The 115,343-nt window shown below is 44.4% G+C and carries 109 protein-coding genes, 1 other RNA gene and 2 pseudogenes; 17 read left to right on the plus strand and 95 right to left on the minus strand.

The features are described 5' to 3' along the window. Both E5329_RS29655 and E5329_RS06830 read left to right on the plus strand, forming a co-directional pair. Nucleotides 1-467, plus strand: a pseudogene (locus E5329_RS29655) (transposase); the annotation flags it as partial. A 251-nt stretch (nt 468-718) separates the two neighbouring features. Further along, entirely contained in the window at nt 719-1,282 is a 564-nt protein-coding gene (locus E5329_RS06830; RefSeq protein WP_135988825.1) for an HD domain-containing protein, read from the plus strand. A gap of 494 nt (nt 1,283-1,776) precedes the next feature. On the opposite strand, the gene E5329_RS06835 is transcribed toward E5329_RS06830, so the two are convergent. The 9 genes from E5329_RS06835 to E5329_RS06875 form a co-directional block, all read right to left on the minus strand. After that, nucleotides 1,777-2,751 (minus strand): RluA family pseudouridine synthase, encoded by a 975-nt coding sequence (locus E5329_RS06835; RefSeq protein ID WP_135988919.1) that lies wholly within the window; start codon nt 2,749-2,751, stop codon nt 1,777-1,779. A 49-nt stretch (nt 2,752-2,800) separates the two neighbouring features. Next, on the minus strand, nt 2,801-3,079 hold the full coding sequence (locus tag E5329_RS06840) for a DUF4160 domain-containing protein (protein WP_135988826.1): 279 nt from the start codon (nt 3,077-3,079) through the stop codon (nt 2,801-2,803). After that, entirely contained in the window at nt 3,063-3,392 is a 330-nt protein-coding gene (locus E5329_RS06845) for a hypothetical protein (protein WP_275443089.1), read from the minus strand. Before E5329_RS06845 ends, E5329_RS06840 begins: the two co-directional genes overlap by 17 nt. Continuing rightward, nucleotides 3,389-5,287, minus strand: coding sequence for a YgiQ family radical SAM protein (locus E5329_RS06850; protein ID WP_135988827.1), 1,899 nt, complete (start codon nt 5,285-5,287; stop codon nt 3,389-3,391). The genes E5329_RS06845 and E5329_RS06850 overlap by 4 nt, the downstream gene beginning before the upstream one ends. A gap of 78 nt (nt 5,288-5,365) precedes the next feature. Then, entirely contained in the window at nt 5,366-6,019 is a 654-nt protein-coding gene (locus E5329_RS06855; protein WP_135988828.1) for an HAD family hydrolase, read from the minus strand. Beyond that, nucleotides 5,988-6,755, minus strand: coding sequence for a hypothetical protein (locus E5329_RS06860; RefSeq protein ID WP_135988829.1), 768 nt, complete (start codon nt 6,753-6,755; stop codon nt 5,988-5,990). The genes E5329_RS06855 and E5329_RS06860 overlap by 32 nt, the downstream gene beginning before the upstream one ends. A 35-nt stretch (nt 6,756-6,790) precedes the next feature. Continuing rightward, a complete protein-coding gene (locus tag E5329_RS06865; RefSeq protein WP_135988830.1) occupies nt 6,791-7,510 on the minus strand; it encodes a pseudouridine synthase in 720 nt (239 codons plus the stop codon). Beyond that, nucleotides 7,491-8,462: a M23 family metallopeptidase gene (locus E5329_RS06870; RefSeq protein ID WP_135988831.1), complete on the minus strand. Its 972-nt coding sequence runs from the start codon at nt 8,460-8,462 to the stop codon at nt 7,491-7,493. The genes E5329_RS06865 and E5329_RS06870 overlap by 20 nt, the downstream gene beginning before the upstream one ends. Nucleotides 8,463-8,581: 119 nt before the next feature. Then, a complete protein-coding gene (locus tag E5329_RS06875) occupies nt 8,582-10,030 on the minus strand; it encodes an aminoacyl-histidine dipeptidase (protein WP_135988921.1) in 1,449 nt (482 codons plus the stop codon). A 113-nt stretch (nt 10,031-10,143) separates the two neighbouring features. On the opposite strand from E5329_RS06875, the gene E5329_RS06880 reads away from it, so the two are divergent. Continuing rightward, complete coding sequence (locus E5329_RS06880; protein ID WP_135988832.1) at nt 10,144-11,076, plus strand: hypothetical protein; 933 nt, start codon at nt 10,144-10,146, stop codon at nt 11,074-11,076. 39 nt (nt 11,077-11,115) lie between these two features. Here the strand turns inward: E5329_RS06880 and E5329_RS06885 are convergent, their stop codons facing one another. The 11 genes from E5329_RS06885 to rlmH form a co-directional block, all read right to left on the minus strand. Then, nucleotides 11,116-11,727, minus strand: a complete 612-nt coding sequence (locus E5329_RS06885; protein WP_135988833.1) for an ATPase — start codon at nt 11,725-11,727, stop codon at nt 11,116-11,118. A 20-nt stretch (nt 11,728-11,747) separates the two neighbouring features. Then, complete coding sequence (gene coaD, locus E5329_RS06890; protein ID WP_135988834.1) at nt 11,748-12,224, minus strand: pantetheine-phosphate adenylyltransferase; 477 nt, start codon at nt 12,222-12,224, stop codon at nt 11,748-11,750. Continuing rightward, complete coding sequence (gene rsmD / locus E5329_RS06895) at nt 12,221-12,793, minus strand: 16S rRNA (guanine(966)-N(2))-methyltransferase RsmD (protein ID WP_135988835.1); 573 nt, start codon at nt 12,791-12,793, stop codon at nt 12,221-12,223. The genes coaD and rsmD overlap by 4 nt, the downstream gene beginning before the upstream one ends. A 66-nt stretch (nt 12,794-12,859) precedes the next feature. After that, complete coding sequence (locus tag E5329_RS06900) at nt 12,860-14,107, minus strand: competence/damage-inducible protein A (protein ID WP_135988836.1); 1,248 nt, start codon at nt 14,105-14,107, stop codon at nt 12,860-12,862. 33 nt (nt 14,108-14,140) lie between these two features. Then, a complete protein-coding gene (gene pgsA / locus E5329_RS06905; protein ID WP_135988837.1) occupies nt 14,141-14,683 on the minus strand; it encodes a CDP-diacylglycerol--glycerol-3-phosphate 3-phosphatidyltransferase in 543 nt (180 codons plus the stop codon). Continuing rightward, the gene (gene rimO / locus E5329_RS06910) at nt 14,680-16,005 is read right to left on the minus strand and encodes a 30S ribosomal protein S12 methylthiotransferase RimO (protein WP_135988838.1); all 1,326 of its coding nucleotides are present in this window, start codon (nt 16,003-16,005) and stop codon (nt 14,680-14,682) included. The genes pgsA and rimO overlap by 4 nt, the downstream gene beginning before the upstream one ends. A gap of 267 nt (nt 16,006-16,272) precedes the next feature. Beyond that, nucleotides 16,273-16,545 (minus strand): DNA-directed RNA polymerase subunit omega, encoded by a 273-nt coding sequence (gene rpoZ / locus E5329_RS06915; protein WP_135988922.1) that lies wholly within the window; start codon nt 16,543-16,545, stop codon nt 16,273-16,275. Nucleotides 16,546-16,553: 8 nt separating this feature from the next. Then, nucleotides 16,554-17,192 (minus strand): guanylate kinase, encoded by a 639-nt coding sequence (gene gmk / locus E5329_RS06920; RefSeq protein WP_135988839.1) that lies wholly within the window; start codon nt 17,190-17,192, stop codon nt 16,554-16,556. A gap of 11 nt (nt 17,193-17,203) precedes the next feature. Continuing rightward, nucleotides 17,204-18,082, minus strand: coding sequence for a YicC/YloC family endoribonuclease (locus E5329_RS06925; RefSeq protein WP_135988840.1), 879 nt, complete (start codon nt 18,080-18,082; stop codon nt 17,204-17,206). A gap of 81 nt (nt 18,083-18,163) precedes the next feature. Next, nucleotides 18,164-21,379 carry a carbamoyl-phosphate synthase large subunit gene (carB, locus tag E5329_RS06930; RefSeq protein WP_135988841.1) on the minus strand — a complete coding sequence of 1,072 codons (3,216 nt, stop codon included), beginning with the start codon at nt 21,377-21,379 and terminating at the stop codon, nt 18,164-18,166. 165 nt (nt 21,380-21,544) lie between these two features. Further along, complete coding sequence (gene rlmH, locus E5329_RS06935) at nt 21,545-22,024, minus strand: 23S rRNA (pseudouridine(1915)-N(3))-methyltransferase RlmH (protein ID WP_135988842.1); 480 nt, start codon at nt 22,022-22,024, stop codon at nt 21,545-21,547. A gap of 100 nt (nt 22,025-22,124) precedes the next feature. Between rlmH and E5329_RS06940 the strand changes: the two genes are divergently transcribed. After that, entirely contained in the window at nt 22,125-22,697 is a 573-nt protein-coding gene (locus tag E5329_RS06940; RefSeq protein ID WP_135988843.1) for a xanthine phosphoribosyltransferase, read from the plus strand. Nucleotides 22,698-22,898: 201 nt separating this feature from the next. On the opposite strand, the gene E5329_RS06945 is transcribed toward E5329_RS06940, so the two are convergent. From E5329_RS06945 to E5329_RS07030, 18 genes are all read right to left on the minus strand, one after another. After that, complete coding sequence (locus E5329_RS06945) at nt 22,899-23,231, minus strand: SCP2 sterol-binding domain-containing protein (RefSeq protein WP_135988923.1); 333 nt, start codon at nt 23,229-23,231, stop codon at nt 22,899-22,901. Nucleotides 23,232-23,309: 78 nt separating this feature from the next. Continuing rightward, nucleotides 23,310-27,974, minus strand: a complete 4,665-nt coding sequence (locus E5329_RS06950; protein WP_135988844.1) for a PolC-type DNA polymerase III — start codon at nt 27,972-27,974, stop codon at nt 23,310-23,312. Between the two features lie 2 nt (nt 27,975-27,976). Next, nucleotides 27,977-29,044 carry a flavodoxin-dependent (E)-4-hydroxy-3-methylbut-2-enyl-diphosphate synthase gene (gene ispG / locus E5329_RS06955; protein WP_135988845.1) on the minus strand — a complete coding sequence of 356 codons (1,068 nt, stop codon included), beginning with the start codon at nt 29,042-29,044 and terminating at the stop codon, nt 27,977-27,979. 104 nt (nt 29,045-29,148) lie between these two features. Continuing rightward, a complete protein-coding gene (gene rseP / locus E5329_RS06960; RefSeq protein ID WP_135988846.1) occupies nt 29,149-30,186 on the minus strand; it encodes an RIP metalloprotease RseP in 1,038 nt (345 codons plus the stop codon). Between the two features lies 1 nt (nt 30,187). After that, nucleotides 30,188-31,330, minus strand: coding sequence for a 1-deoxy-D-xylulose-5-phosphate reductoisomerase (dxr, locus tag E5329_RS06965; protein ID WP_135988847.1), 1,143 nt, complete (start codon nt 31,328-31,330; stop codon nt 30,188-30,190). Between the two features lie 11 nt (nt 31,331-31,341). Further along, on the minus strand, nt 31,342-32,142 hold the full coding sequence (locus E5329_RS06970; RefSeq protein WP_135988848.1) for a phosphatidate cytidylyltransferase: 801 nt from the start codon (nt 32,140-32,142) through the stop codon (nt 31,342-31,344). A gap of 2 nt (nt 32,143-32,144) precedes the next feature. Further along, nucleotides 32,145-32,870, minus strand: a complete 726-nt coding sequence (locus tag E5329_RS06975; protein WP_135988849.1) for an isoprenyl transferase — start codon at nt 32,868-32,870, stop codon at nt 32,145-32,147. 67 nt (nt 32,871-32,937) lie between these two features. Then, nucleotides 32,938-33,492, minus strand: coding sequence for a ribosome recycling factor (frr, locus tag E5329_RS06980; RefSeq protein ID WP_135988850.1), 555 nt, complete (start codon nt 33,490-33,492; stop codon nt 32,938-32,940). Nucleotides 33,493-33,532: 40 nt separating this feature from the next. Continuing rightward, nucleotides 33,533-34,228, minus strand: coding sequence for a UMP kinase (pyrH, locus tag E5329_RS06985; protein ID WP_135988851.1), 696 nt, complete (start codon nt 34,226-34,228; stop codon nt 33,533-33,535). Nucleotides 34,229-34,240: 12 nt separating this feature from the next. Then, nucleotides 34,241-35,170: a polymer-forming cytoskeletal protein gene (locus tag E5329_RS06990; RefSeq protein ID WP_135988852.1), complete on the minus strand. Its 930-nt coding sequence runs from the start codon at nt 35,168-35,170 to the stop codon at nt 34,241-34,243. Between the two features lie 61 nt (nt 35,171-35,231). Beyond that, on the minus strand, nt 35,232-36,176 hold the full coding sequence (locus E5329_RS06995; protein ID WP_135988853.1) for a polysaccharide deacetylase family protein: 945 nt from the start codon (nt 36,174-36,176) through the stop codon (nt 35,232-35,234). Nucleotides 36,177-36,552: 376 nt separating this feature from the next. Beyond that, nucleotides 36,553-39,120 carry a heavy metal translocating P-type ATPase gene (locus tag E5329_RS07000; RefSeq protein WP_135988854.1) on the minus strand — a complete coding sequence of 856 codons (2,568 nt, stop codon included), beginning with the start codon at nt 39,118-39,120 and terminating at the stop codon, nt 36,553-36,555. Nucleotides 39,121-39,243: 123 nt separating this feature from the next. Further along, on the minus strand, nt 39,244-39,552 hold the full coding sequence (locus E5329_RS07005; RefSeq protein WP_135988855.1) for a metal-sensing transcriptional repressor: 309 nt from the start codon (nt 39,550-39,552) through the stop codon (nt 39,244-39,246). Between the two features lie 185 nt (nt 39,553-39,737). Further along, nucleotides 39,738-40,697 carry a carbohydrate kinase family protein gene (locus tag E5329_RS07010; RefSeq protein ID WP_135988856.1) on the minus strand — a complete coding sequence of 320 codons (960 nt, stop codon included), beginning with the start codon at nt 40,695-40,697 and terminating at the stop codon, nt 39,738-39,740. Continuing rightward, nucleotides 40,694-42,190, minus strand: coding sequence for a glycoside hydrolase family 32 protein (locus tag E5329_RS07015; RefSeq protein WP_135988857.1), 1,497 nt, complete (start codon nt 42,188-42,190; stop codon nt 40,694-40,696). The genes E5329_RS07010 and E5329_RS07015 overlap by 4 nt, the downstream gene beginning before the upstream one ends. A 28-nt stretch (nt 42,191-42,218) precedes the next feature. After that, entirely contained in the window at nt 42,219-43,892 is a 1,674-nt protein-coding gene (locus tag E5329_RS07020) for a type 2 periplasmic-binding domain-containing protein (protein WP_135988858.1), read from the minus strand. Nucleotides 43,893-43,962: 70 nt separating this feature from the next. After that, nucleotides 43,963-44,871 (minus strand): carbohydrate ABC transporter permease, encoded by a 909-nt coding sequence (locus E5329_RS07025; RefSeq protein WP_135988859.1) that lies wholly within the window; start codon nt 44,869-44,871, stop codon nt 43,963-43,965. A gap of 10 nt (nt 44,872-44,881) precedes the next feature. Beyond that, nucleotides 44,882-45,811, minus strand: coding sequence for an ABC transporter permease (locus E5329_RS07030; RefSeq protein ID WP_135988860.1), 930 nt, complete (start codon nt 45,809-45,811; stop codon nt 44,882-44,884). Between the two features lie 405 nt (nt 45,812-46,216). Between E5329_RS07030 and E5329_RS07035 the strand changes: the two genes are divergently transcribed. Genes E5329_RS07035 through E5329_RS07050 form a run of 4 tightly spaced genes read left to right on the plus strand, consistent with a single transcriptional unit; the run spans nt 46,217 to nt 49,365 of the window. Next, complete coding sequence (locus tag E5329_RS07035; protein ID WP_135988861.1) at nt 46,217-47,224, plus strand: LacI family DNA-binding transcriptional regulator; 1,008 nt, start codon at nt 46,217-46,219, stop codon at nt 47,222-47,224. Between the two features lie 5 nt (nt 47,225-47,229). Continuing rightward, nucleotides 47,230-47,877, plus strand: coding sequence for a hypothetical protein (locus E5329_RS07040; protein ID WP_135988862.1), 648 nt, complete (start codon nt 47,230-47,232; stop codon nt 47,875-47,877). Between the two features lie 32 nt (nt 47,878-47,909). After that, complete coding sequence (locus tag E5329_RS07045; RefSeq protein ID WP_135988863.1) at nt 47,910-48,500, plus strand: hypothetical protein; 591 nt, start codon at nt 47,910-47,912, stop codon at nt 48,498-48,500. Between the two features lie 25 nt (nt 48,501-48,525). Then, the gene (locus tag E5329_RS07050; protein WP_135988864.1) at nt 48,526-49,365 is read left to right on the plus strand and encodes a hypothetical protein; all 840 of its coding nucleotides are present in this window, start codon (nt 48,526-48,528) and stop codon (nt 49,363-49,365) included. 80 nt (nt 49,366-49,445) lie between these two features. Here E5329_RS07050 and E5329_RS07055 read toward each other — a convergent pair whose 3' ends face one another. The 11 genes from E5329_RS07055 to infC all read right to left on the minus strand — a co-directional run bounded on the left by E5329_RS07055 (nt 49,446) and on the right by infC (nt 59,845). Next, complete coding sequence (locus tag E5329_RS07055; protein ID WP_135988865.1) at nt 49,446-50,072, minus strand: metallophosphoesterase family protein; 627 nt, start codon at nt 50,070-50,072, stop codon at nt 49,446-49,448. A gap of 8 nt (nt 50,073-50,080) precedes the next feature. Then, nucleotides 50,081-51,997 carry a BMP family ABC transporter substrate-binding protein gene (locus E5329_RS07060; protein WP_135988924.1) on the minus strand — a complete coding sequence of 639 codons (1,917 nt, stop codon included), beginning with the start codon at nt 51,995-51,997 and terminating at the stop codon, nt 50,081-50,083. A 123-nt stretch (nt 51,998-52,120) separates the two neighbouring features. Continuing rightward, entirely contained in the window at nt 52,121-53,011 is an 891-nt protein-coding gene (locus E5329_RS07065; RefSeq protein WP_135988866.1) for a sensor histidine kinase, read from the minus strand. A 58-nt stretch (nt 53,012-53,069) separates the two neighbouring features. Further along, nucleotides 53,070-53,984, minus strand: coding sequence for an ABC transporter permease subunit (locus E5329_RS07070; RefSeq protein ID WP_135988867.1), 915 nt, complete (start codon nt 53,982-53,984; stop codon nt 53,070-53,072). Beyond that, nucleotides 53,977-54,891, minus strand: a complete 915-nt coding sequence (locus tag E5329_RS07075) for an ATP-binding cassette domain-containing protein (protein ID WP_135988868.1) — start codon at nt 54,889-54,891, stop codon at nt 53,977-53,979. Before E5329_RS07075 ends, E5329_RS07070 begins: the two co-directional genes overlap by 8 nt. Before the next feature lie 164 nt (nt 54,892-55,055). Next, the gene (locus E5329_RS07080; protein ID WP_135988925.1) at nt 55,056-55,721 is read right to left on the minus strand and encodes a response regulator transcription factor; all 666 of its coding nucleotides are present in this window, start codon (nt 55,719-55,721) and stop codon (nt 55,056-55,058) included. Between the two features lie 199 nt (nt 55,722-55,920). After that, a complete protein-coding gene (locus tag E5329_RS07085; RefSeq protein ID WP_135988869.1) occupies nt 55,921-58,011 on the minus strand; it encodes a polyribonucleotide nucleotidyltransferase in 2,091 nt (696 codons plus the stop codon). A gap of 255 nt (nt 58,012-58,266) precedes the next feature. Beyond that, nucleotides 58,267-58,533, minus strand: a complete 267-nt coding sequence (gene rpsO, locus E5329_RS07090) for a 30S ribosomal protein S15 (RefSeq protein ID WP_135988870.1) — start codon at nt 58,531-58,533, stop codon at nt 58,267-58,269. A 214-nt stretch (nt 58,534-58,747) separates the two neighbouring features. Next, on the minus strand, nt 58,748-59,104 hold the full coding sequence (rplT, locus tag E5329_RS07095) for a 50S ribosomal protein L20 (protein WP_135988871.1): 357 nt from the start codon (nt 59,102-59,104) through the stop codon (nt 58,748-58,750). A 24-nt stretch (nt 59,105-59,128) separates the two neighbouring features. Next, nucleotides 59,129-59,326 carry a 50S ribosomal protein L35 gene (gene rpmI, locus E5329_RS07100; protein ID WP_135988872.1) on the minus strand — a complete coding sequence of 66 codons (198 nt, stop codon included), beginning with the start codon at nt 59,324-59,326 and terminating at the stop codon, nt 59,129-59,131. 24 nt (nt 59,327-59,350) lie between these two features. Then, on the minus strand, nt 59,351-59,845 hold the full coding sequence (infC, locus tag E5329_RS07105; protein WP_135988873.1) for a translation initiation factor IF-3: 495 nt from the start codon (nt 59,843-59,845) through the stop codon (nt 59,351-59,353). A gap of 356 nt (nt 59,846-60,201) precedes the next feature. On the opposite strand from infC, the gene E5329_RS07110 reads away from it, so the two are divergent. Beyond that, nucleotides 60,202-61,068, plus strand: a complete 867-nt coding sequence (locus E5329_RS07110) for a PHP domain-containing protein (RefSeq protein ID WP_135988874.1) — start codon at nt 60,202-60,204, stop codon at nt 61,066-61,068. 434 nt (nt 61,069-61,502) lie between these two features. Here the strand turns inward: E5329_RS07110 and E5329_RS07115 are convergent, their stop codons facing one another. The 14 genes from E5329_RS07115 to E5329_RS07180 form a co-directional block, all read right to left on the minus strand. Then, complete coding sequence (locus tag E5329_RS07115; RefSeq protein ID WP_135988875.1) at nt 61,503-62,324, minus strand: HAD family hydrolase; 822 nt, start codon at nt 62,322-62,324, stop codon at nt 61,503-61,505. 85 nt (nt 62,325-62,409) lie between these two features. Beyond that, the gene (locus E5329_RS07120) at nt 62,410-64,542 is read right to left on the minus strand and encodes an RNA degradosome polyphosphate kinase (RefSeq protein ID WP_135988876.1); all 2,133 of its coding nucleotides are present in this window, start codon (nt 64,540-64,542) and stop codon (nt 62,410-62,412) included. A gap of 12 nt (nt 64,543-64,554) precedes the next feature. Then, nucleotides 64,555-66,189 (minus strand): Ppx/GppA phosphatase family protein, encoded by a 1,635-nt coding sequence (locus E5329_RS07125; RefSeq protein ID WP_275443090.1) that lies wholly within the window; start codon nt 66,187-66,189, stop codon nt 64,555-64,557. Further along, a complete protein-coding gene (locus E5329_RS07130) occupies nt 66,128-67,426 on the minus strand; it encodes an ATP-binding protein (RefSeq protein WP_135988877.1) in 1,299 nt (432 codons plus the stop codon). Before E5329_RS07130 ends, E5329_RS07125 begins: the two co-directional genes overlap by 62 nt. Before the next feature lie 102 nt (nt 67,427-67,528). After that, the gene (gene pheA, locus E5329_RS07135) at nt 67,529-68,659 is read right to left on the minus strand and encodes a prephenate dehydratase (protein WP_135988878.1); all 1,131 of its coding nucleotides are present in this window, start codon (nt 68,657-68,659) and stop codon (nt 67,529-67,531) included. Between the two features lie 116 nt (nt 68,660-68,775). Next, nucleotides 68,776-69,909, minus strand: coding sequence for a chitobiase/beta-hexosaminidase C-terminal domain-containing protein (locus E5329_RS07140; RefSeq protein WP_135988879.1), 1,134 nt, complete (start codon nt 69,907-69,909; stop codon nt 68,776-68,778). Next, nucleotides 69,906-70,757 carry a bifunctional methylenetetrahydrofolate dehydrogenase/methenyltetrahydrofolate cyclohydrolase FolD gene (gene folD, locus E5329_RS07145; protein WP_135988880.1) on the minus strand — a complete coding sequence of 284 codons (852 nt, stop codon included), beginning with the start codon at nt 70,755-70,757 and terminating at the stop codon, nt 69,906-69,908. The genes E5329_RS07140 and folD overlap by 4 nt, the downstream gene beginning before the upstream one ends. Nucleotides 70,758-70,806: 49 nt before the next feature. Further along, nucleotides 70,807-72,477 (minus strand): formate--tetrahydrofolate ligase, encoded by a 1,671-nt coding sequence (locus E5329_RS07150; RefSeq protein WP_135988881.1) that lies wholly within the window; start codon nt 72,475-72,477, stop codon nt 70,807-70,809. Between the two features lie 104 nt (nt 72,478-72,581). After that, nucleotides 72,582-75,605 (minus strand): FtsK/SpoIIIE family DNA translocase, encoded by a 3,024-nt coding sequence (locus E5329_RS07155; RefSeq protein ID WP_135988882.1) that lies wholly within the window; start codon nt 75,603-75,605, stop codon nt 72,582-72,584. Nucleotides 75,606-75,754: 149 nt separating this feature from the next. After that, entirely contained in the window at nt 75,755-76,579 is an 825-nt protein-coding gene (locus tag E5329_RS07160) for a YihY/virulence factor BrkB family protein (protein ID WP_135988883.1), read from the minus strand. 2 nt (nt 76,580-76,581) lie between these two features. Then, a complete protein-coding gene (locus tag E5329_RS07165) occupies nt 76,582-78,843 on the minus strand; it encodes a SpoIID/LytB domain-containing protein (protein WP_135988884.1) in 2,262 nt (753 codons plus the stop codon). A gap of 314 nt (nt 78,844-79,157) precedes the next feature. Continuing rightward, nucleotides 79,158-79,338, minus strand: a non-coding RNA gene (gene ssrS, locus E5329_RS07170) — 6S RNA. A 118-nt stretch (nt 79,339-79,456) separates the two neighbouring features. Continuing rightward, the gene (locus E5329_RS07175) at nt 79,457-81,676 is read right to left on the minus strand and encodes a L,D-transpeptidase family protein (protein WP_135988885.1); all 2,220 of its coding nucleotides are present in this window, start codon (nt 81,674-81,676) and stop codon (nt 79,457-79,459) included. Nucleotides 81,677-81,813: 137 nt separating this feature from the next. Next, a complete protein-coding gene (locus E5329_RS07180) occupies nt 81,814-83,493 on the minus strand; it encodes a phosphoenolpyruvate carboxykinase (ATP) (protein WP_135988886.1) in 1,680 nt (559 codons plus the stop codon). A gap of 302 nt (nt 83,494-83,795) precedes the next feature. Here E5329_RS07180 and E5329_RS07185 point away from each other — a divergent pair, with 302 nt between their 5' ends. Next, nucleotides 83,796-85,172 (plus strand): citrate/2-methylcitrate synthase, encoded by a 1,377-nt coding sequence (locus E5329_RS07185; RefSeq protein ID WP_135988887.1) that lies wholly within the window; start codon nt 83,796-83,798, stop codon nt 85,170-85,172. Here the strand turns inward: E5329_RS07185 and E5329_RS07190 are convergent, their stop codons facing one another. Next, the gene (locus E5329_RS07190) at nt 85,173-85,499 is read right to left on the minus strand and encodes a hypothetical protein (RefSeq protein ID WP_135988888.1); all 327 of its coding nucleotides are present in this window, start codon (nt 85,497-85,499) and stop codon (nt 85,173-85,175) included. Between the two features lie 162 nt (nt 85,500-85,661). Here E5329_RS07190 and E5329_RS07195 point away from each other — a divergent pair, with 162 nt between their 5' ends. Together E5329_RS07195 and E5329_RS07200 are read left to right on the plus strand one after the other, a co-directional pair. Next, entirely contained in the window at nt 85,662-86,033 is a 372-nt protein-coding gene (locus E5329_RS07195) for a response regulator (protein ID WP_275443091.1), read from the plus strand. Between the two features lie 5 nt (nt 86,034-86,038). Beyond that, nucleotides 86,039-86,929, plus strand: a complete 891-nt coding sequence (locus tag E5329_RS07200) for a chemotaxis protein CheX (RefSeq protein WP_135988890.1) — start codon at nt 86,039-86,041, stop codon at nt 86,927-86,929. A gap of 313 nt (nt 86,930-87,242) precedes the next feature. Here the strand turns inward: E5329_RS07200 and E5329_RS32110 are convergent. The 8 genes and pseudogenes from E5329_RS32110 to E5329_RS07230 form a co-directional block, all read right to left on the minus strand. Next, nucleotides 87,243-87,361: pseudogene (locus E5329_RS32110) on the minus strand (beta-phosphoglucomutase); the annotation flags it as partial. 32 nt (nt 87,362-87,393) lie between these two features. Continuing rightward, on the minus strand, nt 87,394-87,975 hold the full coding sequence (locus E5329_RS07210; RefSeq protein ID WP_135988891.1) for a hypothetical protein: 582 nt from the start codon (nt 87,973-87,975) through the stop codon (nt 87,394-87,396). A gap of 22 nt (nt 87,976-87,997) precedes the next feature. After that, nucleotides 87,998-90,400: a glycoside hydrolase family 3 C-terminal domain-containing protein gene (locus E5329_RS07215; protein WP_135988927.1), complete on the minus strand. Its 2,403-nt coding sequence runs from the start codon at nt 90,398-90,400 to the stop codon at nt 87,998-88,000. 148 nt (nt 90,401-90,548) lie between these two features. Continuing rightward, the gene (locus E5329_RS07220; protein ID WP_275443092.1) at nt 90,549-93,353 is read right to left on the minus strand and encodes a beta-glucosidase; all 2,805 of its coding nucleotides are present in this window, start codon (nt 93,351-93,353) and stop codon (nt 90,549-90,551) included. 35 nt (nt 93,354-93,388) lie between these two features. Beyond that, on the minus strand, nt 93,389-93,562 hold the full coding sequence (locus E5329_RS30530; protein ID WP_275443093.1) for a hypothetical protein: 174 nt from the start codon (nt 93,560-93,562) through the stop codon (nt 93,389-93,391). Between the two features lie 180 nt (nt 93,563-93,742). After that, nucleotides 93,743-94,360 carry an ATP-binding protein gene (locus E5329_RS31585; RefSeq protein ID WP_330572019.1) on the minus strand — a complete coding sequence of 206 codons (618 nt, stop codon included), beginning with the start codon at nt 94,358-94,360 and terminating at the stop codon, nt 93,743-93,745. Between the two features lie 76 nt (nt 94,361-94,436). Then, a complete protein-coding gene (locus E5329_RS31590; protein WP_330572020.1) occupies nt 94,437-94,832 on the minus strand; it encodes a hypothetical protein in 396 nt (131 codons plus the stop codon). Then, the gene (locus tag E5329_RS07230) at nt 94,829-95,536 is read right to left on the minus strand and encodes a LytR/AlgR family response regulator transcription factor (protein WP_135988892.1); all 708 of its coding nucleotides are present in this window, start codon (nt 95,534-95,536) and stop codon (nt 94,829-94,831) included. The genes E5329_RS31590 and E5329_RS07230 overlap by 4 nt, the downstream gene beginning before the upstream one ends. A 179-nt stretch (nt 95,537-95,715) precedes the next feature. Here E5329_RS07230 and E5329_RS07235 point away from each other — a divergent pair, with 179 nt between their 5' ends. Further along, nucleotides 95,716-96,420: a LytR/AlgR family response regulator transcription factor gene (locus tag E5329_RS07235; protein ID WP_135988893.1), complete on the plus strand. Its 705-nt coding sequence runs from the start codon at nt 95,716-95,718 to the stop codon at nt 96,418-96,420. Between the two features lie 230 nt (nt 96,421-96,650). Here the strand turns inward: E5329_RS07235 and E5329_RS07240 are convergent, their stop codons facing one another. The 5 genes from E5329_RS07240 to E5329_RS07260 form a co-directional block, all read right to left on the minus strand. After that, nucleotides 96,651-96,791, minus strand: a complete 141-nt coding sequence (locus E5329_RS07240; protein WP_168356545.1) for a hypothetical protein — start codon at nt 96,789-96,791, stop codon at nt 96,651-96,653. A gap of 40 nt (nt 96,792-96,831) precedes the next feature. Continuing rightward, nucleotides 96,832-97,083 (minus strand): cytidylate kinase-like family protein, encoded by a 252-nt coding sequence (locus tag E5329_RS07245; RefSeq protein ID WP_275443094.1) that lies wholly within the window; start codon nt 97,081-97,083, stop codon nt 96,832-96,834. Between the two features lie 88 nt (nt 97,084-97,171). Then, nucleotides 97,172-97,351, minus strand: a complete 180-nt coding sequence (locus E5329_RS07250; protein ID WP_135988895.1) for a hypothetical protein — start codon at nt 97,349-97,351, stop codon at nt 97,172-97,174. 692 nt (nt 97,352-98,043) lie between these two features. Continuing rightward, the gene (gene thrC, locus E5329_RS07255; RefSeq protein ID WP_135988896.1) at nt 98,044-99,525 is read right to left on the minus strand and encodes a threonine synthase; all 1,482 of its coding nucleotides are present in this window, start codon (nt 99,523-99,525) and stop codon (nt 98,044-98,046) included. Nucleotides 99,526-99,733: 208 nt separating this feature from the next. Next, nucleotides 99,734-100,537 carry a cell wall hydrolase gene (locus tag E5329_RS07260; RefSeq protein WP_168356546.1) on the minus strand — a complete coding sequence of 268 codons (804 nt, stop codon included), beginning with the start codon at nt 100,535-100,537 and terminating at the stop codon, nt 99,734-99,736. A gap of 149 nt (nt 100,538-100,686) precedes the next feature. Here E5329_RS07260 and E5329_RS07265 point away from each other — a divergent pair, with 149 nt between their 5' ends. Then, the gene (locus E5329_RS07265) at nt 100,687-101,496 is read left to right on the plus strand and encodes an AP2/ERF family transcription factor (RefSeq protein ID WP_135988898.1); all 810 of its coding nucleotides are present in this window, start codon (nt 100,687-100,689) and stop codon (nt 101,494-101,496) included. On the opposite strand, the gene leuD is transcribed toward E5329_RS07265, so the two are convergent. Both leuD and leuC read right to left on the minus strand, forming a co-directional pair. Continuing rightward, entirely contained in the window at nt 101,480-101,968 is a 489-nt protein-coding gene (gene leuD, locus E5329_RS07270) for a 3-isopropylmalate dehydratase small subunit (RefSeq protein WP_135988899.1), read from the minus strand. The genes E5329_RS07265 and leuD overlap by 17 nt on opposite strands. 16 nt (nt 101,969-101,984) lie before the next feature. Beyond that, nucleotides 101,985-103,241: a 3-isopropylmalate dehydratase large subunit gene (gene leuC, locus E5329_RS07275; RefSeq protein ID WP_135988900.1), complete on the minus strand. Its 1,257-nt coding sequence runs from the start codon at nt 103,239-103,241 to the stop codon at nt 101,985-101,987. 204 nt (nt 103,242-103,445) lie between these two features. Between leuC and E5329_RS07280 the strand changes: the two genes are divergently transcribed. Continuing rightward, entirely contained in the window at nt 103,446-104,357 is a 912-nt protein-coding gene (locus E5329_RS07280) for a LysR family transcriptional regulator (RefSeq protein WP_135988901.1), read from the plus strand. Between the two features lie 146 nt (nt 104,358-104,503). Here the strand turns inward: E5329_RS07280 and ilvC are convergent, their stop codons facing one another. The 9 genes from ilvC to E5329_RS07325 form a co-directional block, all read right to left on the minus strand. Then, nucleotides 104,504-105,523 (minus strand): ketol-acid reductoisomerase, encoded by a 1,020-nt coding sequence (gene ilvC, locus E5329_RS07285; protein ID WP_135988902.1) that lies wholly within the window; start codon nt 105,521-105,523, stop codon nt 104,504-104,506. 81 nt (nt 105,524-105,604) lie between these two features. Further along, nucleotides 105,605-106,105 carry an acetolactate synthase small subunit gene (gene ilvN, locus E5329_RS07290; RefSeq protein ID WP_135988903.1) on the minus strand — a complete coding sequence of 167 codons (501 nt, stop codon included), beginning with the start codon at nt 106,103-106,105 and terminating at the stop codon, nt 105,605-105,607. A 276-nt stretch (nt 106,106-106,381) separates the two neighbouring features. Next, a complete protein-coding gene (locus E5329_RS07295) occupies nt 106,382-107,416 on the minus strand; it encodes an HAAS signaling domain-containing protein (protein WP_135988904.1) in 1,035 nt (344 codons plus the stop codon). A gap of 35 nt (nt 107,417-107,451) precedes the next feature. Continuing rightward, entirely contained in the window at nt 107,452-107,790 is a 339-nt protein-coding gene (locus E5329_RS07300; RefSeq protein ID WP_275443095.1) for a PadR family transcriptional regulator, read from the minus strand. A 135-nt stretch (nt 107,791-107,925) separates the two neighbouring features. Continuing rightward, nucleotides 107,926-108,774, minus strand: coding sequence for a hypothetical protein (locus E5329_RS07305; RefSeq protein ID WP_135988906.1), 849 nt, complete (start codon nt 108,772-108,774; stop codon nt 107,926-107,928). Nucleotides 108,775-108,851: 77 nt separating this feature from the next. Next, entirely contained in the window at nt 108,852-109,703 is an 852-nt protein-coding gene (locus E5329_RS07310; RefSeq protein WP_168356547.1) for a YwqG family protein, read from the minus strand. 94 nt (nt 109,704-109,797) lie between these two features. Then, a complete protein-coding gene (locus E5329_RS07315; protein ID WP_135988908.1) occupies nt 109,798-110,250 on the minus strand; it encodes a sigma factor-like helix-turn-helix DNA-binding protein in 453 nt (150 codons plus the stop codon). A 36-nt stretch (nt 110,251-110,286) separates the two neighbouring features. Next, nucleotides 110,287-110,667, minus strand: coding sequence for a sigma factor (locus E5329_RS07320; protein WP_135988909.1), 381 nt, complete (start codon nt 110,665-110,667; stop codon nt 110,287-110,289). Nucleotides 110,668-111,063: 396 nt separating this feature from the next. Next, a complete protein-coding gene (locus E5329_RS07325) occupies nt 111,064-111,741 on the minus strand; it encodes a recombinase family protein (RefSeq protein ID WP_135988910.1) in 678 nt (225 codons plus the stop codon). Between the two features lie 212 nt (nt 111,742-111,953). Here E5329_RS07325 and E5329_RS07330 point away from each other — a divergent pair, with 212 nt between their 5' ends. Further along, nucleotides 111,954-112,181 (plus strand): type II toxin-antitoxin system HicA family toxin, encoded by a 228-nt coding sequence (locus tag E5329_RS07330; protein ID WP_121705144.1) that lies wholly within the window; start codon nt 111,954-111,956, stop codon nt 112,179-112,181. A 47-nt stretch (nt 112,182-112,228) separates the two neighbouring features. Further along, a complete protein-coding gene (locus tag E5329_RS07335; RefSeq protein ID WP_135988911.1) occupies nt 112,229-112,573 on the plus strand; it encodes a type II toxin-antitoxin system HicB family antitoxin in 345 nt (114 codons plus the stop codon). A 67-nt stretch (nt 112,574-112,640) separates the two neighbouring features. On the opposite strand, the gene E5329_RS07340 is transcribed toward E5329_RS07335, so the two are convergent. The 7 genes from E5329_RS07340 to E5329_RS07370 all read right to left on the minus strand — a co-directional run bounded on the left by E5329_RS07340 (nt 112,641) and on the right by E5329_RS07370 (nt 115,276). Then, nucleotides 112,641-112,991 carry a hypothetical protein gene (locus E5329_RS07340; RefSeq protein ID WP_135988912.1) on the minus strand — a complete coding sequence of 117 codons (351 nt, stop codon included), beginning with the start codon at nt 112,989-112,991 and terminating at the stop codon, nt 112,641-112,643. Nucleotides 112,992-113,013: 22 nt separating this feature from the next. Continuing rightward, nucleotides 113,014-113,487 carry a hypothetical protein gene (locus tag E5329_RS07345; protein ID WP_135988913.1) on the minus strand — a complete coding sequence of 158 codons (474 nt, stop codon included), beginning with the start codon at nt 113,485-113,487 and terminating at the stop codon, nt 113,014-113,016. 15 nt (nt 113,488-113,502) lie between these two features. After that, nucleotides 113,503-113,901, minus strand: a complete 399-nt coding sequence (locus tag E5329_RS07350; protein ID WP_135988914.1) for a hypothetical protein — start codon at nt 113,899-113,901, stop codon at nt 113,503-113,505. 51 nt (nt 113,902-113,952) lie between these two features. Next, the gene (locus E5329_RS07355; RefSeq protein WP_135988915.1) at nt 113,953-114,213 is read right to left on the minus strand and encodes a hypothetical protein; all 261 of its coding nucleotides are present in this window, start codon (nt 114,211-114,213) and stop codon (nt 113,953-113,955) included. Then, on the minus strand, nt 114,203-114,748 hold the full coding sequence (locus tag E5329_RS07360) for a hypothetical protein (protein WP_135988916.1): 546 nt from the start codon (nt 114,746-114,748) through the stop codon (nt 114,203-114,205). The genes E5329_RS07355 and E5329_RS07360 overlap by 11 nt, the downstream gene beginning before the upstream one ends. Nucleotides 114,749-114,828: 80 nt before the next feature. Next, nucleotides 114,829-115,074, minus strand: a complete 246-nt coding sequence (locus E5329_RS07365) for an HNH endonuclease (RefSeq protein ID WP_135988917.1) — start codon at nt 115,072-115,074, stop codon at nt 114,829-114,831. Beyond that, on the minus strand, nt 115,055-115,276 hold the full coding sequence (locus tag E5329_RS07370) for a hypothetical protein (RefSeq protein ID WP_135988918.1): 222 nt from the start codon (nt 115,274-115,276) through the stop codon (nt 115,055-115,057). The genes E5329_RS07365 and E5329_RS07370 overlap by 20 nt, the downstream gene beginning before the upstream one ends. Nucleotides 115,277-115,343: the final 67 nt, after the last annotated feature.

The raw sequence follows: 115,343 nt of genomic DNA on the forward strand, positions 1-115,343 counted from the left end.
TGACAGATATTGATTATAACGGACATAAGGTAAACCTGGCAGAATATGGGGAAAGCAGGGAGAAGATCTGCAAAAAAGGCAAGAAAAAGCGAAAAGAAGAAACAATCCGGAAAGAATTCTGGTTTCTCACGGATCTGCCGGTCACCAGAAAAAATGTGTCAGGACTGGTGGAACGCGGGAGGATGCGTTGGAAAATAGAGAATGAGGGATTTAACGCACAGAAAAGACAGGGATACAATCTGGAGCACCAGTACAGCAGGAATTATCAGGCAATGAAAAACCATTATTATCTGATTCAGATTGGGCACATGATAAGCCAGTTTATGGAGGCCTGGGAAAAGATATGGAAGAGGGTAAAGCAGAGCAGGGAGCAAAAGCACAAGAGGATACTGGAATCCATGAAGGAGACACCGTTAAAAGAACACAAGGAAGAGATAGGTAAAAAGATACAAATACGGTTTATATAAAGAATAATGGAGAAAGGTGGTGGTGAAGAGGCAGATGAAAACAGAAAGACACAAAAGCAGAGTGCAGGGATTTTATGGCTTAAATAAGGTTGTGCTGATAAAGCAATACGGGAAAATAGAATCCAATGTACTCTGAGAGTATAAGTATAAATTTAAGCGTCAGAGCTGTTTGCTTTTGGGGTTAGGTTGCGGACATAGTCTGCCGTATGGTATAATCAAAACTAAAAGTTAATAGTTACAGGGGTAAAAATATGCGAAATGATATTTTAAGCAATTTACAGAAAGAAATATATGATAGGTGTCAAAGAGAAACAAATAAATTTGGGATGGGATGTTACTATCATATTGTTGCAGTGGTAAAAAATGCAGAAATTTTGGCAGATAAATATGGAGCAGATAAAGAAGTTGTTTTGATTGCGGCTTGGTTACACGACATTGCTTCCATTACAGATTATAGTTTATATGATTTACATCATATACATGGGGCAGAAATGGCACATAGCATTTTAAAAGAATATAGTTACGATAGCATAAAAATTCGTATGGTACAAGAATGCATTAAAAAACATAGGGGTAGTGTAAATTTAGAGAAAAATAGTCTTGAAGAATTGTGTGTGGCTGATGCTGATGCAATTTCGCATTTTGATAGTGTTCCCAGTTTGTTGTATCTAGCTTATGTTCAAAAAGGAATGGGGATTGAAGATGGTAAGGAGTTTGTAAAGAATAAATTAGCGAGAAGCTTTCAGAAATTATCTACAAAAAGCAAACAGCACTATCAGAATAAGTACGAAAAAGTAATGGAAATCTTAAATTGACAATTTTTGGTTTCCTGCTTAGAAAAGGACATTCTATGGGAATTATTATATGTGGTTTAAATGGAACTAGTTTTCATCAATATATCTCGTTGCATACCTCTAATCCCCTCAATGTTTTTTGAAGAATCAAGGGGCTGGTTTAATAAAAACTTGTTATTGGATCAAAGAACCATTTTATCGCAATGGAAAAATCATCTGTTATCTCATCTATCACATCAATTACCAGTTCCCTGTATTTCCGATCCAATCCGCAAACTCCAGAGACAGCAGCTCCTCATCCATTCCGCAGGCAATCCGGGAGCAGCAAAAAGTCGAGGGTAAGATGCTACTCTGTATAGCAGCTTTTACCCTCGATAAAACCTATGCTCTGCCACTTATTTATTTTTCTTCGTGAAACAACCCTATTTGGCGGCCCCCTCAGCTTTTACGAGTTCTCATAATTGTGGTTAACGATTCACACCATCTCACTTCTCTATCTCTTCTGGCAAAATTTTTTATATCCGATGAAACTTAGCCTCCAGATACCCCACCGCTTTCTGAAAATCTCCATGCAAAGGCGCCGTCAACTCTGTGCCGTCTGTAAACTTTATCCTGGAAGCATGAAGCAGCTGGAAATGGATCTTCAATTTCCTTGCAAACCATATATTCACCTGCTTCTCTCCATACTTTCCGTCCCCCACAACAGGATGCCCCAGAGAAGCCAGATGTGCCCGTATTTGATGGGAACGCCCGGTAATCAGCTTTACCTCCAATAGCGTATAAGATTGGCGCTCTAAGGTAAATACTGCTTTTGGAGTATATTCCGTCTTAATATATTTTGCATCAGGCAGTTTCTGTTTGGAAATGATTACCTGATTTTTCTCCTGATCTTTTAACAGCCATCCTTCTGCCAGACTGTGCTCTGCAATCCGCCCTTTTACCAGGCATAAATAATACTTTTCCACCGAACGGTCATTTAGCTGTTCTGCCATATTCTGCAGACCTTTCAGACTCTTTCCGGCAATCAGAAGACCTGATGTGTTCCGATCCAGCCGGTTGCAGACAGAAGGACGGAAGGTCCGCAGATCGGATTCTGTGATTTTCTGCTGCCTTAATAAATAACCTATGATATATTCATTAGCGGAAAAATCTCCTGCTGCTGCTTTCTGCGAAAGCATTCCCATAGGTTTGTTGATTACCAGTATATCCTCATCTTCATAAATAATGTCCAAAGGGACATATGGATACTGACTGATAACATCTGCTGTCTTACCTGAGAATTTCTGAAAAGTCTCATCGGACAGGAATAATTTCACTTCATCACCCAACTTAAGCTTCTCAGAGCCGTCTGCTTTGTTTCCATTTAATGTTATATTTTTCTTTCGAAGCATTTTATAGATGAAACTGTTCGGCGCCTCTGACAACAGTTTCTTCAAATATTTATCAAAACGCTGGTCTTTTTCATTTTTCCCAATCTTGAACTCCTGCATCATTCCTCCCTTTTTCCAAAACAAACAACCCACTGTGCCACACTAAAGCTCAGCAATAATAATCTACTTTCCCAAATGTACGATACCACTTTTGAATTATTTCACCACTTCTTGCCTCAACAATACCTTGAATGTATTTTAATTTCCTGTCTGGAATTTTGGAATTATTGTTACATAGCAAACTTTTACCCGTTTTGGTAATCCAGATTTTAGTTGCATTTGAAGAAGGAATCCCTTCTGATACATGTACATAAACTGGCTCCAATGGATCATTTTCATTCATCCAAAAATACACAACATACGAACCAATTTTAAAAATTTGAGGCACTATCAAATCCTCCTTCTCGCGCAAGCTCAATAATAATGTGCGCCGCCGATTCTAAAAACTCCTGAAATTTTTCAAGATCATTTTTGGTAAATCCTTCATTATTTTTCCACTCATATTCAGGCAAATAACATTCTACAGATTGAAAACCTCCGAAAACCGGTCTTTCAATACATACTTTTACATGCTCTTTCCCATTCATATTTAATATTTCAGAATGCACAATTTCCGTATTATCATTTAAAGTCATAAACGGATATAACATAAATCTTAATCCTCCTCCCTCTTCGTCTGCAAAGCCCCTTTTCATCATCATCTGCTATTCTTTCCCTTATGGACATTTCGAATCGTCTTACGCTTTCTGGAAGCTTCTGAAGGTTTCCGCCTTTCTTTATCTGGCTTATATTCTTCTCCCTTCCTGGGCCGGATCAGGCATTTTTTGTCAAATCCTATCAAATCCTGCCTTCCGGTCTTCACCAGGGCTTCTTTCACCAGAGAATAATTCTTCGGATCCCGATACTGGATCAAGGCCCGCTGCATGGCCTTTTCGTGAGGATTATGAGCCACATACACCGGCTGCATGGTGCGCGGGTCCAATCCTGTATAGTACATACAAGTGGAAATCGTAGAAGGCGTTGGATAAAAATCCTGCACCTGCTGGGGCATATATCCCAGCTCCCGCAGAAATTCCGCCAGTTCCACTGCCTCCTGCAGGGTGGAACCAGGATGTGAGGACATCAGATAAGGCACCAAATACTGCTTTTTTCCAAGCTTCTGATTCATCGCCTGATATTCCCGGGCAAATTGATGATACACGGACGCTTTCGGCTTTCCCATGCACTGCAATACTTTATCGGAAATATGCTCCGGCGCCACCTTCAGCTGTCCGCTGACGTGATGCTGGCACAACTCCTTTAAAAATGTCCGGTCTGAATCCGCCAGCAAATAGTCAAAGCGGATGCCGGAACGGATAAATACCTTCTTTATCCCCGGCAGGCTGCGCAGCTTCCGAAGCAGAGACAAATAATCCCTGTGATCGGCTTTTAAATTTTTACAGGGGTTTGGAAACAGGCATTGTTTCCCTGGACAGATGCCCTTTTTAAGCTGTTTTTCACAGGCCGGAAACCGGAAATTAGCAGTTGGGCCACCCACATCATGAATATATCCTTTAAAATCCTTATCCTTGATCAGTATTTCCGCTTCTTTTATCATGGATTCATGGCTTCTGGACTGAATAATCCGTCCTTGATGAAAAGTCAAGGCACAAAAACTGCAGCCGCCGAAGCATCCCCGGTTGCTGGTTAGGCTGAATTTCACTTCAGAAATGGCTTCCACGCCACCTAGCGCCTTGTAAGAGGGATGATACGTGCGCTGATAGGGCAGATGGTAGATATCATCCAATTCCTGCCGGGTCAGCGGTTTTGACGGCGGATTCTGCACCACATAAATCTGATTGGGATATTCTTCTGCCAGGCGTTTTCCTGAAAAGGGATCGGTATTGCAGTATTGGGCGTAAAAGCTTCTGGCATAGCTTTCCTTATCCTGCCTTATTGTTTCAAACTCCGGAAGAAATACAGCATCATATATATCCTCTTTTTTTCGGGTCTTATAGACTGTCCCATCTACAAAAGTAATGTCTTCCACTGCAATTTTGCTGTCCAGCGCTTCCGCCAGCGCAAGGATGCTGCGCTCTCCCATTCCGTACATCAAGAGGTCTGCGCCGCTGTCCAGCAGAATGGAACGCTTCACTTTATTGCTCCAGTAATCATAATGTCCCAGCCTTCTCAGGCTGGCTTCCACTCCGCCCAGAAGCACAGGTGTTTTCTTATAGGACTGCCGAATCAGATTCCCATATACTACAGAAGCGTAATCCGGCCGTTTTCCCATCACCCCTCCAGGGGTAAAGGCGTCTTTTTCCCTGGGACGTTTCGAAACACTGTAATGATTCACCATGGAATCCATATTTCCGCCGGTTACCAGAAACGCCAGACGGGGTTCTCCATACAGCTCTATGCTTTTTTTATCCTTCCAGTCCGGTTGGGAAATAATTCCCACGGTATAGCCGTGGGCTTCCAGCAAACGGCTGATGATGGCATGGCCAAAAGAGGGATGATCCACATAGGCGTCCCCAATCACATAGACAAAATCAAATTGTGCAATTCCCCGCTCCTGCATATCTTTCCTGCAGACAGGCAGAAAATTTCCATCCATAGTTACTCCTTATCCTTTCCGCCAATTGACAACAGAGCCTTTTTCATTTTTACGAAAAACTGCTGTTTCTATTTTCGCTTATCTGTCAGCAAGCACCTGACGGTAGTCTGTAATATAATAATCTGCCAATTCCCGCTTTTCTTCCCGCTGCGCCGCTGAAAACTTATCCTCCACAGCGCAGACTTTCATTCCTGCATGTTTTCCAGCCAGGATTCCCATAGGAACGTCCTCAAACACCAGACAGCGCCCCGGCTGCACCCCAAGGCGGCTGGCCGCTTCCAGATAGACGTCCGGCGCAGGTTTCCCCTGCTTTACTTCACATGCTGTCACGATTTCCTGAATATAGTCGTCAAAATGAAGGGACAGAGCCACAGCTTCCACCAGCTCTCTGGAATTGCTGGTGGCAATGCCCACGGAAATCTTATGTTCCTTACAATACTTTAAAAATTCTTCTGCGCCAGGCTTAAAGGGCACTTCGTATGTATATTTTTCAATTGCCATTCTGTTCCATATTTCCTTCAGCTCTTCCACGCTTTCCGAAAGATGAAATAATTCTTTGGTATATACTGCCGTTTCTGTAAAACTCATACCCTCAATGTCCCTCTGGTAAGTTTCTGGCAAGGTCAGCCCCCGCTTCTCCAGAAATTCCACGTCAATGTCATGCCACAGCCACATAGAATCCACCAGCGTTCCATCTAAATCAAAAATCACCGATTGTATCTTTTCCAGCATCTTTTCTGCTCCCTGTATCTGTATCAAAATATTCCAGGCCGTATCCTCTTGGTCTGTCTGTAGTAAGAAAGTCCTTAATTTCATCTTCCACATCCTCAAAATCAGCAGCTTTTGCAGGATCGGCTGATGCTCTTATTTCCTCAGTTTTCTTGTTGCCAGAAGATTTGGCTTTTTCTTTTACTTTTTCCGTTGCTTCCTCCTCATCCGGAAGATTCTGATACTGGGCTGTTTTCGTAAAAGCAATATGCTCTTCCTGCAGACCCATGGTCTTTTTCAGCAGCTTTTCCATCAGCGCTTTCTTCTTATCCTTGGGTATCACCGAATTATTTGCAGTCTTTTTTGCCTCCGCCATAAAATTTCCCATTTTATTCAATTTCAGCTTTTCTACATCTTCCTTCGTTTTACAGGATTTTAACTGCCGCCTGTAAGCTTCCCGCTCCTGTTTGATCTCCTGATATTCCCGGTAAGCGTCCGGTTTGTTCTGTTTTAAGTATTCCTGCTCCTCTGGCGTCAGCTGGCCGCCGGACTTTAACTTTGTGTCAATGGACGCCATTTGATTGCTCTTTCGCATCTGCTCTGCATCCTCCCGGTACTGCTTGAGCTGGCGCACCAGCGGATCCATATCTGCCAGACGTTTTTGCTGTGCCTGTTCCTCCCGTTCTTCTTTCTTAAGATCCTGCCTGTTCCTGCCGGATACCTGGAGTTCTTTTTGAACTTTTCCAAAAATTGTCAGCATACCTTCATCCCCTTTCTCTTTTGCTGAAATGACAGTTATGCGGCGCCTTTTCTGAGCTTCTCCAGCTCTTCTTCGGTTAATTTCCTGTATTCTCCAGGCTGCAGGGTTTCATCCAGCTTCAGCTCTCCCATGGCAATCCGCTTTAAATACAATACCTTCTTCTCCACCGCCTCAAACATCCGTTTCACCTGGTGAAATTTTCCTTCTGTAATTGTCAGTTCCACCAGGGAAGCCTCTCCTTCCCACTCCAAAATCTTAAGCCTTGCCGGACGGGTGGGATTCTTTTCTCCAATCTCCATGCCCTGGGCAAATTTCTGTACGTCCTCTTCCGTCACCCTGCCGAGAACTCTGGCAACATACGTTTTCGGCACATGCTTTTTCGGCGCCAGCAAATTGTGGGACAAGGCTCCGTCATTGGTAATCAGAAGAAGGCCCTCTGTGTCAATGTCCAGCCTTCCCACCGGAAATAAGTCCTTTCTCCGGTTTTCCGGAAAATAATCCAGAACTGTTTTATGGCAGTTATCCCTTACTGCGCTGATGCAGCCTGCAGGCTTGTAAAACAGGAAATATTCATGCTTTTGCCAGGAAATCTCCTGTCCCTGAAAGGATACCCTATCGGTAAGCTCCACCTTCTGATTTGGCCCTTCGGGAAGGCTGCCGTTTACCAGAACCTGTTTTTTCCGTATATACTGTTTTACCTGGCTTCTGGTGCCCACTCCCATATCTGCAAGGTATTTATCCAATCTGATCTGCATTCTCTGCTTCCTCCCGTGAAAACTGATAGCTCAGCCGCTTCTCTTCCTGTGAAAACTGATCATTCAGCCGCTTCTCTTCCTGTGAAAACTGATCGTTCAGCCGCTTCTCTTCCTGTGAAAACTGATAATTCAGTCTCTTCTCTTCCAGCCATTTCAGCACCCAGTAAGGATTCACGCTTACTTCTGAGCCATTCTTATCGTTCACATAAATTCCAAGATGAAGATGGACTGCGAATTTCCCCACCGTGCCTTCTTCCTCCCCGTAACCGCTGTCTCCCATAAATCCAAGAAGCTCCCCTGCTTTTATTTCTTCTCCCTCCTGAAACTCCCTGGCATAATCATAAAGATGGGCATAATAAAAATACCCGCCGTTTGGCGCACGTATGCCAATCCGATAGCCTCCCAGCTTCAGCCATCCCACTTTTTCCACGGTTCCGTCTGTCATGCTGATCACGGGATAATGCCCCCGCTCATTGAAAGAAGCCATGATATCTGTTCCCTCATGTCCCCGGTTTCCGCCGTAATTTCGGTCAAACATCCAGGAATTCTCAAAAGAGGTAACCAGTGAACTGTCTTTTGGGGACAAAGGAACCGGAAAATACTCCAAATCTTTCCAGACCGCCTGCTCCATCTCTGACAATTCCTGGATTTTTGACTTCTGATACTGATACAGCAATTCCAGATACTCTTCCAGTTCCCGCTGCCCCTCTTGTTCTGTAAAAAGATAGCCCAACATGTAATCATATCTGGAATATTCGGAATCTTTCTCATAACCGCAAAAAGTCTCAAACAATTCTGTGGGGATTTTTTGCTGACGCAGGAGTTCTCTGATATCTTCCTCCGCCAAAAGGCTGCTAAGCTTCGCAAACTGCTGTATCTGACCGGTAAGGCTGATAAGAAAGCAGACCATTGCAGTAAGAATCAGCAACCATATCCATACCTGCTTTTTCATAGTATCCTTTTAAACTTTTCATTACTCCAAGTATATTATGCGAAGCGTTTTAATAATTCCGAATTTACTTCCAGTTTCTATTATTTGATGCGTTTTCTATTATTTAGCGCGTTTTTTTATTATTTGGCGCGTTTTAAAAACTCCAGAATCAGCTTCCAGACTTTTTCAGTGGAAGAAATACTTAAACGTTCCTCTGGCGTATGGATGTCAAAGTTATTGGGCCCAAAGGAGATAGCGTCCAAATCTTCAATTTTACCAGACAGGATTCCGCACTCCAATCCTGCATGGATGGCCTTAAGCTGCGGTTCCTCCTGAAACAGTTCTCTGTAGACCTCTGCCATCAGCTCCCGCACCGAAGAATCCGGCTTATATTCCCAGGCAGGATAATCGCCGTGCATTTCAAGCTCTCCGCCCAGAAATTCTGTAAGAAAGGCCAAACGCTCCGTTAATTCATATTTTCTGCTGGTAACGCTGCTTCTCACCGAAAAGCACAGACAGAATTCTTCTTCTGTAAGTTCCATAATTCCCGGATTTAAAGAAGTCTCCACCAGTCCCTCTATTTCCATGCTCATATTCTGTACGCCCCAGGGCATGCTACGGAGCATAAACAGAATCCTTATGAGGGAAGCATCTGTCAATATCCCTGTTTTCTTTGGCCCAAGCTCTCTGAAGCAGATTTCAACCCCGGCGTCTGAGCTGCGATATTCCTGTTTCAGCGTTTTATTTAACCTGTCAATCTGAGCCGCCAACTCCCCGCAGTCCTTCTCTGATATAAGAATACATGCAGCTGCTTCTCTGGGAATGGCATTATCCTTGCATCCGCCGGACAGAGTTTCCAGAGAAACAGAACATGACTGCCGAAGCTCATACAGCGCTCTGCCCAGAATCACCACGGCATTTCCCCGTTCTTTGTGAATCTCACTGCCGGAATGTCCTCCCTTAAGCCCTGTCACCTGAATCTCATATCCCATGCCTTCTGCCTCTGTGCGGGAAACAGGCATACGGCAGTCTGCCCGAAGCCCTCCGGCACAGCTTGTAAGGAAGATTCCTTCTTCATCCGAATCAATATTCAGAAGCTTTTTGCCCTTAAGCATGGAAAGATCAATGGCCTCCGCTCCCAACAGGCCGATTTCTTCATCCACCGTCAGCACAACCTCCAGAGGGGGATGAGACAGAGCGTCATCTTCTAAAATTGCCAGCGCATAGGCAACTGCAATTCCGTCATCTCCGCCTAACGTGGTTCCCTCTGCTTTCAGGAAATCACCGTCTACATAAAGCTTCAGCCCGTCTTTTTCAAAATCAATCTCTACATGGTTTTCTTTTTCACAGACCATATCCATATGGCCCTGGATAATTACCGGATCTGATGTTTCATAACCCCTGGAACCATCTTTAAAAATAATTACATTGCTGCTTTCATCCTGAATCCATTTCAGATTATGTTCCTTTGCAAAGGATACGCAATAGTCGCTGATTGCCTTCGTAGTTCCGGAACCATGGGGAATTTTGCAGATTTCCTCAAAATATGCAAACACTCTCTTCGGCTCCAAATTTTCACAAACACCCATTCTCATCACCTGTTCCTTTCGTTTGTTCAGATACAACAAGCAGCAGTGAAACTTATTTTCACGCTGCAAACCTTTAGCAAGCATATTTCTTTTCCTGATTCATAAAATAAACTATGAAAAAAATCATATACCCTGTTATTTTAATTGTATTTCTGCTTTACATTTTAATATTTCCGGAAGAAGCGGTAAGCGCAGCGACCCTGGGCCTGAATCTGTGGTATGAAAAAATGCTGCCCACACTGCTGCCCTTTTCCATCCTCTCTTACATATTAATTCATTCCGGCGTTCTGGACGGGTTTGCCAAGGCAGTTCACCGTCTGCTGAAACATATTTTTCCCGTCAGCAGCGCCGGAATATACCCGTTGACCGCCGGACTTTTGTTTGGCTTTCCCATGGGCAGCAAAATTACTGCCGATCTGGTAACAACCGGTAAAATGACCCGTGAAGAAGGACAGCGGCTTTTTTGTGTCTGCAATAATATCAGCCCGGTGTTCATTGGAAGCTTTATTCTGAATGACTCCCTGAACCGGCCGGATTTGCGGATTTCAAGCTACCTGATTCTGTATACGCCGCCGCTGGTTCTCTATATGCTGCAAAACAGTCGCCGAAGTTTCACAGTGCCTGAGGAAAGCCTTCCTTCTTCAGGGAAACCTCTAAAAAAAACGACATCCATGAGCTTTCAAATCATAGATGCCGGTATTATGAATGGACTTGAAACATTGGCTAAACTTGGCGGTTACATTATCATCTTTGCTATTCTGGCTCAGATGACAATGCTGCTTCCTTTGTCCCATCCAATTCTGAAATGTCTTCTGATTGGATTTACAGAAATCACCAACGGAATTTCCTATACAGCAGGGCAGAACATGGATCTTAGCATCACGTATCCGCTGATGATGGCATATACTGCCTTCGGCGGAATCTCCGGATTCGCTCAGACGGCTTCCATGGTAAAAGAGTGCCGGTTTTCCATGGTTCCTTATCTTCTGACAAAGCTATTCCAGACCATCTCTGCCTACCTTCTTGCCCTCCTGCTTATCCACTGACAATCCCCGGCAGCTGCGCTGCAGAGTTCCTGACGGCAATTATATCTCTGTCACCTGAAGCTCCTGAGGTTTCCCGGCGCTGCCCTCTCCTGAGGATGCATCCGGCTCCTGGCCTTCTGGAAACAGCTCTACACGATTGGCGTTTACTACATCATAGCAGCCCTGCAGGGAGCTCAGAAGATTCTCTGTCCTGGCCTTGGTAGTCTCCATGGCATTCCCAATAATATCCTCTAAAGTCTTCAGTACGCCGTCTGTATACTGAATCGCTCCCATGCGGATATTATTTGCATCATTGGTGGCGTTATCCAGAATTTCCTGGGCCTGGTTGGTGGCAATAACCACTACTTCATTGGCCTGAGCATAGGCCTGCTGCATAATCTGATGCTCACTGACTAATTCGGTAGTCTGCACCTCTGCCTGGGCAATAATGGCGTCTGCCTTGGCCTGGGCGTCTGCCAGAATTGCCTCCTTATTGCTAATGATCTTCTGATAACGCTTAATTTCATCCGGTGTTTTTCTCCGGAGCTCTGACAACAAATCCTCCAGCTCATCTTTATTCACTACAATTTTTGTATTAGAAAGGGGCTGATATTTACAGCTTTCAATATAGTCCTCGATCTCATCAATAATCTGCTCGATTCTGCTACTCATATATGTAACGCTCCTTATATTCAGCTATATTTTGCATAAATTCTTTCTATGAGCTGCTCCGGTACAAAATGGGAAATATCTCCTCCATAAGAAGCAACTTCTTTCACAATCGTAGAACTTAAATATGCATATTCCAGACTGGTGGTTAAAAATAACGTGTCTATCTCTGAATTCACAATCCGGTTTGTCTGGGCAATCTGAAGCTCATATTCAAAATCCGTCACCGCCCGAAGTCCTCGAATAATAATGGAAGCATTCACTTCCCTGGCATAATCAATCAAAAGTCCGTGAAAGGATGTAATTCTGATATTCGGAATATGGCCTGCGATCTCTTCTAACATACTAACACGTTCTTTTATAGAAAACAATGGCTTTTTTGCATTATTAATCAAAACTGCCACCACCAGTTCGTCCACAATCTTTGCCGAACGCTCTATCATGTCAACATGTCCAAAAGTCACCGGATCAAAACTGCCCGGATAAATTGCTCTTCTCATCTGTTTCCCCCGTCACCTGTGCCAAACCGCAGAAATATATGTTTATTGGTTTTATAGGTTTTCTCTTTTGTAATCTGATATCCCAGCTCTTCTGCCTGGGCAAGATCGGTATCTAATGCTGTCTCCACCACAATCAGCGCCTCCTCTTCCAGCAAGGAGGACTCTGATAAGGCGCACAGAACCTCTGTTTCCAGCATCTTTCCATAAGGAGGATCCATAAACACCAGGTCAAACTTCTCTTTTTGATTCATCCAGCGAATTGCAGAAACCGCATCCTTAACAAGCAGTGTGCAGCGGTCTGTAAATTTTGTGAACTTTATATTCGCTTCAATGCAGGCCGCCGCTTTCCGGCTGTTTTCCACAAACACTGCCGCTTCGGCTCCTCTGCTGACTGCCTCTAACCCCATCTGTCCGCTCCCTGCAAACAAATCCAGAAATCTGCATCCGGGAAGCTCAGGATTTAACATATTAAAAAGTGTCTCCTTGATCCGGTCTGTGGTAGGTCTTACCTCCATTCCCGGTACAGTTTTCAACGGAAGGCTCCTGGCGCTTCCTGCTATAATTCTCATTCCTCTACCTCTTTTCAATCACTTTCTGAAAGAGCGTCAGTGCGTTTGCCGCAGAATACTTCGGTTTTATTCTTCCAGCTCCTTTAAAATGACCTTCCGAAGAAGCGTCAGTGCACTTGCCACAGAATATTCCCTGATTTTGCTGCGGCTTCCGCTGTAGAAATTCTTCTCAGTATAAACTTTTCCCCGCAGGCAGCATCCCATATACACCAGTCCCACCGGCTTCTCTTTGGTTCCGCCCTCCGGCCCTGCAATTCCAGTTACTGCAATGCAGACGTCCGCTCCGGCAGCTTTGGCTCCGCCTTCTGCCATTTCTGCAGCCGTCTGAGGACTGACTGCCCCATAGGTTTCCAGCGTTGCATGGGAAACCCCCAGCAGCTTTTCCTTGGCCTCATTGGAATAGGTAATGTACCCCTCCTGAAGCTGTTTTGAAATACCAGACACATTAATCAGCCTGCCTGCCAAAAGCCCTCCCGTACAGGATTCCGCTGTGGTTACCGTCAGGCGATGCTTCTTTAAAAGTTCTGCCACAGCCATTTCCAGCGTCACCTGGGGATCATCGGTAAAAACACAATCCCCAAACCGCTGCTTCAATATTTCTTCCACCGGCTCAATCATAGCAAATGCTTTTTTCTCATTCTCTGCTTTGGCTGTAATGCGCAGATGGACTTCTCCTGTTTTGGCATAGGGAGCCACCGTGGGATTCTTCTGCTCATTGATTAAATCCAGTATCTTCGTCTCCGCCGCACTCTCTCCGATTCCGCAAAGCTTCACCATCTTCGAGCAGATGATTTCCGGCTGCAGGCTGTGAAGATAGGGATATACCTGTTCCTCAAACATAGGAATCAGCTCATTGGGAGGCCCCGGCAGAAGGATCATACGGCTGTCCCCGTCCTCCATAATGATTCCCGGCGCAGTTCCGTTGGCATTATACAATACTTTGCAGCCCTCCGGCACCAATGCCTGTTTCCAGTTATTTTCTGTGATATCATGTCCTCTCTTCGACAAAAATTCCTGAATCTCATTCTTTGCCCTGGCGTCCTCCACCAGCGTTTTTCCCATTACTTCTGCGGCTGTCTCTTTCGTCAGATCATCCTGGGTAGGCCCAAGACCGCCGGACAAGATAATCACATCGGAACGTTCCTTTGCCATCCTGAGCAAATGCTCCAAACGTCCCGGATTATCCCCTACAACGCTCTGATAATACATGGAAAGCCCCAGCATCGCGCACTTTTCTGAGATAAAGGCTGCATTGGTATTCACAATATTTCCCAACAGCAGCTCCGTTCCCACACAAATCAATTCTACCGTCATCGCTCATCGTCCTTTTCTCTGATTTACAGAATATTATTTTTGCTCTTTCAATACATCTTTATTCTTGATAATATAGTCAACCAGGGACACAAGGGTCAGAATCAGTGCAACATAAGTAATAATCACTGCACAAATCTGGTATACCTCATGATCAAAATTCAAAATCAGCATCACAATCATAATCATCTGGAAGGTAGTCTTAAACTTACCCCAGTAGCTTGCTGCAATCACGATTCCGTTATCCGAAGCTACCAGGCGGAATCCGCTGATAATAAACTCCCTGCTGATAATAATAATGGAAATCCATGCTGCCAGCCTTCCCTGTGCCGTCAGACAGATTAAAGCAGACGCTACCAGAAGTTTATCAGCCAGAGGGTCCATAAATTTCCCGAAATTTGTCACCAAATCGTACTTTCTTGCAATTTTTCCGTCCAGAAGATCAGTTAGGCTTGCAATAATAAAAATAACCACGGATGCATACATCCCTGCATCTCCTAGCCCCGGCACCAGCATACACGCTACAAAAGGCACAATCAAAATCATTCTGAGTATCGTCAATTTATTTGGTAAATTCATACAATCACCTCTCCAATCAAATCATATTCATATGCTCTGGTTACTTTTACTTTTACGAAATCTCCGGTCATCAGCGTCTCCTTTGCATTCACAAAAATATACCCGTCAATGTCCGGTGCGTCCCGGCAGGTTCTGCCCACATAAGCCTGTTCCCCGTCGACTTTTCCCTCTATCATGACCCACAGGCAGCGGCCTTTCATTTCCTCGTTCTTATCGAAAATGATTTCCTGCTGCAGCTCCATGATTTCTTCCTGCCAGACTGATTTCTGGTATTCGTCTATCTGATCCGGAAATTCTGCCGCCGGCGTACCTTCTTCCGGAGAATAAGGAAAGGCGCCTAACCGGTCAAATTCCATCTCATTGAGAAAATACATCAATTCCTCATGCATTTCCTGAGTCTCTCCCGGAAATCCGCTGATCAATGTGGTTCGCAGCGTAATATCTTCGATCTCTTCCCGCAGATGGCGGATGCATTCTGTCAATTCCTCTTTGGTGGTGCGCCGTCCCATGCGCTTTAAAATATCATTATTGATATGCTGAATGGGCATATCCAGATAATGGCAGACCTTTTGATTCCTCTTGATGGATTGAATCAATTCTTCGTAAATTTCTTCCGGATAACAGTACATCAGGCGTATCCACTGGATTCCCGGAATCCGGTTGAGCTCATCCAACAGCTTATGCAGAGTTTTCTCCCCATACAAATCCACTCCATACCATGTGGTTTCCTGGGCCACCAGGATCAATTCTTTGACTCCCTGCTCTGCCAGCTCTTTTGCCTGCGCAAGAAGCTCTTCCATAGGCACGCTCCGGTATCTGCCCCGGATCTTAGGAATGATGCAGTAGGTGCAGTTCTTATTGCATCCTTCTGCAATTTTTAAATGGGCGTAATGGCCGCCTGTGGTTAACGAACGTCCTGCCGGCAAGTCCGGAAGTCCTTCTAAGGATTGAAACAGTTCATAATTCCTGCCCCGGCTCACTTCCTCCAAAGCCGCCCCAATCTCACCGTAGGAATTGGTTCCGATCACTGCATCCACCTGAGGAATCTCTTTCCTGATTTCCTCCCGGTAACGTTCTGCCAGACATCCGGTCACAATCAGCGCCCTGCAGGTCCCAGCGTCCTTGTATTCTGCCATCTCCAAAATTGTATTTATGCTTTCTTCCTTCGCATCATTGATAAAGCAGCAGCTATTGATAATAATAGCTTCTGCCTCTGTTTCCTCATTGGTAAAGGTATGCCCCTGTTTTTGCAAAGCTCCTATCATAAACTCCGTATCCACCAGGTTTTTATCGCATCCCAGTGAGACAAATAAAACTTTCATTCTCTCTCCATTCCAATCCAATTATCCCTGTGAGCCAAATGATTTGCCGGCAAGTTCCCATCATTTCAAAAAACAGCAATTCATTCGGCAAATAGTATGCTCTTGAGTATAACCAAAGATTACCACACCGTTTGCCATTCCGCAAACAATGTGGTAAATATTTATACCCGTAAGCCAAATGATTTGCCAACAGGTTCTCATTATTTCAAAAAACAGCAAAACGTTTGGCAAATAAGTATGCTCTTGAGTATACCTGAACATAGGTTTTTAGATTTCCATATCCTCTTCCAATTCTTCTTGAGGCGCTTCTTCTTCCCCGACGATTTTCACCTTGCTGTTGTATAGTTCTTCGACTGCAATGGAAAAAGGCTTCTTATTGGAAATATTGTCAATCAAAGGCTCTTCCCCTCCAATGATCTGTCTTGCCCTTTTTGCCGTTGCAAGAACAATGGAATAACGGCTGTTTACCACCGGTTCCTCTCCAATTTCAACATCACTGTTTACTACCTTCATTAAATCTGTGTAAGACGGATGAAGCATCATAAATATCATTCTCCTTTCGCAAAGTCTCTTAACTCTGCTCTTATTGTCTCAATCAGCAGGTAATTCTCCCTGACCCTGGCGTGCTGGCCCTGAATAATCCCATGCACTTCCTGCACGCATTCCTCCAGGCTGTCATTTACAACCAGATAGTCATATTCTTCCACTCCCTGAGCTTCCTGCCAGGCACGGCTCAGCCGTGAAGCAATGGCGGCCTCATCTTCTGTCCCCCGTCCGGTCAGGCGCTTTTTCAATTCTGCTGCATCCGGAGGCGTCACAAAAAGCAGCAGCGTATCTGGATACGCTTCCTTCACCTTCAGCGCTCCCTGGATCTCAATTTCCAGAATTACGTCCTTCCCCATCTCTAACTGCCGGAACACATAATCCCTGGGGGTTCCATAGTAATGATTCACATACTGTGCATATTCCAACAGTGCGTTGTTCCTAATCATTGCCTCAAATTCTTCCTGAGGCACAAAAAAATATTCTCTTCCGTGCACTTCTCCTGATCTGGGAGATCTGGTGGTGGCGGAAATACTAAGCGCGTACCTGTCCGGATACTGCTCTAAAAGCTGTTTCATAATGGTTCCTTTGCCGGAACCAGAGAATCCCGAAACCACGCTTAAGATACCTTTTCTGTTATTCATCTGCGTTTCCCCTATTCAATGTTCTGAATCTGCTCCCGCACCTTCTCAATGTCTGTTTTTAAATTAATGGCAATATCGGACACGGTAAGATCATTGGCTTTGGAAAGAATCGTATTGGCCTCCCGGTTCATCTCCTGCGCTAAAAAATCCAATTTCCTGCCTATGCTTCCGCCCTGAACCAAAGTGTCCCTTGTGTTGGCAATATGGCTTTTTAACCGTACTGTCTCTTCGTCTGTACAGATTCTGTCTGCAAACACAGCAACCTCCATCATAATTCTGTTCTCATCTGTCTGGGCGTCTGCTAACAGTTCATTTACCTTATCCGTCAGCTTCCGGCGGTACTCTTCCAGAATCTCAGGAGAACGCGCCTCGATCTGCTCCACGTATCCGGACATAACAGTAAGCTTGCTCAGCAAATCTTCCCTTAACTGTTCCCCCTCCTGCACACGGGCGTTGACAAATTTCTCTGCCGCTCCGGAAACTGCACGCTCCAGAATGTTCCAAAGCTCCTCCTCATCCACGGTTCTTGCTTCCAGCGTCAGAATCTCCGGGTACCTGGAAAGACTGACAGCATCCAACTCACAGGGCATGGAAAAAGCATCTGCCATCTGATGGATATATTTTACATATTCTGCTGCCAGGGCTTCGTTATATTTTAAATTGATCTGATTCTCCGTACAATCTTCAAAATTAATGTAAACATCTACTTTTCCGCGTTGGATGTAAGTTTTCAGGAGATTACGGACTGCATGTTCAAAAGAAATCAGTTTCCTGGGCAATTTCACTGCAATGTCCAGATACCGGTGATTTACTGATTTCATTTCCACGGTAACTCGGTACGCTCCGTCTGCAATCTCACAGCATCCAAATCCGGTCATACTTTTTATCATAAGAACCTCCTGGTTAACTGCATAGATGTTTACATTATAAATCAGTTGTCTGGATTAGTCAACTTGCTAATTTTCCAAATTTTAGATTTCTCCATGCAATTTCTGCAGGGACTGCACTTCGCTGCTGCCATGCTTTTTCAGGGAAAGGATACCGCTGACGGTAGCCTTTGCCGCGGCCATGGTTGTCATATAGGGCACTTTTTTCTTAATGGCTGCTTTCCTTAAGTAGCTGTCGTCTGCGTGGCGTTCCTGCCCCACCGGCGTATTGATAATCAAATCAATCTTACCATTGGTGATCAGATCCAGCATATTTGGCCTGCCTTCTTTCAGCTTATGCACCATTTCCGCCTCAATTCCGGCTTCCTGAATCAGCCTGCAGGTATTTTTGGAGGCAATAATCTGAAATCCTGCTTCGGCAAATTCTTTTGCCACTTCCACTACCTCCGGCTTGTCCCTGTCGCTGACAGAAATCAATACGGTTCCTTCTAAAGGCAGCTTCATCTGAGTTGCCTCCTGCGCCTTGTAAAACGCCTCTCCATAGGAACGGGAAAGTCCCAGCACCTCCCCGGTGGAGCGCATTTCCGGCCCTAATACCGGGTCTACCTCCTGGAACATGTTAAAGGGGAATACTGCCTCTTTCACTCCGTAATAGGGTATCTCTTTTTCCTGCAGCGCCGAAACCGGAGAAGGTCTCCCTGTCAGTTCTGCAGTTACAATATCAATGGCCAGAGGCACCATGCGGATGTTGCAGACCTTCGATACCAGAGGCACCGTACGGGATGCCCGGGGATTGGCTTCTAATACGAACACCTTGCCTTTCTCAATGGCATACTGCATGTTCATTAAGCCCTGTACATGCATTTCCTCTGCAATCTTTCTGGTATATTCCTTAATGGTTGCCACATTTTCTTGTGAAATATGCTTAGAAGGGATAATACATGCAGAATCTCCGGAATGAACTCCTGCAAGCTCAATATGCTCCATCACTGCCGGCACAAAAGCATGGGTTCCGTCACTGATGGCGTCCGCCTCGCATTCTGTGGCATGGCCCAAAAAGCGGTCAATCAAAATGGGCCGATCCGGCGTCACCCCGACCGCTGCATTCATATATCCTGTCATACTCTCTGCATCGTAGACCACTTCCATTCCTCTTCCGCCTAACACGTAAGAAGGACGCACCATCACCGGATAACCGATCTCTTCCGCAATTTTCAATGCTTCTTCTACATTCACTGCCATTCCGGATTCCGGCATGGGAATCTCTAACTTCTCCATCATGGCCCGGAACAGATCCCGATCCTCTGCCAAATCAATGACAGAAGGAGAGGTTCCCAGAATTTTTACCCCGTTTTTCTCCAAATCCGCCGCCAGATTCAAAGGAGTCTGTCCGCCAAACTGTGCAATCACGCCTACCGGCTTCTCCTTTTTATAGATGCTTAAAACATCTTCCAGGGTCAGAGGTTCAAAGTAAAGTTTATCAGAGGTATCATAATCGGTGGATACTGTTTCCGGATTACAGTTTACAATAATCGTCTCAAATCCCAGCTTTTTCAATGCAAGGGAAGCGTGGACGCAGCAGTAATCAAACTCAATTCCCTGTCCGATCCGGTTGGGGCCGCCGCCTAAAATCATAATTTTGGGCTTTCCTTCTGTCACCGGGTTCTTATCTTCGGCATTATAGGTGGAATAATAATAGGCGCTGTCTTTCGTTCCGCTGACATGTACGCCTTCCCAGGCTTCTTCCAGGCCAAGGGAAATCCGCTTCTTTCTTATTTCATCTTCTGTAATCTCCAGAATCTGGCTTAAATATTTATCTGAGAATCCATGTTTCTTGGCGGTAATCAATGCTTCGTCTGCCGGAAGCTTTCCCTTATCGGAAGCCAATTTTTCTTCTTCTTCCACCAATTCCTTCATCTGCTCCAGAAAGTAATGTTTTACTTTGGTAAGCTCATGAATTTCTTCCACAGAAGCTCCCTTTCTCAATGCTTCATAGATGACAAAATACCGTTCGCTGGAAGGAGTGATCAGCAATTTCAGCAAATCTTCTTTGGATTGTTTATCAAAATCTTTGGCATGTCCCAGTCCATACCTTCCTGTTTCCAGACTTCGGATTGCTTTCTGAAATGCTTCCTTAAAGGTCTTTCCAATACTCATAACCTCCCCTACGGCGCGCATCTGGGTTCCCAGCTTATCCTCCACCCCTTTGAATTTCTCAAAAGCCCAGCGGGCAAACTTAATCACCACATAATCTCCATCCGGCACATATTTATCCAAGGCGCCATATTTTCCGCAGGGAATATCCGCAAGGGTCAGCCCGGTTGCCAGCATTGCAGACACCAGTGCAATGGGGAATCCGGTTGCTTTAGACGCAAGCGCAGAGGAACGGGAAGTTCTTGGATTGATTTCAATTACAATATCCCGGTCCGTCTTGGGATCATGGGCCCACTGCACATTGGTGCCGCCGATCACCTGAATGGATTCTACAATTTTGTAAGACTTCTCCTGGAGCCGTTTCTGCACTTCTTCTGAAATAGTCAGCATCGGGGCAGAGCAGAAAGAATCTCCGGTATGCACTCCCAGAGGATCGATATTTTCAATAAAGCATACGGTAATCATGTTGTTGTCTGCATCCCGCACTACTTCCAGCTCTAATTCTTCCCAGCCTAAAATGGATTCTTCCACCAGCACCTGTCCCACCAGGCTGGCCTGAAGGCCTCTGGCACAGACTGTCTTCAGTTCTTCTACATTGTACACAAGTCCGCCTCCGGCGCCGCCCATGGTGTAAGCGGGACGGAGCACTACCGGATAGCCCAGCTTATCTGCAATTTCCATGGCTTCTTCCACAGAATAAGCCACCTCGCTCCTTGCCATCTCAATTCCCAGGCTGTCCATGGTTTTCTTAAATTCAATCCGGTCTTCTCCCCGTTCGATGGCGTCTACCTGCACGCCGATGACCTGTACTTTATATTTTTCCAGAACGCCCGTTTTAGCAAGTTCTGAGCATAAATTAAGACCCGACTGCCCGCCCAGATTCGGCAGCAATGCATCCGGTCTTTCTTTTGCAATAATTTGCTCCATTCGTTCTGCATTTAAAGGTTCAATATAAGTAACATCCGCTGTTTCCGGATCTGTCATAATGGTTGCAGGGTTGGAATTCACCAATACGATCTCGTAGCCAAGGCTTCTCAACGCCTTGCACGCCTGTGTACCGGAATAATCAAATTCACATGCCTGCCCAATCACAATGGGACCGGAACCGATAATCAGCACTTTATGGATATCTTTTCTTTGAGACATTCTTGCTCCTCCTGTCAATGAAACTATAACGCATTTGCTTTCTTCCTGGTAACCCATTATACAGGAAAATGATGCCGGTAGCAATGAAAATTTATCATCCAATGCAAAAAACTGTTACCGCTGCGCCCTTTAAGAGATCCATCACCTGTTTCTGCACTTTCGCCCTCACTTGTGATATGGCTGCTTCGAAAGAATCCGGTAACTCCGATAAATCTGCTCCAGCAGAATCACCCGCATCAGCTGGTGGGGAAAGGTCATCCGGGAAAAGCTTAACAAAAAATCCGCCCGCTTCAATACCTGCTTGGCCAATCCCAGGGAACCGCCGATCACAAAAATCATATGACTGGTTCCCGACACTCCAAGGTTTTCTATCTTTTCAGAAAGTTCCACCGAATCCAGCATCTTCCCTTCAATGGCCAGCGCGCAAATCCATGCATCATCACGAAAGTATTTCAACAGTCTCTGCCCTTCTTTTTCCTTGATCTGCAATTCTTCTGTCTCACTGGCATGATCCGGCGTTCTCTCATCCGCCACCTCAATAATTTCCAGTTTGCAGTAACGGCTGAGACGCTTTTCAAACTCCTCTACCGCCTGCCGATAAAATTTTTCCTTTATCTTCCCAACTGCTAATATGGTGATCTTCATAAATCTCCCTTCAATAGATATTGTAATGTGGTTCCATTTCATTTATAATAATAGCAGTGAGTCAAATTTTAGTCAAACCAATCTCAGAGGTGAATCATATATGAAATTATTAGAAGAAAAAATCAGACAGGACGGCAAGGCCGTAAATGAACATATTTTAAAAGTAGACAGCTTTATCAACCATCAAGTGGATCCTGCATTGATGCAGGATATGGGCAGAGAAATTGCCGATCATTTCCGCAGCAGAGGAATCACCAAAGTCGCCACTATTGAAAGCTCCGGCATCTCTCCGGCATTGATGACAGCCTTTGCCTTAGAGGTTCCAATGGTAATCTTAAAGAAACAGCCGTCCAAGATTTTAAATCAGGATTTGTACCAGACTGTCGTCACATCTTTTACGAAAGAAACAAATTATGAGCTGACCCTTTCAAAAAAATACATTACAGCAGAGGATCACGTTCTTCTGGTGGATGATTTTCTGGCAAACGGGGAGGCTGCCACAGCCGCAATCCGCCTGATACGCATGTCCCATGCCACCATTGCAGGACTTGGCGTCTTAATTGAGAAATCCTTCCAGCCAGGACGAGAAAAGCTGAAATCTCAGGGAATTGAAGTGTATGCCCTTGCACGTATTGGAAAAATGGCTGAAAATTATATTGAATTTATCGATTAAAGCAAAAGAATAAGCATTGCTCCGTCCGTATATGTTCTGTATTGGAACATATACGGACGGAGCAATAACGACAATGGGGCTGTGGGGAAATGACAAATTTTCCGCAATATATATTGTGATTCTTTCGATATCGCAACCATATCTTGTGTATCAATTTCATTTTCCGACAGCCCCAAAAAGTAAATGGATTGCTTGAACAGGTTATTTCTTCTTCCCGCCAATTAAGCTTTTCAGCTTCAAAGCTTTATCAATATCCCCTTCCACCTTCAGCTTCTTTAAGGTTACGGCAAGAATCGGATCCAGTTTTCCTTTGGCAATTTTCATCAGATTTTCTGCAGAACAGGTAAACAGAGCGTCTCTGTCATGGTAATCATAAGGCTCTACATACAATTCGCCTTCCTTTACCTCCACATAGAAAATACCCTCTGCTTCTCCGGTAATGTTAAACTGATAAGCAAGGTGCTCTGTAATTCCGCTGACATCTGCGTCTGCAAACGCTTCCTTTACCTTTTTAAAAAATTCTTCGTACGTCATAATTCCCATCCTCTCTTTTTCCAAAATATAGGGCTCTGTTATTAACATACCACTTTTCCCCTTTTTGGTCAACCCGGCTTAGAAATCAAACAGCGAAAGCTGATTGGATTCGGGCAGATTTCCCAAAATTCCCAAATCTCCCATCAAATCAATGACAGATTTCGACACCTTCGTCCGCTGACGGAAGTCATCCTTCGACAGAAACGGCCCGTCTTTCGCCGCTTCTACCACTGCCTCTGCCGCTTTGTCTCCCAGTCCTTCAATGCTGTCTAAGGACGGCATCAGCTTACCCTCCACAATCTGAAATGCATGGGCCTGGGCGGAAAACAAATCCAAAGGCACAAATTCAAAGCCTCTGGCATGCATTTCCTGAACAATCTTCATATCCTTTACGGTATCCTGCTCTTTTTTGGTTAAGGTGTCTTTCCTTCTCTCATAATCCGCCATAAAATACTCCAGCTTCTCCTTGCCCTGGCACATCAGCTCATAGCTGAAAGAGGTGGCGCGGATACTGAAAAACGCCGCATAATAGGCCAGTGGATGGAAAATTTTGCAATAAGCAATCCGCCATGCCATCATAACATAAGCGGCCGCATGGGCTTTGGGGAACATATATTTAATTTTCTTGCAGGACCAGATATACCAGTCCGGCACGTTATGGCTGGTCATCACTTCTTCCCATTCCGGCTTCAGGCCTTTGCCCTTTCTGACACTTTCCATAATGGTAAAACTCAATTCGCTTTCTATCCCCATGCCAATCAGATAGGTCATAATATCGTCACGGGTACAGATTGCCGTGGAAATCGTTGCCTTTCCCTCCTGAATCAGCGTCTGGGCGTTCCCAAGCCACACATCCGTGCCATGGGACAGGCCGGAAATGCGCACCAAATCTGAAAAAGACTGAGGATTAGTGTCAATCAGCATCTGAATGACAAATTCTGTTCCGAACTCCGGAATCCCCAGGGAACCCAGCTTACAGCCGCCGATATCTTCCGGTTCAATTCCAAGCGCCTTGGTACTCTGAAATAAGGACATCACATCCTTATCATCCAGAGGAATTTCACGGGCGTCAATTCCCGTTAAATCCTCCAGCATACGAATCATGGTAGGATCGTCGTGTCCCAGAATATCAAGCTTCAGCAGATTGTGATCGATGGAATGATAATCAAAATGAGTGGTGACAATATCCGTGGTCATATCATTTGCCGGATGCTGGATCGGGGTGAAGGAATGAATTTCCTCTCCCAAAGGAAGCACGATAATTCCTCCCGGATGCTGCCCGGTGGTCCGCCGGATTCCCACACATCCCTGAACAATCCGATCGATTTCACAGTTCCGCTTCCGAACTCCCCGTTCTTCATAGTAATTCCTGATATATCCAAATGCTGTCTTATCCGCCAGCGTACCGATGGTTCCGGCACGGTAGGTCTGCCCATATCCAAAAATCACTTCACAGTAGGCATGGGCCTTACTCTGATATTCCCCGGAGAAATTCAAATCAATGTCCGGTTCCTTGTTTCCCTTAAATCCCAGAAAGGTTTCAAAAGGTATGTCAAATCCTTCTTTTCTCAGCGGTTCCCCGCATACCGGACAGTTTTTATCCGGCATATCGCACCCGGCGCGGCCGGCGTCCGCATAGGATTTAACTTCTTCCGATTCAAAATCGCAATAATGGCATTTGCTGCAATAATAATGAGGAGCCAGAGGATTTACCTCGGTAATTCCCGCCATGGTCGCCACAAAAGAAGAACCAACCGATCCTCTGGAACCCACCAGATAGCCGTCCTCATTGGATTTCCACACCAATTTCTGGGCAATGATATACATCACTGCGTAGCCGTTGCTTATAATGGAATTTAATTCCCGCTCCAAACGCTCATATACTACCGCCGGAAGCTCTTCTCCGTAAATTTCATGGGCCTTATTATAGCAGATATCCCGAAGCATCTGATCGGAATTTTCAATGACAGGAGGACATTTATCCGGGCGCACCGGAGAAATTTTCTCGCACATATCAGCAATTTTACCCGGATTGGCAATTACCACTTCTTCTGCTTTCTCACTGCCCAGATATTGAAATTCCTCCAGCATTTCCTCTGTAGTCCGCAGATACAGAGGCGCCTGGTTGTCTGCATCCTTGAAGCCTTTTCCCGCCATAATAATCCGGCGATATACCTCATCCTCCGGATCTAAAAAATGCACGTCACAGGTTGCCACCACTGGTTTGTGGAATTCTTCCCCCAGTTTTACAATTCTGCGGTTAATGTTTCTCAGTTCTTCCTCGGAAGCAACTGCAGGATCTTCCCCCCGAAGCATAAACTCGTTGTTGCCTAAGGGCTGAATTTCCAGATAATCATAAAACCGCACCAATCTTGCAATTTCTTCCTCGGAATTGCCCCGCAAAACAGCCTGGTATAATTCCCCCGCTTCACAAGCGGAACCAATCAGCAGCCCTTCCCGATGCTTGATAAATTCACTTTTGGGAATCCTGGGCTGCCTGTGAAAATAAGTGAGATGGGAATCTGACACCAGACGATACAGATTGATTCTCCCTGTATCATTGGCAGCCAGAATAATGGCGTGATGGCTGGGAAGCTTTTTGATGTTTTCCACGGAGGTATTTCCCAGCTCGTTTGCCGCATCCAAATCAGTGATTCCCCGATCTTTCAGCATTTCTATAAATTTCACAAAAATCTCCGCCGTACAGGCCGCATCATCCACTGCCCGGTGATGATTTTCCAGAGAGATCTTCAATGCTTTTGCCACCGTATCCAGCTTAAACCGGTTTAGCTGAGGCAAAAGCACCCGGGCCATGGCAACGGTATCAATCACGGTATATTCACAGGGAAGCCCCTGCCGTTCACAATTTTTGCTGATAAAACTCATATCAAAGCCTGCATTATGGGCCACCAGAATGGCTCCATCGCAGAATTTCAGAAATTCGGGCAGCGCATCTTCAATGAGCGGCGCATCTAAGACCATATCATCCCGAATGCCTGTCAGTTCTTCGATTTTGTAAGGAATGGGCACCTGAGGGTTTACAAAGGTAGAAAAACGGTCTGTAATCTTCCCTGCGCATACCTTCACTGCACCGATTTCAATGATCCGGTTGTTCACTGGAGAAAAGCCTGTAGTCTCCAAATCAAACACCACATAAGCGTCATCCAGTTTCTGTCCTCTGGGATTTTCAATGATCTGTTTCAGATCATCCACCAAATAGGCTTCCACTCCGTAAATGACCTTAAAGTCATCTTCCGGGGAAACCGCATGGTTGGCGTCGGGAAAGGACTGCACATCGCCGTGATCGGTAATGGCAATGGCTTTGTGTCCCCATTTCATGGCGCGCTTGATGATATCCTTCACCTCGGAAACCCCGTCCATATCGCTCATCTTTGTATGGCAATGAAGCTCCACCCGTTTCTGAGGGCTGCTGTCCATCCGGGTGGTGGTAAAATCCGGTATTTTCTTCATTCCGGCAACGGAACCTATGGTAAGCTCTCCGTCAAACCTGTCTATCGTGGTAATCCCCTTAATTTTCAGAAAAGCCCCCTTTTTCACATGGGAAGTAATCTCAGGCACAATTTCATTCTTTGCAAACATTTTTACCATAATGGTATCCGTAAAATCTGTAATAGAAAACATGATAATCGTTTTCTCATTGCGGATTTCCCTGGTGTCCAAACTCAGCACCTTGCCGCGGACTGCCACCTCGCCGATTTCACCTGCAATCTGCTCAATGGGGGTTGGTTCTTCCTCAAAATCACGTCCATATACCACATCCGGGTTGTCCGACTTCTTAAATCCTCCATAGGACTGGCCCCGTCTCTTTCCATAAGATGGGCTTTTCCCAGAAAAACCTCCTGTACCGCTGTGGGAATCCTTATCCCCTTTGGAGCCTTTTCTGCTGTGTCCCCCATTATTTTCATTGGCTGATTTCCTGTTATTTTGCTGTTGTCCATCCTCCATGCCCTGGAAGATTTTCGCTTCTCCTGTATGCTGAATTGCTCCTGAATTCCAGGGCGGCTGAGACGCTTCCCCATTCTGGGACGCCAAAGCATTCCCCGTATCCCAGGGTATCTGAGGATTTTCCCCATTTTCTGGCGGCTGCTGCCCGTTCCAGTCTCCTCCAGGCTCCAAAGACTGCCCATTCCCCCGGCCTCCCAAAGAAGACTGGCTGATAATATTATGTATCTCATTCTGAATCTGAATATCGCTGTTTTTCTTATGCTTCTTTTCCTTGGGCTCTTGATAATCCACATGAATCTTCACATCCAGCCCGCAGCGTTCACAGATAATCTTCTCTAAAATCTCCACCATCTCTTCTGACTTCTGCCTGGCAATGACAGAATCCTCAAAGGTGAGCTGCATCCTGTCTTCCTCCGGAAATTCCATTCGGGCCATGCGCAGCACATTATATTCCAGCAGGCTGAAGGTGCGAAATTCTTCCATTACGCTGTCCTTATAGACATCCATCAGCTTTCTGGGATTATACTGGCCGGAAAGCTGGAATTTCTCAATAATCTTAACAGAAATGTCGTGATTGGGAAAAAGCTGTCTGCGGATATCCGATTCCAGCCGGTAAATATTTCCCTTATTAATCAAACGGCTGCTTAACAGATACACTCTGAGATGATCTCTCTTTCGGTTGGAAGAAACCTTCGTCACTTCTACCTCTGTCATCAGATTTTCCAGTCCCGAAGGAACTTTCAAATCCGGAAAAACCTCAAAAAACAGCTTGCTCATAATTACTCACCCCAATGCAGCAGTTCATGCCGGAGGGCTTCTAACAAATCCTCTTCCTTTACTTTTTTATAAATTTCACCGTGTTTTATTATCAGCCCTTCCCCAATTCCGCCGGCAATTCCGATATCTGCTTCTTTCGCCTCTCCCGGACCGTTGACCACACAGCCCATCACTGCAACTTTAAGCTCCAGAGGAATGTCGCTTACCATAGCTTCCACCTGATTTGCCAGGCCGATCAAATCAATCTGGGTTCTCCCGCAGGTTGGGCAGGATACCACTTCAATGCCGCCTTTTCTCAGTCCCAGGGTTCTCAGAATAATTTTTGCAGATTTGATTTCCTCTAAGGGATCTCCTGTCAGAGACACCCGAATCGTATCGCCGATTCCCTGGCTTAAAATCATGCCAAGCCCCATGGCAGACTTGATATTGCCGCTGGTAATCGTTCCGGATTCTGTAATTCCCACATGCAGGGGATAATCCGTCCGGTTCGCAATCAGCTCATGGGCTCTTACGCACATCAGAACATCGGAAGATTTGATGCTGATTACAAGATTATCATATCCCAGTTCCTCGATAAGATGCACTTTATCCAGAGCGCTCTCCACAATTCCTTCTGCCGTGACTCCATGATATCTTTCCACCAGCTCTTTCTCCAGAGAACCGCTGTTCACGCCTACCCGAATCGGAATATTCCGTTCCTTTGCTGCGTCAATCACTGCCTGAATCCGTTCCCTTGCCCCGATATTTCCCGGGTTAATCCGAATCTTATCCGCCCCGTGTTCTATGGCTGCAAGGGCAAGCCGATAATCAAAATGAATATCCGCCACCAGAGGAATGGTAATCCCTTTCTTAATCTCTGCAAGGGCTTCTGCTGCCTCCATAGTGGGAACCGCACAGCGGATAATCTCACAGCCTGCCTCCGTCAGTCTCTGAATCTGAGCAATGGTCCCCTTCACATCTTCCGTTCTGGTATTTGTCATAGACTGTATCAAAATGGGATGGGAGCCTCCGATGATTTTGCTTCCAATCTGCACTTCTTTTGTTTTTTTGCGAATTATTTTTTCTTCCATAAATGCTCCATTCTGCTTTCTTTCCGGCAAAAGCGAATATTTTATTGTCGGGCATAGAGGAAAATTCCATACGCCAAACTGCCAGTGATACGCTGCCGCCACATTTAGAAAATATTCCGGATATCATTAAACATCACAAAGACCATCAGCGCCATCAAAGCCATCAGTCCCACAAAGTGCACCATGCCTTCTTTCTCCGGAGAAATCCGTTTCCTGCGGATCGCTTCAATCACAAGAAATACCAGTCTTCCGCCGTCTAATGCCGGAATCGGAAGAAGGTTCATAATGCCCAGGTTGGCGGACAGAAAAATAGAAAAATTCACCATACTCAACATTGCGCTCACCGTACCGCCGCTTGACTGGCTGCTGTCGTAAGTATCTCCCATAATCTTTACAAGGCCCACCGGACCTGACAAATCATTTACGCCCACTTTCCCGGTCACCAGCATCTTTAAGCTTTCAATTGTGTTCATAATCCAGTAACGGACTTCATAAACGCTGTGGGCAAGCACCTGAATGACATTTCCTTTCTCCCGGTCATAGAGCCTTCCGCTTAACCCCAGAAGCTCTCTGCCGGATTCCTCATCCAGCTTCGGAGATAAGGTGACCTTATGGCGCTTTCCCCCTCTTTCATACACAAGTTCCACATCTTCTCCCGGGTGAAAAAGGGAAAACTGGCTGACCTCCCGGTAAAAATGAGTGCGGTAGCCGTTCATAGAAATAATCTCATCTCCCGCCTGAATCCCTGCTTCCTCTGCCGGAAATCCTTCCATTACGCCGGACAAAACTGGACGGTCATAGCCGGTAATTCCAATAATAATCAAGGCAAATACCCACGCCATGATAAAATTAAAGACAGGGCCCGCAGCCACCACACTGATCCGCGCCCAGACAGATTTACTGTTAAAAGACCGTGCATCGCTGCTTTCCCCGTCCTCTCCCTCCATCATGCAGGCGCCGCCAAAGGGCAGCAGTTTCACGGAATATTTTGTCTCACCTTTGGTAAATCCAACCAAGGTAGGCCCCATGCCAAGGCAGAATTCATTCACCCGGATTCCATTCCATTTTGCCAGAAGAAAATGGCCCAGTTCATGAAATAAAATAATAAGGCTAAAAATAATTATTGCAATTATAATATTCAATTTACCACCTGCTCTCTATCAATGCATACACTTCCGCTTCTGTTTCAAGGATCTCTGAGACATCCGGCTGTTTGATAAATCTGCATTGCTCCATACATGTATTTATTATCTCCGGAATTTCCAGAAATGAGATTTTCCTCTCCAAAAACAACGCCACCGCCTTCTCATTTGCCGCATTATAGGCAGTGGGAATGTTCCCGCCCCGTTCCATGGCTAAAAACGCCAGCTTCAGCCCAAAAAAGATATCAAGATCCGGTTCTTCAAAGGTAAGGCTGGATAGCTGATAAAAATCAAGCCTTCTTCCTGACAGGCTCTTCCTCCTGGGATAATACAGGGCGTACTGGATGGGCAGGCGCATATCCGGCGTGCCAAGCTGCGCAATCACCGCTCCGTCCTGATATTCCACCATGGAATGTATCACACTCTGGGGATGCACCACCACCTGAATCTGCTCAGGGTTTACATCAAACAGCCATTTCGCTTCCATCACTTCCAGTCCCTTGTTTACCATGGTTGCAGAATCAATAGTGATTTTCCTGCCCATGGACCAGTTGGGATGCTTCAAGGCGTCTTCCACCTGGACTTGTTGTAATTCCTCTCTTTTTCTCCCTCGGAAAGGCCCGCCGGAGGCAGTCAGAAGAATCTTCTGTATCCGGTTTCCATCCTCTCCATGGAGAGATTGGAAAATCGCACTGTGCTCACTGTCCACCGGCAGAATGGGCGCCTGTTTCTCCTTTGCCAGCGGCATAATAATATGGCCGGCTGTTACCAGCGTCTCCTTATTGGCAAGGGCAATGGTTTTTCCTGCTTCAATAGCCGCAATCGTAGGACGGATTCCAAGCATGCCTACTATGGCTGTTACCAGAATTTCCGTTTCCTCCATTCTGGCAATTTCCAAAAGGCCCTCCATGCCGGACACAATCTTAACCGGCAGATCTTTCACCCTGCCTTGCAGGGAACGGGCAGCTTTTTCTTCCCAAAGAGCCGCCATTTTCGGCCGAAACTCCCGAATCTGAGCTTCCAGAAGCTTTTCATTGCTTCCTGCCGCCAATGCCGTAATTTCAATATCCTTCTGCTCCCGTACAATCTCAAGGGTCTGGGTTCCAATGGAGCCGGTGGAACCCAGCACTGCAATTTTCTTCATAAATGAACCTCTTATAAGATATAATGTGCAAGATAATAAATAATCGGCGCTGTAAAAATCACGCTGTCAAACCGATCCAGAATCCCTCCATGGCCCGGAATCAGCTTTCCATAATCTTTAATTTCATAATTTCGCTTAATGGCAGAAGCCGCCAGATCTCCAATCATGGAAATGAACCCTCCAACGGCAGTAATTCCAGCCAGAAGAAAGATTTCTTCTTTGGCAATCTGCATCTGAACTTGAAACGCGAAGCCATACAGAATCGTAAGAAGCATGGTCCCCAGGATGCCGCCCACCGCCCCTTCCACAGATTTTTTAGGGCTTAATTTAGGCGCCATTTTATGCTTTCCAATCAGTACTCCCACACAGTAAGCGCAGGTGTCGCATCCCCAGGAGCACAGAAAAATCAGCCAGACAATATAACTTCCTTTCGCCAGCATTCTGGTCTGGTAGATACAAGAAAGCATTACAGCCACATAAAAGACTCCCAGAAATCCAGCAAAAACCTGTTCTGCCCGGTATTTTGGAAAAGCCAGCACATAAACCGTCATCAAAAGTACCAGCAGTCCCAGCACAAACACTTCTAAATCGGGTATAAAAGAAAGCTTTAGATTCAGATAATACACCGCCGCCCCCAGATAGCCCGCATATCCCAGCATGGTTTTCTCCACATGGAACACCCGATACAGCTCGAACAATCCAATGACAGAAACCGCAAAAAGGCCGGATAACAGAATATCACCTCCGGCAATAATAAGAATAAGGGCTGCGATGACCAGTACAATTCCACTTACTAACCGTGTCTTGAACACTTTTAAGCCTCCTCTAATCCTGCAGAATCTCCAACTCCGCCAAATCGTCTGTCTCTTTTATTATAGTCACGGACAGCTTTTTCTAATTCCTCTTTTGTAAAATCAGGCCAGGCCACATCCGTAAAATAAAGTTCACTGTAAGCAAGCTGCCAAAGCAGATAATTGGACAATCTCTGCTCTCCACTGGTACGAATCAGTAAATCCGGCGCCGGAATATCCCTGGTATCCAGATAGTTTTCAAATTTCTCCTCATTCAACTCATCCAGAGAAAACTTATCCTCTTTATAATCCTGAAGAAGCTTCTTCATTCCCCGCAGCATTTCATCCCGGCTGCCGTAATTAATGGCAATCTGAAAGTTCAGCCCATCCTGATTCCTGGAAAATTCTTCCAGCCGCCGAATACTTTCCTGAATATCAGAATCCAGCTTCGAGGTATCTCCGATCACCCTGACTCTCATATGGTTCTTTTCTGCTGTTTTGATACAATTCTTCATGTAATTGCGCAAAAGCTTCATCAGGGCATTTACTTCCTCTTTGGGACGGCTCCAGTTCTCTGTAGAAAAAGCATAAACTGTCAGATATTTTATTCCCATATTCCAGGCTTCCCTGCAGATGGTCTCCACATTTTTCGCTCCCTGAGTATGGCCGTAATTCCTTGGCATCTTATGCTGCCTGGCCCACCTTCCGTTTCCGTCCAAAATAATAGCTACATGCTGTGGAATGTTCATAAAAACCTCCTAATGATATGAAGAAAAGGACAGACGCTGACGCCATGCCCCTTTCAAACATTAGATATCATACTGTAAGAATTTCTTTTGACTTTTCTTCTACTGCTTTATCTACCTTAGCAATGTATTGATCTGTTAATTTTTGTACTTGATCTTCTAATTCTTTCACTTCATCTTCTGAAATGTCGCTGGATTTACCCAGTTTCTTCAGAGAGTCGTTCGCGTCTCTTCGAATATTGCGGACAGCAACTTTTGCCGCCTCTCCCTTTTTCTTCACGTCCTTTGCCAGTTCTTTTCTGCGCTCCTCCGTCAATTCAGGGAAAGACAAACGAATTACTTTGCCGTCATTGGTGGGATTGATTCCCAAATCTGAAGTGAGAATCACTTTCTCGATTTCACGTACCATTTTAGGCTCCCAGGGCTGAATCAAAAGCATCCTGGGCTCGGGAACAGAAATGTTTGCCACTTGCTGCAAACCGGTAGGCGTTCCGTAATAGTCTACCTTCAACTTATCCAGTACATGGGGGTTCGCACGCCCTGCACGGATGGAACCAAACTCTTCTAACAGATTATCGAATGATTTCTGCATTTTATGATCATATTTCTGCAATCTTTCATCCATATCAAAACCCTCCCATTTTCTATCAAATTCCCCACCGGGCCTAAGGAAAGACTTTCGTTCCGGAAAAGTCTCCGCTGACCGCCTTTACAATGCTGTTTTCTTCATTTAACCCAAACACATACATGGGCATTTTATTTTCCATACACATGATGGAAGCTGTCAGGTCAATGACTGCAAGTTTCTGATCAATCACTTCCTGTATCGATATCTCATCATATTTTACCGCCGAAGGATTAATCTTCGGGTCGCTGTCATATACGCCGTCAATGGCTTTCGCGAGAAAAATCCCTTCCGCCTCAATCTCCACTGCCCGCAGGACGGTTGCCGTATCCGTAGAAAAATACGGATGTCCGGTCCCTCCAGCGAAAAAACATACCATGCCTTTGGAAAAATATTTATTGGCCCTGTCTTTGGAAAAGAGCTTTGTAAAAGCTCCGCAGGCGAAGGGCGTCAGAATCTGAGTTTTCATTCCCACAGATCGGAAAATCTCAGATACATAAATACAATTCATCACTGTAGCAAGCATTCCAATCTGATCCGCCCTGGTGCGGTCTATGGTTTCACTGGTCCGCCCCCGCCAGAAATTGCCGCCTCCAATGACGATTCCCACTTCCACGCCATTTGCTGCAAGCTGCTTTACCTGTTCTGCCACCCGGGTGACGGTGGGTTCATCAAATCCAGTATGCTTCTCGCCTGCCAAGGCTTCTCCGCTTAACTTTAATAATATCCTCTTCATTGAATGCCTTTCTTATTTATCAAAAAAAGTCTCCATATCCACATCTGCATAACACTGGGAGCAGAAACCTTCGATGACTGCGCCATTGTTAATCTGTACAGAACGTGACTTGATGTTGCCCATCACTACGGCAGAAGTGTCTACCACAACCGGACCCTGCACATCAATATCACCCTTGATTGCGCCTGCAATTACTGCGCTGGTTGCCGTAATATTTCCCACTACTACAGAACCAAGGCCAATCTTAACGGTTCCGCTGGTAGAAATCTCACCTTCTACCTTAGCAGCATCTGCAAAAAATTCAGATGCTTCCGCATTGCCGTGGATGCTTCCGGTAATGGTTACCTTTCCATTGCAGCGTACATTTCCTTCAATCTTGCCTCTCAGTTCAAAAGAACCGGTGGATTCCAAATCACCTTTCAGGGAAGTGCCCTCGGTAATTACTGTCACTTCATCTGAAATTTCAGCAGAAAGCCCTGCAATAATCTTTGCTTCTGCAGTTTTTTCTTCTGATGCGTTCACTTCCTCATTTGCCATATTTTCCTCATTTACAACAGCTTTCGTAGTCACAATCTTTTCCTCCTTATGCTCCGGCTCTTTTGCCGCAATTTCTTCTGTTTTTATTTCTTTTTTCAGTTCCTTTTGGGGTTCCTGAATTGGTTCTGCTACAGGTCTCTCAGGCTCAGCTTTCTTCTTAGGCGGTTCCGGCGTCAAAACGATTGGCTTCTCCGGCCTTTCCGGCTGCTTTGCTGCCACTTCATCCACTTTTTCAAACAATCCTTCTAGTTTCTTCAACTCAGACTGTACGTCAACTTCCTGCTCCAGGGTATTTACAACCAGTTCCGGATGTTCCGGAGCGGCTGCTTTCAGTTCTTCTTCCCCGGGAAGCAATTCGTTCACCGCCTGAGATAAATCTTCTTTGAAATCTTTAAAAAAGCTCATATATGTACCTCCATAAATTATTTGCTTTTTACTGCGGCTGCCTGTTTCAGACAGCCTTTGTTCATTGAACACTGTCCGCCGGTATCTGCTGAATCGGCGTTGTATTTTCATCAATTGGCAACAGCTCAACTCCAAGTTCCTGTAATTTATCAATCATTACAGGCAGCGCTTCCACTGTTCCTGATTTGTTGGAAGCATCATGCATCAATACAATTGACGTCTCATATCTTCCCACATCATTCATAACATTCTGCACCAGCTCATCCGGCGTATAAGCCTGACTTGTGGCGTCTCCGCTTGCCACATTCCAGTCATAATAGGTAATTCCCTTCTCATTCAGGAAACGGATAAATTCTCTCATATCCGTGTTGCTGACCTGATTGCTGCTTCCTCCCGGAAACCGGAGTATCTCAGGGGTCACTCCTGTCACTTCCGACAAATACGACTGCAAATGGGCCATATCTTCTGAAAACGCCTCCAAAGACTGATAAATCACGCTGTATTTATGTGAAAAAGAATGCATTCCAAGTGTGTGCCCCTCAGCCACAATTCTCTGATACATTTCTTTGGATTCTTCATCTTCCTGCCCAATAACAAAAAAGGTTGCCTTCACATTCTTCTCTTTTAAAATATCCAGAATCTTCGCCGTATTCTCGCTCGGACCATCATCAAAGGTCAGATATACCTTCCGGCTCTCTCCTTCTTCCAGTGCGTTTTCCAGTATTGTCCCATTCTTGACAGGATCTGCAGTCTTGGCGTTTCCATCCGGGGAAGCTGCACTCTTTTCATTCACATTCTCCACCACCTGCTCTACGGAAATCACAGATTCTGCAAGTTCCTCCATCCTGCTCTCCAAATGAAGCAGCTTGACCAAAAGAGACAGTGACAGGATGCTTGTCCCTAAAATCCAGATTACCACGCCTGCTATAATGGTAGATTTCATCTTCCTGATCCGTTTGCGCCTTAACTGCTGTTCACGTAATCCACTGGTTGTATTATCTTCCATATACGGACCTCCCCAGTTTTTGTACCCGTGAGCCAAATGACCTGCCGGCCGATTCCCACTCTCTCAATCTCTCAAGAAGAACAGCAAATCATTCCGCAAATCAGTATGCTCTCGAGTATAAGCATCACTATAGTTTATTGTAACACATTTTTTTAAAATTACATTAAAAAAATGTGAAAAAATAGTGGTATTTTTTCACATTTTTTAAATTATTTTCCGTCTTTTTGTGGGGTTTCCTATTTGATATCAGAAAATATATGGTTTTTTCCCCAGATTTGAAAATCGGTTTCCTTCTATGCCAAGGCAAGCCTGAAAATTATTTTCCAGGCTTGCCCCTGGCATTCTGCGCAGCTTTGTGAATTACTGTTCTGAATTATTATTCTATGGAAAGAACTTTATAATCCTTGTCTTCTACTGTCTTTTTCAGTATCCCATCTGAAATCTCGCCTGTCAATTTCACTACCGCAGTTCCTGTTTCATGGCTGACCACAGCCTCTGACACCTCTGCAAGCGCCTCTAAGCATTTCTTTACGGTAGCCTCGCAATGTCCACACATCATACCTTCGATTTTCATTGTTTTTTCCATTTCTATATCCTCCTTAATTTTAACATTTTCACCTTGCCTGCCTGAATCATAAACGGGTTCCTGCTTGCAGCTTTTTTTCTTTTTCAGGGGTTTATCCCTTCCTGGATCATGGATACGGAGCATATTCAGCCGCAATGCATTCGTTACAACACAGAAGCTGGAAAGGCTCATCGCCGCTGCCCCGAACATAGGATTTAACTGCCATCCAAAGAGCGGAATCCATATTCCTGCCGCAAGGGGAATTCCTATAATATTGTAGATAAACGCCCAGAACAGATTCTCATGGATATTTGTCAGCGTCGCCCTGCTTAAACGGATGGCGGCTGCCACGTCGCTGAGACGGCTTTTCATCAGTACAATATCCGCCGCATCAATGGCAATATCCGTTCCTGCGCCGATGGCAATTCCCATATCTGCCCGGGTCAGGGCCGGAGCGTCATTGATGCCGTCCCCTACCATTGCAACCTTGCCCTTTTTCTGCAGGGTGCGTATCACGCTCTCTTTCCCTTCCGGCAAAACTCCCGCCACCACTTCATCCACTCCTGCCTGACGGCCGATGGCATTGGCAGTCCTTTCATTGTCGCCGGTCAGCATGACCACATGGATTCCCATTTGTTTCAGTTCCCGTATGGCCTGGGCGCTGTCTTCCTTCATCACATCCGCCACTGCAATCATTCCCAGGATTTTTCTTCCTTTTGCAAAAAACAGCGGTGTTTTTCCTTCCTCGGACAACCCTTCGGACTGCTCTTTCAGCTTCGGCAAAACCTCAGCCCTGCTGCTGATAAACTTGTAATTTCCGCCGCATACCTCATCTCCCTCCAGCAAACCTGAAAGGCCGTTTCCGGGCAGCGCCTGGAATTCGGTAACTTCCGGGATATCTGTCTTTTTATCTTTGACATATTCCAGAACCGCCTTTGCCAGCGGGTGCTCGCTCTTCTGCTCCAGCCCGGCAGCCATCGTAAACAATTCCTCTGGAGAAATACCCTCCGCGGGTATTACATCCGTAACCCTGGGTTCTCCATTTGTAATGGTTCCCGTTTTATCCAGGGCCACAATATCCATTTTTCCTGTTTCCTCCAAGGAAACGGCGGTTTTAAACATGATTCCGTTTTTGGCTCCCATTCCGTTTCCTACCATAATAGCTACCGGCGTCGCCAGCCCTAAGGCACAGGGACAGCTAATCACCAGCACAGAGATGCTTCTGGCCAGGGCAAATCCTATGGTTTCTCCTGCCAGAAGCCAGACCAGCAAGGTGACAATGGCAATTCCAATCACTGAGGGAACAAACACATAAGACACTTTATCCGCCACTTTTGCAATCGGGGCTTTGGTAGCGGCGGCGTCGCTTACCATCTGGATAATCTGGGACAAGGTAGTGTCTTCTCCCACCCTTGACGCTTCGCATTTCAGAAAACCGGACTGATTGGACGTAGCTGCCGATACGGCATCTCCCACAGTTTTGTCACAGGGGATGCTCTCGCCGGTCAACGCCGCTTCATTGACGGCGCTGCTTCCCTCCAGCACAATCCCGTCCACCGGGATATTTTCTCCTGGACGGACCAAGAAAATATCCCCCTTGGCCACCTGTTCAATGGAAACCTCTGTTTCTGTTCCATCCCGCAGCACAGTTGCCGTCTTGGGCGCCAGCTTCATCAGGCTTTTTAATGCGTCTGTGGTACGGCCCTTGGATCTGGCCTCCAGCATTTTCCCTACGGTGATCAGCGTCAGGATCATGGCTGCCGATTCAAAATAGAATTCATGCATATAAGTCATGACCTTCGCCATATCCCCCTTCATCTGAGCGTCTGTCATGGCAAAAAGGGCATATGTGCTGTAGACAAAGGCCGCGCCGGCGCCCAACGCTACCAAAGTATCCATGTTGGGGGATTTGTGGAGCAGGCTCTTACATCCGCTGAGGAAAAATTTCTGGTTAATCACCATGATAACCACCGTCAAAAGAAGCTGCAAGAGGCCCATAGCCACATGGTTCCCTTCCAAAAAGGAAGGGACGGGCCAGCCCCACATCATTGTTCCCATGGAAAAATACATCAGCACAATCAAAAATCCAAGGGAGGCAAACAGCCGCTGTTTTAAAAGAGGGGTCTCCCTGTCTTTTAACATATCATCTGCTGCGCCGGTCAGATTTCCCTGTGCTTTCGCACCTTTTAAGGAAGCTCCGTATCCGGCTTCCTCGACTGCATTTATTATCTCCTGCGCCGGCGCCGCCCCTTCCACTCCCATGGAATTGGTCAGCAGGCTGACCGAACAGGAAGTAACTCCCGCCACCTGTGACACTGCCTTTTCCACCCGCGCGCTGCAGGCTGCACAGCTCATGCCGGTTACTGTATACTGTTCCATGCTACCACCTCTGTTCTTAACAAATTTTCACTATTCTGCAGAACTTATTCTCTGCTTCCAACCGCCTGAATTCTCAAAGTTCAGGCATTATTTCATTTCGCCTGAATTCTCAAGGTTCTGGCGTTATTTCATTAATTTCTGGAGAGTCGTCAGCAGTTCATCCACGGTTTCCTCTCTCCCTTCCCGGATATCATTGGTGACACAGGTCTTAATATGATTCGCCAGCAGGACTTTATTGAAACTGTTTAACGCTGCATTGGCTGCCGCCACCTGAATCAGAATATCCGGACAATAGACATCTTTTTCCACCATCCCCTTAATGCCCCGGATCTGGCCTTCAATCCGGTTGAGACGGTTGATTAAATCTTTGTATTCCTTTTCGGAACGCTCCTTCGTTCTATGGCAATTGCAGGATTCCTTTTCTTCTGCCATTAGCATTCCTCCTTTCTGATAACATTATATACCCTATAGGGGTATATTGCAAGAAAAATTTTTTAATTTGCAAAAAAAGCAGGGCCGCAAACCATTTTACCGGTTTGCGGCCCTGCTTATTCCGCAGTTCTTATCCTGCACATAGACAAATTTTCAAAATCCTTTTCCTCTGGGCTGCCGACCCGTTACGAAGACATATTACGAAAAATCTCTTCCTTAGACGGCATCACCCGCAAGGCTCCCTTTTTGGTGGTAACCAAGGAAGCTGCGCTGTTGGCAAAGGTCAGCATTTCTACCAAATCCGCTTTCGACAGTTCCTCCAGGCCATGTTCCAGAATATAATGCAGGATGCACCCGCAGAAAGCATCTCCTGCGCCTGTAGTCTCAATGGTGTTTTCCTGCAAAAATGGCGCTACTTCCACCAGTTCCCCTTTATAGTGCGCCCGGCTCCCCGCCTTTCCCACGGAAACCAGAATCAGTGGAATCTGAAACCTTTCATTTATCCACTCCACCCCTTCTGTAAAATCCTCTTTCCCGGACAGCCATTGGATTTCATTATCAGAAATCTTTAAGATATCGCATTGTCCAAGGCCATACAGCACCTGGGCTCTGGCGTCCTCCAGCGCATCCCACAGAGGCGGCCGAAGGTTCGGATCAAAGGAAATCAAGGCGCCAGCCTCTTTTGCAGCACGGATTGCTTTTTTGGTTGCTTCCCGCACGCCTTCATGGGTCATGGACAGAGTTCCGAAATGAAAAATTTTAGAATCCCGGATGATTTCTTCCGGCACTTCTTCCTCCGTCAGCATCATGTCAGCCCCGGGGTTCCGGTAGAAGGAAAAATCCCGGTCCCCATCAGAAAAGGTATGCACCATCGCCAGGGTTGTATGCACCTTATCATCCATACACAAATAATCCGCACAAATCCCTACATCCTCAATGACATCTTTCAGCCAGCTTCCAAAGGAATCCTTTCCAACTTTTCCAATAAAGGATACTTTATGCCCCAGTCCGGCAAGCATTGCCAGCACATTGCAGGGCGCCCCGCCCGGGTTCGCCTCAAAAATCGGATTGCCCTGGCTGCTCTCATCATTCTGGATAAAATCAATCAGCAGTTCCCCTAACGCCGTTACATCCATCCCTTTCATTTCCGTTCCTCCGTCAATAAATCATACTTCACCACATCTATGGTAGCCACGCCGTCCACAAGAAAAGAAATGCCGTCCGCTTCTTTATCTGTATACATGGTTGCAGACAATACATGTTCCCCATCATTAACAAACACTTCCACACTGAACATATCCAGGATAATCCGTAATTTGATTTCTCCATTCCTGCTGTTTACCCGGCTGCGTCTTTGATGGATGATTGCCCTTCTGCTTCCAGAAAATTTCCGGTCTATTTTCACAATGGATTCCAGGGGCCGGAAGCTTACCGCAGTATGGTAAGTGTCATTCTGGGCAAACCGGACTGCAAATTTCCGGTACATATTCTCTTCATCCAGAGGCCGGATGGACAATTCCATGTCAATCTTCCGCCCCTGGACTCCGTCTAATCTCGTAAGCCCTGAAAAGGTAACGTTTTCATGTCTCACTTCTTCCCCACGAAGATTTTCCAATTCCCGGATTGGCTGCTGAATCAGTCTTCCGCCTGCCACCGAAAGCTCCCTGGGCAGACTCATCTGGCCAAACCATGGCTGTTCCGGGGAATGCAGGTTGCAAGTGTCCCAGTTCTGCATCCAGCCAATCATAATCCTTCTGCCGTCCGGCGCAAGAAGGGTTTGGGGCGCATAGAAATCAATGCCGTAATCTACGGCCTGATTTTGCTCCTCGGTAAAAACTTCTTCCGTTTCATCATAAGTTCCAATCAGGCAGAGGGTTCCGTTGCCATTGTGATATTCCAGACCCTGGGGAAGCATATCCATGGGGCTTGTCAGCAATACATGTTTTCCATCCAGTTCAAAGAAATCAGGACACTCCCAGGCTTTCCCAAAACGTCCCTGGTTGGCTGCCAGGACTTTCTCATACTTCCAGTCCAGCCCGTCTTTGCTGCTGAAAAGGAGGATCTGACCATCCCTCTTTGCCGCGCAGTTTCCAACTACACACCGGAAAGTCCCATCCGATGCTTTCCACATTTTCGGGTCCCTGAAATCGTATTTACTGCTGCCGTCTGGAAGATTCTTTTCATCCAACACCGGGTTCCCCTGATACTTTTCATAATCCCTTCCATCTCCAATGGCAATACACTGGGTCTGCACTTCACGCAGCCCTCCATCCTCCTGGACCTCTTTATGTACCCCTGTATACATCAAAAGCTGTCTGCCGTCAGAAAGCTCTACGGCGCTCCCGGAAAAACATCCCGCTTCATCATATACGCTATCCGGCGCCAACGCCGCCGGAAGATAGGTCCAATGCAGCAGGTCATCGCTGACTGCATGACCCCAGTGCATGGGGCCCCAATGGGAATTGAAGGGGTGGTATTGATAAAACAGATGGTATTTCCCCTGGTAAAAGGAAAATCCGTTGGGATCGTTCATCCATCCTACCCGTGCCGCCAAATGAAATCCCGGCTTTTCTTCTGCTTCAATCCTTTTCTCTGTTATTTCTTCATATCTCCGTGCATCACGCAAAGTCTGGCTCATTCCTTCGAAACCCTCCTGTATTTATTTCCTATTCTTCACTCTCTACCCCGGCATATCGGTCATACGCTTCCTGATATACTTTCAGAAGTTTATCCATGCCGCATTTTTTACGCAAATTCTCAATATAACTTTCCCATTCCGCATCCGTGGGCCCGCCGTTTTTGATCCACAAGCCTTCCTGTTCCGCTACAGCACTTTCAAAGTCTGCTTTGTACCAGTCGATGTCATCCAGTTCTTCTCCCGTAAATACACAATCCACCGGATAAGCCGTCTTGCTGTCCACATAAGGCATCCAGAATTCATACAGATCTGTAAGCCTTTCAATAGCACGGTCTTCCATCTTGAAGGTACTGAGGTAATAATCGCTTAAGATAAGCTTCGGCCCATACACTTCCTGTTCTCCACGCAGCTCCCCGGAGCCTTTCCCAAATTTCTCCCTGGATTCCTCATCGGTAATGCTCATCCAAACGCCATCTTCATCTTTTTCTGTGAAATAAGTTCCAATGGGGCCATAGTGAAGCTGCATTACGATTTCCGGTTCATACCATCTGTCAAAGAATTTCAGCAGGTTCGCCGGGCTTTTGCACGCCTTTGTAATGTTCAATTGCCCACTGTTGGTAGGCCCTCCCGTACGCAGCGTCACGTTATGGGTGCCGTCCGGCCCGTCAAGGACTGGCAAAAATACATAATCTTTTGCATAATCACCCATCAGTTCTTCAATATACCACCAGGTAGAAACGCCTACATAGCCCTGGGAGCATTTGGAAATTAACTGTGTATCATCCTGGCTGAACATTTCGACGTCCATCAGCCCTTGCGCATACCAGTCATGGAAATAAGTCAGCGCCTCCCGGTAATTATCCGTAGTGCATACAAACTCTACTTTCCCATCATCCCCAAGCACCAGGTCATTGCACACATCATTGGGCCAATTGGTAAAGCCAAAGCCCGCATAGAAAATGTTCTGGCCCCAGCACCACTGGTCAAATCCAGTGCTCATAGGGATCGTGCTTCCTGGTGCATTCCCATAATATTTTGCACTCATATCATTATCTTTAAACGCCTTCAGCGCCGTATGGAGCTCCTCTAAAGTGGTGGGCACCTCCAGTCCCAAATCATCCAGCCACGCCTTGTTGATCATAGAATACTGGGGAATGCTGTAAATACTGTAGTCTTCTTCTGCGCCGATCCCGGCGGTTCCCATACGTTCCCCTGCCGGAAGGCCATAGATATATCCGTCATCCATCGTAATGGCTTTCCGAACATCCGGGTTTTCCTCCAGAATCTTTGTTAAATTCGGCATATATTCTTCTGTCAGGTAAGGGGTCAGGTCAATAAACGTGCCGTCATCCCCATACCGTGAGATATCATAGTTGCTAAATCCGACGCCTATAAAAGCATCCGGCAGTTCACCGCCAGCGATACTGATGTTGACCTGCTCGCTCAAGGATTCACTCATGGTGTTCCAGTTAATATGGATTCCCGTTTCCTCCTGGAGCTGGTTCAGCACATCCTTCTGGTCATAGCTCGTGCTCAGGGCGCTCATCCCTCCCATAATGGAAAAATCAGTCTGGGAAGTGTCTGTATTGGCAACCCCTTTTTCATGATGGGCATACTCATTGCCGCACGCTGCTGCCGACAGCCCGAGGCCTACTGCCATCATACATGATACCAGCTTTTTCCACAATCCTTTTTTTCTCATAATATGACTTCCTTTCTACTAAACCCTTCCTCGTGCTCAGCCTGCCGTTTGGCAGGCCTGCATTCTGCAATCAGCCTTTTACCGCACCTGCCATAAAGCCTTTTTCAAAGTATTTCTGGACAAATGGATAAATCACCAGCATCGGGGCTGCCGCAATGATGATGGATGAGAACTTAATCATCTCTGTCATCTTGTTCAACTCAGCAAAACCGCCTGCGACGGTGCTTGCCTGGCTTGCGCTTGCGGAACTCTTAATCAATATATTGCGCAAAACCAGGGGCAGCGGAGCCTTTTCCGGGGAAGGCAGGTAAATCATTGCTGTAAACCAGTCATTCCAGTAAGCAACCATAGAAAACACTACCATAACCGCCATGATGGAACGGCTCAAAGGCACTACAATGCGGATAAATGTGGTCCACTTGGAAGCGCCGTCGATTTCCGCAGCCTCTATCATTTCTTTTGGAATGCTGTTTTCAAAAAAGTTCCTTACAATAATCATATTCCCCACAGCAACGCCACCCGGAAGGAACAGCGCCCACATGTTATTGATCAGCCCAGTCTCTTTTACAATCAAATAGGTAGGAACCATGCCACCGCCAAAATACATGGTGATAATAAAGAAAATACTTAAAAACTTCCTGCCAGGCAAATCCTTCACACTGAGCGGATATGCTGCCAGATAAAGCACAACAACGGAAAATGCCGTACCAATAATCGTGTATTTAAAGCTGTTCAGGATACCCGTCAGGATACTGGGGTCAGCAAACACCGACTTATACCCCTCCAAAGTAAACTGGCTTGGCAAAAGAAAGGTTTTCCCTGCATATACGTCATATGGGTTTGACACAGAGGCAACCAAGACATAATACAAGGGATAAGCAACAATAAGCAGGACAACCACACAAATCACTACCAGGACGATATCGCTGGTTCTTTCAGAAAATCCTGACAGCTTTCCAGATTTTGCATTCGCTTTCATACCGCACCTCCTAAACAAAACTTGTATCTTCAGATATCTTGCTGGCCAGCTTATTGACTGCGATCAGCAGGATAATGTTAACGGCTGTGTTAAACAGGCCCACCGCCGTAGAGTAACTGTACTTGGCGTTTTCAATACCCTGTTGGTAAACATATACGGCTATTACATCGCTGGTAGCCTTATTCAAATCCGTCTGTAAGAGCCATACCTTTTCAAAACCTACATTCATCAGGCCGCCGGCGCTCATTATCAGGTTCAGCACCATAATAGACCGCAGTTCCGGTATATCAATATGCAGAATCCTTTGGAATAAGGATGCGCCGTCCACCTTTGCAGCCTCGTATAAAGACGTATCAATGTTAGACAACGTCGCCATATAAACGATGATGCCCCAACCTGCATCCTGCCAGATGCCGGATGCTATGTAAATGGTTCGGAAGGCAGAAGACTCTGTCAGGAAATCCACGCTGCTTCCCAACAGCAGGTTAATCAAACCGCCGGAAGGACTTAAAAAGATACGGATCATACCACAGATAACCATCGTGGAAATAAAATGGGGTGCATACAGTACGGTCTGTGTGGTTCGTTTAAAACGTTGGAACCTTACCTGGTTCAGCATCAGCGCAAGAATAATTGGAATTGGGAAACTCCACAACAAGCTATAAAAACTAAGCAATATCGTATTCTTCAGCATCCGTACGCACGTTGGCGCAGAGAAGAAACGCGCAAACCATTTCAGGCCAACCCACTCGCTCCCAAACATTCCCCGGCTTGCCTTATAATCCCGGAAGGCAATCTGTATGCCATACATAGGAAGGTACTTGTAGATAATGGTCAGCACGATGGGGATTAAGAGCATCGCATACAACTGCCAGTTATCCAGCATACGCTGTTTCAGCGGTTTGCTGTGCAGCGCAACGGCTGATTTTTGATTCTTCATAATTTACTCTCCTTTCTTTTTCTCAGACAGTAAGATTTCATGAAACAACCTCTCTATTCTGTCATATTGTGTTTCATATGTGCGCACATTTTCATGAAACGTTATTTTTGCTGGTGATTGAAATATATCATTTTCTTTGTTATAAGTCAATGTTTTTCCTATACTTTATTGGTTATTTATCCATTTTTCGTCATTTATAACAAATCTTTTTTATTGTTTTTGTACATATTTCCATTTTTTCGTTTTCATGTAACATTTCATGAAATTTTTATTTCTATCCTCTTTACAATTCAAAATCATTCCAGTATAATAGCAACATAAGGAATGAAACGGTGAAACTATCTTCTATTCTTCACCTGAATTTCAGGCAAGTTTCACTGATATCTGTAAAGGAGGCTTATGTTTATGAAAAAAGAAAATTCCGCTCCAACCATGAAAGATGTTGCAAAAGAAGCAGGCGTTGCCCTTGGCACGGTATCCAAAGTTGTCAACGGCCTGCCAGTAGGCGAACCCTACCGCATCCGTGTAGAAGAGGCGATCCAAAAACTGAATTATCAGGTCAACAGCTACGCACAGGGGCTGAAGGCCAGCAAAACCTATACTGCCGCCCTTTTAATCCCCAATACCCAGGACCCTTTCTTTGCATCCATTACCTATTATATTAATATGGCCCTTTTGAAACGGAATTATCGGATGCTGCTCTGCTGTACCGACTTCGATTCCAACCAGGAACAAGAGTACATCACAATGGCCCAGCAGAACAAAGTGGATGGGATTATCGGGCTGACCTATAACCCCAACCTTAAGATAGAGGAACAGACGCCTTTTGTATCCATTGACCGTTCCATGGGAGCCAACATCCCCTGCGTAGCCAGCGACAATTTTGCCGGCGGACAGCTTGCCGCTGAAAAGTTGGCGGACTTAGGCTGCAAAAATGTCGCTTTCCTGCGCATCGGTTCTTCCTTAAGCAATGAGCCCAACAAACGGAAGTCTGGCTTTGAAAACGGCTGTCTGGCCCGGGGGCTTACCTACGAAATGAAGATATTAAACGACGGAGATTCCTTTGAAGAATTTGAACATTTCCTAAAAGAACACATACAAGAAGGGAAATTATCTTTTGACGGCATTTTCTGCGTCACAGACCGGGTTGCCTGGTCCGTTTTAAAACTCCTGCGCAAACTGGGCCAAAAAGTCCCGGAAGATGTGCAGATCATTGGGTTTGACGGCATCCATGCATTTGGAGGAGAGAACTACATCTGCTCCACCATTTTGCAGCCTATCCCGGATATTGCAGAAATGTGCGTGGAACTTCTCCTCCAGGAAAACATGATGTCAAAGCCTCCTCTGGTCTGCCTTCCCGTGACTTATGTCCCTGGCGGAACCACCTTGGAACCCTTTGCAGAACAGGAGTAATGCTTATGAAAAACTGGTGGTATTATCACAAATGGTATGTCATCTGCGGCATTATTCTTCTTGGCATTATCTGCAATGTAGTTGGGAATGCCCTGGGTCTCTGGCACAAAGCCCCTGATTTCCAGATTGCATATGTCGGAAAGACACAACTTCCCCAGGATACCGTATCCGCACTGGAAGAATCATTTGCCGCTGCAGGCGAAGATTTTAACGGAGACGGGGAAGTGATTGTAAGAGTCAACCAGTATATCAGCGGAAACCAAAGCCAGGATGCAGAAATCGCTTACTACGAATATGCTTCGGAGCTTACCCTGGTGGGCGATATTTCAGACTGCGAAAGCTATTTTTTCTTGATGGATGACCCTGATGATTTCCAGCGGAATTACCAGCTGCTTGCTTCTTCGGATGGAAGCTGCCCCGATGAAATGGATCATTCCATAGAAGACAAAGTTATCCTGTGGGCAGACTGCCCTGCCCTTTCCGGGATGGAGCTTGGTTCTTATTCCACTGTCATATCCGGGGAAGAAGTGACTGGGGACAACCAAGAACTGCTTGCTCCGCTCTATTTCGGAAGACGCTGCTTCTATACCAAAGACCGGGTAACGAGCCCCGAAAAATGTAATAAATTATGGAACGACTTATGGATACAGTGATGAAAACCGTAATGAAAAATAGGAGGAATTTCATGAAAAGAACATATTTTATTTTTTTCCTTTGCCTGGCGTTTCTGCTGTCAGGCTGTGCCCCTTTTTCTCCCAATCTGGAGAAAGAACCTGTGGAAAACAAATCCCACATCCTGGTAGGCCACAGCATGGAAGTAGAGAATACTGACAGCCGCCTTGTCCTGGTGGATGACAACAGCACCCTGGCTGCCGATGGCCTTTACTATGTATCCTGGGGGATGGGCGATCCAGAACCTTACGAAAACAGCGACGGTGATACCGCCAATTTATATGATGCAACTCTCTATCTCTTGCTGGGGGAATCCAAAGACGCTGCATCCGCACAGAAAAACATGACTACATGGCTGGAAGCCGCCAAGACAAACTATGAGATTTTAGAAGAAGAGGAAATCACTTGCAATGGACAATCTTACACACTGCTTACCTACAACTGCATCCATGAAGATAACCCTTATGACCGGGGCGTCTCTGCATTCGCTTCCATCTCCGGCGTTTCCCTGTGCGTGGAACTGACCTGCCAGGAGGACTTTCAGGATGATTTACGAAATATCATGACAAATTTTTTAGAACACTGCTCTTATACTGCTGAATAAAAAATTTACCTAAGGAGGGATTGCTATGAATTTATTTCCAAACCATAACCTGCCAGTGGGAACTGGGCAGCGGCTGACCGGTTCCTGGCGTTACCGGGAACTTGTGGGCCGTGATTTCAAACGTTTCTTTGCGGTAAACCTGCTGACCTTGCTGGGCTTTTCCCCTTTTGCTTTCGGGGTTTTGCTTTCTATCCTGTCCTCCAGCATCCTGGTGCTTATTCCCGCATGCATCATCGGCGGAATCACTGCAGGCCCGGCGCTGTCCTGTATGCATGATACTATATTCCGAAGCCTGCGGGACGCCCCTGGGGAATGGCTGGACAATTACAAACGCGCCTGGAAACAGAATTGGCGTCAGTCTATCATACCCGGCATCCTGTTTTGCCTGCTGCTTGGTTTTTACAGTTTCATGCTGATGACTTTCTGGTGGGCTTCGCACCTTCCCAGCCTTGGCACAATTGCAGTCTATCTTTTTGGCCTTCTGCTGCTTACCATGTTTTTTTCTCTGTATTGGCCTCAGATTGCATTATTTGAACAGTCTTGGAAACAACGGTTCCAGAACTGCCTGTTATTTATGATTCGGTACTTTTGGAAGACATTGGGCTGTGCCCTGCTAACTCTTCTTTACTGGGCAGCAATGGTATTGTTTCTTCCCTGGTCCTCCATGTTGCTGCCCTTCCTCGGCATCTGGTTTATTCTCTTTACGGCGGACTTCCTGCTCTATTCCGCTATGGATGAAGCTTTCCAGATTGAAGAACAGATTACGCAGGCCTTCCCGGAACAGGCGCCCTTTTATGAAGATGATGAAGCATGGCTGAAACGGAAACAGGAGGAACCCAAAAAAAATGCAAAGCCTGTTCCTTAACATAGGCTTTGCACTCTTTCTTCTGCCATAGCCGCTTCACACTATACCCTGCCCCTTTGCACTGCTTCACTTCATGGAATTTACCATGCAGACAAAGAATCCTCCGGATTCTCATCCTCAAATTCAAATATGCATTTTTCATATGCGTTAATCACATGGGTATCCTCGTATTTATCATACCGCTTATGGCTCACCCCATAAGACAGATGCACATGCCCATGCAGAAAAAATTTTGGCCTATATTTTTCCAGCAAAGTACGAAACGCCTGGAATCCCTGATGAGGCAAATCCCGCCCGTCATTGAGCTGATATGCCGGCGCATGGGTCACTAAAATATCAAATCCCCGTCTTCGGAAAATCTGAAACCGCAGCCTGGCCACCCGCTGCTTCATCTGCCGTTCTGTGTACTGGTGGTTTCCGGCGCTGTAACGCATGGAACCGCCCAGCCCCAGAATCCTGATTCCTTTGTATACATAAATCTGATCTTCTATGCAGATACAGCCGTCTGGCGGAGATTTGTCGTACTTCCCGTCATGGTTCCCATGTACATACAATACCGGAATGGATGTAAGCGTCACCAAAAACGAAAGATAGGCAGGGTCCAAATCCCCGCAGGAAATAATCAAATCCACGCCCTCCAGCTTCTTCCTATCAAAATATTCCCATAACCCTTTTGACTCTTCATCTGCAATCGCCAGTATCCTCATCCTGCCATTTAACCTTCCTGTTTCTTAATTCCCTGCTGCTTCACCACGGGCTCTGCCTGTTCTTTCAATTCTTCTTTCCTGGGAATGGCTCCAATGACATTCTCCGCCAGCCAGTCCATAGTCATAATCTCTTCCGGAGACAGAATTTTGTCTGGATTTTCTGAAACTGCTCCTGTCTGGGAGTATAAAATCCCAGAAAATGGATTAAACAGATCCGCGCTGATGGACGCCCTCAAAAGCCCTGCCAGACGTTTCAGCCCGATCGGCAAATATTTGGAAAATACCACGTCAATGACTCCTTCCGACATTCCCCACCAATAATTGATGGCTTTCTTGGTGGACGGATCGTCATCATATTTCCAGGTTCCGTCCAGTATCGCCCAGATCAATTGTTCGTAGAAATTGCCCCAATGCCACAAAGGCATGGCAAAATTCCTGGGATGTCCCTCATTCATATGGTAAAGCCCAAAAAATCGGGACGCTTCTTCTGGTATCATCATATCCTTTCCGGAAACAATGGAAGAACCGCTCTCTTTGATGCTTTCTTCAATATCCATTTCCTTTTTGGAAGACCATTCCAGAAATACTCTTGCCCGGGGATTGATCATTTTCGCCCCCAGCGCAAAAGCATTGATATTAGCTATGTTTCCGTAAATAGGATAATCCGCAATATAAGTCAGCCGGTCATTTTCCGCCATAGCCCCTGCAATGGCCCCCATCAGGAATTTTGCTTCATACATCCTGGAATAATACGTCCGTATGTAACGGTGGGAGGTATTCAGGGAACAATTTAAAATCCGCACTTTCGGATTGGCAATGGCCGCTTTCACGCTGGCAGGCGCAAAAGGCGGGGTCGTAGTAAAGATTAAATCACAGCCCACTTTCACGGCGTCCTCCAGCAGGGCGTCAATATTGTCAAGAGTTCCGTTTTCATAGCAGACAGTCTGCACTTCCTCCGGGAAAGTCTGCTGCAGATGGAGCCTGCCAAGCTCATGGGCGTAAGTCCAGGCGGAGGTTCCAGGAGTCTTTTCGTAAATAAAGGCAATCTTTAACTTCTGTGGAGCTAATGTGGGCAGATGCAGAAGATCCAGCAGAGATTTCTTCTTCTGGTTGGGCTTCATCTTCAGCTCCACTTCTGTTTCCTCTCCCAACAGAACAAATTCTTCCCAGCTTTTGGCAATCAGCGCCTGCAGCTCGCTGGTTGTTTTCTCATCGACCGCTTGATACCCATACAGGGTAATAAAGGAAAGGAAGGCGTCTCCGGTAGAAATGTTCAGCTTATCTCCGCCTTTGGCCTTATATTCCGCACTGAACCTGGTATAGATGGAACTGAATTTCAGCAGTTCGTCTTCTGTCCACCGTTCTTCCGGTTCCTTCCCCACTGCCTCCTGCAACTTGGCATACCTGCCCTCCTGGGTAAACCAGATGTAATTGATGGGAGCCACGCGGTAAAATTCAAGAAATTCATGATAAATTTTATTCTGTTTTTCTCCGTTTGCCTTCGGCACAATCCGGGTCACATTCCCTGCAATGGACACTGCCCCCACATATTTCATTACGCTGACCCGCTTATTCCCCTCTACCACATAAAACTTATGCATATATTCATAGGCCTTTATCGGCTCACGAATGCCTTCCTCCAGATGGGACTCTAAAAGCTTCATCCACTTGGCTGCAAATTCTGTATCCTCCCGCAGGATCGGCATGAAATTTCCTGCAAAGGAACTGCTTCTTCCGAATGTCTTGGTTCCTACAATCTGCTCTATGGGAATCTGCACCAGTCCAATGGGCACCTCTGAATAAGAGCCCCGCTCCGGCAGAATGTCATCCAACACCTGCAGGATTGGACGCTCTCCATGGAGCATCCTTGTCTGATAATCTTTCTTTCCTAATTTAAACGCTTTGCTGTAATCTTCTCTTCCCATACTTTCCTCCACAATTATGCCATCCTTACTTATGGTTCTCAATTTTTTTCTTCCTATTCGGCTCTATCTTACCACATATTGGAGAGATAATCTACATTTCTTTTTATATTTACCAATTGCCTATCAGTCGCTGAAATAAATACATATGCTCAGCCGATGATTTTCATATTCCGCCGATATGGTTCCATTCATCTGTGAAACCAGAGTCTTCGCAATTGACAGGCCTAACCCTGTGGAGGTCCTGGCAGTTTCCACTGTGTAGAAACGGTCAAACAGCCTGTGGGCCTGCACTTTGCTCAGCCCAGAGGCTTTGTTGCAAAAGGTAATTTCACCCGTTTCAGACAAAACAATGTCTAAATCGCCCTCACTATACTTTATGGCATTCTGCAAAAGATTCGCAAATACACGGGCCAAGGCAGTTCGATCCAGCATCCGTATAACCTTTTTTTCCGGAATCTGTATCTTCGGCGTGACGCCCTGTTTTTTTAAGGAAGCATAAAAGGCTGCGATGCTTTCTTCCAATACACGGTTAATTGCTACAGGCTCTGCATTCAGCTTATCTTCCCCCGCAAGAACCATCGAATATTGAAAAAGCTCTTCCGTTAACTGTGTCATCACTTGCGCCCTGTTTCGGATTACCGCAAGATACCTTTCCGCTGTTTTTGTTTTTTCTTCCTCTTCCAGCATATCCAGGTATCCGCAGATGGCCGTCAGCGGCGTCCGCAAATCGTGAGAAAGATTCATAACGGCATTCTTAAGTTCCATATCTCCCTGCTGGAACTGACGCCGCTGTTTTTGCAGCTTTTGCAGCTGAAGATTGATGGCGTTTGCCAGGCTGCGCATATGCCTGTCATTGCAGGAAAGATCGATCAGCGTATTGGTATCGGCCATAAGCCTGTCGGCAAAGGCATGTTCTATTTCCTCTGCGGCTCTTTGCAGCAAATGGATTTTTACAAACAGGGCAATGATAATAACTGCCATAATGCCGATAACGGCCATAAACCAAGTTCCCATACCGTCTCCTTAGGAGCCTGTGACGAAACGCTATTGAAATTTATTCCGTTGCAGTTCCTTACTTCAAGTCCTTTTTCTTAAAAATAATAACGCCCAGGCCCGCTGTCAGCAAAATGATCAGGCAGTCATAAACCGCCATCAGGCCAAGATGGCTTGCATCGTTCATAACGATCTGGTACAGCTGGGAAACAGGAAGAAAATTGTTTAAAAATTCATAAACTTTCCGCTTTGTCCCTGTCAAGTATCGAGGATTTTTTACTCTTTCCTTTGTCATGGCTTTTCCTGTATCTCCATCAACGTAAATAGGCGTATCATCTTCCCCTGTTATGGCTTCCCCTGCATTTTCGTCCTCGTAATCATACGTATCATAATATTCCGGCGCACTGAGCTTTTGCCAGATGGTAAGCGATGCAAACAGCATAACCATTGTCACAAGCAGACAAGCCACAGAACCGGCAGCCTTGCTCTGGACGGACATGGAAATCAAAAGCAGGATTGCCGTCATCGCCCACATAGCTGTCACTCCCGCTGCTGTAAATGCAAGAATTTCTTTGATCTCCATGGTTGTGCCGCCAAGCATCAGGCTCCCCGCCGCCAGTGAAACAACAATATACATGACATGCATCAGCAGGGAAGCAAACCCGCAGACGGCCAGCTTTGAAAGATAAATATTTTTTCTCATATGTCCAACTGCCAGTTTGTTCCGGATGGTTCCATCTCCATATTCCGTCCCTATAAATATCCCTACGAAAACAGCAACGGCAAATACGATGTATATTCCCCCGACAAAAATCAATCCGTCTGCACCGTAATATTCCGCTCCTAATTCTGCATAAGCCTGGGAATGCTTTTTCACATCCATCCACCGCATCAGAATAATAAAAGCTCCAAGCCCCGCCGAAAAGCATAATCCCATCTTGAAGACAAAACTCTTAGAAAGCCTTGCAAATTCTGCGGATAATAATTTATTCATTCTTTACGCCTCCCATCAGATTCACATAATAGCTTTCCAGGCTTTCCCCGAATTCTTTCATAGAAATTACCTGGCAATCATATTCCGCAAGAGCCAGCGTAAGCTTTGAAACATTTATCTGGGCATACACATCAGCTTTGGTATCTGAAAAAATCTTATATTCGATCCCCATTTCGTCAAGTACATGGGCAAGAATTTTGGTATCGCTCACTTCCATGCGAGTGCATTTCCTGCAGGCGGCTTCCAGCTGGGCAGCGCTCATTTCCTTCACAATCCTGCCCTTATCCACAAACCCGTAATGTGTAGCAAGCTTTGACAATTCATCCAGAATATGGCTGGAAATTAAAACGGTAATCTGCTGCTGGCGGTTGAGTTTCAGAATCAATTCCCGTATTTCTATTATGCCTTGCGGATCAAGGCCATTGACAGGTTCATCCAAAACTAGAAAATCCGGGTTTCCCACAAGGGCGATTGCAATTCCCAGCCTTTGACGCATACCGAGAGAAAAGTTTTTTGCTTTCTTTTTCCCGGTATTCTCTAATCCTACCAGTTTCAGAACGTCTTCCAGCCCGTCAAAAGACGGCAGCCCAAGAATACGGTACTGCTGTTTGAGATTGTCTTCTGACGTCATATCCAGATAGATCGATGGGGTTTCCACCACTGCGCCCATTCTTCTGCGGGACTTTACAATTTCTCTCTCCGTGTTTTTCCGTCCATAAAGCGTATATTCGCCGGATGTAGGTTCCTGCAGCCCGCAAATCAGCCGGATCAACGTGGTCTTGCCAGCGCCGTTTTTCCCAATGAGACCATAGATTGCTCCTTTGGGGACATTCATAGACAGTCCATGCACCGCCTTGAATCCTTTATAGTATTTGTTCAAAGCGTTTGTTTTCAGAACATAATCCATAAAAATCAGCCTCCTTTATTTGATATCAGCATTCTATCAAATAACAGTAAAGAAAAGAGTAAAGGAAACCATAAAGATTTCGTAAAGATTTGACAGCAGGATCATGAAAAACAGCTATGGGAAAATATCTCATACATTCTGACAAGTTCTTCTTCTGTCGTTCTTTATTCCGTCCGCAACTTAAATCCAATTCCCCAGACTGCTTCTATATAATCCCTGCCATTTGCCTCACGGAGTTTTTTCCGCAGGTTGCTGATATGCATTTTCAGAGAACTTTCCGTACAGTCAGGAGTATCCTCACTGATACGGTCCAACAACTGTGATTTCGTAATCACTTGCGCCGAATTTCCCATGAGAAGCTTCAGAATTGCATATTCCGTTGGCGTCAGCCTTATCTCATTCGTCCCAACGGTCACGGTATAAGCCTCTGTATCAAGGGTTATTTCATCAAACCTCAAAACAGAAGCAGCCCTTGTGGTTTTGGAATTACGGAGCTGTACAGCAATCCGGGCTGACAGTTCTTTTATGTGAAAGGGTTTTGTCACATAATCGGCAGCGCCGCCAAGCAGTAATTTCACTTTATCATCCATGTCAGTTTTTGCGCTGACTACAATGACGGGGATTCCCTTTATCTGAGGAAGCACCTCTTCCCCCTCCAGTCCCGGCAGCATCAAATCCAACAGCACAAGATCCGGTTTTGTCCCAGACAGCACATATAACGCTTCTGTTCCGGAATACGCACGGAGCACGCCGTATCCCTCTTTTTTCAGCGCTTCTTCCAGCATATTTCCAATATGCATATCATCATCAATAATCAGAATATTTTTCATCATTGTCCTTTTTCCTGTTTTACCGCCTGCCGACAGCAGGGTGCAATTGCTTTTTTCGGCTAAAGCAGCTGCATTGGAATAAATAGCTTTTTGGCAGCATAAGCGGCTGTATTGGAACGTAAGCGATCCTCTTGGCAAAATACAGCCATTTTTCATATTGCTACGAAAAATGGCTGTACCTTATCTAAAACTCCTGTTTCTATTTCTTCGGAACATCCTTTATAGAAAAACTGATTCTTCCCATCTTGTCTTTCCCAAGGCATACGACCTTCACCATATCTCCCAGCGTCAGCACATCCTCTACCCGGTTGATTCTCTCCCTGGAAATCTTGGAAATATGGACCATACCTTCTTTGCCCGGCGCAAATTCCAAAAATGCGCCGAATTCTTTGATGCTGATGACTTTTCCAACAAAAATCTGGCCTGCTTCAAAATCCGTTGTAATAATCTCAATCATCTTAACGGCTTTATCCATCATTGCCTGATCCGTGCCGCAGACAGATACAGCGCCTTCGTCACTGATATCAATCTTTACCCCAGTCTGCTCAATGATTGCATTAATGGTCTTGCCTCTCTGTCCTACCACATCTCCGATCTTTGCCGGATCAATCTGAATCTGGATAATCTTGGGGGCATATTCCCCAACCTCTTTTCTGGGTTCGGAAATTGCTTTGGACATTACCTCGTCCATAATATAAAGCCTTGCTTCCCTTGTCCTTCGAATGGCTTCCTCTACAATGGGCCGGGTCAATCCATGGATTTTGATATCCATCTGGATTGCGGTAATTCCCTCATGGGTTCCCGTTACCTTAAAGTCCATATCGCCGAAAAAGTCTTCCAGCCCCTGAATATCTGTCAGCACAATATAATCGTCGTCAGTCTCTCCTGTGACAAGGCCGCAGGAAATTCCTGCCACCATCTTCTTAATAGGCACGCCTGCCGCCATCAAAGCCATGCAGGAAGCGCAGGTGGACGCCATAGAAGTGGAACCATTGGACTCGAAAGTCTCTGACACCGCACGGATGGCATAGGGGAATTCCTCCTCGCTGGGAAGCACCGGAATCAATGCCCGCTCTGCCAACGCTCCATGGCCGATTTCCCTCCGCCCCGGCCCTCTGCTGGGCTTTGTCTCCCCTACGGAATAGGAGGGGAAATTATAATGATGCATATAGCGTTTATTGACTTCATTCTCATCCAGGCCATCGATTCTCTGAACTTCAGACAAAGGCGCAAGGGTAACCACATCGCAAATCTGGGTCTGTCCCCGGGTAAACATGGCGGAGCCATGGACGCGGGGAATCAAGTCCACTTCTGCTGCCAGAGGACGGATCTGATCGATGGCGCGTCCGTCCGGTCTCTTGTGATCCTTTAAAATCATCTTGCGGACAGTCTTTTTCTGATACTGATAAATGGCCTCTCCCAATACCTCCAGCCATTCTTCCTTCTCTGCAAAAGCCTCTTCCAGCTGTTCCGTAATATTCCGGATATTTTCTTCACGAACCTGTTTGACATCGGTAAACACGGCTTCTTCCATTTTCTCCGGAGGCACAATCTCTTTGATGGCAGCAAATAATTCTTCCGGTACAGCACAGCTTGTATATTCATGTTTTGCTTTTCCTACTTCTGCCACCATTTCATTGATGAAAGCAATAATAGTCTGATTGATCTCATGAGCCTTGTAGATCGCCTCAAGCATCTTATCTTCCGGTATCTCGTTGGCTCCCGCCTCTATCATAATCACCTTTTCGCTGGTGGAGGCAACCGTCAGGTTCAAATCGCCGTTTTTCCACTGCTCCTGGGAGGGATTGATAATCAATTCCCCGTCTATCATGCCAACCTGCGTGGTTGCGCAGGGGCCTGCAAAGGGAATGTCGGAAATACTGGTTGCGATGGCTGATCCAAGCATTGCCACCAATTCCGGCCGGCACTGGGGATCTACGCTCATCACCAGATTGTTCAATGTCACATCATTCCGGTAGTCCTTGGGAAACAATGGACGCATGGGGCGGTCAATGACGCGGGACGTCAAAATGGCGTTCTCTGACGCCTTGCCTTCTCTCTTGTTAAATCCTCCGGGAATCTTCCCAACGGAATATAATTTTTCTTCGTATTCCACACTTAACGGAAAGAAATCTATTCCTTCCCTTGGTTTCTCTGATGCTGTTGCAGTACACAACACAACGGTATCGCCATAATGCATAAAAGCCGCGCCGTTTGCCTGAGCCGCCACTCTTCCAATGTCTACCCTCAGTGTTCTGCCTGCCAATTCCATGGTAAACTGTTTATACATATTTTCTTTCTCCTTTAACTTTCCAGCAGGATGAGCCGAAACCCCGGATACGCCGTTTCCCGGCCTTGTCCCGCATAATACGGAATCAAACATGCTGCAGAAGATACCGAAACTACTGAGCTATATACAAATCATTATATACAGCTCAGTGGTCTCGGGACTTCTTTCTGCCGAATGCCCTGCAAAGACATACCCATGCTGTGAGACCTTAACATTAGAAATAGAGCGGAAAACCGCTCTATTTCATGAAAGGAACTACTTTCTGATTCCTAAACGTTCGATTAAGCTACGATATCTTTCAATATCAGATCTTTTCAGGTAATCAAGCATACCGCGTCTCTGACCTACCATCTTTAACAATCCGCGTCTGGAATGATGATCCTTCGGATTCTCCTTCAAATGCTCTGTCAGCTCCTGAATTCTTGCTGTCAGGATTGCAACCTGAACTTCCGGTGAACCTGTATCCCCGGGTGTTCTTGCGTATTCTGCAATAATTGCCTGTTTCTTTTCTTTTGCTATCATCTTCTGATAACCTCCTCAAATATTATTATCGCCCAAATCTCATGAGATATTAAGTAGCGGTCGGAGTGTCCGGCTACCGAATATGGGCTTCTCATATTCCATGCAGGCTTTCCCTGCCGTCTGCTATTATAGCACAGCTTATCAGCATTGTAAATACCTTACGCCGCTTTGTCTTTGCTGTCTCAGCCAAGGCTGCAAAACGCCAGCCTGTCCTTTATGCTACTTTGCTCTTTGCCAGCTCTGCCAGGGTTGCAAAGCCTTCTGCGTCATTTACCGCCATCTCTGCCAGCATCTTGCGGTTTACTTCCACCCCTGCCAGCTTCAGCCCATGCATAAACTGGCTGTAAGAAATTCCATTGATTCTTGCCGCTGCATTGATACGGGCAATCCACAACTGACGAAACTGTCTTTTTCTTTCTTTTCTACCTGCATAAGAACTTGTCAACGCCCTCATGACAGACTGTTTTGCTACACGGTACTGCTTGGAACGCGCTCCTCTGTATCCTTTTGCCAGTTTCAATACTCTATTATGTTTTTTTCTGGCGTTTAATCCACCTTTTATTCTTGCCATGATTTCTTCCTCCTTAACTCATTCTTACAAATATGGTAAAATCTTTTTCATATTCTTAACATTGGTAGCGTCTGTAATTGTGGATTTCCTCAGATTTCTCTTTCTCTTCGGAGATTTCTTGGTTAAGATATGACTTTTATAAGCTTTATTCCTTTTTAATTTTCCAGTACCTGTTTTCTTAAAACGTTTTGCTGCTGATTTGCTTGTTTTCATTTTTGGCATTTTTAGTTCCTCCTTAAACTCCAGTTATTTCTTTTCTGTCAGCACAATGCTGATACTCCTGCCTTCCAGCTTGGGAGCTTTTTCTACTGTAGCAATATCTGATAAATGTTCTGCAAAATCATCCAGGATATGCCTACTGCTCTGCATATGCGCCATTTCCCTTCCCCGGAAGCGCAGGGTGATCTTTACTTTATTGCCCTTTGAAATAAATTTCTTTGCTGCATTAATTTTTGTGTTCAAATCATTTGTTTCAATATTGGGTGACAAACGGATTTCTTTAATTTCAACAGTTTTTTGCTTTTTCCTGGCTTCTTTTTCTTTTCTCACAAGTTCATATTTGTACTTGCCGTAATCGATAATCTTACATACCGGCGGCTTTGCAGTAGGGGCGATCTTTACCAAATCAAGTTCTGCTTCTCTGGCAATTTTCATCGCTTCCCTGGCTGGCATAATGCCAAGCTGTTCTCCGTCTTCTCCGATTAGACGAACTTCCTTATCTTTGATTTGTTCATTAATCATTAACTCGCTAATGGTCTTGCACCTCCAAAAATTAATTTCACAAAAAAAGTGAATAGACAGACTATCCACTAAATATTGAACTGAACCGCATTCTGTATCATAACTCACAACTCCCGGAAATATTTCCTGATGGATGATGCAGACGGATTGTTTCAAATATGAACCATTAGTCACGCACTTGTGCTACGGTGAGAGTGGATACTCTACTTTCTTTTCCTACAACTCTGTGAGTTTATCATGATTTTACATTAGTGTCAAGGGTTTTTTCGGTTATTTTGATAATTCTGCTTTTCAAATCCGCCGATTTCTGATACCATCATAGCAGAACAATTTTACAAAATGAAAAGAGGATGATTATGACTGAACATGAAAAATTAATTGATCTCCATACCCACTCCACTGAATCAGACGGAACTCTTACGCCGGAAGAACTGATGAAACATGCCCAGGAATGCGGGCTGTCTGCGGTTGCCCTTACGGATCATGACGCTATCAGCGGAATTGAAAAAGCCCGCCCCATCGCCGAAGCCCTTGGATTGGAATTTGTTCCAGGCGTGGAACTCTCCACAGACTATCAAGGTACGGAAATCCATATTCTGGGCTACTATATTGACACCCAGCAGCCGGAATTTTTAAAGCAGTTAAAGGAATTTGTGGATACCAGAGAGAAACGGAATGAGAAAATGGCCCTTCTTCTTCAGGAGGAAGGCTTTGACATTACCATAGAGGCCCTGTTGGCGGAAAATCCGGACGGTGTCATCACCCGGGCGCATTTCGCCCGCTATCTGGTGGAACACGGCCTTGTCAAAGACAGGGAAACGGTATTTCGCAAATACCTGGGCGATGGCTGCAAATGCTATGTCCCCCGGGAAAAAATCACTCCTTTTGAAGCCATCCGGCTGATTCAGCTTGGCGGCGGACTTGCATTTTTTGCCCATCCCGTGTTATGCCATATGAATCATGACAGGCTCCGATCTTTTATCAAAAGCCTGAAGGAAGCGGGATTAACTGGATTGGAAGCAATCTATTCCATGAATGCTCCCGGCGATGAAAGGAACCTGATGAAATTTGCAGAAGAATTTGATTTGCTAATCAGCGGAGGATCTGATTTCCACGGTTCTAACAAGCCCCAGATTCAGCTTGGCGCCGGAAAGGGCAATCTTCGGATTCCTTATGAAATTCTGGAACGCATCAAAGAGGTAAAGCAGGATTTGAAGCTGTAAGGAATGATTTAATATTTTGGAGACGGGGCTGTTGCATTGAGAAACAAACATACAAGATACAATATTTTGTAAAAGAAATTATACCATATCTTGTAGTTGTATTCTTAATGCGGCAGCCCCTTTCTCATGCAAACCAGTCAGCGTTTTGACAAAATTGCCGAATTTATATTTCAATTATGCACTATATTTAGGCTTACTGATTTTCTGTTGTCAAAATGTTACCATAGATTTATTATAACAGTTTTATTTGTACACATACAATTATCTCCCACACACAATACACAACTTGCACAGCACATACGCATCCAGTCGGGTAATTCATAGCCGCTTTCAGCGACACTTTATTTCGGTTCAGTCCTTTTTTCTCTATTTAACTCTGCCAAGAGATTACTTCCCCGTAATCCTCTGGAGCTGCTTTGCGTATCTTCATTCCCTTACACATCCTCATTCAAAATAAATTTCTCAATAATCTCCGCAATTGCTCCATGCTCATTATCATGTTCCGTCACGTAATCTGCCGCCTCTTGCAGTTCCTTATGTCCATTTTTCACGGCCACGCCCACATGCGCCGCCCGAATCATCGGGATATCATTGCGTTCATCCCCTGCCGCCACAGTATTTTCAATAGGCACATTCAGGAATTTGCTGATATATTTCACGCCGCTTCCCTTGTCCGTATCCTTGGGACAGTATTCCAGATATTCATTACAGGAAAAGAAGCAATTGCTGCGTTCCAGAAGCTCCGGATGCTGTTGGCGGAACTCCAGCAGCCGTTCCTGATTATCTACATCCAGAAGCAGCACTTTGTAAGGCTCCTGTTCCAGGCTTCCATAAATATCATCTACCAGCCGGTATCTCATTCTCGCATTCTTCAAATAAAAATCCAATTCCCGGCCATGCTTTTCGGTCAGAATGGTATCCTGCTGATAAGTCTGCACATAGATTCCCGCCTTATGGGCTTCAAGAATGACGTCCTTTGCCACTTCCATGGGAAGGGTGCGTTCCGCCAGAATCCTGTCTGCCACACAATCATACACCACTGCACCGTTAAAAGCTACCATATAGCATCGCGGCAGGGTAAGCCCAAGCTCTTTCACCGCAAGCCTTGCGGTTGCAATGGGACGTCCCGTCATCAGTACAAAATCATGCCCCTGCTCTAACATTTCAGCAATGGCGTCCCGATTTTTCTTCGAAATGCTTTTGTCATGGTTTAACAATGTTTCATCCAGATCCGTAAATAATATTTTATGTTTCATAAGATTCCCTCCACTCTCCGAAGCTGACAATTTTTTTCGGAACGGGCATAAGCTCAATTGTCCGCTGACGCTGCTGCCCTTACATTTATTCCACCGGCTCCGCCGGGATAAACACCCTTTCCTGGTATACATTCACTGTCTTTGGAATGGCCTTTTTAGCCTCTTCGCAGAACTGCTGCTGCGAATTTACCAGTTTCTTTCCCCTTTTGTCTATTTTATCATACTTTCCGTCCGGCTGCAAAATATGCGCCTTGGTATTGTCTGCAAGCTGTGTGGAAAGTACATGGCGCACCTGATCCATCAGCGTTTCATTCTCCACCGGAAACATAATCTCTACCCTGCGGTCCAGGTTTCTCGGCATCCAGTCTGCGCTTCCCATATAAATCTCTTCCTGTCCGTCATTGTGAAACCAGAAAATACGGCTGTGCTCTAAGAAATTTCCCACAATAGAGCGGACGGTAATATTCTCGCTGACGCCGGGAATTCCCACCTTCAGGCAGCAGATCCCCCGGACTACCAGATCGATTTTTACGCCTGCCGCTGAAGCTTCATACAGCGCTGCAATAATGTCTCTGTCACAAAGAGAATTCATTTTGGCCTTGATAAAGGCTTCCCTTCCTGCCTGGGCATGCTTCATTTCACGCTTAATCAGCTTTAAGAACCGTTTGCGCAGCCAGATGGGAGCCACCACAAGCTTATTCCAGGAAGCAGGCTCGGAATATCCGGACAGCATGTTAAATACGGCAGTTGCATCCTCCCCGATTGCCTCTGAACAGGTAAATATTCCCAGATCCGTATATAATTTCGCTGTGGAATCGTTGTAATTTCCTGTGCCAAGATGTACATACCGGCGGATGCCGTCTTCCTCTCTGCGCACCACCAGGGCAATTTTGCTGTGGGTCTTTAAACCTACCAGTCCATAAATGACGTGGCATCCTGCCTTTTCCAGCTTCTTGGCCCAGACAATATTGTTTTCTTCGTCAAAGCGGGCTTTCAGCTCCACCAGAACCGACACCTGTTTGCCATTTTCCGCTGCCTGGGCTAAAGACGCGATAATCGGTGAATTGCCGCTGACGCGGTACAGAGTCTGTTTGATTGCCAGCACATCCGGATCTGCAGACGCCTGACGGATAAAATCTACCACAGGATCAAAGGTCTGGTAAGGATGATGCAGTAAAATGTCGCCTTTTCGGATCGCTTCAAAAATATCCTCCCCTGGTACAATCTGAGGCACACGCTGGGGCTTATAGGAAGCATACCGCAATTCATCTTTCCCTTCGATTCCATACAGTTTCATCAGGAAGGTAAGATCAAGGGGGCCATTAATCTTAAAAATATCTTCTTGTGCAATATGAAGATCTTCTTTCAGAATTCCAAGGAGACGCTTATCTATCTTCTCTTCCACCTCAAGACGGATCACTTCTCCCCACTGTCGTTTCTTTAACTGTTTCTGAATCTCCTGCAGCAAATCCTCTGCTTCATCCTCATCAATGGTCAGATCTGCATTCCGCATAATCCGGTAAGGATACGCGCATACCACATGATAATTCAAAAACAGACGGTGGATATTGCGTTCCATAATCTGCTCTAACAGAATAAAAGTCTGACTGCCCTCCTCGGAAGAAGGAATCCTGACAATTCTTGGAAGCACAGAGGGAACCTGAACTGTAGCAAATTCCAGTTCTTCCTTCTTATCCCCCTTCTTCATCAAAAGTGCCGCAATATTTAAAGACTTATTGCGGATTAAAGGAAACGGCCGGGAAGCATCCACTGCCATAGGGGTAAGCACCGGATACACCGTTTCTTCAAAATAGCGGTCCACATAATCTGCCTGTTCTTCGTTCAGCTCTTCATAGGCAGATATAATTTCTATTCCATGATTATGCAAAAGAGGCACCAGAGAACGATTATATGTACTATACTGGGTTTCCACCAACGCCCTGGTGTCCTTATTGATAGCCTCAAGCTGTTCTTTTGCAGTCATCCCGGCAATATCCTTTTTCTTATAGCCTGCATGTACCATGTCCTTCAGAGAAGCTACCCGCACCATAAAAAATTCATCCAGGTTCGAAGACGTAATACTGACAAATTTCACCCTTTCCAGCAGCGGAATGTTTTTATCCCTCGCCTCATTTAACACTCTCTGATCAAATTTCAGCCAGCTTAACTCCCGGTTTTCATAATATTCCGGATTCTGAAAATCCCTTTCTTCGTCCATCTCATAACCTCCCTAAAACACTTTCTTTTCTCTTATTCTTGGCTTTACGCTGAAAATCTCTTCAAAAGAATTGGCATAGGCAGAAAAAAGCCCTTTCTCAAGCACAATGCTCTCGGAAGATTCCACCGTAATCACCAGTTCCCTCTCCTGCAACGACGCCTTGATATTCCGAAACTTCTGTTTATGGCTTCTGTCCATGGCATTGGCGATTTTAAGCATGGCAGTCAGCTTTGACACCACCATATAATCCTCCTGATCCATTTTATCGCTGACGCTGCTGTAAGACTGCAGGGGCTGGGAATTGTATTTCACCGCACTGGCAACAATCTCCCGCTCTAAATGGGTCATTCCGATAATTTCTGTTGCCATGATAATCTGATAGGAACACTCAGATTGATTGACCAGACTGATATAGCGCCCGCAGTCATGGAGAATTGCCGCAACCTGCAAAAGAAGCCTTTCCCGTTTTCCCATCCCGTGCACCTTCTTCATGGCGTCAAAAATGGTAACTGTCATATTTAAAACCGCTTCTGTATGGCTGGAATACCCTTGATAGCGTTCCGCCAGATTCCGGGCGGCGGCCAGCACGTCCTCCTCAAAATCATGCTCAAAGTAAATCATACGGTTCTTTTCCGCATAAGCGCAGGCAATTCCGTCGCTGATGTTTACGCCAGGCACCCAAATATATTTTGCATTTAACATTTCCGTCAGGCGCTTATATAATACTACGGAGGGAAGGATCAGCGGATCATGTTCGTTGGCAAGATTTAATTCCAGAGAAATTTCCTCTGCAGATTTTTTATACCATTTGTTCAGAAGCTTTAAGAAACGTTCTGTCTCTATGGTTCCGTCCTCGTCCTTTTTCGAGAATCCTTTCGTCATGTCTGCCACATAATCTCCCATGATAATTACATATTTCATTTCCAGATCATGCATATAAATCCGCTTAAAAATCTCCAGCTCTTTGTCAATCAATTCCTGTATCTGGGTTTCATAATGGGAAACCAGATTCTCAATCTTAGACAGCTTTTCCCGGATACGCATAATGCCAAGCTCAATATGCTGGGTAGTAATGGCCGTCCCTTTCCGAAACAGCGTAATCTGCATACTGCCGCCGCCTACATTCACCACTGCGGCTCCTTTTTGTATCATTTTCTCAAACCTGGGCAGAACCGCCAGGGACTTGTAATCCATCAGCCGGTGTTCTGAATTGCTTAACACCGTCACTTCAATCTTTGTGCGCAGCCGGATCTGATCCAGGATAAAAAGCTTATTGCTTACATTCCGGAACACATTTCCTGCATAAGCCTCATAACCGTCCACTTTATAGCCGTTCATAATGGAATGGAATTCTTTTAAAATCTGGCAAAGCTCCTCCACCAGTTCGTATCCGATCACCCCTTTTCCAAAAGCGTCCCGGCCAAGCTCCACATGACTCCGCACATAATCAATGGAACGTATTTTCCGATTGGCGGAAATCTCGAATATTTTCAGGCTCACTTCATATGAGCCGATGTAAATTGCTGCAAATGTCGTAATCTTCATACCCGTTCCTTTCTGCCGGATGATTCCGGCACAGTCTGAACTACTGCTTTCCCAGCAGATAATTGATAAACTGCTGGGCTGTTCTTCCGGAAAGCCCTCCATGGCTCAGCTCCCATTTATTTGCTTCTGCCAGAAGCTCCTCCTCTGCCATCTGGATATGATGCCGTCCGGCAAGATTTTTCACAATATTCTGAAATTCTTTCTTATCCGGCTTGCCGAAATAAATGGTAACGCCGAACCTTGCCACCAGGGATAATTTCTCCTGCACCGTATCGCTGGTATGCAGCTCGTCATCTCGATCCGCCTTATCGCTGAACTTCTCCCTTACCAGATGACGTCGGTTTGATGTGGCGTAAATCAGTACATTATCCGGTTTCTTCTCCAGCCCTCCTTCTATCACTGCCTTTAAATATTTGTACTCTATTTCAAATTCCTCAAAAGACAAATCATCCATATATATGATAAATTTATAATTTCGATTCTTCACCTGAGCAATCACATCATTCAAATCCTGAAACTGATGCTTATAGATCTCAATCATCCGAAGCCCCTGGGAATAATACTGGTTAATCACTGCTTTCACACTGGTGGATTTCCCGGTTCCAGCATCCCCAAACAACAGACAGTTATTGGCCTGTTTTCCCTTCACAAAGGCTTCCGTATTATCAATCAGCTTTTTCTTGGCCAATTCATATCCAATCAAATCCTCCAGATGCACATGGGCAATATTGGTAATTGGAACAATCTTCACGTCATCTCTCTCATGTTCAACTCGAAACGCTTTATGCAGCCCCAATTTTCCCACGCCGAATTCCCTGTAGAATTCCGTCACTTCATCCTTAAATTCCTCCACGGTATCTGTCTGCTCCAGCCGAACACTCAACTGACAGATTCTATCCCGTATCCTGCGGTTAAATACATTTCCATCCCGATCTGCCCGTCTGTAATTTTTCAGTATCTCAAGTTCCGGAATCTGAAGAACCTCTCCCAGCTCTTTCAGATCAAAATCAAATAATTCCTTGAATATTCCAAAATCATGAAGAGCCAGAGTATTGATGCTCCCCTGAATCCTGCCTTTGATTTCACAAGAAACGCTGTAGGCGTTTTCATGATTCACCAGCAGAAAGGTCAGGTAATTCTGCCAGAGATTGCCTTCAAACCCATGGCTTGCTGAAAGTTCAATCAGTTCATGCAAGCACTCATAACATAATATCTGCAGCTTTTCAGATTCAGAACCGGACAAATCATCTCTGTAATGCTCCAGCACCCGGGTAAAATCCTTAAAAATCCGGTCTTTATCAAAATTCCGGTATAAAATCAACTTTCCCGTATTTTTCATCCTAAAAACCTCTGTTTCTGTACTTTTCGATTCTTTTCCTGCGCCAGTTTGGCATAACAGGAACGTCTGCATTTATGAATGCAATAAGCCATTTTGCCATATTTAATAATTTCCCAGCACTTTTAGATAAAGCGCACCTTCCTGCAGTCCCTTCAAAGCGTTCTGTACCGCTCCGTCCCCCAGATTTCCTTCCATATCCACGAAAAAACGATACTCAAAGCTCTTATCCTTAATGGGCCTGGATTCAATCTTTACCATATTCAGGTTGTTAAAGATAAAATGAGAAAGCATATGATACAAAGAACCGCTTTCATGGGAAATTTCAAAGCAGATGCTCACCTTCTTTGCCTCTTGCAGGCAGATTTTTTTCCCTGAAACAATAATAAACCTGGTGCTGTTCTCATCGCTGTAATTGATATTGTTCTGCAAAATTTCCAGACCGTAAATATCCGCCGTCACTGTACTGGCAATGGCTGCCTGGCATTTTTGCCCATCTTCTACAATTTTCTTGGCCGCCATTGCAGTGTTTTCAATCTTCTTCTGTTTCCAATCCTTGTGCATATCCAGAAAATCCACGCTCTGCATCAATGCCTGAGGATGGGAATATACATGAGTAATATCAGAAATGCTGCTTCCGGGAAGTCCCAAAAGCGCATGCTCTACCTTAATCGTCTGTTCTGCCACAATGCAGTTGTCATATTCCACCAGCAGATCAAAATTCTCTCCCACAATTCCTGCGGAAGAATTCTCAATGGGCAGCACCGCATAATCTGCCTGCCCGCTGCTGATGGCTTCCATCGCATCCCGCCATGTTTCCACATGATAGCTGTCGATCGCTTCTCCGAAATACGCCTTCATGGCAATCTGGCTGTAAGCCCCTTCCGTACCCTGATACACCACCTTATTGGTGGAAAAAGGCAGACTGTCTACCTGGGCAAATCCCATATCGTTCCCCTGCCCATGCTGAATCATCATCTGATACTGGCGCCTCCGGCTCAATGCCATAATCTGTTCGAAAAGTTCTCCCACTCCATAACGGTTCTCTTCTGCCTGCACCAGTCCCTTTACCTTTTCCAGCTTTTCTTTTTCCCTGGCCTTATCCAGCACCGGTTTTCCAACCGATAATTTGTATTCTGCCACCTCCGCCGTCAACTGCATCCTGGCTTCATACAAAGCCGCAATCTGACTATCTATTCCATCAATTTCCTCTCGGATTCTGCTTAACTCTTTCATATGTCACATCCTTATTATTTCTGAAAGCAGCCACTCTCCATTCCGGAAAGCGGCTGCCAGGTATTTCATATCTCTTCCATCCCGCCATCTGCCAAAGGACGGGCCGCAGACAGCCCTTACTGTGGAATATAAACATAATTGCACTTCAGCACATCCGAAGTCATACCATATTTATCTACCAGAATCAAAGACAGCACATTATTTCCTTCCGGCATGCTAATCGGCTCCGTATATTGACTGGACTCCTGGGTAGGCTCTGCTCCGTCCCAGGTATAGTAAACCCTGCAGCCCTCCGGCACCGTTATGGTAATCGTCTGCGGTCCGTAAAAATTCCCTCCGGAAGGCACTACATGAGGCGCATTCGGTTTCGTTAACTTGATCATAAAACGCTCCTGCTCTTCTTCCCCATACACCCCGAATTTATTGCAGGAAACTGCGCGGATCCATATATTTTTACCAGGCTCCAGTAAAATAGGCTTTGTATATTCTTTTCCCTCTCTTGGATCAGAACCGTCCAGAGTGTAATAAATCTTACAGTTTTCTTCACTGGTAAGTTCTACCTCAATTTCTTCCTGATACATTCCGCCCTCCGGTTCAATGACCGGCGGCTTTGCCAGATAATCCTCAAACAGTTCCAGAATTTCTGTATCTGTTATTTCCCTGCTGAGTTTCTCAATGGCTTCATAATCCTCCTGGGCTTCATAGACCTGAATTAATCTCTCACAGACCTCTCTGCTCTCTTCTCCCTCCTCTAACAGTTCCAGTAATATGATACGGGCTTTCTCATATTCCTCCTGCTGAAGATAAACCTCCGCCAGACGCAGCCTGGCGTCCTCACTGCTGCCGTCAAGTTCCAGCGCCCGCTTCAGGCACTTTTCCGCTTTCTGGTAATCCTTTCTCCCCTGATAATCCTCTGCCTTTTTCATCTGATAGTCATAAGAATTGTTCCAACTGTAATTTACCAGAAGTACAATCCCCACGACAAGAATAAGAAAAACTGCCATAATCAGGAAGCCTATGGGCTTTTTCTTCTTTTTTCCTGTCTTCTGATTTGAGGAAACCGCTCCTTTTCCTTTCTTATTTTCAGACCGGCGTTTCTTCTGTATCTTATCTTTCTTTTCCTTCAGAAGCCCCCGTAAAAAATCATCCTCCAGAAGGTTATAATCCGATACAATCTGAGCTTCTTTCCCGCAAACGGAACAATACACACATCCCACTTTCAGCTCTGCGCCGCAATATGCACATTTCATTTCTTTTGGCCCTCTTCTATACTCTGCACACAATTATTCATCAGCATTGCAATCGTCATAGGGCCTACTCCTCCCGGAACCGGCGTAATGGCAGAAGCAATGGGCATAACTTCATCAAATCTGACATCTCCGCACAGCTTATTATTTTCATCCCGATGGATTCCCACATCAATCACTACCGCGCCTTCCTTCACATACTCGGCGCCGATAAACTGAGGCTTTCCCATTGCCACAATCAGGATATCCGCCTGATGGCAAATTTCCGGAAGATTCCTCGTCTTAGAATGGGTAATCGTAACCGTGGCGTTCTCCCGAAGCATCAGAAGCGCCATGGGCTTTCCCACAATATTGCTTCTGCCGATGACTACACAGTGCTTTCCTGCAATTTCTATGTCAGATCGTTTTAAAAGCTGGATAATTCCCGCCGGAGTACAAGATACAAACCCTGCTTCTCCGATTGTCATAGCTCCCACACTCTGGGGATGAAAACCATCCACATCTTTCCCTGGACTGATGGCTTGAATCACCTTATCCTCATTGATATGGCCGGGAAGGGGAAGCTGCACCAAAATCCCCCGGACTTCTTCTTTCTCATTCAATTCCTGAATTAACTGTAAGAGTTCCTCCTCTTTCGTTTCCTCCGGAAGTTCATATGCCAGTGAATCAATCCCTATATAAGCGCAGGCATTCTTCTTATTCCGAACATACACACTGGAGGCCGGATCTGCTCCCACCTGTATCACTGCAAGAGCTCCTGTTTTCCCTTCTGCCTTTAATGCTGCCACTTTCTCTTTTAACTCATCTTTGATCTGCTGAGAAATCTTTTTTCCATCTATGATTACTGCCATGACTTTTCCTTTCTGTAAACGCCTTTTTCAAATATATCATCCAAAATCATTAGAATAACCCGGTAATTACTCCATCGTCATCCACATCAATCTGATAAGCAGCCGGCGTCTTTCCCAGTCCCGGCATTGTCATAATTGCTCCGGTAATTGCCACTACAAAACCGGCGCCTGCCGATACATATACTTCCCGTACATTTACCGTAAAGCCCAAAGGCCGCCCCAGCTTTGTCTGATCGTCAGAGAGGGAATACTGTGTCTTTGCCATACATACCGGGAAGCTTCCCATTCCCAGCTCTTCAATTCTCTTTAACTCCTTCATGGCTGCCGGCCCATAAGTTACGCCGTCGGCGCCGTAAATTTCCTTTGCCACCGTTTCTATCTTCTCTGTCAGGGAGAGACTGTCTTCATAAAGAGGGGCAAACCGGCTGTCTTTTGTCTCTAAGGTTTCCAGCACCTTTTGGGCCAGCGCAACGCCGCCTTCTCCGCCTTTCTCCCATACCTCTGACAAAGCAAATTCACAGCCCCGCTCTTTACAGAACTGTTCTACATATTCTGTCTCCGCTTTGGAATCCGTCAGGAAAGAATTCAGGGTTACTACTACAGGAACCTGATATTTCTGGAGGTTTTCAATATGCTTCTCCAGATTTACGATTCCTTTCTCCAATGCTGCAAGGTTCTCGCTGGAAAGCTCAGATTTGGGAACTCCGCCATTGTATTTCAATGCCCGGATCGTTGCCACAAGCACCACTGCATCCGGCTTCAGCCCCGCCATCCTGCATTTGATATCCATAAATTTCTCTGCGCCCAGATCTGCGCCGAAACCTGCCTCTGTCACCACATAATCTGCCAGCTTCAAGGCTGTCTTTGTGGCACGGACACTATTGCAGCCGTGGGCAATGTTGGCAAAAGGCCCGCCATGGACAATGGCTGGCGTATGCTCCAATGTCTGAATCAGATTGGGCTTCATTGCGTCTTTCAGCAAGGCAGCCATAGCTCCTGTAGCCTGCAGATCATCTGCCGTTACCGGCTTCCCTTCAAAATTATAAGCTACAATCATTCTGCCCAGACGCTTCTTCAAATCTGCCATATCCTCTGCCAGGCACAGCACTGCCATAATTTCAGAGGCTACCGTTATCACGAAATGATCCTCCCGCACCATTCCGTCCATTTTATTTCCGAGGCCCACAACAATATTCCGAAGCACCCGATCATTCATATCCAGGCAGCGTTTCCAGATTACCTGTCTTGGATCAATGCCAAGAACATTTCCCTGCTGAATATGATTGTCCAAAAGAGCCGCAAGCAGATTATTTGCGGAAGTAATCGCATGAAAATCTCCAGTAAAATGAAGGTTTAAATCCTCCATGGGAACCACCTGTGCATATCCTCCGCCGGCTGCTCCTCCCTTGATTCCGAAGCAGGGGCCCAGGGACGGTTCTCTCAGTGCAAGGACTGCTTTCTTTCCAAGCTTTCCGAACGCCTGCCCCAATCCTACGCTGGTGGTGGTTTTGCCTTCTCCTGCGGGAGTGGGATTGATGGCCGTAACAAGGATCAGCTTACCGTCCTTTTCATCTTTGACCCGTTCCATCAGTTCATTGGACAATTTTGCTTTATATTTTCCATACAACTCCAGTTCATCTTCCTCAATTCCTAACTGTGCCGCCACGTCTTTGATGTGGATCATTTCCGCTTCCTGTGCAATCTGAATATCTGTTTTCATATTTTTCCTCCATATGTCGACCTGTTCTTTTTCTGCTGCATTTTATATGTTTATACTACCACAAGATGATGCTTTATGATAGATATAAATCTAACAAAACTCATTTATACATGCTCTTCTACATATTCTTCAAATTCTGCCAGCGACATCTGTACTTTTCTTGGCTTTGTTCCCTCTTCCGGACCTACCACGCCGGCCTCTTCCAGCTGATCCATAATTCTTGCCGCCCGGTTGAACCCAACTTTGAACATCCGCTGCAGCATACCGATGGAACCTTTCTCTTTCTCTATCACAAATTTTCCGGCTTCCACAAAATAAGCGTCTCTTTCACTTCCGCCGCCTGATCCCATACCGGAACCGGCAGAGGCCGTATTCATTTTCTGCTCTATCTCCGGATTGTATACCACTGTGCTCTGCTTTTTCAGGAAATCCACCACTGCCTCCACTTCCGGATCTGACACAAAGGGGCCCTGGACACGCAAAGGCTTCTGATAGCCCTGGGGATAAAACAGCATATCTCCGTTCCCCAAAAGCTTCTCAGCCCCGTTCATATCCAGAATGGTTCTGGAATCCACGCCGGAAGACACGGAAAAAGCAATTCGGGAGGGCATATTTGCTTTAATCAGACCAGTGATTACATCTACGGAAGGTCTCTGGGTGGCAATAATCAAATGAATTCCCGCTGCCCGGGCAAGCTGAGCCAGACGGCAGATTGCGTCCTCCACATCTCCCGGAGCCACCATCATAAGATCCGCCAGCTCGTCTACAACCACAACAATCTGCGGCATTTTCACCGGCTTTGTCTCATCCTCCACCTGTTCTATGGCCGCTATTTTCTGATTATATCCTTTCAAATCCCGCACCTGGCATTCTGCAAATTTCTGATACCGATCCATCATCTCCGCCACTGCCCAATGCAAGGCTCCTGCCGCCTTCTTGGGATCGGTCACCACCGGAATCAGCAGATGGGGAATCCCGTTGTATACACTTAATTCCACTACCTTCGGGTCAATGAGAATCAGCTTCACATCCTCCGGATCTGCTTTATAGAGAATACTCATTATAATCGTATTGATACATACGGATTTCCCAGAGCCGGTAGCCCCTGCAATCAGAAGATGGGGCATCTTGGCAATGTCCGCCACCACAGCCGCTCCGCCGATATCCTTCCCGGCCGTAAAGCAAATGTTGGATTTATGGCTTTGGAATTCGTCCGTTTCTATCATATCCCGAAAACGCACCATTACATTTTCTTTGTTGGGAACTTCAATTCCCACTGCCGCTTTTCCGGGAATAGGCGCTTCAATACGGATATCTGCCGCTGCAAGATTCAGCTTAATATCATCTGCAAGATTTACTATTTTACTGACCTTTACGCCCATTTCCGGCTGCATTTCATAACGGGTTACGCTAGGCCCGCAGCTTACATCTGTAATTGTGACATTAACGCCGAAATTCTTTAAGGTCTGCTGCAGCAGCAGGGCTGTTTCCTGGAGATGCTTCATGGAATCTCCCTGAGCGTTGGTTCCCTTCTTTAACAGGGAAATTGGAGGAAATACATATTCTTTTTTCTCCGGTATGACAGGCTTCGGCGCTGATGGAGATACCGCAGCTGTTCCTCCTTCTGCCAACGAAGAGGAGGCCTGCCGGGATCCCGCTCCTGCTGATTCCGAAGAGACCTGCCGGGCCGTTCTCTCTGCCGGTGCCTGGGATGTCTGTGAATTCACTTTCTCTGGCTCTGCCGCTCCCGTGTCGAAAGATAATTTCGCCTCAGGCAATGCAGATTCCATTGCAAATTCCATTACTGCAGGCTCCATTCCTGCATCCTGTTCTGACACTCTTTCCAGACCGTCGTCCGCTTCCGCTATAATAGCTGCTTCTAATCCGGCAAACACTTCCTCTGAAAGCTCTGGTTCCATCAAATTCCCTGTCATGCCTGCAGGCTCTTCCGTCAGCTGCAAGATTTCTGGTTCCAGACCTCCGGAAGGCTCTGAATGAATGACTACCGGTTCTTCACTGGTAAGCAGAATTTCACTGTCTTCCGGCCTCCAAAGCTTCTCTGTGCCCTCTGAGACGGGTTCTAATTCTGTCTTTCTCTTTCTTGGGCTTCTGCGTACTTTTTCCACCACTACCGGCTCTGAAAACAGTTCTTTGGAAAACGCCTGTTCTGTCTTTGGTTCCGGTTTTGTCTCAGACAAACTGTCTATGGAAATTTTCGGCTCTGATTTCACAGGCATTTCCAGAATGGAAGCAGAAGTACGCATTTTTTGAGAACCCCATTCCATATTCCCCACTGCTTTTTTCTGAATCTCTTCCTTGCCGGAAAACAGCTTTTCCTTTAACTCTCTGGAAAATACCTCCGTTTCCTTGGGCAGCTTTAATTCACTGATATTGTCAGAACGGCGGGAAGATACCGGCACAATCTTCGTATCCAGCGCAACCCCTTCTACCTTTCTGTCAATCCGCCGCTGGGCCTGTTCTTCCTTTCTTGATTCTTTGATTTCCCTGCGCCTTGCTGCGTCTTCCCTGGCAGTATCATATACTTTCCGGCTTCCTTTCGTTACGCTTTTCAAAAAAGAACGTTCCGTCAAAAGCACCAGAGAAATTATCAGCGCAATAATATCTGCCACATAAGCTCCGGCTGTTCCAATCGCAGGGCATAACACAGACGCCAACAGCCCTCCCACTGCTCCGCCGCCGCTTTTATGCTCCACCGCATACTGAAAAGAAGCCTGCACCTGATACTCTTTGGAATCCCCTGCAATTAATTCCATAAAAAGGCACAGAAATACCACAAACACAACTCCTGCCACCAGTTTTATAATGGCAATTCCATTGTCTTTGTTCGATACAAAAAAAGCTGCACCCACAAAAAAGCAGATCGGAAACAGGTAAGCCATCATTCCGAACAATCCAAAGCAAAAACCGCTTACCTTCTCTCCCACAAATCCGCCAATTCCAAAGTTACTGATAAACATTATAATACAAACAGCCAGTATAATCAGAAGCGTCACTTCACTTCCAAAAGATACTTCCCCGCTGTTTCTGTTTGATCCATTTTTTCTGCCAGAGGCGCCGGCTCCTCTGGCATTTTTTCCTTTTGCCGTATTCTTAGGTTTTGATGCCATATGACTTCCTCCAAACTGTCGTTCTTCTGTCAGGCTCAGCCTGCTGGGCAAACAGCAGGAAATCTGAACCGATCTGTGCTCTGACTTTCCCGTCCCGGCACACTGTTTACAGTTTATCACATTCAGTTCGAAATGTCATTACCACATTTTCATCCTTCTTTCCTTAATTGATACTCCTCGTACATTTTATTAATTTCTGCGCATACAAGCAAAATGTAAATGCCGAAATACAACCACATCATAACCAGAATAATGGTGGTCAGGCTGCCGTACATAGAAAATCCATTAAAGTAATCCACATAAACAGAGATTCCGAAAGACAAAAGCGACCATCCCACGGCGCTTAAAATACTGCCTGGAATCTGATGCTTCACAGCGGCCTTGCGGTTGGGAAGCATTTTAAACAGCATCAGAAAGAACAGCATCAGAACAGCAAGAAGTATCAGCGAACGAAGCTGCAGAATGCCCCATGTAATATCCGCCACGATGGGAATATATTTCACAATCAATCCCTGCAGACTGTTTCCGAATACCATCAGCGTAAGGGAAACTGCAATTGCAATCACTAACATTAATGTGTAAAGTATTGCCCGAAACCGCAGGAAAATCCAATTTCGCGTTTCTTCAATGTCATAGACGCTGTTTAATCCATCCGTTAAACAATGAATGCCCTTAGCGGCAGACCAGACTGCCATAATCGCCGCCACCGACACAATTCCCACAGAATTATTATAGACTTCATGAATAATTCCAATAAGAAAAGGCGAAATATACTCCGGCATCAGCCGGTTCACCAGTTCCATAACCATACTTTTCGTCACCGGCGTATACTGAATCAGAGAAATAAACAGCATAATAAAGGGGATCAGGGACATTATGATAAAAAACGCCGCCTGAGCCGCATATGCGCTGACATTATCCCTCCTGCATTCTTCCAGAAAAGCTCTGGTTCTTGCCACAATCTTCCAAAACATAATTATTCCCCATTATAAATATTTTCTATCGTAATATCCTGATAAAATTTCGTCAGGATTTCCACATAATTCATTCCGGCTTTTGCCATTCCATTCGAACCGTTCTGACTCATTCCGATTCCATGTCCGTATCCTCCGCCCTGCAGAAGATACCCCTGGTCCACAGGCGTCAAGGTAAAATAAGCGCTGGGCAGAAGCTTCATGTCTATGGCTTCTCCTTTATTATCTGTAACTTTGCCTGCAGCGGCTCCCAGCACATAGCGTATATTGTATTCTGTGATTACATTTACCGTTCCCTTTTCATAGGAAATACGCAGCACCTTAACGCCTCCGCCGCTTCCCCGCTCTCCTACCGAAATTTCCTTTAATGCCCCGAATCCTGCCAAATCAGAAGCTTTTCCTTCTGAACCATCCGCTTTGAGAAACTGTACATTAGATGCATTGGCGCCTGCCCGTTCCATAATGGCATTGTTCACGGTTTCTGTCTCTTTCAGCGCCATAACTTCTGCCTGCCAGCGGAAATAGGAACTGTCACTGTCATAAGAAGCTATGTCTTTATTTTTAATAAACTCGGCAAAGGATTCTTCACTGGAAATATCCGCTTCCTCTCCTTCTGCCAGCAGGGAAATTCCCTGCAGATATCCAAACCGCTCTTCACCGCCCACATTCCATAACCCCATATCTCCCGTATAGCCGCAGGAAGTGGAAAAAAAATACGCCTCTGCAACTTCTCCCTGATATTTTATCACTTCGCCTATGGTATCATCCACCGCTAAGTTCGTCTGAGGCGTCTCTTCCTGTTTGTTATAGACCTGATAACTGGTGCTGTCGTCCACGTGAGCCCCCAAGGCAGCGTAATCTCCCTTCATAAGCTGAATGCACGCATAGCTTCTGGCGCAAACAGCCTGCACGCACAGCGCTTCCCGTTCATAAGATGAGGGCATCTCACTGGGAACCACACCGTACAGATACTGTTCCAGAGACAATTCGTTCACCACTCCATACCCTTCCGGATACTTTCGAATCTCCATAGTTCCCCGGTATCCTAAAGAAGTATGCGCTCCGGCTCCATCTGAAAAATAAATCCTTCCATTTTCATCTTCTAATGCAATTTTAACATAATCCGGACTTTCTCCAAAAAATTCTGACATTGTTATGGGGTTTCCCGGACTGATTTCCTCCGTTTTATCTCCCACAGTTACTGTTCCTCCTGCATCTGTCACAAACACGGGATTCTCATGATAGGGACTTTCTTCATTCAGCAAAAGCACCCGAATGGTTTCAATGGAAGCAGGCTCCTTTAAAATAATTCCGCAGACTTGCTTTTCTGCCACCACAAAATCCGCCTGCAGATTGCCAATCACCAGCTTCGACTCATCTAATTCTTCCACGGTTCCATAGGTCTTATATATTTTTAAGGTTCCGTTGTGCTCTAAAGTTCCATAACCGGAAATTTCAATCTGTTTATCATTAAAACTCAGAACTTTTCCGGATATCATATCTTCTTTCTTATAAATTGCTGTAACTCTTCCCTCCGTCCATTCCATATCGCAGATGGTATCTTTAATATCTTCTTCCAAGCCTTCAATATCCAAAAGAATCTTCTGACTCTCATACAAAATTTCTGCCTTCTCCTGGGCGGTAGAATGGACAAACACATTTTTCAAAGTCAGCGGACCTTTGCATTCACTGCTGATTCCGATAATACGGTTATCTTTCACGTAAACCTGATACATATCATAATAGTGAAAATAATCCACGCCTTCTGCCACTTCGTAATATCCCTTCTGGGTCAGCCGCCGCAAAATCTCTTCCTCTTTCTCTCCTTCTGTCTCATCAGTAAGAAATACTAAATTGGTAGCAGAAACTTTACCCTCCGTATCCAGCAAATCCAGAATCTGTTCATAGACCCCATTCCACTCCGAGCGGGACACATTTTTCCAGGAAAATCGTTCAGGATATGTCACATATTCCCGAACCGAAAGCTGTTCCAGCAATTTTTCCAGCTTTCCAAAGGTAAGTTTTCCATTTAGATTTTTTCCGGAATTAATTTCTTTTAACTTTTCTTTCCATTCCTCTTCCTCGTAATATGTAAAACTCAGTTGTGACGGCAGTTCTGCCATTGCCACATACTCATTGCTGTATTCCAGTATTACCTTTTCATCCATGACAGCCTGAACAAAAAGAATCGCCAGCGCCACAAGCAGTACTGCCATCAATGCCGTCAAATATTTTTCCCTTTTTGATGAATATCCTTTTCTCATGCAACGTTTCCTGTTCCTTTTTAAATTCAGCAATCATTTTGCTCCTGCCCAAAACGGCTGCATCCCGCAATCATTTTTGCTCCTGCCCAAAACGGCTGCATTCTCACAATTATTTTGCTTCGGCGCAAAAATAGCTGCAATCAAGCGAAAAGGCTGCCTTTCTCCAAAGCAGCCTCTCCTCTTTTGTAATTTATCTTTCGTACTTAAAGAGTCTTTTGTAAATCCAATCTTTCGTATTTCTTTCCATATCTTTTGAAACTTATGCGCAAATTCGCTTTTGTAAAAATCTTTTGTACCTTAGAATTTTTCTGGAAAGTACACCCAAAATGCCGTTTCCTGCAATTTTGACTCCTAGCCTAAGCCAGGTGGGTAACCGCAACCTCTCTTCTGCCTTCCGCTGCGTTATGACGGCCTGACATCCAATCGGCAATATAAGAATCCCATAAAAGTAAATGTAGGTTCAAAATAACAGGGTATCGAACATCCCAGGATTATACTTTCTAGCCTATAAATGATTATACCTTATTATGTCCTGATTATCAACTAAAAATTAATGTAAATTTGTAACAGTTTCGAAAACAGGCTGAACTTCAGGTTCTTCTTAAGTTTTTTCTTAAAGCTGAACTTCAGGTTCCTCTGTCTCTGGCTGAACATGAACCGCATCTGCTTCAGGTTCTTTTGGCAGAACTTTATCTGTTTCAGACTCATCAGACTGAACTTCATCTGCTTCAGGCTCTTCATGCAACACTTCATCCTCTTCAGGCTGAACCTCATCCGCTTCAGGCTCTTTCGGCTGAACTTCATCCTCCCCGGATGCTTCCGTCTGGGGATTCATAAATTCCGGTGCAGACTGAGCGGAAGGCGCATTATCCGGAGTCGCATTCTGTACAGTTACGGTAACCGTAAAGGTTTTTGTCTCCGCAACCGCCGGATTATTTGGATTCTGTACGGTATAAGTAATTGTATAAACGCCTGCCTCTGTAAATGTCACCATTCTGTTTGTCTGAGCAATTTCCTGGTTGTTGGCGTCCGTAACCTTAGCGGTAACCGCATTGGTAAGATTTGTCTGATCCAGGGATGCTGTCACTCCTGCATAAACATCATAGGGCGTTCCCGCCACTGCTGCTGCCGCCTTTTTGCTGTCAATGGCAATGACAGGCTTACGGGTATCCGGATTCACTGTAATTTTCCGGCTTACCTGGGCTACTGCCTGTTCGTTAGCCGGATTTGCCACAGAATATCCAATGGTATAAACGCCTGCCTGAGTAAAGGTATAGTCGGTTCCGGTAAATTCACTGGAAACATTAGAAGGCGTTGTCACGGTAACTTTGATATTAGCAGTTACATCTGTACCTGATATCAATTTTGCAGTGATGCCGGTTCTCAAGTTCAGTTTTGCTCCAAAGGCTACCGTTTGATCTACCGCGCCTTTCACAACAGGCGCTTTCGTATCTTTTACTGTGACATTCATAACCGCCGTGGCAATCGCTTTTTTATTATTGGGATTCGCCACAGAGAATTCCACCTTGTAAGTGCCGATTTTTGTAAATTTATAACTCTTGATCTTGCTGCTGCTCAGCTTCTTTAATTTCGTCTCACCCGGCGCCTGAGCCTTGACTGTTATCTTGGAAGTCATGTTCTTTCCAGATACCAGCTTCGCTTTCACACCTGATTTCAGATTCAGAGTACTATTATATTCCACTGTCTTCCGAGAAACAACTCCGCTGAATTTGGGTTTCTTGGTATCTCTTACTTTCACCTTGCAGGTTACTTTCGTCACCAGTCCGTTTGCCGGGTTGGTCACGTAGTAATTGATTTTGTAAGTTCCAAGCTTCTTCAGCTTCAGAGTGCTCTTCTTGTAAGTTTTCTCTTTCTTGCTTCCTGGAGAAATAATCTTAATGGTGATTTTCTTGGTGAGGCTTTTTCCTGTTACAGTCTTAGCCTTTACATTCTTCTTTAATTTAAGCGTGGTATTATATTCCTTTGTCAGACTTTTCTTTACGCCAGTAATTTTAGCCTTCTCGGTATCTGCAACTGTGTAAACTTTATCTGCATAGGCCGTTCTTCCCAATGCGTCTGTGACGCGGTATGTAATTTTGTAATCTCCCAGCTTCTTCGTATCTACGCTTCCTGCATACGCCAGCTTCCCGCTGATATCATTTCCAAGGGAATCTTTGGCTGTGATTCCATTAAGCGGGTTAAAATCACTTCCGTAAGAAACCGTCTGGGAAGCTCCGCTGACATCAATGGACGGCATTGCCGCGCTGTATGGATTGGCTGGGTTGGGATCGGTGGGATCCCAGCCTTCCCTTACATTGGGAACCTTAATTGCTGCCGGTTTTCCAAGAGGATCATTGGCTGAAGAACCATAAATTATCGTAACTTTTGTTCCCAGAGGACAGTTGTCATAGATCCATTTGGCGTCCGCTACTGTCAAACGGACACATCCATGGGAGGCTGTTGTTCCCAATTTATTGTACTGTACGTAAGACTGGGAAGCAAGATCCCCGTTCCGATAATACCATACGGAATGAAACAGATAGCCGGCAACAATACGGGTGCAATACTGTCCGTAAGAGGGACCGTCTAATTCGTGCCATCTGTATTTATTGGGGGTATAAAACGTCCCAATAGGCGTTGCGCTTCCCACCGAACAAACAAACGCCCGCTCCGGCGTGCCGTCGCTTCGGAATACGGTCACTACATTCGTCGCCTTGTTTACCTGCAATGTGTAATTTCCTGCCGCCTGGACTTCGCCTTTGTTAAACGTAAACAAAGAAACAGCAAACAGGAAACAGCAAAGCACTGAAATTAAAATTCTATTTCTTTTCATTTCTTAAATCTCCAACTAATTCATAACTAATCTATATTCTGCAAATAATTTCTTTACAGTTTCCATACATTTCATTTAATACACATTCTCCCACAGGACACAAAAGCATCCTGTGGGAGCCATAAAAACCATTCGCTTTATAATGTGTTTGCTTCATCCACAACTTTCTTAATTGCAGCGGCAGCATCTTCCGGCAACTTATTAAATCCGCCTTCTGCCTCGTCCAGATTTGTAACATAATTCAATCTGTCCTGCATACGAGCCTTTAACTGCTCTACATACTCTTTGTCAGACAGATCCGGCACAAATCCTTCCCATTCAAAGATTTCAATATCAGAGAACGGTCCCCATGGTTTGAAATCTGCTTTCTTCTCAACAATAGCTTCCAGTACGCCAAGGGTATCCTTCGGCTGAACTTTCTTGCCCATAAATTCACCGGTATTGATGATGTAGCAGTCTACATTCTTGCTTTCCACCAGAGATTTGAACTTCTCATAGTCATTCACCAAAGGATAAGTTCTGAATGGGTTCGCATAAGGCTCTACCACCAATGCGTTGGGATCTACGCCTGCTGCAAGCCTTTCTGCAGTAGAACGTTTGGTTGCTAAAGTAGCTCCCATAACGGAAGCAAGAGAAGCTCCTTTTAATTTTACTACCGGCGGAATGGTAGGATCTTTCATAATCCAGAAAATAGCGTTCACCGGCGCTTCAATCTTATCCACACGGTTCGGAGACCATAATTTGGACTTAATGGCACGTCCGTTACCGTTACGCACATCTTCTGTTACCAGAACTACCTTGCCCTCTTCGTCTAAAGTGGCGGAACAGTTCTGGGCAGTCAGCAGGAATTTGTTATCTTCACATGCGGTCGGATAATCCGCTGTCTTATCAAAATAAGTAGGCTCTAACGCTACGGAAGAGCAGGTCTCTGCATTGATAATAAATGCATCGTCATGAAGCACTTTGATAGACGGATATTTGTCGTTGTGCTTTGCATGTGTAAGCGTAGACTTACCTGATCCGGACAATCCGAATACAGCAGCAACATACTTGGAACCATCCTCTAAGGTGTACTCCTTCTGTCCGCCATGGCAGGAAGCATAACCATTTCTGTTAGCCAAAGCCCATGCCAGGGTCAGAGTGCCCTTCTTATGTTCTCCGAAATATCTCATACCCAGAATTCCTGCACAGTTGGTATCTGTGTTGAAATAGCATAAGCAGTTGGGATCTGAAATATCCGTTTTATCTGTTCCAACCCACTGAGGATCTGAGAAGATATAAATATCCGGCTCATTCTCATACAGTTTGGATGATTTGTACATCTTTACATAGTTATCAGACATATACTGGAAGTTCAGCATCCAGGAATAAAGGAGGTTTTCTTCTCCTTCCGGAATCAACAGATGTGCTTTCACCATAAATTCCGGATCAAGGCCGATAAATACTTCTGCATGGTACATGGTTTTCCATCTGGTATCATAAACCGCATCCATCAAAATCTTATCCAGTTCTGTGGTATTCACGCCTGGTTTGCCAGTAATTCTTCTTGCCGGAGCATAACGTCCTGTAATGGAACCGTCATTGAACAATAATACCTTAGCATCAGGCTCTAAGCCAAACTCCTCTCCTTTGTATACAGGCATGTCTGTTACAACAGTTCCCGGAGAATTCTTAGCAAGCTCATATGCTTCCTTCAGGGTGTTCACCTTTACTACATTGTTACCGTAGAATGCGGCTTCAATAATAGAGCGGGTCTTAGCAAAACCAGTTTTGTTCGGCCCAATCTCTGTTCTTGGATAATATGCCTTTGTTGCCATTTTTTATCTTCCTCCTTAAAATTTTAAAGTTCTCTACCATATAGCATAGCCTTTTGTTATTTCTTTGTCAATCTTTTTTTGTCTTTCTTTGTAAAAACTTCTGCTATGCCATTATTTTAAACTATTTTCTGGAAAAAATCTATGAAAAAATCCTCAAAAATTATATAAATTTTTTAAATAAAGTATGAACTTTTCGTAAAATCAAGATATTTTTCTTGTATCAAAAACAAAAAGTATGGTATGATAACCTAATATTGTGGGTTTTTGTTACTAAAATGAAAATAGATTCAAAGGGGGAATTTATGAGCACAAACACGAATACAAACTATTTTTGCGAAATCACACCTGAAATCACCCGGCTGGCAGAATTAAATCAGCAGGCTGCCACCATTAATCCGGAACTTTTCGGAACATACGATGTCAAAAGAGGACTCCGCGACCTGAATGGAAAGGGCGTCCTGGTAGGACTGACGGAAATTTCCGATGTCTGCTCCACCAGAATGGTAAATGGCGAATCTGTTCCTGCACCTGGAAATCTGTACTACCGGGGCTACAATGTAAAGGATATTATCCGTGGACTTTCCGACAATTCCCATTTCGGCTTTGAGGAAAGCACCTACCTTCTTCTGTTTGGAAAGCTCCCGAACCGGGAAGAACTGGACTTTTTCCGGGGACAGCTTGCAAAATACCGCTCACTGCCCACAAGCTTTGTAAGAGATTTTATTATGAAAGCGCCCAGCCAGGATATGATGAACACATTGGCGCGAAGCGTCCTTACCCTTTACTCATACGATGATCGGGCAGACGATATTTCCATACCTAATGTACTGCGTCAGTGCCTGACATTAATCAGCCTGTTTCCGCTTCTTTCCGTTTATGGATATCAGGCGTACCGCCATTACCATGACGGAGCCAGCCTTTTCATTCATACGCCTGGAGAAGAATTGTCCACCGCAGAGACTATTTTACATGTTCTGCGTCCGGACAGCCGATACACTCCACTGGAGGCAAAGCTTCTGGACATTTCACTGATCCTGCATATGGAGCACGGCGGCGGCAATAATTCCACCTTTACCACGCATCTGGTATCCTCCTCTGGAACAGATACCTACTCTGCCATTGCGGCGTCTCTGGGCTCTCTGAAGGGTCCAAAACACGGCGGCGCCAACATCAAAGTGGTAAAAATGTTCGAAGATATGAAACAGCATCTCCATGACTGGAACGATGAGGAAGAAATCAGCGCTTACCTGACTGCCCTTCTCCACAAGGAGGCCTTTGACAAGGCTGGTCTGATCTACGGTATGGGCCATGCTGTATACTCCCTGTCCGACCCAAGGGCAGAATTGTTCCGTACTTTCGTGGAACGGCTTTCCAAAGAAAAGGGACGGGAGGAAGAATTTGCGCTCTATTCCACTGTGGAACGGCTTGCGCCGCAGATTATTGCAAAGGAGCGCAAGATTTACAAGGGCGTAAGTCCCAACGTAGACTTTTTCTCCGGATTTGCCTACAGCATGCTGAACCTTCCTTTAGAGCTTTATACTCCTATTTTTGCCATCGCAAGAATTTCCGGCTGGAGCGCCCACCGTCTGGAAGAATTAAGCTACAACGGCAAGATTATGCGCCCTGCCTACAAGAATGTCCAGGCGCACAGGGAATACATTCCCATGGATCAGCGATAATCACCAGAATTTTTGTTTTGCCCGGTTTACGGAAAAATAGAACCAAATGCACACAGTCAGAAACAGCAATACCAAAGCCCGCATAACTCCGGTCAGGGGCGTTACATAATCATTGATAAATGCTGCCGCTCCATAAAGAGCCGCCATTGCGCCCATTACGATGGTTCTTCCATACATATAGTCGATATATCCCCTGGCGTCCCGGATGGAAGTATTCGCAGTTCCGGTAAACCAACTATTCAGCTGTCCGGTTCTCTTCATATTGACGGAAGAATAAATAGTATAGATTCCATAAATAAATATAATTACATCAAATAGTACCAACATTGCGCTTTTCCTTTCTTTAAATTATTGTATTTAAGGTAAAAATTATTATATACGTTGTCGAAAAGTAATGCAAATGGAATTTATATAAAAGAAAAGATTGAAACTTCCAACCACATAGTGTAAAATTAGAATATCTAAATCAATCAGCAAGGAGCGATTCGAATGGAAAATGTAAAAATATTAATCTGCGATGATTCTGTTCTGGCACGGAAACAGCTAAAGGACATCATCAAAAAATGTGGCTATGACAATTTTATCGAAGCATCCAACGGACAGGAAGCTTTTGAGCTCTACAAAGAGCACCAGCCGGATCTTTCATTCCTGGACATTGTTATGCCAGTCAAAGACGGCGTAGAGGCAATCCGCGACATCCGCAGCTTTGACCCGAAAGCCTATATTGTTGTTGTGTCCTCTGTGGGCACACAGACGCAATTGAAAAATGCGATTTTAGAAGGAGCACGCGATTTTGTACAAAAGCCTTTCTCTTCTTCTGCTATTGCAGAAATCTTAAAAGGGCGTTTTGAAGGGAGATAAGAGTTATGCATACGCAGTTTTTTGGTAATTTTTTGCTTAATAAAGGGGTTGTCACCCCTGAACAGCTGATTGAGGCTTTGAAGGTTCAATCCTCTACCCACAAGAAATTCGGTACTCTGGCAATCCATTCCGGTTATATGTCAGCAAGTGAAGTCGCAGACGTCTACATTACCCAGACCCACTATGACAAACGGTTCGGAGAGCTTGCCGTAGAACTGGGTTATCTCACTCCTGAACAAGTGGACAAACTTCTGACCCTACAGCTTCCCAACTATATGCTGCTGGGACAGATTCTGGTGGATCAGAAAATAGTAACACATATTGAATTGGAGAATTTAATTACGGAATATAAATCTGAATATGAGATTTATGAGCTGGATATGATGGAAGAACAGAAAACAATGCTGGATAAACTGCTGGCTGACCTGTATCTTCCGGATGATCTGCAAGATACACAGAATATTATTACCTACATTACGCTCCTTTTTAACAACCTGGTACGTTTCATCGGAGAAGATTTTACTCCTTTGAATATTATGACATTGCCGGAAGTTCCTACAAATTACTGCGTATCTCAGATGATCGACGGTACTTTTTCCTTCCTGTCCGCACTGGATATGGATTCCGAGACTGCAATTGCCTTTGCAGGCAGATATGTGGATGAAGAATTTGAGGAATTTGACGAATATGTCAGTGCTTCCATGGAAGATTTTCTGAACCTGCACAATGGTCTGTATTCTGTAAATATGTCCAATGATTACACATTGGAATTGCATCTGCAGCCGCCTGCATGTCACGAAAATACTGCACTGTCAACGGAATGTCCATGCTATCTGCTGCCGGTGATCTATTCTTTTGGAACTGTGAACTTTATTTTCTCTATCACATCTTCCTAAAGAAACTGCTGCCTGGCAGCCATATGAGAACGGGCAATACTTTACAGTAACTTGTCTGCAAGAGCTGGCTAAAAAGAAGGGGCTATCGGGTAATGACATTTTTGGGACCTGTTTCTTCCAAAAAGACATCTCCCGCAGGATTCCGTGCTTTTCAGCATAGAATCTTCTGCGGGAGATGTCTTTTTTCTTGTATCTCTTAATGGCAGGCACCAGCCTGACACTGGATCCACTGTCTGTTATCCGGCTTTACAGTTACTGGCTCCAGATCAAATGCACCTTCCTGGATCTGAAACAGCAAATTGGTGCATTCAATTATCAGTTCATCAAAATAGATTCCTTCTTCATCTGCAGCGCCTTTCACGCCTGATAATAATATTTATCTGTAAAACAAACAACACCGTCAAGATCAAAGACAACTGCTGTATATTTCATTGCTTTTCTCCTCTATATATGTATATTCAACTCTAGTTCTCAGCCTTCTTCGCCTCTCCCTCCGGGAAAATAATCTTATTGACAACGAAGAAAATCACCATAGACACACCTCCGGTCAGAACCGTCGTAATAATGTTGTAAATAAAATCCGGCACTCCCAATGTTCCGGCCACGCCGACCCAGATACTGTTAATGGAATTGACCACCAAGGTCACACCAACCCATCCGACGAAATATCCCACGATCTGCGGCGGAATCTTCCCATGGCTGCGGAAGGTGATATTCCTCTGCAGTGGAAAATTGATACACTGAGCTGTAAACGTTGCGATCAGATAGCCGATAAAGTAGGCGAGCCCTCCATCTGCCACGCTGTAGCCAAGAACATTGAAGGTAAAGGACGCTCCAAACAGTTCCATCCGAACTCCCGGCCACATCCACTCCACGTTTTTGTAAGCTGAAAAGACTCCTGGCAGAAACTGAATTAAAACATACTGCCATACGGTTACCAGGTTACTGAATAAGAAGAACAGGCCTCCCTCACGGATCCACTTGGCTGCACCGGGGTGTTTATCTGCAAATCCTCCCCACCACTTTGTAAATGCGTTTTCTTTCATGAGTTCTACCTCCATTGATACTTTAATTCATGCCCTTTGCCCTTTTTCTGACCTTTTGCTGTCGGAAAAAGCCACCGATCACCTGTCCAAATCCTTTGAAAAAATGTCCGTTTACAATCGTTACAATCCCATCTACCATTTCCTGACTGCAGATTCCACCTGCCATCTTTCCAATCGCTCGAAACGGCATATTATAATTAAACATCAGATTCAGGTTTGGTTTCCCCTTAGCCATGCTTTTATCCACAATATTTGTCATAACCCTATAAATCATCCTTGCTAGTCCGCTTTTTGCGTAGTACATCTGGCAAATCGCGTCATTACGGTCAAGCTTTCCAGTCCAATGCCCGTTCGGTATCTTATGCCCTAAAAGTGTTTCAAACTCCTGATCGGATATCTGTGTAATATCTCCAGAGGCATAATCCTTAAGCAGTCGCATATCATACGGCAAAGAGGCTCCTGTCCCTATGATATCTGCCGTCTCAGACAACCGAATATCCGACGCACTGGCTCCAATTAATATTTCATATTCCCCGCTTTCAATTTCAAATTCGTTAGTCTTCACATTAAAGTAACGAAATGCATCCCTGTCTATTGGTATCTCTACCGTCTTCGTTTCTCCAACCTTTAAGAATACCTTAGTAAAACCCTTCAATTCTTTCTTTGGACGATACACTCCACTACATTTTGCACTGATATAAAGCTGTGCTACTTCCGCACCATCCCTATCCCCAGTATTTGTTATATCAAAAACTGCTTTTGTCTCACTTAAGTTCAAATTACTATACTGGAATGTGGTATAACTCAGCCCATATCCGAACGGGAACAATACTTTCTTTCCTACCGTTTCAAAATATCGGTAGCCTATATATAATCCTTCTCTATATTCCGCATTACGTTCCTTAGAAGGGAAATATGGAGCAGACGGAACATCCTCATATCTCAATGGATATGTCTCATTCAGCTTTCCAGACGGATTAACCTTTCCGGTAATAGCATTCAGCATGGCTCCTGCACCTGCCTGTCCGCTTAAATATCCATGAATTACCGCTTCACATTTATCAATCCATGGCATCTCAATGGGAGCTCCTCCGGCAAGTACTGCAACCACATGTTTGTTTACAGACGCAATCTTTTCAAGCAGCCTAATCTGGCTGTCCGGAAGTCTCATATGCTTACGGTCTAAGCCTTCGGACTCCGATATTTCATCCAGTCCAATAAACAAAAGCACAACATCCGCCTTTACTGCCAATTCTGTCGCTTCTTTTTCAAGCGCAGCATCCGCTGCTCCAGTTCTATGATATCCCACCGCAAATCCTAAGAACTCTATCGGGAAATTTTGAATTACATCTAACGTAGATTCCAGTTTTGTGGGATTCACGACAGAGGATCCTGCCCCCTGATAACGAGGCGTTTTTGCAAAATCACCAATAATAGACACCTTTTTCCCTGCAGCAAGGGGAAGGATATGATTTTCATTCTTTAGAAGCACAATGCTCTGTTCTGCCGCTTTCCTTGCCATAGCATGATGCTTCTCAATATCAAATTTTTTGCCTTTAACTTTATCCACTGCTTCGCGCAGAGGCAGAATCACATCTAAAAGCTCTTCCACACGTTGATCTAAAAGCTTTTCATCCAGTTTTCCAGCCTTTACTGCCTGGATTAATTCTTCATCAGAATCTCCTCCTGTAGTCGGCATCTCCAGATGGGAGCCTGCTGCTACGCCTGCCACATGATCGTTAGAGGCTCCCCAATCCGATACCACAAAACCATCAAATCCCCATTCATCTCTGAGAATTTTCTGAAGAAGATGCTCATTTTCATTCGCATAAACTCCATTTACACGATTATAGGAAGACATAATCGACTTTGGTTTCGACTCCTTCACTGCAATTTCAAAACCAGTCAGATAAATTTCCCGAAGGGTTCTTTCGTCCACAACAGAATCACTTGCCATACGCCGGAGCTCCTGTGAGTTCACTGCAAAATGTTTAGGACACGCTCCAACCCCCTTTGACTGAATACCTCTCACATACCCTGCCGCCATTTTTCCTGCCAAATACGGATCTTCACTAAAATACTCAAAATTACGCCCGCACAACGGATTTCTCTTTATATTAAGTCCAGGTCCAAGCAACACACAGACGTCCTGTGATGAAGCCTCTGCTCCGAGGTAGGATCCAATTTCTTCTCCCAGTTTCGGATCCCAGCTGTTAGCAATTGTAGCTGCTGTAGGGTAACAAGTAGCCGGCACACTTCCATTTAAACCAAGCTGATCACTCGCTCCCTCCTGTTTTCGAATCCCATGAGGTCCGTCAGAAAGCGTCACATTCGAAATTCCCATCCGATTTACAGAACGGGTCTGCCAAAAATCCTTTCCAGAAAGCAAATAACATTTTTCTTCCAGACTCATTTTTTGAACCATATTCTTAATATCCAAATCTCTCACCTTCTTTTTTTAATGACTATATAAATAAGGGGGCGATGCTGTGGTAGCTGTATAAGCTGCCATCGCAACTTTCCCCCTTCCACACAGAAGTTCCTGCTTCTCTTTTTATTCACTTCTTTATCGTTTATTCTTCTGAAACAACCTTTTTCTTTTTCAAATAGCGAAGAATCAGTATTGCCTCCACTGCAAGAATAATCAACACAGCGCTTACATCAAACGCAATAAATAACTTTGTCATATTTGTCATAACGCCTGCTGGATCCTCATCCCCTGCATAGTTGCCACTATTCACAACCGTATAAAGAATATTCTTACTTGCCTGCCGCATAGCCTTAACAGCTGTAGCACTCTTGTCTGACAGGACATTAGATTCAACAGTGCCAAATCCCAGCATTAAATCATTCCCACTTCGAATACAATGGTCGGTAATCATATATCCATATGAACCATCAAAATCCGATTCAACCATTCCTAGAAAGCCCCATTCGCCTCGTAAAACATTATTCAATAAATGTTCATTGCCACAACTTGGTTCCGTACCAATAAAGTTAAATGAAGACATTGCAGCAAGCGCTTTCCCTTCAAAACCCTTTACTGCCAGCTCAAACGGCTTCAAATATACCTCCCGAATTGCCTGTTCAGAAGCAAATGTCAATAAGAAAGCGCATCGATTTGTTTCTTGGTCGTTAACTGCAAAGTGTTTGATATATGCATATACGCCATGCTCCGCCGCACCGTTAATTTCATTCGCAGCCAGATACCCTGCAAGAACGCCATCCTCTGAGTAATATTCAAAATTCCGTCCTGCAAAAGCAGAACGATGCGTATTCATAGCCGGACCATACCAGCCATAATTACTGACCTCTTTATATTCCTGTCCCATTGTCTGTCCTGCTTCATACATAAGTTTCTTGTTCCACGTCTGCGCCATCAATACTTCCGAAGGATAAGCGGTACCTTTTGCCCCTGTAATAAAGTGACTCAATCCGGCTGGACCATCACAGTCATTGGTTGCAATTTTACCAATTGATTTCACCTCTGCTGTCTGCCATCCTCCTACATTAATCAAAGTTGCCATATCATCGAAACTCATCTGATCCAGCAGTTCTTCCCATTTTGGATCATCATAATCCAGTCCTACCATATCATAAAGCACCAAACCATTATCAGCTTCCATCACCGGCATTTCATCCGAGTCCTCGTTATACAAGGTTCCGTCGTAAATTCCAACTGCATCTTCTTCTATTGCTGCCCGGATTTCGTCAGACATTACATACTGCTCTTCTTTTAATTCTCCGCAAGCTTCCTTATAGTTTGCAAAGCTGTCGGCTCTGGAAAGCTGCACAAAGTCTCCACGTGCATAATCCTGAAACTGATTCGCAGCAGTTTCAACATCACTGGAACGCCCATCCTTACTATAATCAATATCTGCTTGTACCATAAACTTTTCTTCTGCCTCTACTGTATGGGAGTCCGAACGCACTGATATGATATATTCCCCAGCTTCCAGTATATATCCTCCTCCTTTTATCTTTATTCCCTCAGAATCATAAGCAGCCATGTCCTCCTTATTGATTACAAAAGAAACTGTCTGGGACGCCCCCGGCTCTAACTCTTCTGTCTTTTCAAACTGAATCAAATTCGCAGAAGCTTTCTCAATTCCGCCATTATTATACGGAGGAGTGTAATAAATCTCGACGGTATCCCTGCCGGAAACTTCTCCAGAATTTGTAACAGTCACCTCGAAAGATATGGAATCCCCATCATCTTTAAAGTTTTCCATCTTTTTTTCAAATGTTGTATAGCTTAATCCATAACCAAACGGATACTGTACATAATCATCATATTTAATCAGACCTTCTTCAGCCGCTGTCTCATAAAATTTATATCCTACATAAATCCCTTCTACATAATTAACAAATGCGATATTTCCTTCATAAGCAGAATCTGCCTCCGCAATCTGTTTTTTCAAATCATCCACATTTGTATATGCATGATTTCCAATATTATTAATATATGGCGTTTTAAATAAATCTTTAACATAAGTATCCGCTGTTTTTCCTGATGGATTTACGGAACCATTTACGATTTCTCCTAATGCAGAAAATCCTGTAGCGCCACCTGGTGGAGCCAAAATCACAGCACCAATCTGCTCATATTCATCTACCCATCCCAATTCCATTGCATTACTTGCATTAATAATGACAATCACTTTATTAAATTCAGAACAAACTTTCTCCACCATATCTTCTTCTGTTTTAGACAGTTCAAGATAAGATTCCCCTTCCTCAAAATCATCGTAATCACCATTATTTGTATATGTAGCATTCAAATAATTGTAATTATCCGGTGCTGCTGAAATCTCTTCTGCCGGATTGTACGTTCCTTTAATAACAGCGTTCATGTCAATTGGAAGATCTGCCCCCTCACCGCCAGGACGACCGATTACGATAACTGCCGTATCAGAAAAATCCTTTGCTTCCTTCATAATTTCATCCGTATATGCATCTACTGTAGGCTCTGGAAGGGTCCAGTCCTGTGTCCCCATCGCAAGTGTCGGTCTCTCTGCACGATAAGAAACATACATATCCGTCAACGTCTTATTAGTCTCATATCCAGCATCCTCAAATGACTGAAGAATCCCTACTGCCGTTGAAGCGTCGGAAGAACCGGAACCTGTACCGCCAAATAATGGATTTGTAGAATCCCATCCAAATACATTCAGTTTCTTAACATCTGGAGCCAAAGGCAGGAGTCCTTCATTCTTTGCCAAAACCAACCCCTCTTCTCCAATACCCTGTATCATGTCCCTGCTATTTGCTATTGTATCATCACTTAATGTCACATCTGCTGCATTCAGAAATCCGGAAACATTCCCATACATCGGACCATAGCAAATGACATTCACTACAATTACAACAATTGCCACAAATGCCAGCACAGCCTGCCAGCGGACAATATGCTTTAAGCCTTTTTCACCTTCACCGCTGCAATCAACACAATTATCATCACAACCAGTGCTGCAAGCATAACATACACATATCCGATAAGTTGTGTAAGATAAGTCTGCAAATCCGCTTCACTAACTCCATAACTCGTAACAATTGGCCGCAGTATATCTGCCAAAAAATCAACCATCTTTTTCTCCTCCTTTTTCTTTGAAAACTTTTTGAAATTATAACATGGTTTCTTTTGTTGTACATATTTCACCGTAACCTGTCGTTTTTTTTGCATAATTTGCAGTTTATATATACAATATGTATGATTTACAATGTATTTTTTTATACATTTTGCCCATCCATGACATATCTGTTTCTATTACATTGGTATTAATATTTTTAAGCTAAACCAATTATCGTGTGCGGATATATCCGTTTCTCCACCATATTTTCGAACTGTATAACAAAGGCTTTTTAAACCGTATCCATGAAATTGTGTTTCTTTTTTGGTCGTAAGCGGAAATCCTCTCGAAAACTCAAGTTCGCCCTCGTAATAGTTCTCAAATCGGATGATCAGAAATTTTTTTTGCGAAAAAGCAGCCACTTCAATTAGTCTTTTTTCCAATTCTAATTTCTCCTCACATTCTATGGCATTATCCAGTGCATTGCCAAATATAGAACAGATATCAATGTTATCCATAAAATCGAATAATGTTCCATCCACTACACAGGTCATAACAATCTGTTTTTTTGCACAACTTAAGTTTTTTGAAGTAAGCAGTACATCCAACACTTTATTTCCGGTTTTATACTGCATTCCATAACCCTTTAACTCTTCTTCCAACTGGTTCAGATAATCACGTCTCCTCTGTTCATTTTCTTCCATCTTAAGCGCAAGAGTATAATGCTTTAAGTCATGATATTTATAGTTAATAAGCTCTATTGCTTCCTGAGAGCGCTGATACTGAATATATTGATTATGTAATATGTTCTGCATACTTTCAAATTCATAGCGTATACGCAGATTAATTCTCTGAACATGGTATGCGTATAGTATGGCGACGCCGCCAAAGTCAATCATTGTGCGGATAATAAAGATTTCCGGATATATAGAAAAAACATTCTATTTCCCATTCTAACGATGCCATAAACTCTGCCAGCACAAAGGAACGCACACAACAGTAACCCGCATCCTTTGCACTCAAATTGCAGCAGGCAAAAATGAAAATATACATAATCCCAACCGCAACTGCCATACACACAATCCACAAAAAGTCTTCCTGATTATCAGTCAGAATCAAAAAAAAGGACTGCAATACCAACACAACTGCGGATACTGCCACCAGTTTCCAACTATTTATTCTTCTTCTCATCCTTAAAATGCATAGCATGCAAGCCAGCCATTCTGCCAGTGCCGTATAAAATCTGGGTATATCTGGTAAAATAGAATTGATATCTCCCATATTCATCTTTCATTCCCCCAATATTTTGTTAGATCTTTCATGAATCCATTTTTTCGCGAACGGCTAATCTGAAGCATCTTTCCTTTTATAACAGCACAACCATCCTCTATCCCATCTACATGTGCAAGATTAATAAAATAACAATGGTTTCCACGTGAAAAAGTCGAATTATTTAATTCTTTTTCAATAGATTTCATTGTCATATTTGAAATAAAATCTTTTTCTTCTGTATGAAAAACCAGATTATGATCAAAACTTTCTATATACTGTACATTCGAAACATTTAAACGTGCCACTCCATCCTTAGTCTGAATAATAATATCCTTTTTTTCCAGCTTTTTAATCCTTTCCATTGCTCGTGTCAGCTTTTGACTGAATACAAAATAAGACACAGGTTTTAAAATATAATCTAAGGCACCTACTTCATATCCACGAATTGCATATTGTGAAACATTTGTAATAAAAATAATAATTACTTCTGAATCTATTTCTCGGATTTCCTTTGCCGCTGTCATTCCATCTACAAATTTCATTTGAATATCCATTAAAATAATATCAAATTGTGCTTTATAGCTGGACGTAATCTCATCCCCATCCTGATAAATGGTTATCTCTAATTTTTCCTCACAGATCTGTTGATATCTTTTCAAATATTCTGTCAATTCTCCAACATATGAATTATCATCCTCTACAACAGCTATTCTGACCATTTACGCTCACCCTCCTTTTCTTTGACAACATATTATGATTCACCCTATGACACTCATAAAACTTTTTTGTATAATTTTCACAATACCCTATATTTATTTCTCATTGTACAAACATAATTTTTTTGTTATAATATTTGTGAATATTTCCTAATTTAAAAAGAATGGGGGAATAGGTTAAAATGATAAAAATAGCTGTCGTAGAAGATGATGAACGATACGTTTCTAAACTGCTGCAGTACTTAGAAACCTACAAAAAAGAGGAAAAAGAAGATTTCCTTATTAAGGTGTACCGAGATGGATGCGATATCGTCACAAATTATAAAGCACAGTATCATATCATTTTAATGGATATACAGATGAAATTTGTTGATGGAATGACTGCTGCTGAAGAAATTCGCAAAAAAGATTCTGATGTAATCATTATATTTATTACGAACATACCACAATATGCAATACGCGGATATGAAGTAGGTGCTTTAGATTATATCTTAAAGCCAGTTTCTTACTTTGTATTGCACAAGAAATTGAAACGCGCAATTGTCAGATTGCAAAAAACAAATCAACAATATATTATAATTCCTGTGAAAGGCGGCATTAAACGTGAATATACATCAAATATTTATTATATAGAAAGCAAAGGTCACAATCTGATATACCATACCAAAAATGGAATTTACTTATCTAATGGAACGCTGAAAAATGTGGAAGAGCTTCTAACCCAGACCCATTTTTCCCGTGGAAATAACAGGTATTTAATCAATCTGGAACATGTGGAGGCAATAGAAAATAACTGTGCCATAGTAAAAGGAGAACATTTATTATTAAGCCGAACGAGAAGAAATTCCTTTATGCAGAAACTAACAAACTATTGGGGTAAAATGTGATAAAGGCAGTAAATATCCTCTCTTGCGGTGGTCTCTATTACCACCACCGCACTTTATATTCCCAATATTTTTTCATCGTAAATATCTTCGCAAGTTCTTCCATCAGTCTCAAAGACTATGCACTAAGCACTCCCCTATCGTCAACTTTTTTATAGCAATTTCTTAAACGCTCTCAACATGCTCAATCCTTTTTAATAATCAAAATATTCCATACTCACAGCATCAAAAAATCACATTTCTGTTGGTAATCTATCACATCGTGATAATTCGGTTTTGCAATTTATCAATACCACCTGACCATTGACCAGCGCTGCAGCCTTTATCACCTCTACCTCTGAGGTATCCAGCTTTCCATACTGGATATTATCCATCACCGTCCCCGTAAATAAATCCGGCTCCTCCGTCAGAAATTTACAGCTCTGGATGCATACCCCTGCAGGCATCTTCTATCATGGAAACACATCCCTCAATGCCGAATACGCTGCTGTTCATATGTTCCTCTTTTTCCTCAATAAATCCCTGATGGAATCCGCTTTCCTTTGCTGCCAGTTCAATGATCTCCTTATCATAAAATGGCACATCCAGCCTTTTTGCCAGTTCGCTTCCGACGCTGTGCCCGCCGCTCCCACACTGCCTGCTGATTGTAATGATTTTTGCCTGCATAAATAGCTACCTCCTAAATTTTTTTCCAGTATAATTTCAGCATGACCAGGATTGTGATAAACGCCAGCACATCTGCCAGCGGGCCTGCTCACAACGCTCCTTCCACTCCTAATGCCATCGGCAGCAATAAGGTTGCCGAGAGCAGATAGACAATCTGCCGGGACAGGGACAGGACGGTTGCCGGGGTTGGCTTTCCGATTGCCTGAAAGAAAATGCCCGTTGCCGTAATTGTAGCCCCAAATGGGCTGCGCGCTTGTTGCCAGTCCAAGCAGGACAGCAGAAACAATCTGGTTCACCTTCATGGTAATGCCTATGATCATCAGGGGAATTTCTGCGCCATATTTCGACTGTGCGCCATAGGATACCAGTATGTTATTTGTAACCGCCATAACCGATATGGAACAGCAAATGTAAGTATCAGTTTTCCAATCCGTTCCGTTCCAAGCGGATTTATCTTTGTTACCGTTGTATCATTTTTTCCTCCTAAACTTTAACCGATCTTATTATTGTTAAAAACAATATCCTATCCCTATCTGTCTCCTTTCTGATATAGAAAGCCTTCTGCTTTTTCAACATTATTAAAGCACATTAATTTAAAAAAGTGAATTGAATATTTCGCATTATAAATGACAAAAACGCAATAATATCTTTCCGGCTGTAGGAAGCTTATAAGAAGGGCCAGAAAAATCCGGAGATCCAGCAGCTCCATAAAGAGTTGCAAAAATGTGGCAACCGCCAGAAGGGAAAGTCGAGGAGAAAGCTGCATAAGGAAAAAGAGCGTTTCCAAAATCAGCAACAAGGGACTTTTGCGCCCTAAAATAGAAGAATCAACAAGAAAAAAGACATCTCCTGCAGAAGAGTCCATGCCAAAAAGCAAGGAATTCTGCGAGAGATATCTTTTTGGGAGAAACAGATCCAAAACATGCTTATGCTCCGCTTCTATCCATATTTCCAGGGAAATCACATATGTAGAAACTCTTTCACAACGGCCTGCATCTCATTGACTTCACATACCCGCGTATGACGCACCGGCGCAGTGCGGATGTCTTCAATGGCCTTGGGCACGTTCACCCCGGACAGCGCTGCCAGTTCGTCCACCAGCTCAAAATCTGCTTTGCTGTCGTATTTCTCATCAATGGCAGTCATAACGCTTCTGGTAAACTTATAAGGACTTGCCGTAGAGACAATCACAGTCTTAGCCGCATCCTTTGTCTCTTCCCGATATTTCTTATAAACTGCTGCTGCAACCGCCGTATGGGTATCCATAATATATCCGAATTCTTGGTAAGTCTCCCGAATCATGGATGATGTTTCATTCTCACCAGCATAATTACCATAAAATTCCGAAAGCTGACTGCGCATCTCAGCGCTAATCTCATATCTGCTCTCTTCCTGCAGAGATTTCATCAGACTGCGGTTCTTCTCTGCATCATTTCCCGCAATCCAGTAAATCAGACGCTCCAGGTTACTGGAAATCAGAATATCCATGGAAGGAGAAGAAGTCAGCACAAATTCACGGTTCCTGTCATAGGCGCCTGTGGCAAAAAAATCATACAGCACTTTATTCTCATTAGAAGCGCAAATCAGCTTTCCAATGGGCAGCCCCATATTTTTTGCATAAAAAGCCGCCAAAATGTTGCCGAAGTTACCTGTGGGAACAGTCACATTGATAAGCTCTCCGGTCTGAATAGCCCCGCTCTGCACCATTTTTGCATAAGCATATACATAATACACAATCTGAGGAACCAGGCGGCCAATATTAATGGAATTGGCGGAAGAAAACTGATATCCTGTCTCTTCCATGGCTTTCTCTAACTCCTTGTCAGAAAACATCTGTTTCACTCCGGTCTGTGCCTGGTCAAAATTACCGTGAATCCCCACCACAAAGGTATTCTCCCCCTGCTGGGTCACCATCTGTTTCTGTTGGATGGGGCTTACGCCGTCTTTGGGATAAAAGACGATAATTTTCGTTCCCTTTACATCGGCAAATCCTGCCAGGGCTGCTTTGCCAGTGTCTCCGGAAGTAGCCGTCAGAATCACAATATCGTTCTTCACCTGGTTCTTCCTTGCAGCAGCAATCATCAGATGAGGCAGAATTGAAAGAGCCATATCCTTAAAGGCTATGGTTGCCCCATGGAATAATTCCAGAAAATAGGCGTCACCTGCCTTCTTCAACGGAGCAATTTCTTCGGTATCAAATTTCCCGTCATAAGCCCTTGCAATACACTGCTTTAACTCTTCCTCTGTAAAATCCGTAAAAAACAACTTCATCACTTCATAAGCCGTCTCTTGATAGGTCATGTCCGCCAGCTTTTCCACCGGCACATCCAGAGAAGGAATCTCCTCTGGCACAAACAATCCCCCGTCTTCTGCCAGACCCTTTAAAATTGCCTGGGAAGCCGTTACTTTCTCTTGGTCATTTCTCGTACTTACATACAGCATAATTCTATTCCACCCTTTTATTATTCTTCGTATCTTAAGATTGAAAAGAAACCATCCTCAGTCGGGAAGATTCCCATGCCGCCCCTCAGACGCCCATGTATCACAAAAAAGGGCGTCCCTGCTTCGGGACACCCCTCATTATAAAAGTTTTCCTCTTTCATGTCAATCTGCATGCTATACAATTTTAATGCAGCAGCGCATAAAAATATCAGGGAAGTGTATAAAATTCATGCCCGCCATACTGAAAAAGCCAGGTTAAATTACGGTCAAACCACGCCATATCATAAGGATTTGCCCTTCTTCGGGCAGAAAAGAACAGTGCGCCCTGAGACAAATCTTCTTCATGGATAGCCTTTTCCACTGCTTCTACCGTACTGCCGGTTACCTCCACAGAGTAATATCTTCCATCTGCAGTAGGCGCAAACTGAGGGCTTCCGCCGCTCTTTTCAAAAATCACATCAGAAACTGTGGAAGCAAAATCTTCTGCCAGCACCCGGTTTAAAATCACCTCTGCCACCAGGATTTTTCCCTGCTCGTCTTCTCCGCCTGCCTCTGCCTGTACAATTCGAAGAAGCGCTTCGTAATCTTCCTCAGAAATGGAAATATCGCCGTATGGGTTCACCGGAAGCTGCTGCATTTCATTGTGAACTGGCTCCACACTGGCACAGACTGCCGTTACCTCCCGTTTCTGAATCTCTGCTTCTCTCGCCTCTTTCATTTTACTCTGTTCTGATTCTATTGCCTGCTTGCAGGAGGATGCAAAATCTCCGATAGCCGCCACGCTCTCCTGCTCCGAATTCTCTGACTGAATCTCCCCTTTTGCTCCCTGCATATTGCTGCATTCCACTACGCTTCTGTTTTTTCCTGCACCGCCAAATCCATGGGTATTTAAGGAAACCATCGCAAATACCGAAAAACCGGAAACAAGAACTGCGCAATTCCGATAGGATTTTTTGGATATATTTTTAATGTAACAATATACATTCTTTAGTAAGTTTTGAATTGTCAACATATTCGTTCCTCTTTTCCATTTGACTTTCCCATAATTTACCATTCCATTTTCAGTATCCCAAAAACTTGCGTTTCTTTCGTTTTGTGATATACTTATTTTGTATTTTTTTCACAAAAAAATACATGGAAATATAATTTATGGAGGGTACTATGCTGCCAGGTGTTTACATAGCCTACAAAAAAAACAAAACTGCCTATTATCGCGCCAGTATCACTTTTCGCAGTAAGCATATATCTCTGGGCAGCTTCGATACCGAAGAGAAAGCAAACCTTGCTTATCAGGAAGCTGTTCGGCTGCTGCAGGACAGTTCTGTCTCCTTTGAAGACGCTTTCTCTCTGCCAACTATTTTAAGTTTTAGTAAAGTGATTTCTTTGTTGAATTTTCGGGATAATCTTATTTATTTTAAAAATCCTATCTATTTGAGGAATAATTATTTTATTTACTATATTTCCAAATCAGACGAGCTAAAATTCGACATTGACGATCTTTTTTATTATTCCAGCCACAAAATTATGCGCCGGCAGGGACATCTTTTTGTCAGCGATTACGGGATGCAGATTAATATTCTTTCCCGTTATGGCATTAAAAATTATGCAGTTGCCGGCAGGGACTACTATTTCGCCAACGAAGATTCCACAGATTTCCGGTATTCTAATATTATTGTAGTCAATCGGTACTACGGCGTGAAAAAAATCACCTCATCCAATGGGGAGCTTTATAAAGTACAAATTCATATCAATGGAAATTACACGGTAGGAACCTACCGTTCGGAAGAAAAAGCTGCAATTGCTTACAATAAAGCTGTAGATCTGGCAAAAAAACACGGAATCTCCAAAAATTTTCAGATGAATTATCTGGAGCCTTACTCTCCCCGTGAATATGCCGAAATCTACAGCCGCACAAAAATTTCAGAAAAATATATCAATTACTTAAAGAAACTGTCTATCCCTTCTGATTAATATAGTTCACCAAGCCTTCTGCCTTGATAATCTTCTGCATAAACTCCGGGAACGCCTGTCCCTGAAAGGCAGTTCCCTTTGTCTTATTGGTAATTACACCGCTGTCAAAGTCCACTTCCACCTCATCCCCGTTTTCAATGCCCTGCGCCGCTTCGGGACATTCAATAATCGGCAGGCCTATATTGATGGCGTTCCGGTAAAAAATCCGTGCAAAGGTCTCTGCAATGACGCAGCTCACCCCAGAAGCTTTGATGGCGATAGGCGCATGCTCCCTGGAAGATCCGCATCCAAAGTTCTTATCTGCCACAATCAAATCTCCCTGCTGCACCTTGCTGACAAACTCTTTGTCAATATCCTCCATACAGTGAACCGCCAATTCCTTCGGATCGGAAGAATTCAGGTATCTCGCTGGTATAATTACGTCGGTATCCACATTATCTCCATATTTAAAAACTGTTCCGCTGGCTTTCATATTCTCTCTTTCCCTCCTATTCTTCTGGCGCTGAAATCCTGCCGGTCACTGCGCTGGCTGCAGCCACTGCCGGACTTGCCAAATATATTTCTGAATCCACATGCCCCATACGCCCTACAAAGTTACGGTTGGTGGTGGAGACGCACCGCTCTCCTTCTGCAAGGATTCCCATATATCCTCCCAGACAGGGGCCGCAGGTGGGAGTGCTTACAATGGCGCCTGCTTCGATAAAAGTCCTCAGCAGCCCCTCCTCCATCGCTTCCAAATAGATCCTCTGTGTTGCCGGAATTACAATGCAGCGGACGCCCTTTTTCACTTTCTTTCCTTTTAAAACCTCCGCTGCTGTACGAAGATCCTCAAGGCGTCCATTGGTGCAGGAACCAATGACTGCCTGCTGAATGGCAATGTCTCCCACTTCATCAATGGTCTTTGTATTCTCCGGCAGATGCGGGAACGCCACAGTAGACTTCAGAGCGCTTAAATCAATGGTATACTCTTCATCATACACTGCATCCTCATCTGCTTCGTATATTTTAAATTCCCGGTCAGAATGTTCTTTCATATAAGAAACTGCCTTTTCATCCACCGGGAAAATCCCATTCTTGCCGCCTGCTTCAATCGCCATGTTGGCAATGGTAAACCGATCATCCATGGACAGGCTGCTGATCCCGTCTCCGGTAAATTCCATGGATTTGTATAATGCTCCGTCTACCCCTATCATGCCGATAATATGTAAAATCACATCTTTCCCGCTGACCCATTTCGAAAGCTTGCCAGTCAGGTTGAATTTGATTGCAGAGGGCACCTTAAACCATGCCTTGCCCGTTGCCATTCCGGCCGCCATATCCGTGCTTCCCACGCCTGTGGAAAAGGCTCCCAATGCGCCGTAGGTGCAGGTATGGGAGTCTGCGCCGATAATCACGTCTCCTGCTACCGTAAGGCCTTTTTCCGGAAGAAGGGCATGCTCGATTCCCATTTCCCCAACATCAAAATAATTGCTGATTTCATGCTTGCAGGCAAACTCCCGGACACATTTGCAGTGCTGGGCAGATTTGATATCTTTATTAGGTACAAAATGATCCATCACCAGTGCAATCTTATCCTTGTGAAATACCCCGTCTGCCGTAAACTTATCCATTTCATGAATGGCTACCGGCGCAGTGATATCATTCCCAAGCACCAGATCCAAATTCGCCTCTATAAGCTGTCCGGCTTTTACTTCCGGAAGCCCTGCCGCTGCTGCCAGAATCTTCTGAGTCATTGTCATTCCCATATTTCAATCCTCCTGTTTCTCTTTCTGCTTGCTATTCTAGCATATGTCATGATATAATAGAAATACATATTAAATATAATTATTATAAATTAAAGTTATACTCGAGCGCATATTTATTTGCCAAGTGATTTACGATTCTTCTTGAAAGAGCAAAAACCTGTTGGCAAATCATTTGGCTCATGGGTATATAGGGAGACCACCACTATGGAGCAGACGCTTTCTTCTTATCGGATTTTTTATGCAGTTGCCAATACCGGAAATATTTCCAAAGCTGCCAAAGAACTGTATATCAGCCAGCCAGCCATCAGCAAATCCATCCAAAAACTGGAGGAAAACATTGGCGTAAGGCTGTTTGAGCGCAGTTCCAGAGGCGTTACCCTGACTCCGGAAGGCCAGCTGCTCTATACCCATGTCAAATCCGCCTTTGAAACGCTGACACTGGGAGAAGACAAGCTGCGCCGTTCCATCGCCCTTGGCATGGGAAACCTTACCATTGGAGTCAGCGCTACCCTGTGCAAATATATTTTACTCCCTTATCTGCGGAATTTTATTAAAAAATTCCCCCATATCAATATTTCCATTGCCTGCCATTCCACCAACCAGACATTAAAGCTGTTAGAAGAAGGCAAACTGGACATCGGACTAATCGGGCAGCCGGAAACACTCAAAAATATTGATTTTTATCCCGTTCAGGAAATCGAAGATATTTTCGTAGCCACCAAAGATTATCTCCATAATCTGAAAATCCGCGGCGTGGAAAAGCATCAGCTTTTGAAGCATTCCACCCTGCTGCTTTTAGACCGTGAGAATATGACACGCCAATATATTGATGAATATCTTCAAAACAGCCGCATCATTGCCCAGGACGTAATAGAGGTCTCTAATATGGATCTCTTAATAGAGATGTCCAAAATCAGCCTTGGAACAGGCTGCGTCATCCGCAATTTCGTCCAAAACGAACTGAAAACAGGCGTCTTATTGGAAATTCCCCTTGAAATCCCTATTGATAAACGGTTTGTGGGCTTTGCCTATAACAAAGATGTGAAAATTTCCAGTTCCCTCAGGCACTTTATTGATTTTTATGAATCCTGCAGCACAGTTTCAAAACCTCTCTGAATCCAGCGCCAAGGAGGCAAACCGGCATAACCCCGCTTGGCTGAACAGATCTGCAGATCATATTTTTGTTTCCTGTGACAGAATGCAAAACGTCCCTGACAGAAAACTTTGCCAGGGACGCCTGCATTGCACCACAGTTATTTTGATTAATTATTGATTAATTTATCTTCCTCATTATTCCAGCTATAGAGCTTACGCACTTCCTTGCCGATTGCTTCTGCAGGATGCTCGGCTGCCAGCTTTCTCATGGCTCTGAAATGAACCTGACGTCCTGCCGGAGACATATCCAGCAAGAAATCCTTCGCAAAGGTTCCGTCCTGAATATCAGAAAGAATCTTCTTCATTGCTTTCTTGGTGTCTTCTGTGATAATCTTCGGCCCTGTAATATAATCACCGTACTCTGCCGTATTGGAAATAGAATATCTCATTCCTTCAAAGCCGGACTGATAAATCAGGTCTACAATCAGCTTCATCTCATGGATACATTCAAAATATGCATTCCTTGCGTCATAGCCTGCTTCTGTCAGCGTCTCAAATCCTGCCTGCATCAATGCGCATACGCCGCCGCAGAGCACTGCCTGCTCGCCGAATAAATCTGTCTCTGTCTCCGTACGGAATGTGGTTTCCAAAACGCCTGCTCTTGCGCCGCCAATTCCTAATGCATATGCCAGGGCAATATCCTGCGCCTTGCCAGTAGCATCCTGCTCCACTGCAACCAGACAGGGAACTCCTTTGCCTTCCTGATATTCACTTCGAACGGTATGGCCTGGTCCTTTAGGAGCAACCATAGTAATATCTACATCCTTGGGAGGAACAATTGCTCCGAAATGAATGTTGAATCCATGGGCAAACATCAGCATATTGCCTGCTTCCAGATTCGGTTCGATATCCCTCTTATACATATCTGCCTGCAGCTCATCATTGATCAGGATCATAATAATATCTGCTTTCTTCGCAGCTTCGTCTGCTGTAAACACCTCAAAGCCCTGAGCTTCAGCCTTAGCCCAGGACTTGCTGCCCTGATACAGCCCGATAATTACATGACACCCGGATTCCTTTAAATTTAATGCATGAGCATGTCCCTGGCTGCCATAACCGATAATTGCAATTGTCTTTCCATCTAATAAAGAAAGGTTACAGTCTTCTTGATAAAATATTTTTGCCATTTTCTTATCCTCCTAAAATATTTATAATATCGTATCTGCACTGTCACTGAATACGGCGCAAATGCGGATCATACCTGTGTTTCAGTCAAACATCTTCACGTCAGAAGATCCTCTGGTAAGCCCAGTAATTCCAGTCCTTGCCAGTTCCAGTATTTCATAGCCTTCCAACAGTTCCAGGAATGCGTCTAACTTGCTCTGACTTCCAATCAGCTCAATCATCATGGAATCATTGGTCACATCCACGATCTTTGTCTTAAAAATCTCTGCCAGGGAAATTACTGCCTGACGCTCCGTATTCTTTACACGGATCTTAATCAAAATCAACTCCCTGCATACGGAACTTCCATTTTCCAGCTTCTTGATGTCCACAACATCCTCCAGCTTGGCAAGCTGTTTCTCAATCTGCTCTAAAATCAGCTCATCGCCGCTTGATACAATCGTGATTCTTGTAAATCTGGGATCTGCCGTCACGCCGGCCGAAATACTGTCAATATTATACCCTCTCCGGCTGAATAAACCGGACACATGGCTGAGTACATTCGGCGTATTCTCAACCAAAATTGATAATGCCTGTCTTTCCATGTATCGTAACCTGCCTTTTCCTGTTGTAACTGCCTTGTCCACTCTTTGGAATTGCTTCCCGCCATATGGCGGAAATGGATTTCCAACGCGCTCTAAATAAGTTTAGCATATTAAATTGGTTTGTCAATAGGTTCCGGACTTTGTTTTGCCCCTGCCTATACAAATTATTTTTAATATCCATTCTTTGAAGTTATATCAGCATAAAGGATATTGCATAAGAAGATTTGTTCTGCGCAATCTGCTGCGATATTTAACTGCCAGAGCAATAGCGTATGATTAATCCCCGTATCTGCAGGTTTTATAGACAGTCACGCAGATTTCTGCCAGCGTAATTAACACTATGCCTGTCAGCAGTATATTGGAAACCAATCCGTCATTCCAATAAAAGAGCAAATCTGTGCGGGAAGTAATTTTCAATTCAAATGCTTCTTCCAGTTCCCGGACAAAATTGGGATTCCAGAAAGGCAGAACTTTCAGCAGCAGAACAGACAAAATAATCTCTGTAATACCGGACAAAATCTGGCTGATCATTACTTTTTGGCAATAACGGCCTGTCATCAGCTTTATAATTTCATTCATTAATTCTATGGCAACATCAATAACCAGAACCGGAAGAATCACATTCCATGCTCCATGATTAAAGGGCGACACAAATTTCCAGCTTTTATTCCCTGCATTTATACTGACAAACCACTCCGGCGCAAATATCAACAGCAGTCCAAACAACAGAGTAAACACAATTCCCACGATACAGTCTCCTCTGTGAATCCTGGCTTTTTCATCCGGAACCGGAGGCAGCTTTGCCGGCGTCCATGCCTTTAATTTCTCTACAGACCAGTCCTTTTCCTTTGTTATCTTAATCTGCACTCTCACATTGTAACGCTCAAATAGTGCAAACATCAATGTCAGCAGTCCAAATCCTCCTGTCAGGCTTATCAGTGTGTTGATAAACACCGTTTCTACATAAAAGGATACTTGCAGCAGCAGACCGGGAGAAAACACCGCCTGAAAAATAATGGAAACCAGATGAAAGGCCAGTGTAGATATCAGAAAAACTTTCATCATCCAGCAATAATCCCCATAATACTCCGGCCCAATCAGATAATTATGCCTTCCGCTGTACTTCTGGGCAAATTCTCTGGGATCCCCTAATTTTGTAAGAATCTCTTCCATCCCGGCTCCCTTCTGCTCCATCATATCAGAAATCAGTTCCTCCAGTTCCAGCCGGATTTCTTCCCTCTGCTTCTTCGGAACCCTCCGGACTACCTCATAAATATAACGCTCCATCATTTCATTCTTTTCCATTGTCATCTGCGCCTCCAATCTGTGCCTGTAGTGCACACCCTCTAATTTTCTTCCAATAGCTTCTCCATATTTTCGGAAATACTCTTCCACTGTTCCTTCAGATTCTCATACACTTCATTGCCAGCTTCTGTCCTTCTGTAATACTTCCTGGGTTTAGCTCCTCCTGTCTCCCATTCGCTTATCAGAAGTCCCTGCTTCTCTAACCGCCGCAGCAGGGGGTACAGGGTATTTGTTTCTATTGCCACCCCTTTTTCTTCCAGGCTCTGCACCAATGCGTATCCGTATTTCGGTGTTTGAAGCTGGCTTAAGACACTTAAAATCAGCGTTCCCCGCCTCAGCTCCAGCAAAAGGTTTTCCATGATTTCCTTTTTTTCACTCACATTATCACCTCTTTTTCTCATTATAGTGTATGTCACACACTATTGTCAATATAAAAATATATTTTTAATTAAAATAACGTTAAAAAGGCCATATCAGAAATTTCTCTGATATGGCCTTTTTATCATGAGCTGATTTCAAGGACGGTTCCAACTCTCCTCAATTCCGTTTGCCCGCCACCGGTTATCCTCATGAACATAGTCATTTACCAGCAGGTATTGAAACCTGCTGACGGTTTTCAATGCATTATAAATGTAGCGCAGAGGTATCCGGGAACGATTGTTCTCAGGATTTCCAGGCTCTGCCAGAAATACGGTGTCATCCTCCTGATACAGCCAGATATTGACATAATGCCCCGGCGTATTTGTCCAGAAGGAATCATCATTGCCGCTGCTGACCAGAACAATTGCCGACTTTGCCGACTTAATCTGCTGCTGAAATTCTTCATAAGACTTGGGCTTTCTGTGAAGTTCGCCGCTGATCCCGCAGACTCTCAGCGCACACCGCATTTCCTCCCAGTCAATGGCTCCGTATTCTCCGCCCGGTGTATAATCGGAAGCGATTCTTGCATGCTCAAACATATCCCAGGGAGAAACTTCATAGGGAGACAGGGTATTGTAAACATTTGCCATGCAGCACAAACCGCACCCAAAGCCCCCGAAGGGATTTCCTTCCACTTCAAATTTGCACCATTCTCCCGACCAGGGAATGCCTTCGCTCCAGGAGCGGGGTCCCTGCAGGAAGGAATAAACGTTTTCCTCCTGAATCACAACAGGCTGAATATTCTCCATCTGATCGATCTCATTCAAACTTTCCCCCAGCCATCTTGCAGTTCCCGCATATAGACTCTTTTCTTCCCTCTGCCCGCTGTCCTCAATCTCTGTTTCCTGCACCTGTTCTCTGTCTTTATTTTTAAAATACAAAATCAGAAACGTGAGCATAAACAGAAATAACAGAACCTGCAGTACCGGCAGATATTTTTTCATGGTTTCCTTCATTCTGTGTGCCTTTCCGTATCTCAACCCAGTTGGTAAAAGAAACTGTTTCTTTCGCATCCCAGGTTTTAACAGCAGTCCCAGTTATACAAAACTTTGCTGAAATCCCGTTTCTTCAAATCTTCCCGGTTTATGAAGAAATTTCCTACTCCGGCGTCGCCCCACATAATATAATCTTCCTCTTCCCCATAATCAGAATCCATCTGAAACAGCAGTGTGTCATAATACTGGTATTTTTCTTCATATTCCCTGGGATCTGTCTGGGTAAAATAAGGATATCCCAGCAGCCAGTGTCCATCATTGGCAACCTCCTCCACCAGATTGTCATAAGCTTCTTCGTCCAAAAGCTGGTACATAGAAAGGTCTTCGTACTGGTTTCCAAACTTTTCCCGGCCAATTTCATGAAAAAGCTTATGAAAATGATAATCTCCCTCTCCCATATAAACAGGCTTTCTGGTAATTTTCAATGCCGTCTCTTTCCAGATTGGCGTATACTCTTCCATCTCCTCATCCGTACAGTCTGGAATTTCAAGCTGGCGGATCTGACTCTCTGTTACCTGATAATCTATTTTCTCATGATAAACAACCCGAAAATTCCTCTGTACGTCCTGCTCATCAAAATCCATTCCGAATACGTCATCCAGCCCAATAAAGAACTGAAGCATACCGGTATCGGGAAGCAGTTCCTCCCGTTCCGTCTCTTGAAACATCCGTTCCAGATTAATCTGGGCCAGAAGCATCAGCTTTTTCCCGGCGCTGTCTGACGGATATTCCATATTCAGATCCCAGTAAGGCAGACCGCCAAATTTACTGTCAAAAAGCTCTGGCTTTTTTTCTTTATCTATGACTAATGAATATGCATTCCTCTCTGTCCTCTGTTTGATTTCCTGCAAAACTACTTCTGTATCTTTCCAGTCCATATCGCATCCCTCCATGATTCTGTAGTATTTTGGCGCCTCCAAAGAAATTGCCGGTACATCTAATCCAGCATCATGCTGCTGATGTACGGTTCCTTTAAACAACACTGATATTAATTTTACACCAGATAGAAGGATTCTTCAATAGGGCTTGGGATTTCCCTGAAAAAACTTTTTGTCTTTCATACGATGGTCCAGGAGAGAACTCCATTGACAATAAAGCTTGTAATTCTGCCCGGCATAAAGCAATATACTCCACTGTAGAAGTAAACCCATGCTCATTGAATTTATTCATACTGTTTCTGGATGCTCCGGCTTCCACAATATCAAATTTTTCCAATAATTCACGCTTTGCCTTGCCTATCCGTAACCGCCGCAGTCCTTTTTCCTTTATCTGGCGTATTCTGTCTATGGTTACGCCCTGCTCTCTGGCTACTGCTGCCATTGTCCGATTATTTATGAATATCTCTTTTATTATGCTGTTCTCTCTATCGCTTGTAAAACGCTCAGCAATGCACCATAATTGGCTTTTAGAGTGTTCGGCATACATTTTATCTATTGTTTCATCTTCAAGGCTAAAATCGGCTTATATGGTATCGGAAAGTGTCAAACTGTTATCATCTGCTAAAGGTGTGTCTAAACTGGCTGCCCCCTGCATCTGTATTTTCAATTCCGGCAGCAGTCTAACAGATACACGCATTTTATCAGGTATTTCATTGTCTGTCGGCACTCTGCCTGATTCCTGCTCCAACTTCTGTACGGTTTTCTTATAACGTGCTATTTTCTGCCTTGTGTGGCTCGGCATTCGCACCGCAGAGCCGCATTTTTCAAGATACCGCTGTACTGACTGCCTTATCCAGTATTCCGCATAAGTCATAAACCGCACATTTGCAGACGTTTCATAATGCTGTACCGCTTCCCACAATCCAAAATAGGATTCTTGCAATAATTCCTCCATAGGCGGCATATGGCTTTATGAATTTCTTAATCAATGGCAGATTGCTTTCATACAGTAATTGCATATAATCCGTTACAGAATAACCGTTCCTAATTTCAGAGACAATTTGCTCATTCGTCATTGCAATGCACCTACCCCTTTGCTATAATTTGAGTAGATGCAGGATATAAAGAGAAGTCAGCCCACAAAAGCAACGACTTCTCTTTCATTTTATCACAAAACCGCCTTTTTGCATATTTCAAAAATATTTTAGAATAACAGCAGGACTAAGCCTTTTTGAAAATGTCCGGCAGAAAAAGGTACTAACTACCCCTATGCGACGTTTCCCTATAAAACCCCCACGGCATGATATTTAGAACAAAAACAAAAGGCAGCAGTCCATTATGAACCCTGCCTAAACAATCCTTATTCTGCTTTCAATTCTCTCTTATATTTATAGAATGTATTTCTTGCAAGCCCTATCAGCTTCATGCAATCCACATCTGACAATGCACCATTAAAATCCTTGCTATGCTTCTGTATCTGCTTCTTTGCTTCAATAGATTTCTTTGTTGTCAGCTTTGCCCCCTGCTTCTGCCCGATCTGCTTACCGTTCAATCTTGCTGTTTCAATTCCCTCTTTCGTTCTCTGGTGCAAGTCCTGTACTTCTTTCTCCGACTGTTCAAAAGCAAGTCTTATCTGTTCCTTTGCAAGCGACATAAGGTACTTATTCACACCCTCTAAGATAAAGTCAACATTTGTTCCGGTCATTGATATATTACTCTCTAATGCTTTCTTATATGTGCTTGTGTTGATATGCGGCTCTTTCAGAAAGACAAGCTCTATACCCTTATTATATAATTCTTCATACAGACAGAAGCCCTCATCTGCATTCCTGCTCATTCGTGATACACTATCAAAGATAATAGTATCTCCTGCTTTGGCTTTTTTATACAACTTATTCCATTCTGGTCTGTCCTGCTTTGTTCCTGTATATACTTCCTGTATTATCACAGCCTTATCATAACTGCCCTTAATATTTCTAATCTGCCTGTCAATACTTTGCTGTTTTGTACTTATCCGGCAATATCCATACATACACATAAGCAACGCCCTCTCTTTCAGTATCACTTCTATCGTTCGTCTGTTTTGATATTTCTATTTTACATTTTATTATTGTTGTTGTCAATAACTTTTGATACTATTTTTATTCACATTACTTTTGATACTTTACAGACTTAGAAACAATTCTTTATTTTATGATTGATTTATAGTACTATATATGATACTATAATATAAGAAAGGAGATAATCACAGTGCCAAACGTAAAAAAGTTAATTGAAAAAATGAAGCAACAGCCAAATGGAATGCGACCAGAAGAAATAGACAAAGTTTTAGCAGCATACGGCTATATTCCGGCAAGGCAAAAAGGAAGCCATAAGCATTATCTGAATAAAGAAACTGGGGATTTGATAACAATAAAACAAGAAAATCCATTAAAAAAGGCTTATGTCGTAGATGTTCTGAATAGGATAGGGGAATAATCCCCTTATCCTGGCATAGCATAACAAGCGGAAAGGAGCAGGAAAGCATGGAAGTTAAAGATTATATGAAATTGCCCTATACAAGATTAGTACAGGAAATGAACGATGAAAGCGGACACTATTTCTATGGCAGAATTTTGGAACTTGACGGATGCCAAAGTACCAGTGATACACTTGAAGGATTATATGAAAGCCTTAATGAAGCATTGGAAGGATATATTGAAACAAAAATAGAAAATAATCTCTCTATACCGATTCCAGAAGCGCCAAACAATTACAGCGGTAAGTTTGTTGTAAGGCTTCCAAAATCTTTGCATCAAAGATTAGCCATTGAAGCAGAAAAAGAGGGGGTAAGCCTTAATCAGTTAGCATTATACAAGTTGGCACTTTAATATATTATACGCATAAGGCAGGGAATCAACACCCTGCCTTTGTTTATATTCTTTTGAATAATTTCCGTTAATGCAAACCGTTAGGAAAATAATAGACTGCTGCCCTCTGTGGCTCTACAGGTTTGAAATACTCGTCTGGGTTTTCTCCTGCTTCTATCAATTCCTGTCTGCATTGCTCTATCCTCTGCAAAAGTTCTTCCCGGCTCTCCCCGGTTATCGCCATTACATCATCTAAAGAGAAATACTCATGCTCATTAAATGCAGATGCAAGGCTCATTCTCAAACCACTATAAATAGCATCTAATGACAAATCATAGTTCTGTATGCCATCATCTATAATCGGTTCTAATTCGGCTCTGGTAACGCCATATTTGCCATAATTTGCAAGCAAATTGTTTATAAGTGTGTCCTTTTCCATAATGATCTACCTCGTTTTCTCTTTATCGTCCAAACAGAGTCATATTTTCAGCTATCGCCTTATGCCTTGCCATTGTGTCTGGAATTGCTAAAATTTCACTACGCTTTTTGTGTTCTTCCTCCAGCCGTTTAATATCTCGTGTTTTCGACGAATTTTTACGTCCAAAACCTGCTCCCATCTGTTCAACATAATAAGCATATCTTTCAGGATTGTTTCGCCTGAATTTGCAAAGCATATTATTTTCCCCATATCTTAACGCTTTTATAAAATCCTCATAACTTGCAATCTTCTTTTCACCCATTGTGTTTACCTCGCTGTTTGTGCGTTCAGGCTCTTTTATTCGTCCAGAACAAATTCCACAATAAAAATCCCATAACTTACTTGAATCTTCTTCTCCTATCTCCGCAAGCCGTTTTTCCCTTTCCGGAGTATTTGGAAGTGTGGAATACACATAATTATATATTTTCACCATGCGTTCATACTCTGCTTGATTCATATAAATTTCTCCCTCCTATCTAAAACTATACGGTTTATTTTTGAATGTGTTTTCAGTTAATCGCCTATTGTGTAGCCTTGTCTGCTCGTCCTGTTCCCGGTGGTATCTCTCCCGGTACTGCTGGTATAATTCCGGGGATTCTTTAGCAAATTTTGATAACTCTCTCAATGTTCCCTTTTCGCCACTTTCTGATTTCTTCACAAACTGTTCATAGGTCATAGTTCCGTTTCCTTTTTGTGCCATTTCTGTAATCTCCTTTCTTGTGATACGCCCAAGCATATAATCTTCTTCAAGGCTAAATACTGCTTTTCTTTCTGAATCGCTTAAAGAATTTATAGCTTGTTCCCTTTCCCGGCTTCCTTGCGGTGTAGAGAATACTTTGTTGTGTAGCTTTGCTATTCGTGTATAGTCCATTTCTTATACCTCATTCTTTCTTTATAAAAATTTTAATAGTAACCATAAAAATCATTTGTCTGGCAGATATGCAATCGGATAGCCTTTCACATCCAATCCATAAAACCGTTTCAGATCGTCCGACATACGCCTTTTCAGTAACGACATTTCGGGATAAATTCTTCTAAGTGTTGCTCGCACTATGTATAAGGAAATATTGTATTTCTCACAAATCATAGTGCAGATTTCAGTTTCAAGAACATATCCCTTCTGCCTAACCACGCTTAAAACTTCATTTTGCAGAATTTCTTCAACATATGCTTTAAAACTCATTTTCTCCCTCCTCATAATCCAGCTTCATTCCCAATTTCGGCAAATCCTCGCCTTGTGTCTTTGTAGGCTCCCCCAGTTTAGGCAGTTCGGCAGCAGTCAGAATACGCTTTGTCTCTTTGTTTGGTATGCTTTCTTCAATACTGATAGCATCTTTATAAGACAACCAATTTTTCATTAAGAAAATGCCGCTCGGAGGGCTTATTTTGCCGCCTAACATGGCTTGCTCAATAAATGCTCCTATAAACGCTTTTGCCGATTGTATCAACTCTTGACACATCTCACTGCATCCTGTTCCGTTATTCCAGTTGAAAAGCGTTGTCCTGCTGATATGCAATGCCATACAAAGAGATTCAATGCCCGGACGAATACTTGATTGCTGACAAAATGAAAAATATTCATCAATCCGCTGTTTGATTTCTTCGTCCGTTTCCGGCTTCCCCCTGTCATGTAATTGCTTTAATGATGTTACAAGTTCCTGTACCGTTGACGGCTCCATATCATCAATCTGCCCTTGTGGATAGCTGTTTCTTCCCATATTTTTACCTCTTTTCCGCTGATTTTCAGCTAATTATTTTTCTTTTTATGATGTTAAGATTGTGCGCTGTACCTAGTCTTTCACGCCCTCCTACGGTTATAGTAAGCGTGTATCTTCTTGTGACACGAACCGCAAAGAGTACAAAGGTCTGTCAGCACATTCTCATTGCCCAATCTTGCATAGGTCACATGATGGACGTTGATTTTTTTAATACGCTCAATCGGTCTGCCGCACATCACGCAACCGCCATCTATGGCTATTCGCTCCTGTTTCTTGGCTTCCCATTCCTCACTACGCATATAATCCTTATACTGCTGTGTCTGCATTTTTCATCATCTCCTTATAAATTCGTTCCAGTTCATCAATGACCGCCAATAATAACGCAATCGCAAATTTATGGTTATCATACTTCCTTGCTATCTGTCCGCTTTCACTAACTACCGCTTCCCAATACGCATCATCTGTCTGTACCTTTGAATATTTCTTGTGGAAATTCCACACATCTTTATATAAATCCCAATAATCCATAATGCACCTGCTTTCTGAAATACCGTTACAAAAACCGTAAAATTATTTACATTCATTTTGCACACTT

Origin of the sequence: Petralouisia muris, from assembly GCF_004793545.1 — a bacterium.
Classification (GTDB): Bacteria; Bacillota; Clostridia; order Lachnospirales; family Lachnospiraceae; genus Petralouisia; species Petralouisia muris.

Coding starts and splice junctions, on each gene's coding strand:
- E5329_RS06900 (WP_135988836.1), bottom strand. CDS start 14,107: ATGACGGTAGAATTGATTTGTGTGGGAACGGAGCTGCTGTTGGGAAAT.
- dxr (WP_135988847.1), bottom strand. CDS start 31,330: ATGAAGAAAATTGCAGTGCTGGGTTCCACCGGCTCCATTGGAACCCAG.
- E5329_RS07365 (WP_135988917.1), bottom strand. CDS start 115,074: ATGCAGACACAGCAGTATAAGGATTATATGCGTAGTGAGGAATGGGAA.
- E5329_RS07315 (WP_135988908.1), bottom strand. CDS start 110,250: ATGTATGCCGAACACTCTAAAAGCCAATTATGGTGCATTGCTGAGCGT.
- folD (WP_135988880.1), bottom strand. CDS start 70,757: ATGGCAGTAATCATAGATGGAAAAAAGATTTCTCAGCAGATCAAAGAT.
- E5329_RS07195 (WP_275443091.1), top strand. CDS start 85,662: ATGGAAAATGTAAAAATATTAATCTGCGATGATTCTGTTCTGGCACGG.
- E5329_RS07340 (WP_135988912.1), bottom strand. CDS start 112,991: ATGGAAAAGGACACACTTATAAACAATTTGCTTGCAAATTATGGCAAA.
- rlmH (WP_135988842.1), bottom strand. CDS start 22,024: ATGAAGATCACCATATTAGCAGTTGGGAAGATAAAGGAAAAATTTTAT.
- rpmI (WP_135988872.1), bottom strand. CDS start 59,326: ATGCCAAAAATGAAAACAAGCAAATCAGCAGCAAAACGTTTTAAGAAA.
- E5329_RS07360 (WP_135988916.1), bottom strand. CDS start 114,748: ATGGGAAGAAACAGCTATCCACAAGGGCAGATTGATGATATGGAGCCG.
- E5329_RS07015 (WP_135988857.1), bottom strand. CDS start 42,190: ATGAGCCAGACTTTGCGTGATGCACGGAGATATGAAGAAATAACAGAG.
- E5329_RS06990 (WP_135988852.1), bottom strand. CDS start 35,170: ATGAGCTTTTTTAAAGATTTCAAAGAAGATTTATCTCAGGCGGTGAAC.
- E5329_RS07320 (WP_135988909.1), bottom strand. CDS start 110,667: ATGCCGCCTATGGAGGAATTATTGCAAGAATCCTATTTTGGATTGTGG.
- E5329_RS07020 (WP_135988858.1), bottom strand. CDS start 43,892: ATGAGAAAAAAAGGATTGTGGAAAAAGCTGGTATCATGTATGATGGCA.
- E5329_RS07295 (WP_135988904.1), bottom strand. CDS start 107,416: ATGACAATGGAAAAGAATGAAATGATGGAGCGTTATATTTATGAGGTA.
- leuD (WP_135988899.1), bottom strand. CDS start 101,968: ATGAAAGCCAGCGGAACAGTTTTTAAATATGGAGATAATGTGGATACC.
- E5329_RS07085 (WP_135988869.1), bottom strand. CDS start 58,011: ATGTATAAACAGTTTACCATGGAATTGGCAGGCAGAACACTGAGGGTA.
- E5329_RS07265 (WP_135988898.1), top strand. CDS start 100,687: ATGCTGCCAGGTGTTTACATAGCCTACAAAAAAAACAAAACTGCCTAT.
- frr (WP_135988850.1), bottom strand. CDS start 33,492: ATGGATGAAAGATTGCAGAAATATGATCATAAAATGCAGAAATCATTC.
- E5329_RS07110 (WP_135988874.1), top strand. CDS start 60,202: ATGACTGAACATGAAAAATTAATTGATCTCCATACCCACTCCACTGAA.
- E5329_RS07150 (WP_135988881.1), bottom strand. CDS start 72,477: ATGAAAACAGATATTCAGATTGCACAGGAAGCGGAAATGATCCACATC.
- E5329_RS07245 (WP_275443094.1), bottom strand. CDS start 97,083: ATGCAGGCAAAAATCATTACAATCAGCAGGCAGTGTGGGAGCGGCGGG.
- rpoZ (WP_135988922.1), bottom strand. CDS start 16,545: ATGCTTCATCCGTCTTACACAGATTTAATGAAGGTAGTAAACAGTGAT.
- E5329_RS06995 (WP_135988853.1), bottom strand. CDS start 36,176: ATGGAAGATAATACAACCAGTGGATTACGTGAACAGCAGTTAAGGCGC.
- E5329_RS07140 (WP_135988879.1), bottom strand. CDS start 69,909: ATGAAATGTGCATATTGCGGCGCAGAGCTGAAAGTGGGATGTGTGTAT.
- E5329_RS07345 (WP_135988913.1), bottom strand. CDS start 113,487: ATGAATCAAGCAGAGTATGAACGCATGGTGAAAATATATAATTATGTG.
- E5329_RS06835 (WP_135988919.1), bottom strand. CDS start 2,751: ATGCAGGAGTTCAAGATTGGGAAAAATGAAAAAGACCAGCGTTTTGAT.
- leuC (WP_135988900.1), bottom strand. CDS start 103,241: ATGGGAATGACAATGACTCAGAAGATTCTGGCAGCAGCGGCAGGGCTT.
- E5329_RS06945 (WP_135988923.1), bottom strand. CDS start 23,231: ATGACGTACGAAGAATTTTTTAAAAAGGTAAAGGAAGCGTTTGCAGAC.
- E5329_RS07080 (WP_135988925.1), bottom strand. CDS start 55,721: ATGAAAAATATTCTGATTATTGATGATGATATGCATATTGGAAATATG.
- E5329_RS07010 (WP_135988856.1), bottom strand. CDS start 40,697: ATGAAAGGGATGGATGTAACGGCGTTAGGGGAACTGCTGATTGATTTT.
- E5329_RS07190 (WP_135988888.1), bottom strand. CDS start 85,499: ATGTTGGTACTATTTGATGTAATTATATTTATTTATGGAATCTATACT.
- E5329_RS07025 (WP_135988859.1), bottom strand. CDS start 44,871: ATGAAAGCGAATGCAAAATCTGGAAAGCTGTCAGGATTTTCTGAAAGA.
- E5329_RS07160 (WP_135988883.1), bottom strand. CDS start 76,579: ATGTTTTGGAAGATTGTGGCAAGAACCAGAGCTTTTCTGGAAGAATGC.
- thrC (WP_135988896.1), bottom strand. CDS start 99,525: ATGCTGTATGTAAGTACGAGAAATGACCAAGAGAAAGTAACGGCTTCC.
- E5329_RS06850 (WP_135988827.1), bottom strand. CDS start 5,287: ATGGATGGAAATTTTCTGCCTGTCTGCAGGAAAGATATGCAGGAGCGG.
- E5329_RS07040 (WP_135988862.1), top strand. CDS start 47,230: ATGAAAAACTGGTGGTATTATCACAAATGGTATGTCATCTGCGGCATT.
- E5329_RS06885 (WP_135988833.1), bottom strand. CDS start 11,727: ATGAGTAGCAGAATCGAGCAGATTATTGATGAGATCGAGGACTATATT.
- E5329_RS07130 (WP_135988877.1), bottom strand. CDS start 67,426: ATGAAAAATACGGGAAAGTTGATTTTATACCGGAATTTTGATAAAGAC.
- E5329_RS07030 (WP_135988860.1), bottom strand. CDS start 45,811: ATGAAGAATCAAAAATCAGCCGTTGCGCTGCACAGCAAACCGCTGAAA.
- E5329_RS07075 (WP_135988868.1), bottom strand. CDS start 54,891: ATGGATTATGTTCTGAAAACAAACGCTTTGAACAAATACTATAAAGGA.
- E5329_RS07260 (WP_168356546.1), bottom strand. CDS start 100,537: ATGTTGACAATTCAAAACTTACTAAAGAATGTATATTGTTACATTAAA.
- E5329_RS07370 (WP_135988918.1), bottom strand. CDS start 115,276: ATGGATTATTGGGATTTATATAAAGATGTGTGGAATTTCCACAAGAAA.
- carB (WP_135988841.1), bottom strand. CDS start 21,379: ATGTCTCAAAGAAAAGATATCCATAAAGTGCTGATTATCGGTTCCGGT.
- E5329_RS07000 (WP_135988854.1), bottom strand. CDS start 39,120: ATGGAACAGTATACAGTAACCGGCATGAGCTGTGCAGCCTGCAGCGCG.
- rimO (WP_135988838.1), bottom strand. CDS start 16,005: ATGAAAGTTTTATTTGTCTCACTGGGATGCGATAAAAACCTGGTGGAT.
- coaD (WP_135988834.1), bottom strand. CDS start 12,224: ATGAGAAGAGCAATTTATCCGGGCAGTTTTGATCCGGTGACTTTTGGA.
- E5329_RS30530 (WP_275443093.1), bottom strand. CDS start 93,562: ATGGTTGATTTTTTGGCAGATATACTGCGGCCAATTGTTACGAGTTAT.
- E5329_RS06830 (WP_135988825.1), top strand. CDS start 719: ATGCGAAATGATATTTTAAGCAATTTACAGAAAGAAATATATGATAGG.
- E5329_RS06855 (WP_135988828.1), bottom strand. CDS start 6,019: ATGCTGGAAAAGATACAATCGGTGATTTTTGATTTAGATGGAACGCTG.
- E5329_RS06950 (WP_135988844.1), bottom strand. CDS start 27,974: ATGAGCAAGCTGTTTTTTGAGGTTTTTCCGGATTTGAAAGTTCCTTCG.
- E5329_RS07210 (WP_135988891.1), bottom strand. CDS start 87,975: ATGAAAGAAAACGCATTTACAAAGTGGTGGGGAGGATTTGCAGATAAA.
- E5329_RS07240 (WP_168356545.1), bottom strand. CDS start 96,791: ATGGATAATATCCAGTATGGAAAGCTGGATACCTCAGAGGTAGAGGTG.
- rsmD (WP_135988835.1), bottom strand. CDS start 12,793: ATGAGAATTATAGCAGGAAGCGCCAGGAGCCTTCCGTTGAAAACTGTA.
- E5329_RS07280 (WP_135988901.1), top strand. CDS start 103,446: ATGGAGCAGACGCTTTCTTCTTATCGGATTTTTTATGCAGTTGCCAAT.
- E5329_RS07055 (WP_135988865.1), bottom strand. CDS start 50,072: ATGAGGATACTGGCGATTGCAGATGAAGAGTCAAAAGGGTTATGGGAA.
- E5329_RS07350 (WP_135988914.1), bottom strand. CDS start 113,901: ATGGACTATACACGAATAGCAAAGCTACACAACAAAGTATTCTCTACA.
- E5329_RS07175 (WP_135988885.1), bottom strand. CDS start 81,676: ATGAAAAGAAATAGAATTTTAATTTCAGTGCTTTGCTGTTTCCTGTTT.
- E5329_RS06865 (WP_135988830.1), bottom strand. CDS start 7,510: ATGCAGATCAGATTGGATAAATACCTTGCAGATATGGGAGTGGGCACC.
- E5329_RS06870 (WP_135988831.1), bottom strand. CDS start 8,462: ATGAAAAAGCAGGTATGGATATGGTTGCTGATTCTTACTGCAATGGTC.
- E5329_RS31585 (WP_330572019.1), bottom strand. CDS start 94,360: ATGCAGAACATATTACATAATCAATATATTCAGTATCAGCGCTCTCAG.
- E5329_RS07310 (WP_168356547.1), bottom strand. CDS start 109,703: ATGGACTGGAAAGATACAGAAGTAGTTTTGCAGGAAATCAAACAGAGG.
- E5329_RS07070 (WP_135988867.1), bottom strand. CDS start 53,984: ATGAATAAATTATTATCCGCAGAATTTGCAAGGCTTTCTAAGAGTTTT.
- E5329_RS06875 (WP_135988921.1), bottom strand. CDS start 10,030: ATGGGTGTTTGTGAAAATTTGGAGCCGAAGAGAGTGTTTGCATATTTT.
- pyrH (WP_135988851.1), bottom strand. CDS start 34,228: ATGAAGAGGATATTATTAAAGTTAAGCGGAGAAGCCTTGGCAGGCGAG.
- rpsO (WP_135988870.1), bottom strand. CDS start 58,533: ATGATAGCAAAAGAAAAGAAACAGGCAATTATTGCAGAATACGCAAGA.
- E5329_RS07325 (WP_135988910.1), bottom strand. CDS start 111,741: ATGTGTATGTATGGATATTGCCGGATAAGTACAAAACAGCAAAGTATT.
- E5329_RS07115 (WP_135988875.1), bottom strand. CDS start 62,324: ATGAAACATAAAATATTATTTACGGATCTGGATGAAACATTGTTAAAC.
- pheA (WP_135988878.1), bottom strand. CDS start 68,659: ATGAAAGAGTTAAGCAGAATCCGAGAGGAAATTGATGGAATAGATAGT.
- E5329_RS07035 (WP_135988861.1), top strand. CDS start 46,217: ATGAAAAAAGAAAATTCCGCTCCAACCATGAAAGATGTTGCAAAAGAA.
- gmk (WP_135988839.1), bottom strand. CDS start 17,192: ATGAATAACAGAAAAGGTATCTTAAGCGTGGTTTCGGGATTCTCTGGT.
- ispG (WP_135988845.1), bottom strand. CDS start 29,044: ATGGAAGAAAAAATAATTCGCAAAAAAACAAAAGAAGTGCAGATTGGA.
- E5329_RS06880 (WP_135988832.1), top strand. CDS start 10,144: ATGAAAAAAATCATATACCCTGTTATTTTAATTGTATTTCTGCTTTAC.
- E5329_RS07060 (WP_135988924.1), bottom strand. CDS start 51,997: ATGGGAAGAGAAGATTACAGCAAAGCGTTTAAATTAGGAAAGAAAGAT.
- E5329_RS07180 (WP_135988886.1), bottom strand. CDS start 83,493: ATGGCAACAAAGGCATATTATCCAAGAACAGAGATTGGGCCGAACAAA.
- E5329_RS07120 (WP_135988876.1), bottom strand. CDS start 64,542: ATGGACGAAGAAAGGGATTTTCAGAATCCGGAATATTATGAAAACCGG.
- E5329_RS07125 (WP_275443090.1), bottom strand. CDS start 66,189: ATGGAGGGCTTTCCGGAAGAACAGCCCAGCAGTTTATCAATTATCTGC.
- E5329_RS07230 (WP_135988892.1), bottom strand. CDS start 95,536: ATGGTCAGAATAGCTGTTGTAGAGGATGATAATTCATATGTTGGAGAA.
- infC (WP_135988873.1), bottom strand. CDS start 59,845: ATGATTAATGAACAAATCAAAGATAAGGAAGTTCGTCTAATCGGAGAA.
- ilvN (WP_135988903.1), bottom strand. CDS start 106,105: ATGGAAAGACAGGCATTATCAATTTTGGTTGAGAATACGCCGAATGTA.
- E5329_RS06845 (WP_275443089.1), bottom strand. CDS start 3,392: ATGATGATGAAAAGGGGCTTTGCAGACGAAGAGGGAGGAGGATTAAGA.
- E5329_RS06860 (WP_135988829.1), bottom strand. CDS start 6,755: ATGCTGACAATTTTTGGAAAAGTTCAAAAAGAACTCCAGGTATCCGGC.
- E5329_RS07050 (WP_135988864.1), top strand. CDS start 48,526: ATGAATTTATTTCCAAACCATAACCTGCCAGTGGGAACTGGGCAGCGG.
- E5329_RS07200 (WP_135988890.1), top strand. CDS start 86,039: ATGCATACGCAGTTTTTTGGTAATTTTTTGCTTAATAAAGGGGTTGTC.
- E5329_RS06925 (WP_135988840.1), bottom strand. CDS start 18,082: ATGATAAAAAGTATGACCGGATTTGGATGCTGTGAGATTGCAGACGGA.
- E5329_RS07155 (WP_135988882.1), bottom strand. CDS start 75,605: ATGGCATCAAAACCTAAGAATACGGCAAAAGGAAAAAATGCCAGAGGA.
- E5329_RS31590 (WP_330572020.1), bottom strand. CDS start 94,832: ATGAATATGGGAGATATCAATTCTATTTTACCAGATATACCCAGATTT.
- E5329_RS07165 (WP_135988884.1), bottom strand. CDS start 78,843: ATGAGAAAAGGATATTCATCAAAAAGGGAAAAATATTTGACGGCATTG.
- E5329_RS07185 (WP_135988887.1), top strand. CDS start 83,796: ATGAGCACAAACACGAATACAAACTATTTTTGCGAAATCACACCTGAA.
- ilvC (WP_135988902.1), bottom strand. CDS start 105,523: ATGGCAAAAATATTTTATCAAGAAGACTGTAACCTTTCTTTATTAGAT.
- E5329_RS07335 (WP_135988911.1), top strand. CDS start 112,229: ATGGAAGTTAAAGATTATATGAAATTGCCCTATACAAGATTAGTACAG.
- E5329_RS07005 (WP_135988855.1), bottom strand. CDS start 39,552: ATGGCAGAAGAAAAGGAATCCTGCAATTGCCATAGAACGAAGGAGCGT.
- pgsA (WP_135988837.1), bottom strand. CDS start 14,683: ATGAATTTACCAAATAAATTGACGATACTCAGAATGATTTTGATTGTG.
- E5329_RS07355 (WP_135988915.1), bottom strand. CDS start 114,213: ATGAGTTTTAAAGCATATGTTGAAGAAATTCTGCAAAATGAAGTTTTA.
- E5329_RS07215 (WP_135988927.1), bottom strand. CDS start 90,400: ATGGTTCAAAAAATGAGTCTGGAAGAAAAATGTTATTTGCTTTCTGGA.
- E5329_RS06940 (WP_135988843.1), top strand. CDS start 22,125: ATGAAATTATTAGAAGAAAAAATCAGACAGGACGGCAAGGCCGTAAAT.
- E5329_RS07045 (WP_135988863.1), top strand. CDS start 47,910: ATGAAAAGAACATATTTTATTTTTTTCCTTTGCCTGGCGTTTCTGCTG.
- E5329_RS06975 (WP_135988849.1), bottom strand. CDS start 32,870: ATGAACATTCCACAGCATGTAGCTATTATTTTGGACGGAAACGGAAGG.
- E5329_RS07235 (WP_135988893.1), top strand. CDS start 95,716: ATGATAAAAATAGCTGTCGTAGAAGATGATGAACGATACGTTTCTAAA.
- E5329_RS07065 (WP_135988866.1), bottom strand. CDS start 53,011: ATGGGAACTTGGTTTATGGCCGTTATCGGCATTATGGCAGTTATTATC.
- E5329_RS07305 (WP_135988906.1), bottom strand. CDS start 108,774: ATGAAAAAATATCTGCCGGTACTGCAGGTTCTGTTATTTCTGTTTATG.
- rplT (WP_135988871.1), bottom strand. CDS start 59,104: ATGGCAAGAATAAAAGGTGGATTAAACGCCAGAAAAAAACATAATAGA.